This window comes from Saccharopolyspora sp. NPDC045839 (assembly GCF_056431645.1).
In genome coordinates this window covers 1-111,481 of sequence record NZ_JBWKKH010000034.1, presented here as the reverse complement: position 1 = coordinate 111,481, position 111,481 = coordinate 1, and the positions used below count along the sequence as shown (strand labels likewise).

Sequence of the window (111,481 nt, the reverse complement as noted above, 5' to 3'; positions counted from 1 at the left end):
AACCACCAACCACCGAAATGGTCGGGGGCATAAAAGAACACTAACCAAAACAGTCCGCTGTTGAGTTCTCAAAGAACACACCCACACCATCACCCAACCCCTAAACCAGGGATCGAAGCTCCGGGGAGCATTTTCTTTCGCTTTCTTGTGTCGGTAACTCTAGCAGGCCCTCATTTCGGCGTTTTCAGGGGGGTCAACCCCGCCCTGATCGCTCCGAAGATCGAGCTCGTTGCTTGAGTTGTCAACGCGCCTCGTAGACTCGAGGTCTACTTGGCGACCGCTTTACGTTACCCGGTGCGCTTCGCGGTGTCAAACCGCGCGCCCCGGCCGGTGTGCGCTCCGCGGAGTTCGTTCCCGATCTCCAGGGCGCTCCCGCTGCCGTCCTCGCCAGGCTCTTGCGTCCTGTTCCGTCCGGCCGTCCGTGCGGCGAACAGAAAGTTACGCACACCCTGCGTGAAAGTCAAATCGCCTGGTCAGACTCTTGACGTCGCTCCTTCGGGCGATCTCGGGTCATTTCTGCTTCGGGCGGAGCCAGAGCTTCACGGTGCTCGCCGAACCCGCCGAACTGATCGCTTCCAGCAGGTCAGGGGCGGATACCGGCCGATTGCGTCCCACCGGGACCAGGTCGTAGCCCCAGGTGCCGAACTCCCGCAGGGCCGCTCCGGGATCGTCACCCAGCTGGTGGATTGCGTCCGGTGTGAAGGAGCACACGATCGAAGGACGATCGCGGCGCAGCAGGCGGACCAGGCCGCCGAGCACTCGGTGCACCCGCCCGCCCACGTCGACGTGCACGACCGAGAGCTTCAGGTTCTGCAGCGCCTCGTGGTTCTCCAGCTCCCGGTCGAGCCGGACACCGCGCACGGACGGTGGCTTGTCGCCTTCCGCTGGGCCGACCGACAGACCGCCCGCGAGCGACGATTCCGCCGCCAGCTGGCACGAGCCGTCCCATGCCGCGCCTTCCACCAGCACCAGGCGATGTCCCCATGCCGCTGGCACGTTGACTTCGACGTTGTGCTTGAGCAGTGCGCCGCTTCGCGGGCACGGTTCGACCGCGACGACCGCACCGCTGTTGCCGAGCCTGCTCAGCACTCGCACGGTCTGGTAGCCCACGTACGCGCCGACGTCCATGAAGACGCCGTCGGGTTCGAGCAGGGAATCGATCAGCGCGGATACATCGCCGTCCCAGGTCGAATGCGATGACAGCCACGGAAGCATGAAACTGTCATCGGCCGGCAGCCTCAGCAGGCCAGCGTCGCAGAGGACGGGCGTCGTGGTGCCGTCGCCGCCTCCGATGTTGCGCTCGTGCTCCCTGAGCAGGATGCGTTGGAGGACGTCGGTGCGTTGCAAGGCGCTCGCCGCATCGTGCGAGGCGCTGCGGACGCTCGCCTCGACGTCTTGGTCGCCCGATTGGCTCTGTTCCAGCGAATCCATCCGATCGAGGATCCGCTCGACCGCTCCGGTCAGGCTGTCCAGGCGTTCCGCCAGGGCGTCCACGCGCTGATCACCGCCCTCGCCCGCTTCGAGCTTCCGCAGCCTGCGGTGCTGCTCGGCCAGGTCGGCCCGGGCCCGGACCATGCCGTCGTCGGTGCCGAGCAGCTGGGCGCCGTGCTGGTCCTGGCGCCGGATGAGCTGGGCCAGTTCCGCTCGCACCGCCTCCATGTCGCCTTCGCCGTCCGCCTCGTACTGGCGGCGGAGCAGCTCGGAGGCGGTCTGCTCGACTCCGTCGACGAGCGAGCGCATCACGTCGCGGATGTGCTCGTCGTAGTGGCTCAGCGCCTTGAGCACGGCCTTGCGCAGCGCCGGTGCCATCGAGTTCCGGCTGCTGGCGCCCACGTCCGGTGCCCGGTGCAGCGCATGCCGCGCCACCAGCAGCGGGCGCAGCGGGTCGTCGAACTGGCCGTGGCTGTCCCGCGACCACTTCGTGCGCCAGTTCCGGTACGCCTGCTCGACGCGCTCGCGCAGGCGTGCGCCGGCACGCGCGACGGTGTGGACCGCGAGCAGGTTTTCCTTTGCCGCCGCGCCGAATGCCGCAGTGGCGTCCGGGTCGTCGGCGGCAGCGCGCAGTAGCTCCGCGGCGGCTTCGATGTCCGGTTCTCCGGGCCCCGCGCAGGGCACGAGGCGCGCGGCTTCGGCGCCGAAGAGCTCGGCCACCGCGCCGTGCTCCCCCGCGATCACCGGTACTCCGTGCGCGGCGACCTCCAGCAGCCTCAGCACGTGGTCGTCGCCCGCCTCGCCGCGGTGCAACGACACGAAGCAGTCCGACGCGGACAGCAGCGGGTGGAGGTCGAGGTCCTCCTCCACCAGCAGGACCCGGGAATCCGTCGCGGTCGCCAGGCGCAGGCGCTCGGCCGCTTCCGGGTGGTCGACCGCGCCGACGACGCCGATGAGCAGGCGCACCTCGTCGCGCTCCGGGAACGCCGCCAGGAACGCGCTGACCACGCCGAGCGCGTTGTCCGCGCGCTCGGCCGCCTGGTCCACGAAGGCCCCGAACACGAACTCGTCGGACAGCCCGAACTTGGCGCGGGCGCCCTTCCTCGTCGGTAAATCGATCCGATCGCGTTCCGGTGCCGGTAGTGCGACGACCCTGGTCTTCGTGCCGTTGCGGCGGGCCGCGGCGCGGCCGCTCTCCGACAGCACCCAGGTTTCCGCCACATCCGCGGTGTCGACGGCTCCGTTGTAAACGTCGATCACGTACCTGCCCGCGGGCACCGGCAGGCCCGGTTCGCAACGCAGGACGACCGGGTAGTAGGCCGTGTCGGCCGACGGCAGCCCGGATGCGCGGACCGCGGTGCGCATCAGCTCCGCGAGTTGCCCGTCGCCGAGCACCGCGACGCCGAGCTGGTCGACCAGGGCCGCCCGGTTGTCGATCCTGCGGTGCACCGCCTCGGCCGGGACCCGGCCGCTGGCCACGCCGACGCCGACGCACCACTCGTGGAAGGCCTCGGCGTTGGTGCCGAACGGGTCCGGGTAGTCGCGCCGCAGGATCGGGTCGTCCGCCCACACCGCCGCGGTCCAGCGGGAGCCGCCGGCCGCGCGCTGCCGGTCGTCGGCCGGGGCGCACGACCACTCCCGGAACTCCGCCAGCGGGCCGTCCGGTTCGAAGGGGCTCGGCGGCGGTTCGCCGTCCGCGTGCCAGGCGTCGAGGTACTCGCGGCGCAGCGTCGCGGGCAGTACGACGCCGTCGGGGAGGGCGTCGAACGGGTGCGGCTGCTCGCGGGTGTACCCGGCCCCGACCAGCGCGTTCCGGTAGCCCGCGCAGAGCCCGGCGAGGACCGGGTTCTCGGAGAGCAGGATCCGCGGGCGGTCGGCGTAGGCCGTGGACAGCAGCCAGGGCCGCTGCGGTTGGAAGCCGTCGAAGTGGACGCTCCGCAGCGCGGTGCCGTCCACGGTGTGCCGGCCGTCGCCCGCCACCACCAGCTCGCGCTGGGCCGCGTTCCACACGGACAGGCCGACGCCGGGATCACGGATCACCTGGTGGTCGACCAGCGCGGGCGCGCCGTCCAGCACCGGCGCCGCCGCGCTGGGATCGGCCCGCAGCTGCTCCACCCACGTCGCGAGGAGCTGCTCCGCGCCCGGGCGGACGGCGAAGGCGCTGGGATCGAAGGTGCCCGATTCGGCGAGGTCGGCGGGGTTGGGGCGCAGGCCGTCCACCGCCAGCGGGCGCAGCACCCGCGGCACCAGGGCGACCGGCCGCTCGTGGGTCAGGCCCGCGACGAGATCGTCGAAGCGGCCGAAGAGCTGGACGGACGGTTCGAAGTACAGCACCGTCGCGCCGGACTTCAGCAGGTGCTGCAGGAACATCGGGCGCAGCACGTTGCGCAGCTGCTCCGCGGTGCAGCCCATCGCCAGCTGGGCGTACTCCGTCGCGTCGAGACCGATGTCGGCGAAGGTCAGGCCGTCCGGCTCCGGCCGGTCCGCGCCCGGCAGGTCGACCACCAGCAGCGCGAACTGCGCGTTCGGGTGGTGGCGGCGGAACGTCTCGCGGAGCACCCGCGCGGCCGGGAGCTGGTCGCGGCACGCGACGGTGCAGCCGAGCACGGTGCGGGCACCGCGGTCCTCCGGCGTTTCGGCGGGCCACTCCGGCTCGCCGAACAGCTCGGCCGGTTGCTCCAGCACACCGGATTGCAGGGTGGCTTCCACGGCGGATTTGCCGTCGGGGCTCCCCGCAGTCACTGGGTCGGGCTGCGCCTGCGAATCAGTCACGGGCGCAACCTATCGCTCCTCGCGCCACAGCGACACGGCCAACCCCATGAGTTCGCGGACCGGGACGCGCGGTCTTCGGCGGGCACGCCCACGCCTGCGGGCCGCCGACCGGCGCCGGGTGTCGCCCGGTGCCCAGCAGCGGAGAGTTTTCGCAGGTCAGTGGCCGTGAGCACGTTGAGTCGCCATAGCGATCCAAAGTACTCACGACCCATGAGCAGGCCGAACTCCGGCCCGGCTCAGAGCATCGGCATCAGGGTGCGGAGCTCGTACGGCGTGACGTGGCTGCGGTAGGCGTTCCACTCCTCGCGCTTGTTGCGCAGGAAGAAGTCGAACACGTGCTCGCCGAGGGTTTCCGCGACCAGCTCGGAGGACTCCATCTCGGCCAGCGCCTCGGTGAGGTTCTGCGGCAGGTTCGCGTAGCCGGCCGCCTTCCGCTCCCGTTCGGTCAGGCCCCACACGTCGTCCTCGGTGGCGGGCGGCAGCTCGTAGCCCTTCTGCACGCCGCGCAGCCCGGCCGCGAGGATCACCGCGTAGGCCAGGTACGGGTTGCAGGCCGAGTCCAGGTTGCGGACCTCGACGCGGCGCGAGGACGCCTTGCCCGGCGAGTACATCGGCACCCGGACCAGCGCGGACCGGTTCGCGTGGCCCCAGCAGACCGCGGTCGGCGCCTCGCCGCCGACGACCAGCCGCTTGTAGGAGTTCACCCACTGGTTGGTCACGGCGCTGATCTCGCGGGCGTGGTGCAGGATCCCGGCCACGAACGCCCGGCCGATGTCGGACAGCTCGTACGGGTTCTCCGGGTGGTAGAAGGCGTTCTGGTCGCCCTCGAACAGGCTGAAGTGGGTGTGCATGCCCGAGCCGGGCTGCCCGCTGAACGGCTTCGGCATGAACGAGGCGCGCACGCCCTGCGTGATCGCGACCTCCTTGACCACGTACCGGAACGTCATCACGTTGTCGGCCATGGTCAGCGCGTCGGCGTAGCGCAGGTCGATCTCCTGCTGGCCGGGCGCGCCCTCGTGGTGGCTGAACTCCACCGAGATCCCCATCGCCTCCAGGGTCTCGATGGCGTTGCGCCGGAAGTGCGGGGCGGCGTCGTGGCTGGACTGGTCGAAGTAGCCGCCGGAGTCGGCGGGCACCGGTTCGGTGCCGTCGTCCGGCAGGTTCTTCAGCAGGAAGAACTCGATCTCCGGGTGCACGTAGCAGGTGAAGCCGGACTCGGTGGCCTTGGCCAGGGTGCGGCGCAGCACGTGCCGCGGGTCGGCCCAGCAGGGCGAGCCGTCGGGCATGTGGATGTCGCAGAACATCCGCGCCGAGTAGTGCTCGCCGTCCGGGGTCTCCCACGGCAGCACCTGGAAGGTGGTGGGGTCCGGCTTGGCGACCATGTCCGATTCGTAGACCCGGGCGAAGCCCTCGATGGCCGAGCCGTCGAACCCGATGCCCTCGGCGAAGGCACCCTCTAGCTCGGCGGGCGAGATCGCCACCGATTTGAGCATGCCCAGGACGTCGGTGAACCACAGCCGCACGAAGCGGATGTCACGTTCCTCCAAGGTGCGGAGCACGAACTCCTGCTGGCGGTTCATGCACGCAGCCTAAGAGTTCCAACTGCGAATTGCGTAACTGGTCCATGAACGCGGCGCTACCCGCTTCCGGCCGGCCGCGGTCCGGTGTGGCGAAGGGCATCCCGGGGCCACTTCGCCGCCCGGAGATGCCCTTCGCCGCCGAGGTCATCCGTTCGAGGTGCAGCGGGTTCCTTCGGCCGGGAGGGTCAGGTCGACCAGGTACTTCGTGGTCGCGTCGTCGATGCAGGTGACGCCCTGCATGAAGACCGTGTGCTGGGTGCCCTCGAAGGTCAGCAGGCGGCCGTGCAGGGCTTCCGCGAGCTTCACGCCGGCCTGGTAGGGCGTGGCGGGGTCGCCGGTGGTGGAGATGACCAGCGTCGGCGGCAGCGCACCCACCTCCGGCTCGGTGGCCTCGCCGGTGACCTGGACGGGCCAGAACGCGCACTTGTCGCGCGCCGCGCTGGGCGGGTTCCCGTTGTCCAGGAACGGCGCCACCTCGCGGTAGCGGCGGTCCGCCTCGCGGAGGATCGCCGGGTCCTCGACGCGCTGGTCGTCGACGCAGTGCACGGCGTCGAACGCGTCGGTCGTGTTGGTGTACTGCCCGTTGCTCTCGCGGCTGAAGTAGTTGTCCGCGAGGGCCAGCAGCCGCCGGCCGCTGCCCTGCCGGAGCTCGTTGAGCCCGTTGTCCAGCTGGTCCCAGAGGCTCGGCGCGTACAGCGCCTGGATCGCCGCCATGGTGGCGTCCTTGTAGGACAGCTCGCGGCCGTCACCGGCCGGGGCCGGGTGGTCCACCAGCGGACGGGTGAGCTGCTGGAACACCGCGACGGCCTGCGCCGGGTCGGAGCCAAGGGAGCACCCCTGCCGCTTGGCGCACCAGGCGGCGAAGTCGTTGAAGGCGCGCTGGAAACCGGCGCCCTGGGCGACGAGTTGGTCGACCGTGGACTGCCCGGGGTCGATCGCGCCGTCGAGCACCATCGCCCGCACGTTGCCGGGGAAGGTCTCCGCGTACTCCGCGCCGATCCGGGTGCCGTAGGAGTAGCCGAGGTAGGTCAGCTTCTCGTCGCCGAGCACCGAACGCAGCACGTCCATGTCCTTGGCGACCTCGCGGCTGCCGACGTTGGCCAGCATCTCGGTGCCGGTGCGCTCCGCGCACTTGCCCGCGTAATCGCGCTCCTCCTGCTCGGTCGCGGCGATCCCGGCGGGCGAGGTGTCCGCGTCGGAGTCGAGCCGCTCGGCGTCGCGCTCCGGGCCGGTCAGGCAGCTCACCGCCGGCTCGGAGGCGCCGATGCCGCGCGGGTCGAACCCGATCAGGTCGAACCGCTCGCCCAGGTCGGTCTGCTCGACCGACGAGGCGACGCTCGCGGCCGCGCTCATCCCGGACGCACCCGGGCCGCCCGGGTTCAGCAGCAGCGAACCGACCCGGTGCTCCTGGTCGGTGCCCGGCTTGCGCAGGATGCCGAGCGTGATTGCCTGCCCCTGGGGTTCGGCGTAGTTCATCGGGACTTCCAGCCGCGCGCACTCCAGGCCGGTGTCGTCGAAGGCGGTCCGGTCGCTGTCGGAAGTCGCGTACGGGGCGCAGGGCCCCCATGACAATGTCTGCCCGTAGTACCGCTCCAGGCCCGCCGGCACCGGTCCGGCCGGGCCCTTGTGCTCGGTGTGCGGCTGCAGCGGTGCTGTATCTCGCGAGGGCGGGCTGCACGCGGCCGCGCCCAGCAGGGCCACCACGGACAGCACGGTCAGTAGGCGGTTCACTCACGAATCGTGACACGCATCGCGCGGCGCGGCTCACACCGGGCAGCACGACGCAGGCGTGCGGCGTGCGCGAAGATGGGTGCATGCCCCAGCTGCGCATCGCACTCGCACAGGTCAACGCATGCGTCGGCGACATCGCCGGCAACAGTTCGATGGTCTTGGACTGGACCCGCCGCGCCGTGCAGGACGGCGCCCACCTCGTGGCCTTCCCCGAGATGGTGCTCTCCGGCTATCCGGTCGAGGATCTCGCGCTGCGCAAGTCGTTCGCCGCCGCGAACCTCTCCGAGCTGGAGGTGCTGGCCCGGCGCTTGCAGGACGCCGGCTGCGGTGACGCGCTGGTCGTCGTCGGGCACCTCGGTCGCGACGACGAAGGGCCGCGCAATTCGGCGTCGCTGCTCTACGGCGGCGAGGTCGTCACGACCTACCACAAGCACCACCTGCCGAACTACGGCGTGTTCGACGAGGCCCGCTACTTCGCGCCCGGCTTCGACCTGCCGATCGTGCGGCTGCACGGCCTGGACGTCGGCGTGGTCATCTGCGAGGACATCTGGCAGAACGGCGGGCCGGTGGCCGCGCTGGGCAAGGTCGGCGTGGACCTCGTGGTGTGCATCAACGGTTCGCCGTACGAGCGCGCCAAGGACGACGTGCGCACCCCGCTGGTCATCCGGCGGGCCGCCGAGGCCGGCGCGCCGATGGCGTACGTGAACCTGGTCGGCGCGCAGGACGAGCTGGTGTTCGACGGCGATTCCATGGTCGCCACCCCGGACGGCGAGATCCTCGCGCGGGCGCCGCAGTTCGCCGAGCACCTCACGCTGCTGGACCTGGAGCTGACCGCGGGCGGGCACACCTCGACCACCGTGCCCGCCGAGCCGGGCCCGATGCGGATGCCCGCCTTCGACGTCCAGCGGATCGTGCTGCAGCCGGAGCCGCTGCCGCACTACGAGCCGGTGCCCGCGCTGCCGCCCGCCGAGCGGCTCGACGACGTGGCCGAGGTGTGGTCGGCGCTGGTCACCGGGCTGCGCGACTACGTGCACAAGAACGGGTTCCGGTCGGTGACCTTCGGCTTCTCCGGCGGGATCGACTCCGCGGTGGTCGCCGCGCTGGCCGCCGACGCGCTCGGCGCGGACGCCGTGCACGGGGTGTCGATGCCGTCGAACTACTCGTCGGAGCACTCGCGGTCCGACGCCGCCGAGCTGGCGAAGCGGATCGGCTGTCACTTCGAGGTGCACCCGATCGCCGACATGGTCGACGTGTACGTGCGGCAGCTGGAGCTGACCGGGCTCGCCGAGGAGAACGTGCAGGCTCGCGCCCGGGGCGTGCTGCTGATGGCGCTGTCGAACCAGCGCGGGCACCTGGTGCTGGCCACCGGGAACAAGACCGAGCTGGCGGTGGGTTACTCGACGATCTACGGCGACGCGGTGGGCGCGTTCGCGCCGATCAAGGACGTGCCGAAGACGCTGGTGTGGAAGCTGGCGAAGTGGCGCAACGCCGACGCGGAGAAGCGCGGCGAGGTGCCGCCGATCCCGGAGAACTCGATCACCAAGGCGCCGTCGGCGGAGCTGCGGCCGGACCAGGTGGACCAGGATTCGCTGCCGGAGTACGACGTGCTGGACGTGGTGCTGGACGGCTACGTGGAGGGCGACCGCGGTTACGCGGACCTGATCGCGGACGGGTTCGACGCCGAGCTGGTCGAGCGGGTGCTGCAGATGGTGGACCGGGCGGAGTACAAGCGCCGGCAGTACCCGCCGGGCACCAAGATCACGTTCAAGGCGTTCGGCCGGGACCGGCGGCTGCCGCTGACCAACCGCTGGCGCGAGATCGCGCCGTGAGGTGACGCCCGGGTAGGAGGCGAGTTGGCAACGGGGCCGTGAGTCTATTGGGCTGTTGTAGCCGCCCAAAAGACTCACGGCCCCGTGACCAGCCGGAAGGTGCTCGGCCGCGGGGCGACCGATCGGCGGGCTTCGGTCGTGATTGGTTTGGGTTGCCATAGCGGCCCAAAACGCTCACGAGCCCTCGGCGGCGGAAGGAGGTGCAACTGTGTGGGCCGTGCACGGATTGTGCACTGTGGACGGACGTCTGGTGCTGTGGGCGGAGGATTCCGGGCTTCCGGCGCGGGTGGCCGGGCGCGCGCCGCACGGCACCGTGGCACATCCCTTCGCCGTGCCCGGCGAGGCGCTGCGGGACGCGCTGCCCGGTGAGCAGCTCAAGGTCGACTCCGTCCGCCTCCAGCTGCCCTCCTACGCCTCCGCGCCGGTCGCATCTCCCGAGCTGGTGCGGGATCCGCTGACGGCCGGACCGACACCGCGCGGCAAGCTGCGGCTGCGGGAATGGCTGGTTCCTGCCGTGTCGTGCAGCCCCGCGGCCGTGCTCGCGCTGCTCGATGAAGGCGTGCCGGGCTCCCGGTTGGGCGCGTCCGCGCATTTCCTGCACGGCGTCGCCGGATTCGCCGAGCAGGTGGTGTCGCAGGGCCGGGTGCTGCCCGCGCTGGTCTTCGAGGCCGAGCGGCCCGCAGCGCGCTGGCGCGCGGCGTTGTCCGGCACGGATTCGGCGCGGTTCGTGGCGCTGCGGGATTCCATGCCGCAGGCCTTCCGCTGCGAGCGCGGCGATCCACCTGCGGACGTCCTGCGCACGGCTCTCGATTCGCTGGTCGACGGCATCGCGCGCGCCCGGGTCGCCGACGTCGGGATGCCGGGCGGCCGGACCGTCGCCGCGGCGTGGCTGAACGCGCTGGCCCACGAGCCGCGGTTCGACGGCGACCCCGCGCAGGTGCAGAAGCTCGCCCGCCGCCTGGAGACCTGGCGCGCCAGCGGTGCCCGGGAAAGCCCGGTGCGGACCTGCTTCCGGTTGCACGCCCCGGAGGACGACGACCAGTGGCGGCTGGAGTTCCTGCTCCAGGCCGTCGACGACCCGAGCGTCCTGGTGTCCGCGAGCGAGGTGTGGCGGGAGGAAAGCCGGGTCCTGCAGCGGTGGGTCGCGCAGCCGCAGGAGTTGCTGCTCGCCGACCTCGGCAAGGCGAGCCGGGTCTTCCCCGGGCTCGACGCGGCGCTGGTCGTCCCGCACCCCACCGAGTTGTTCCTGGACGCCGACGGGGCGTACGAGTTCCTCACCAGCGCTGCACTGCTGGACCAGGCCGGCTTCGGCGTGCTGCTGCCGTCCTGGTGGGGCCGCACGCAGCAGCTCGGGCTGAAGCTGACCGCGACCAGTTCCGGCACCGCCGGGACCGTGTCGAAGGAATCCGGGCTCGGCATGGACGCCGTCGTCGACTACCGCTGGGACCTCGCGCTGGGCAACGAGCGGCTGACCGAGTCCGAGCTGGCAGAACTGGCCGCCGCGAAGGTCCCGCTGGTGCGGGTGCGCGGCAGGTGGGTCCAGGTCGACCGCAAGCGGCTGGCCGCCGGGCTGGCGTTCCTGCAGCGCTCCGGTACCGGTCAGATGACCGCCGGCGAGGCGTTGCTGCAGGCCGGGATGCGTTCCGAGGACGGCGACCTGCCGATGCCGGTGGTCGAGGTGAGCGGGCACGGGTGGCTCGGGGACCTGCTGTCCGGGCAGGCCGAGCAGTACCTGGAACCCGTTGAGCCGCCGGCGGGTTTCACCGCGACGCTGCGCCCCTACCAGCGCCGCGGCCTGGCCTGGCTGGCGTTCCTGGACCGGCTGGGCCTGGGCGCCTGCCTCGCCGACGACATGGGCCTAGGCAAGACCGTGCAGTTGCTGGCGCTGGAAGCGCTGACGCGCTCGGAGGGCTCGCGCGGCCCGACGCTGCTGGTCTGCCCCATGTCGGTGGTCGGCAACTGGCAGCGGGAGGCGGCCAGGTTCGCGCCCGCGCTGAAGGTGCACGTCCACCACGGCGGCGGGCGGCTCGGCGGCGAGGACCTGATGGAAGAGGCCGGCGGGCAGGACCTCGTCATCACGACGTATCCGCTGGCCGTGCGGGATTCGGCCGTGCTGCGGGAGATCCGCTGGGAGCGGGTGGTGCTCGACGAGGCGCAGAACATCAAGAACAGCGCCTCCCGGCAGGCCAAGGCGGTGCGCGGCCTGTCGGCCCGGCAGCGGATCGCGCTGACCGGCACGCCGGTGGAGAACCGGCTCGCCGAGCTCTGGTCCATCATGGACTTCGCGAATCCCGGCGTGCTGGGCTCGCTGAGCACGTTCCGGGCCCGGTTCGCGGTGCCGGTGGAACGCGACGGCGACACCGACGCCGCGGCCCGGTTGCGCCGCATCACCGGGCCTTTCGTGCTGCGGCGGCTGAAGACCGACCCGGCGATCATCGACGACCTGCCGGACAAGATCGAGATGAAGCAGCTGTGCAACCTCACCGCCGAGCAGGCGTCGCTGTACCAGGCGGTGGTCGACGACATGCTGGCGCGCATCGACGACAGCGAAGGCATGGAACGCCGCGGGCTGGTGCTGGCGACGATGTCCAAGCTCAAGCAGGTGTGCAACCACCCGGCGCAGCTACTCGGCGACGGCTCGCCGCTGCCCGGCCGGTCGGGGAAGTTGTTGCGGCTGGAGGAAATCCTCGAATCCGTGCTGGCCGACGGCGACAAGGCGCTGTGCTTCACGCAGTTCGCCGGGCTCGGCGGGATGCTGGTGCCGCACCTGTCGGCGCGGTTCGACACCGAGGTGCTGTTCCTGCACGGCGGCACGCCGAAGAAGGCCCGCGACGAGATGGTCCGGCGGTTCCAGGAATCCGACGGGCCGTCGATCTTCCTGCTGTCGCTGAAGGCCGGCGGCACCGGGCTGACGCTCACCGCCGCCAACCACGTCATCCACCTGGACCGGTGGTGGAACCCGGCCGTCGAGGACCAGGCCACCGACCGGGCGTTCCGCATCGGCCAGCGCCGGGACGTGCAGGTCCGCAAGCTGACCTGCATCGGCACCCTGGAGGAGAAGATCGACCGGATGATCGAGGACAAGAAGGCGCTGGCGCAGCTGGTCGTCGGCTCCGGCGAGAACTGGCTGACCGAGCTGTCCACCCGCGAGCTGCGCGACCTGGTCGCGCTGGAGGCGGAGGCCGTCGGTGAATGAGTGGCGCCGGTTCCCGCCCGCCGCGAAGCCGATCCGCGTCGAGGGCGGCATCAAGGCGCGCAGCAAGCGCGGCGAGATCGCGCAGACCTGGTGGTCGCGGCGGTTCATCGAGGTGCTGGAGTCCTTCGGCATGGGCGGCCGGCTGCAGCGCGGCAAGCGGTACGCGCGCGCCGGGCAGGTGCTGAGCCTGACGCTGTCGACCAGCCTGGTGGTCGCGCTGGTGCAAGGTTCCCGCCCGGAGCCCTACCGGGCGCGGATCGCGATCAAGGCGTTCACCGCGGACGAGTGGGAGCGGATCGAGCGGGCGCTGGCCGGGCAGGCGCTGTACGCGGCGAAGCTGCTGGCCGGGGAGATGCCGACGGACGTCGAGCGGGTCTTCGACGAGCTCGGGCTGCAGCTGTTCCCGACGACGATGCGGGAACTGACGATGGATTGTTCCTGCCCGGACTGGGAAATCCCGTGCAAGCACCTGGCGGCGGCCTGCTACCTGGTGGCCGAGTCGTTCGACGAGGACCCGTTCCAGATCCTCGCCTGGCGCGGCCGGGGGCGCGAGGAGCTGCTGGACCGGCTGCGGGCGCTGCGCGGCAGCGTGTCGGGTCCGGCGGCGGAGGAGCCCGACGAGGCGGCGCCGCTGTCGGAGCGCCCGGAAACCTTCTGGAGCGCACCGGAATCGCCGGCGGCGCCCGCGACTCCCGGCACGGAGCCGACCGCGCCGGACGCGCTGCTCGACGAGCTCGACCCGCTGCCGGTGCAGATCCGGGGCGAATCCGCCGTCGAGCTCCTGCGCCCCGCCTACCGGGCGATGGCGCGAACGGACCGTTCACCTCGATAGGCGACGCGAACGGACCGTTCACCTCCACCCGAACACATCGGGGTTCGGAGCGAACGGACCGTTCGTCGCGGTTGGCGGCGTGAACGGTCCGTTCGCTCGGTCACCGTTCCAGATGGTCGGACCGGCAGGACCGGGGCGCGTTCACCGGGTTGCAGCGCGCCGGGGTGCCGAGTTCGGCGACGTAGTCGGAGCCGTAGCGGGCGGCCAGGCCCGGTGCCGGGAAGTCCGTGCTGACGATCTGCGCTCCGCTGGCCAGCGCCGCTTCCAGCCGGGCGGTGTCGCCGGTGGTGGCTTCGGCCAGCGGCACGTCCGAGCGGGTGCGCACCAGGTATCCGCGCTTCACCAGGTCCCGGATCTGCGCGCCGTTCGCGCCGGTCGTTCTGCGAGATGAACGCCGCATCCCGGCCGGCCGGGCGCGGAATTGGGATCAATGGTCGGCCTGGTCAGGACCCGTGAGCATTTTGTGTCGCCATGGCAGCACAAAGTACTCACGGGCATTGATCAGGCCGGACGTCCATCCGCATGGGACCGATCGGAGCCGAGTCGCTACGACGCGGCGCGTGCCAGGGAAGCCTCCGAGAGGCTCGCCTCCCGACGCGCGCTGGCTTGCAGGGCCCGGAATGCTTCGGCCTGGTTGGCGAGAACGCGCACGCCTGCGTAGTTCACCGGGCTGTCGTCGACCTGCACCGAGATGACGTCGTCGCCTCCCCAGACGATGTAGAGCATGCGCAGGTAGTAGGCGGATCGGCCGTCGGTCCAGGAGCCGAACTCCGCTGTGTAGAGGCCGAACTCGCACTTCAGGCGGGCGAGCTCGGCTTCAGCCCATGGTTGCAGCTCCTGCCGAAGTTCCTCGGGATCGCACTGCTCGGGATCGACGACCAACCTGGCGACCTCCATGTCGGCTTCAGCCTCCGGCCGCACGGCTTCAAGCACATATCCGAAACGCACTGCCACCACTCCCCTACCCGCTGGATAAACTTCCGCTGCTTCACTGCGGAACGTGTTGGATTACCAACTCTGCGTAAGTTGTCATAGGTGAAGCACCTAGGTGTCAACCGAGTGAAGCGTGTCGCCAATTCGGGGAAGGACTGCGCCAGTGCCCCAGTCTCGCGCCACCATCGAACGGCGTCAGCTCGGTGCCGAGCTACGCAGACTTCGAGAGGCCGCAAGCAAAAGCCAGAAGGAAGCCGCCCAGGTCATCGAGTGCGACACGAGCCTGATCAGCAGACTTGAGCGCGGCCAACGCTCGCTGAAAGTCATGGAGCTCAACGCGCTCCTCGACTTCTACGACGCATCGAAGAATTCCCGCGACCGGATAGCCGAGATCGCCCAACTCGCCCGCCAACGGCTGCCACGCCGCCCCTACATTGACAGTCTTCCCGGAGCCTTTCACCGACTGCTCGATCACGAACAGGACGCCAACGAGCTTTGCTTCACGGAAGGCGACCTCGTACCTGGCATGTTGCAGACCGAGGGCTACATACGCGCGCTCATGCACATCGGGCGATCCCAGATCTTCGACGCATCACCGGACGACATCGAAGCTCGCGTCCAATTCCGCTTGCAGAGGCAAGAACTCGTCACTCGGGCCGAGCCACCCGAGATGTGGTTCGTGATCGGCGAAGCCGCACTGCGCCGTCCTCTCGGCAGCACGGACGTGTTGCGTGAGCAGCTGGAGCACCTGCTCGACACGATAAAGCAGCACGCCCACGTCGTCATCCAGATCGCACCGCTGTCGATTGTGGACCATCCGCTGCTCGGCGGATCCATCGAAATCCTTCGTTTCGGCGGCCTTGCGCCGGACATCGTGTATCAGCCAACGTTCACTGGTGGAGGCATGTACATCTCCGAAGAACAGGACTTCTTGGCATGCACACGAGCCTTCGACCGGCTACGTGCGGTGGCGCTGGGGCCGGAAGAATCTCGGTCGTTCATCGCCCAGCGTTTGAAGGAGCTCAACGATGACAGTTAACGACCGCAAGTACAGCTGGTTCAAGAGCAGCTACAGCGGGGCCAACAATCCAAGTTGTGTCGAGGCTCGGTTATCCGGCGGAGGCATCGAGATCCGGGACTCGAAGGATCCCGGTGGGCCGATCCTCCGCTTCGGGAGCTCCGCTTGGGCGCGGTTCCTTCGCGGGCTCGACAGGTGAGCTGCGCCCGTTCAGGTGAGGAGTGAAGAGCACCTTTCGCCAGATTACTTGGCAAAAGGTGCCTTTCACCTCGTCAAGGACCCTCGTTGATGGCAGGCATGGGGGCTCCGCCTGGGTTCCAGGTTTCCAGGAACTGGGGTTGGCGGGATGCGTCGACCAGCTCGATCCTCGCTCCGATCGAGTCCATCCGGTGGTACGCGAAGGCCCTGCCGTACGGGCAACCGGAGAACTCCTCCGGCAGACCCTGGTCGGCGAGCCGGCGCGCGCCGGTCTCCAGCGAACTCGTCCAGTAGCCGAGGTGGTCGAACCTGGCGCCCGCGGAAGCGTCCCACGGGCTGCCGGGCGGGCCCTCGATCAGCTCGATGAACGGCGCCCCGCCCTGAGTGAAGACGATCCGGTAGTCCCAGTCCCCGAGCCGGGCGGCCTGCGGTTCGTTCCACTCGACGCCCGCGGACGACTCGAAGTCGCGCATCGCCTTCTCGACGTCGGGCACGACGAAACACACGTGGTAGAAGGCAGTCACCGGAGCAGTATCTCCTCGAGGAGCACTGCCGGCGGGAGGGAGGCACCCCCAGTTGCCTCCCTCCCGCGCTCCCACGCGCTCCCGGTCATTAGACGCCTGGAGGGTCGTTTGGTTGCATCGTTGTTTTTCCCGTTATTGCCGGAGGTCGGGCCGCCGACTTGATCACCACCGGTTCCCTCTGCTCCAGTGCGGTCACGTCCGTGGGACGCGCGAACCGGGGAGCGGTCGTGGCAGACCGGCCTCAGTCGGTGATCCGCTCCAGCAGGCGGACGGTCACCTCGGCGCCGGCCTCCTTGCCGATCGCCTTGCGGACGTCCGCTTTCACCGGAAGCTTGTGCGTGCCGTCGCCCAGCGCCATGAACGAGCTCCGGAACGGCCGGCCGTCGATCGTGCCCCGGACCTTCACGAGGCCGCGGGTGCCGAAATACTCCGCCGACCGCGGCCAGACCACGTAGGTCCAGCCGCCCCGGTTCGGGCTCTTCTGCAGCGTCGCGGTGAACTGCTCGTCCATCGTGTGCTCCTCTCGCGAACCGCTCCTGGAGGTGCAGACCTCGCGGTGCCGCGGAACTCATCGCTCTGGTCTTCCCGGGTCCGAGCGGCTATGCATGTTCCGCGAAGATCGAAAGGCGGGCGTCATGCAGTGGAAGAAGTTCGGTTCCGGGTTGGCCGCGGCGGCCGTCGTCGCCCTGAGCACGGCGTGCTCCGCCACGCCGGTCGAGCCGGCGAAGCCCGCGGCGAGCCGGCTGGACGACGTCGTCCAGCGCGGTGAGCTGCGGGTGTGCAGCACCGGGGACTACCGGCCGTTCACCTACCGGGACGCGGCGGGCGCCTGGAGCGGCATCGACATCGACATGGCGCATGACCTAGCGGGCAGGCTCGGCATCAAGGCGACGATCGTGCCCACGACCTGGAAGACGCTGGTCGCCGACTTCAACGCGCAGTGCGACATCGCCGTCGGCGGCGTGTCGATCACCCTGGACCGCGCGAAGCAGGCCTTCTTCAGCACCGCCTACGTGGTCGACGGCAAGACTCCGATCACCCGCTGCGAGAACGTCGCGCGGTTCCAGACGTTGCAGCAGATCGACCAGCCCGGCGTCCGCGCCGTCGTCAACCCCGGCGGCACCAACGAGCAGTTCGCGAAGCAGAACCTCAAACAGGCCACCATCGTCGAACACCCGGACAACAACACGATCTTCCAGCAGATCCTCGACGGCAAGGCCGACCTGATGATGACCGACGCCGCCGAGACCAAGTGGCAGGCCAGGCAGCACCCGGAGCTGTGCTCGGTGCACCCCGACCAGCCGTTCACCTTCAGCGAGAAGGCGTACCTGCTGCCGAAGGGCGACGTCGTGTTCCAGCAGTACGTGGACCAGTGGCTCAACCTCGCGTTGCGCGACGGCACCTACGCGCGCATCGCGGAGCCCTGGATCGGCTGAACTGTGATGTTGGCCCTCGGGATGTGTCGGCGGGGTTGAGCGCGTGCGACGCTTCCCCCGCAACCATCCGCAACTACCCGGGGACCCGCGATGCGGGCCTCGAGGAAAAGGACGGTCAACGATGACTGCTGCCCAGAACCAGGGTGAGACGGCGGCGCCGTACGGATCGACGCCGGCCAAGCGGCGCGTGCGCATCCACCACCTCCAGCAGCTGAAGGAGCGCGGCGAGCCCTGGCCGATGCTCACCTCCTACGACATGTACACCGCGCGGATCTTCGACCAGGCCGGCATCCCGGTGCTGCTGGTCGGCGACTCGGCCGCCAACAACGTCTACGGCTACGAGTCGTCGCTACCGGTGACCGTGGACGAGCTGCTGCCGCTGGTCCGCGCCGTGACCCGGTCGGCGGAGCGGGCCCTGGTGGTGGCGGACCTGCCGTTCGGCTCCTACCAGGCGTCGCCGGAGCAGGCGCTGGCCACCGCGACGCGGTTCATGAAGGAAGGCCGCGCGCACGCGGTCAAGCTCGAAGGCGGCCGCCGCTACGCCCCGCAGATCGAGGCGCTGGTATCGGCGGGCATCCCGGTGATGGCCCACATCGGCTTCACGCCGCAGAGCGAGCACGGCCTCGGCGGCTACCGGGTGCAGGGCCGCGGCGACAAGGCCGACGAGCTGCTCGCGGACGCGCTCGCGGTGCAGGAGGCCGGCGCGTTCTCCGTGGTGCTGGAGATGGTGTCGGCGGACGCGGCGAAGCGGGTGACCGGGGAGCTGCACATCCCGACGGTCGGCATCGGGGCCGGGCCCGACTGCGACGCCCAGGTGCTGGTCTGGACGGACATGTCGGGCATGAACACCGGCCGCACGGCGAAGTTCGTGAAGCGCTACGCCGACGTGGGCGGCATCCTGGCCGACGCCGCCAGCCGCTTCGCGGACGAAGTCCGCGGCCACGCCTTCCCCGCCGCGGAGCACTCCTTCCACTGAGGTGACGCCGGGGTGCGCGGCGCCGGTCGCGCACCCCGGATCAGCCGCCGGCGGCCCGGGCGATGCGATCGGCCAGCTCCCGCGAGTAGCCGATGAGCTCGGGCGGGGACTCGATGGTGTAGGGCACGCCGACCGTGGCGAGGGTGACCGACAACCACTCCCAGGACTCGACGCTGGTGACGTAGCGGCAGCTGGTGTCGTCGATGGCTTCGAGCGACCCGGCTTCGGCGATCAGCCGATCGGAGACCACCGAGACCGGCGCCGCGAAGCGCACCACGCCGCGCCGCCCGCAGGGGAACCGGGCGCTGTCCTGGACGAAGCTCACCGGATCGTCGGCGGGCAGCTCGCGGGGCGCGAAGGTGGTGCCCGGAACGCTGAGCTCGCCGATCCGGTCGATGCGGTAGGTGCGCCAGTCGGCGCGGTCGCGGTCCCAGCCCAGCAGATACCAGCGACGGTCGAACAGCACCTGGCGGTAGGGCTCGACGCGGCGTTCGGTGTGCTTCCCGCTGCGGCTGGTGTAGTCGAAGCGCACGTCCTGGTGCATGTGCGCTGCGGTCGCGAGCAGCTGCACGGTTCGCAGATCCAGTGCCTGGGTCGCGCGGGCGGTCGTCTCGGTCGCCGAGGTGAGCGCCTGTATCCGGGCGCGCAGCCGGGTCGGCACGACGCGTTCGAGCTTGCGCAGGGCACCTTCGGCAGCATCCCCGGCGCCGCCCATCTGGGTGAGCGCGGCGATCCGCAGGCCGACGACGGTGGCGACCGCCTCGTCGTCGGTGAGCAGCAGCGGCGGCATGGCCCGACCGGCGACGAGCTGGTAGTTGCCGCCCGGTCCGCGCGTCGAGGAGACCGGGTAACCGAGCTCGCGCAGGCGGTCGAGGTCGCGCCGCAGGGTGCGCGGTGATGCGCCCAGCCTCGCGGCCAGCTCAGAGCCGGGCCAGCTCCGGCCGCTTTGCAGCAGCGAGAGCAACTCCAACAACCGTGTGCTCGGATCCGTCATCGCACTCGAACCTAACCGGAATTGTGGCCAGGATTCGACCACAACCGACCGTAGCGTCCCGGGTATGGCACATGAACCCGAGAAGATCGTCGTCACCACACCGACCGGACACGTGGGATCCCGAGTCGTGCGACTGCTCCTGCAGACGGGCGTGCGCCCGACGTTGCTGATGCGCGAACCCGCCAAGCTCGACGCGGCGACGCGTGACCGGGTCGACGTCGTGCAGGGCGACCAGGGGGATGCCGATTTCGTCCTCCGCGCGACGGAGGGCGCTGACCGCCTCTTCTGGGTGGACCCGCCCACGCAGGACGACGACCCGGCCGCCGGCTACGCCCGCATGGGCGCCAACGCGGCGCGCGCGGTGCGGGAGAACGGCATCGCCCGCACCGTGTTCCTCAGCAGCGTCGGCGCGGAGAAGCGCCACGGAGCCGGCGAGATCGATGGCCTGGCCCGGACCGAGGAACAGCTGGATGCCACCGGCGCCGACGTGCTGCACCTGCGCTGCGGGTACTTCTTCACCAACCTGCTCATGGATCTCGATGGCCTGCGCGAGGGCGTGCTCCGCACCCCGTGGCCCCTGGACTTCTCGATGTCCTGGGTCGATCCCCGCGACATCGGCGAAGTCGTGGCCGGGCGACTCCTCTCGGCCGGTTGGTCGGGGCGCCACGTGCAGGCCGTGCACGGCCCCGAAGACCTGACGTTCCCGCAGGTGGCCGAAATCCTGAGCGGCGCGGTGGGGCGCGAGGTGCACGCCGAGCGGATCACCGATGACGAGTTCCGCGCTTCGCTGCGATCGGCCGGTTTGAGCAGCGGACAGGTCGAGGGCATCGTCGGCATGTCGACCGGGCTGCGCGAGAACTTCGTCCCCGAGGACAAGCGCAGCATCCTCACCACGACACCGACCGCTCTCGCCGCCTGGGCCCACGCGCACCTCCGGCCCTTGCTCTGATCCGCGCGTGCGGGGGCTGTGCGCACAGCCCCCGCACGCCTACGGCTCTAGGCGGGCGGAGTGCCTGTGCCGAAGGGCTTGCCGCCCAAGGCTTCCCGGCCGTGCGGCGTGTCCCAGCCGGACAGGTCCGGGCCCGCCGGGACGATGCCGGTCGGGTTGATCTGGTGGTGCGTCGCGTAGTAATGGCGCTTGATGTGGTCGAAATCGACCGTGTCGCCGAAGCCCGGCGTCTGGAACAGATCCCGGGCGTACGCCCACAGGACCGGCATCTCGGCGAGCTTCTGGCGGTTGCACTTGAAATGCCCGTGGTAGACGGCGTCGAAGCGCACCAGCGTGGTGAACAGCCGGACGTCGGCCTCGGTGATCGCGTCGCCGACCAGGTAGCGGCGATCCGCCAGGCGCTCGGAAAGCCGATCCAGGCGCGCGAAAAGCCGCTCGAAGGCCTGCTCGTAAGCCTGCTGCGAGGTGGCGAAGCCGCAGCGGTAGACGCCGTTGTTCACGTCGGCGTAGACCCCCGCGTTGACCTCGTCGATCTCCGCGCGCAGGTGCTCCGGGTACAGCTGCGGCGCGCCTTCTCGGTGGTGCGCGGCCCATTCCGTGGACAGGTCGAGCGTCAGCTGCGGGTAGTCGTTGGTGACGACCTCGCGCTCCGCGACGTCCAGGACCGCGGGAACCGTGTAGCGGCCGGCGAACTCGGGATCGGCGTTCAGGTACGCCTCGGAGAGGAAGGCGATCCCGGTCGCCGGGTCCTTCTTCCCCGGATCGAGGGTGAAGCGCCAGCCGCGCTCGTCGCGGATCGGGTCGACGATCCCCAGCGACAGCACGTCCTCCAGCCCGAGCAGGCGGCGCACGATCACCGACCGGTGCGCCCACGGGCACGCCAGGCTCACCACCAGCCGGTACCGGCCCGGCTCCACCGGCCACCGGGACGAGCCGTCCGCGGTGATCCGCTCGGTGAACCGGTTCGCCTGCCGCACCCACTCGCCCCGAGTCGAGGTTTCCGCCGCGAACTGCGCTTCGGCCATGCACCCACCCTAGGCCCGGCGGCAACCCCGCACGGGGAGTGCGGTGTTCCGATTTTGCCTAAAATTGGGCGCTTGCGAACCGCACGCCGGGCTCCACCAGGGCGTTCTGGGTTCCGGTTTTGCCTAAAATTGGAGCGCCTACGCCTCTGCTGGGCGGGCAAGCGAAACCGTTCCGCCGGCGCGGTCCCACCACGAGCGCCCGGTTCCGCGCGGCTTCCTCGGCGTGGTCAGACCGAATTAGGGTTCCGGGCATGGATCTCGATCTCTCCGGCCGCTGCTTCCTCGTCACCGGCGCCAGCAAGGGGCTCGGCTTCGCCACCGCCCGCGCGCTCGTCGCCGAGGGCGCCGACGTCGTCGTGTCGTCCTCGTCCGAGGACAACACCGCTGCCGCAGTCGACGCGCTCGGCGACCACGCTCGCGGGCTCGCCGCCGACCTCACCGACCCCGCCGCTCCGCGCCGCCTGATCGACTACGCCCGGGAGCAGTTCGGACGTCTGGACGGCCTGTTCGTCAGCCACGGCGGCCCGCCCGCCGGGCTGCCCAGCGGGCTCGACGACGACACGCTGCGCCGCGGCCTGGAGATCGCCACCATCGCCCCGATCCGGATGGCCCGCGAGGTCGCCGCCGAACTCGGCGACGGCGGTTCGGTCGTGGTCCTGACCTCGACCTCCGGCGCGGAGCCGCTGACCGGGCTGGCCAGCTCGAACGTCGCCCGGCCCGCGACGCAGGGCTTCGTGAAGGACCTCGCCAACGAGGTAGGGCCGCGCGGGGTCCGGGTCAACGCGCTGCTGCCCGGCCGCTTCGAGACCGAACGAGCCCGCGAGCTGGCCGCGCAGAACCCGAAGGCCCAGGAGCAGGCCGAGCAGGCGGCGGCGCTGCGCCGGTCCGGCGACCCTGCGGAACTGGCCGCGGTCGCCGCATTCCTGTTGTCCCCCAAGGCTTCCTACGTCACCGGCGCGGCCTGGACGGTGGACGGCGGGCGGCGCGCCGAGATGTGATCGGGCTCGTCGGCTCCTGCTGCGGGCGCGCTCCACGCGGGTCCGCAGCAGGAGCTTCACGCCAGCCGAAGCTAAGCCTTGACGCAAGCATCAAGGTCAAGCCCAGATCCGGCGGGGCCGTGCGCCTCGCGGCGATTTCGCGCGAAATCGCCGCCCAACCGAGGCGGCTATGCGCGGGACCGCGCGGTCAGCCCGCGCGCTTGGCGAGCACGTCGGCGTGGCACGGCTTGGGCGCGCACCAGCAGCCCAGCGCGCGGCCGTTCAGCACGTGCTCGCGGAGCTCCGCGAGCAGGTTGGGCTGCTCGTCCAGCCACTGCTCGTAGTGCCGGACCATCGCCTCGCGATCGATCTTCGCCTCCTTGAGGAACGGGCTGGCGAACTCCGACTCCGGCCAGTGGTGCCGCGGCCCGGCGTGCCCCACGTAGGTCAGCAGGCCCTGCTCCTCCAGCCACGGCACCAGATGCTTGTGCGGGCCGTCCTTGCGCACGTTGACCACGATGGTGTGCCCGTCGAGCAGGGCATCCGCCCGCTCCCGCTCGTCGTCGTTCCAACTGCTCGCCTCGTCCGGCAGCACCACGAACCACCTCCGCCGCTCAGGGTGCCGCGCCCGGCGGCGGGGGACAATTCCGCGCCGCACGACGCCGATCACCCGGAGCCCGCGCAACTCCCCGAGGAATCGCGCCGGCTCCGGGTGATCGAGGCCGATGGTGGTGACGCGCGGTGGGCGCGTCGCCCGATCAGACGTCGGTGATGCGGAGGCCCGCGTGCGCCTTGTAGCGGCGGTTGATCGCGATCAGGTTCGCCGTGAGCGCCTCCACCTGGTGGGCGTTGCGCAGGCGCCCGCCGTAGATGCCGCGCACGCCCGGGATCACGTCGGCCAGCTCGCGGACCACGTCGGTGGCCTCCCGGTCGTCGCCGAGCACCAGGACGTCCAGGTCCACGTGGGTGACCGCGAGATCGGCCAGGGTCACCGCGGAGACGTGGTGGAACGCCGCCGTCACCCGCGACTCCGGCAGCAGCTGCTCGGCCTGCTGCGCCGCGCTGCCCTCCGGCACCGGCAGCGCGTACGGCCCCTTCTTGTCAAAGCCGAGCGGGTTGACGCAGTCGATCACGATCTTGCCGGCGAGCTCCGCCTGCAACGACTTCAGGAGGTCCGCGTGGCCTTCCCAGGGCACCGCGGCCAGCACGATGTCCGATGCCGCCGCACAACCCGCGTTGTCCTGGCCGGAGACGTCACCGCCGGCGATCTCGACGATCTCGGCCGCCGCCTGCTGGGCGCGCTCGGCGTTGCGCGAGCCGATCACGACCTTCAGGCCCGCCTTCGCCCACCGGATCGCCAGCCCCCGGCCCTGCGCACCGGTGCCACCCAGCACTCCGACCGTCATCTCCCGCACCTCAGCCACCCTCGGCCCCTTTCGTCGCCATCGACCGTACGCAATCCACGATCGACCTGAGGAGAGCAGTTCGCCACGGGGGTGTGGGTCAGGCCACTTCGAACGCGACGTCGCGGCGCACGGGATCGGCCTCCACCAGCCGCACCTGGACCTGCTGGCCCTCGCCGAGGCCGGTGCCGCTGCACCGCGCGATGACCGGCGGATCGGCCACGAACACCTCGCCGGCCGTGCCGTTGGGCACCCGCAGCACCGTCGCGGCGAACTCCTCGCCGACCCGCGACGCCAGCGACCAGGCCTGCGCCTGCGCGATGCAGGCCCGCTCCACCTGCCCGGCCACCCGGTCGGAACTGCCCATCGCCGAAGGCAGCCCGGCCAATGCCTCGTGCACCCACTCAGGTACTTCCCGGTCCGATGCCACCGCCAGGCAGACCTCGGCGCTGTAGCGATCGACCAGTCGCCGCAGCGGGGCCGTGACGTGCGCGTACGAGGCTCCGATGCCCGCGTGGTTGGCCTTCGCCGGCGCCCCGTCGCCGAAGGCGGTGTAGCCGGCGCCGCGAAGCAGGCGGGTCGCCGCCACGTGCACGGCCAGCGCCTCCGGGCGGATCGGGTCGAGCCCGGCGAGCGCGGCCGCGGGCGGCGTGTCCACCGGCCAGTGCACGCCGAGCCGGGTCGCCGACCGGCGCAGCCCGGCCACCGTTTCCGGCTCCGGATCGGGCACCGTGCGCAGCACGCCGATCCCGGCCGACAGCATCATCTCCGCCGCGCACATGCCGGTGAGCAGCGAGATCTCGGCGTTCCAGGCCTCGACCACCAGCCGCGGCCGCAACACCAGCCGCCACCCACCGCCCCCGTCGGATTCCACCTGCTGCTCGGGCAGGCCGAGTTCGATCGCGCCGCGCAGCACCGCCTGCTCCCGGCGCAGCCGCCCGACCTCCGGCAGCAGCTCGATGGACGGATGCGGGACGCCGAGCCGCAGCGAGCGCTGCACCCCGTCGTAGTCCAGCTGCGCGACCGACCGCACCAGCGCCCGCCGGACGTCCACGCCCACCGGCAGACCGTCGGAATCCAGGTCGATCGTCCACAACACCGCCGCTCGCACCTGGTCCGGCAGCAGGCTCGCGGCGTCTTCGGACAGCCGCGTCGGGTGCAGCGGAATGTTGCCGTCCGGCAGGTAGAGCGTCTGCCCGCGCCGCCGGGCCTCCACGTCCAGCGCTCCGCCGGGCACCACGAACGCGGCCACGTCGGCGATCGCGTAGTGGATCCGGTAGCCGCCGTGCCGCCGCCGGACCAGCACCGCTTGGTCGAGGTCCTTCGCGCCAGGCGGATCGACCGTCACCAGCGGGAGGTCGGTGGCGTCCACCCGCGCGCCGGTCGGCACCTGCTGCGCGACGGTCTGCTCCACCTCGGCCAGCGCGGCGGTCGGGTAGTCGAGGGGCAACCCCAGTTCGGCGCGGATCGCCGAGAAGTCCAAGCCCAGCTCCGGCCTGCTTCGGCCGGTCGGTAAGGCGGCGGCAACTCCGGTGCCACCCGGTGAGGTCCCCGCCGCCGCCACGAGCTCAGTCCTCGCTGTTCCAGCGCTGGTCGGCCTCGTCGGCCGCCTTGGTCCGCTCTTCGGCTATCTCGAGCGCGCGAGCCGCGGTCTCCCGGTCCGGGTACGGCCCCAGGCGCTCCGCAGCCCGGCAACCCGCCTTCGGCTCGACCTGCCGATGCGTCAAACAGAAGTACCAACTTCCGCGCCCCATGCATCGAGCCTCGCACGACGGCGCGCACCTGTCACGCGCCAGGCGGCGACACGACCGGTATGTCCCAACCTCACCAGGCCGGCGGTGGCGGCGCCGCCGGGGTCGGCTGCGAGCCGCCGGGAGTCTGCCGCGGGATCGGGTCCAGGCAGGACACCAGCACCTGGTGCGTCTCCGGGTTGTCGATGCGGCGCCCGTCCCGCATCCGGTACTCCAGCTCGCCGTTGTCGTCGACCTCGACGGTGCACCCGACCTCGGCGAGCTGGTCGTCGTCGAGGTCCACCAGCCGCTCGTAGCGGGACGGGACCACCCGGTACACCGGCCACTGCAGGTGCCCGAACGCCTGGTGGAACTCCGCCAGCAGGTTGCTCATCTGGTGCTGCCACGGCAGCGGCATCGCCTCGGCGAGCGATCGCGGCAGCACCGCGTACCCGGCGTCCACGCCGGGCAGGGGCCGGGCCAGGTAGTCCCCGAGCGGAGTGCTCGACGCGGGCGGACCGGACGGCCGCGGAATCGGGTCTGGTGTGAACATGGTCAACCCTTTCCGAAGGTCAGCAGGCCGTCGCCATTCTTACCTACCGCGCACCCCCGGCGGCAGGAGCTTGCACGCCCGTCGACGGCGTGTCGGCAGGCGGTGCAGGCACGTCGGCAGGCGGAACCGGCGCGGTCGACGGCGCGGTCTCGGCCGCCGGTGGTGGATCGGTGGCCGGGCGCACCACCGTGGGCAGCAGCTGACCGCCGTCCCACAGCTTCGTCACCTCGACCGATTCGCCGGGCTGCGGCGCGTGCAGGACCTCGTTGTCGCCCAGGTACAGCGCCACGTGGTGGATGCCCTTCGGGTCCCGGCCGTAGCCCCAGAACACCAGGTCACCGGGCTGCGCCTGGGACAGCGGGACGTGCACGCCGCCCTGGAAGTACTGCGTCTGCGAGTACTTCGGGATCTCCACCCCGGCCGCCTTCCACGCCTGCTGCGTCAGGCCCGAGCAGTCGAAGGAGTTCGGCCCCGCCGCGCCCCACACGTACGGCTTGCCGAGCTGGGTCTGGGCGTACTTGATGGCCTGATCGGCGAGCACGCCCGCGCTGGGCAGGTTCTCGCAGGCGCTGATGCCCTCGACGTCGCCCTCCACGCTCACCAGGTGCGCCGCCATCGGCTCCCACTTGTGGTAGCGCAGCGGGAACGCCGAGCGCTCCACCCGCTGGGCGGCCTCGCCGGGCCGCATCTCCTCCCAGCCGGGCACCGCGAGCAGCACGTCGTAGAACTTGTTGATCTGGTAGTCCACGTCGGTGACCTGCTGCACCGTGCCCCAGCCCATGGACGGCCGCATCTGGAAGATGCCCAGCGAGTCCCGGTCGCCGTGGAACAGGTTCGCCAGGTTCGACTCGGTCTTGCCCGCCTGGATGGCGATCTGCCAGGCCCGCGGCGGCAGGCCGCGCTGCTTGCCGATCTCGATGATGCGCTGGGCGATGCCGACCGACTCGTCGGTGAGCGTCGAGGCGTCCCGCTCCCCGCGTCCCTCGCCGTCGCCCCACGGCCCCAGGTCGGCGCTGCAACTCGACCAGCCGGCGCCGCGACCGCCGCTGCCGACCAGCAGCGCGGTCACCGCGCCGATGCCGATCAGACCTGCGAAACCCGCGAGCACGACGACCGCAACCACGAGCTTCCGCATGTCAGCCTTCCTTGTCGTACTGGGCGACTCGCCAACCGGCCGGGGTCTTGTTCACGGTCACCGCCAGCGCACCGATGTCGGTCGGCAGCCGCACCACCATCGAGCCCGAAGTGGAGCTGACCGCGCTGGCCGCGCCGGTGATCACGTTGCCCGCGTTGCTCGGGTCCACCGACGACATCTCGGTGAGGAACTCGTCGGTGGTGTACGGGCGGAGCTTGGTCAACCACTGCTGGCGGTCGGCGCCGACGGGGTGGTCCACCCACGCCTTGCCCCACTGCTCGACGACGGCCAGCCCGGCCGGGTCCGGGGCGACGGGCGCCGGGGCGGCCTGCGGCACCGAGATCGTCGGCGGCGCCTTCGTCCGGGTCGGCGGCGGAACGACCGCCGAGTGCTCGACGGCCCTGGTGCGGGAGGCGGCCATGTTCGAGCTCGGCGCCGGCTCGGGCAACAGGTACCCGACGACCGTGGCCACCGCGGCGAGCGCGACCACCGCGCCCACCAGGTGCTTCGGGGAGCGCAGCGGCCAGCCCCACAACCTGCGGTACACCGCGGCCCGCCCGCGGTGCGTGCGGATCGGCATCAGCTCCCCCTCTTGCGCCAGGTGCCACCTTCGAAGCGGCGAAGCCGCTTGGCCCGCCTACGCAACTCGCACCGCCACGCACGATGAGCCCGTCGACAATTCCTCAGCCATCTGCGACCTCCAGGCCTCGGGACGGCCGGTAGACCACGTAGACCGGACGTCCGGCCACGACCTCCATCTCCGCTCGGCGCGGTCCCGGCGGCTCCGCCGCTGGGCCGGGCACCGGGGAGCCCGCCGTGCGCGACGGGATCAGCACCGGATCTTCGTCGATCCCATCCCATTTGGCATCCGCCACCGGGTTGGTATCGACGACTCGGCTCGTGCTCCGCGCCTCCGGCAGCGCCGCCGCACCACCCGGTCGGCGCACCGCGCCTCCGATGGGCAGAGCGGCGCTCGCGCCCGACGCGACCGCCGCCGGCGCGTCGCGGTCCAACCGCTGCGCGGTCGCGACCGACATGTGCTGCGCCTCCGGCCGGCTCCGCCAGCGGCCGCGCTGCGGTGTCCCGGACTCCTCGTCGGGATCCATGTCGCGGACCTGGTCCCAGAAGTTGCCGCCCTCTTCGTCCCGCTGGGGGCGCCCGCGGAATCGCGAGAAAAAGCCCTGCGGGGCGCGCGGCACGGCGCGGCTGACGGTGCCCACCGACAGCTGGACCATCTGGCCGATCCGCCGCACGGGCTTGGCGACCAGCAGGAACACGATCGTCACCAGCGCGGCCAGCAGGATCTGGGTGAGCGCGGAGAAACCGCGCAGCGGGTCGAAGATCCAGGTCAGGATGAGGGTGTGCAGGCCGGCCAGCGCCGAAATCATGACCACGTTGAGCACCGCCGCGCCGGCCACCCGGCCGATCGTGCGCAGCACTTGGTGGTAGATCAGCGCCACCAGGCCGATCAGCGGCCCCGCCAGGATCAGCACCCGCAGCAGCACTTGGGCGAGCAGGATCGTCGCCTTGGCCAGCAGCTGGAACGCCGCGTAGGAGAAGCCCTGCACCAGCGCCAGCACGCCGGCGCCGACGCGGCTGCCGTCGACGCCCTGGAAGTAGCCGTAGGAGCTGCCCATCTTCCCGGCGACGTCCTCGAACGCCTGCTTCTTCGGTTCCGGCGAACCGGCGTCGGCCCCGGCGTTGACCTCCTGCTTGGTCCACGACTGGGCGCGCAGCAGTTCCCGGCCGAGTTGCTGGGCCTGCGGCGAGTCGGGAGAGCCGAACTCCCCGCGCAACCAGTTGCGGTAGATGACCTGGTCGTGCAGCAGCGTGGGCAGGGCGTTGCTCTCGTCGACGCCGACCTCCCGCAGGAACCCGGCCTGCACCGCCGACGTCCCGGTGATCACCACGTCGTCCAGCGCGTGCGTGTAGACCAGCGGCGTCAGGTAGGTCGCGGAGGCGAACCACAGCCCGGCCAGTGCCCACATGCCGCGCTTGCCGATGGAGGCCAGGTCGCCCGACCAGATGTAGCGGAACAGCACTATCGCCAGCACCAGCGCGACCAGCCCGAACCAGGGGGTGAACACGCTGTCGTAGAGCGCGACGGTGCCGGTGGCGATGACGTCGTCCAGCGGGTCCAGCAGGTCGCCGTTGAGCAGCGCGTAGTGCAGGCCGTTGGTCGCGCCGACGAGGTTCTTGGCGATGTTGAACATCTCGTTGCCGAGCCACGTGTCGACCAGCGCGTTCGGGTTGGTCACGCCTTGCGGGCCGCAGCCGAGGTCGTAGGTGTGCCAGACCAGCCCCGCGTAGCCGACCTCGTCGTAGGCGCTGCCCGGGTTCCCGACGCCCATCGGCGCGGGGTCCAGCGCGCCGACCATGCCCGAGCCGGGGCGCTCCGGGTTCGGCGCTTCCTTGCAGTCCAGGCCTTGGCCCCAGGCCGGGGCCCCGATCAGCGCCTGGATGGCGATCAGCCCGGCGACGAGCGCGAACGCGCGGCGCTTCGGAGCTCCCGCGGCGAGCCGCTCACGCCGCTTCCGGTGGCGGCGGAACAGCACCGCGACCACCAGCGCGAACAGCGCGGTCGCGAGCGCAGCGCCGCTGATCTGGCCGTTCACCGCGCGTCTTCCCCACCCCGCTCGCCCGGCCGGCCGGTCGAGCGCTCGCTGCCGTCGTCGGCGTAGCCGATGCCGACCGTTTCGAGCTCGAACTCGTCGAACGATTCGTAGTCGTCCGGGTATTCGTCGCCCGACCCCAGCGCGGGGGCGCCGGAGTCGGAGTTCGCCCCGTCGGCGGCGGGCGCCAGGGACCGGTGCTCGGCGTAGTCCTCGGCGGCCGGCGTGGTGTCCAGCGCGTCGCGCAGGTGCTCCAGGTGGGGTCCGGAGAAGTCGATGCGGATCTTCTCCACGCCGCCGGCGCCGTCGCCGAAGATGAACTGGCGCGGTGAGCGGTCGCGCTCGGTGGCGTTGCGGGCCGGGCCCGGCCGGCGGCCGAGCGCCGCCACCACCTGCTCGTACCCGGCGCCGACCGGCACCTTGAGCAGCCGCAGTGCGTCGGCCTGCGCCTGCTCGTCGTCCAGCCGGCCGATGAAGACCGAGTCCAGCAGGGACACGAAGCCCTGGATGCGCAGGAAGTCGGCCGGGATCTGGCTCGACAGCAGGACCCGGACGTTCCACTTCCGGGAGTCGCGGGCGAACCGGTTCATCAGCACGCGGCCGGTCGGCACCTCGGAGAGGAAGAACGCCTCGTCGATCCACACGCCCTTGCGCTCGTTCTTGGGCCGCTCGTAGATCGACCGCTGCGTCAGCCAGGCGGCCAGGTTGAGCATCTCGACGCCGAGCGCCTCCGCGTCGGTCCAGTGCTCCCGGCCGACGCCGTCCTTCGGCAGCGTCAGGCCGGCCATGGTCAGCACCGTGAGCCGGTCCTCGCGCCGCTCCGAGTACGGGTCGGCGTTGACCTCGGGGATCAGCAGCGACATCCGTTCCCGGATCTCGTCGAGGAAGTCGGCCACCACCACCGCGTGCTCGTGGTGCTCGCTCGCGTCGCGGCGCAGCGCCTCGAAGACCATGCCCGGGTGGGCGTCCGGCCGCCCGCCGACGGCGCGGACCGCGCGCAGCAGCACGATCCGGGTCTGCGGCAGCCTCGCCACCTCGTACGGCAGCAGGCCGGTCAGCACGTCGAGCACCAGGCGGCGCCGGGTGGCCGCGGCCAGCGCGCGTTCGCGGCGCCAGCTGCGCTCCGGGTCCTCCTCGTCGACGAAGTGCTCCAGGTCCGGTTCGGCCACCACCCGGTACGGGTTGAGGATGCCGGGCTGGGCGTTGAGCAGGTTGATCGGCCGGGCGTAGGGCCGCAGCTCGGGCAGCGTGCACAGCTCGGCGAGCGGGCCGGACGGGTCCAGCAGCGTCCAGTGCGCACCGGAGCGCAGCGTCTTGTAGACGATTCCGCCGCCCAGGAAGGACTTCCCGCCACCGAGCCCGGCGACCATCGCGGTCAGGCCGGAGGCGTCGCGGATCTCCTGCGCCATCCACGGGTCCCAGGCCACCGGGCGCCGGGTCGCGGTGCAGGTCTCGCCGAGCAGCGCGCCGCGCCGGTCGCCGACCTCCGCCGTCGCCTGCGGCACCGCGGACGCCGCCCACACCACCGAGCCGCGGCGCAGGTAGGCGCTGTTGGCCAGCGGCTCGCCCGGGATGAACTCGCGGGCCATCGCGTACTGCGCTTCGGGGTGCTCTATGGCGATCTTGGGCTTGTAGAGGTCGAGGATCTGCTGCGCCAGCCGCAGCGCGTCCCGCTCGGTGGGGCCGGACACCCCCAGCCGCCACCAGGACTTGACGCGGGTGGCCAGCGCGGTGAAGCCGGAGGTCATCTCGTCGTCGACCTCGAGCACCCGGCCCGCCTGCCGGGCCAGCGAGGTCGGCGGCTCCAGGCCGTGCTCCTCGGTGTAGTGCCGGACCTGGGAGCGCACCTTGTTCATCTGCCGCTGCAGCTCGCCGCCGACGTCCTCGGGGCGGCGCACGTAGATCCGCGCGGACCACTCGACCGGCGCGGGCAGCCGGTCGGAGTGCTGCACCCACGGGTCGTCGATCTCCGGGATCTGCAGGCCGTGCGTCTGCCCGACGGTGAGCACCGCGAGGTGGCGGGTGACGCCCGCGTTCGAGCCGGTGCGGCCGCGCACGGTCACCGTCGGCGCGTACGGGTCCTGGTGCATGTCGGAGGCGTCGGTGAAGGACGCGAGGTCTTCGGGTTCCCACGGCGCGCCGGGCACCGCGGGCAGGTTGCGGGGCGCGGGCAGTCCCAGCGAGCACGAGCGGTGCATCAGCCAGGAGATCTCCTCGGCGGTCACCGGGCGCCCGTCCAGCCCGGCCGAGCCGATCACCTGGTCCAGGTGCTCGACCTCGCTGTCCAGCGCGACGAGTTCGGCGTCCACCGCCTCCGGGAACACCCGGCGCAGCAGCGGCGCGGCGCGCTCCACGGCGCGGTCCACCACGTTGCGGGTCTGCACCTGGACGCCCAGGTAGACCTCTTTCTCCGCCATCGAGCGGCCCATCAGCTGCTGCTGCTCGCCGACCATGTAGTCGTCGAAGGACAGCGCGCCGGGCGTGTCCGGCAGCGGGTAGCGCGAGTTGTGCACGTGCGCCTCGGCCCACATCCGGATCGGGTACGGCCGGTTGGTCACGCGCAGGTGCATCCAGCGGCCCTGCAGCTCGGCGTACTGGCCGGCGATCGCCGCGATCAGGTCCTGGCGCTGCGAGTCGGAGCGGAAGGACCAGCGCTGCGGGGAGAGCCGGTACCAGGCGAACACGTCCTGACCGGTGCGCAGCAGGTGGCCGTCGATGGACCGCGCGGCGATCGACGGCGTGTAGTTCGGGATCGACTGCTCGTCGCCGGGCCCGCGGCCGCGTTTACCCGGTTTGCCCTTCGCGCTGCGGACCTTGCCGTTCGAGCCGCGGGGACCCGGAACCTGGTGCGTGTTGCGCTCACGGCCTGGCCGGCGACCGAACACCGCGAACCTCCTTGCTACGCGTGCGCCTGCTGGGAACCGTGCTGCGGGCGGCCGGCTGCTGCCTGGGCCGGGCGGGCCGCTGCTGCGGCGGCACCGGGCGTCCCCGCTTGGACTTCTTGGGCCGAGGCCGCTGCCTCCGCACCTTGACCCGGGCGGCGCTGGCGGCTCCGCCCGTGCCGGACGTCTTCTCGCGGGGCGCGGTGAGTTCGCGCAGCCACATCACCAGCACCGCGCCCAGCGGTCGTTCGTGTCCGATCCGGGAGCAGATGATCCGGGTCATGACGATCGTGATGATCACGGCCCACGCGGTGGAGAAGAAGTCGAAGCCGATGTTCATCCGGCGTTCCACGGCGAGCACGAGCAGGAACACCACGAGGCCCACGCCCCAGGCGACGTAGCGGGCGCGCCACGGGAAGGTCGCCTTGGGCGGGCCGAGCCAGACCGCGTCGACCCGGTAGATCTCGTCGTCGGTCCGTATTCGCACGCCGGATCACCCGCCGGTGGTGCTGAACAGGCCCGCGATGAACGTGCCGATGTTCACGCCCGCCCCGTTCACCGCCAGGCCGATGATCGCGAGCGCGACGATCACCCCGCCGACGCGGCGCATGACGCCCGCGTTGTCGCCTCTGCCGCCGCCCAGCCAGAGCAGCAGGATCGCGACGGTGAGCAGCAGCAGCGGCAGCAGGTTTTCGAGGATCCAGCCCTGAATGCCTCCGGTGCCCAGCTGCGTCTGCTGCGCCAGTACGTCCAGTTGCGCCAGAGTTTCCAGCGACATGGCGGTCATCTCTTTACCCCTGATAGCGCGGAGTGTCGTCGGGTCGGTACCTCAGCCCGCCGGGCCCGGCCCGGCACGCAGGTACGAGTAGAACATGACATGGTCACCAGAAGTAGTGGTTGCGAGTTCCGGTGTGGCGGAAACGGTGTCGCGGAGCCCTCGTCGTCACGCCGCGAATAGGCCGTTCGGGCAGGCCGCTTTCGGCAGAACACCGGGAAAAAGACGCCCACCAGGCCGGTTCTGGTCTGGATTCGTGTGGCTGTTCACCCGCTTGCGAGCCCCTTCGTAACACACCGTGCATGACTTCGGTGAGCCAGTGGATTTCCGCACATCGCGTCATGATGCACCCGACCGGATCACGCGAATGTGAAGCCGCGGGGCCGGATCGAAACAAGGTGATCTTGACGCGCCAACTCAGGGTAGCGGTTCGGGTACAGCGCCCGGCGGGCAGGGGCGGCCGCCGCGACCGGCCGGATTGTGCACAGTGGACGCTCCACCGGCCGGAATGCCGCGAGTCCGCTACTGGCTCACCCAGTAGGCGTAGGACTGGTAATCCGGGTACGGGCCGAGGAAATCCTGCAACGGGCCCAGCTCGACGGTCAGCGTCGAGCCGGTGACCAGCGCGGCCGGGATCGCGAAGGTGCTCTCGACCCAGCCGCGCGGGTCGGCGTCGAAGTTCCAGACGCCCGCGACCTCCCCGTTCACCGAGACCTGGACGGCGCGGGAACCGGTCGGTTCGGCCCCGAGCGGCTCGGTCGCGTCGACGCGGCCGGTGATCGTCACCGCGCGGCCGGGGATCAGGTCGTGGAAGGTGACGGTCTCGCCGCCGACGACGTGCCGGCCGCTGTCGACGACGTCGCCGCCGTCGGGCCCGGTGACCGTCTTGACGTGGGTGCGCGGCTGGAAGCCCTGGTGCGCCGGGACGACCTGGTAGTCGTGCCGCTCCTCGTCGCGCAGGTCGGCGACGTTGAGCCGGTCGCGGATCTGCCCGTCGGCGGCCAGCAGCGGCTGGTCGCCGGAGCCCAGCGCGTTCCAGTCGGCCTGGTAGATGGTCACCTTGGTGCAGGTCCGCGCGGCCTGGCAGGCCGACATCCCGCCGAGCGTGGTGTGCGAGAACGTCGGCGACTTCAGCTCGAAGGTGATCAGCTCGCGGCCGAACAGGCCGGCCTCGCCGAGGCCGTGCACGCTCCACGAGTCGAAGATGGCGAAGTAGTCCGGCCGCCGGTCCTCCGGCAGGTACCGCAGTTCCTCGTAGAGGCTGCCTGCGCCGTGCAGGTTCGGGGTGGCGAACCCGGTGGTGGCCAGCCCGATCAGGTCGACCACGTAGCGGTCCGAGAGGTAGGTGATGGCGCCGACGTCGTTGACCGCGACGTTCGCCCCGCGCGGCAGGTGCCCCTTGATCCAGTGGGCGATGCTCACCTGCTGGTCCCGGATGCCGGCCGCCTGCTGGGCCTGCCGCAGGCTCCACGCGGGCAGCTGGGAGACCGTGAACAGCAGCGCCAGCACGACACCGCCGGCCAGCACGGAGCGCCGCGCGCCGCCGGTGAACAGCTGGGCCGCGGTGTGGATGCCGACGACGGCGAACAGCAGCAGGATCGGCATCAGCGGCTGCACGTAGCGCATGTGGTGGACGTCGGCGAATTCCAGCGTCGACACCGAGGCCAGCACCAGTACGACACCGATCCCGGCGGCCAGCGCCAGACCGCGCCACTGCGGGGACCGCCGGAACAGGCCGATCACGCCGATCACCGCGAGCAGCAGCGCGCCGGGGAAGACGTAGTCCTGAGTGGACAGTCCCGAGAAGGCGGTCAGGAAGGTGCGGAAGTTGCTGAGCACCTTGTCCGCGACTTCCAGCGGGTACACCGCGGGCATGTGCAGCAGCGACTTGGCGAGCACGCCGTTCTGCTCCGCCGAACCCGTCACCGCCCAGTAGAACGCGTAGAGCCCGGCGGCGGCGTAGACCGGCAGGCCGATCCAGGCGATCCGCCCGATCACGCGCGGCCAGGCGGCGCGGGTGCCGCGGGCGTGCGCGATCACGTGCCAGATCATCGCCAGGCCGAGCACGCCGGCGAACAGCAGCGCCTCGGTCCGGGTCAGGGCGGCCACCACCGCGACCAGCGGCGTCCACCGGAACCGGTTCGTCGCACGCTCGGCGGTGAACACCAGCAGCAGCGCGACGAGCAGGAGCGCGACGAACGCGATCTCCATGCCGCTGGTGGCGCCCCAGGCGAGCGGGCCGCTCAGCGCGACGAGCAGCCCGGCCCAGATCCCGACCTGGCGGTCGGCCAGCCGGGTGCCGAGCCGGTAGGTGAGCGCGGCGGTCAGCGCCATGCACAGCGCGCCGAACAGCATCGCGAACGGCAGGAAGGCTTCGCTCGGCAGGCCCAGCGCGTAGGCGCCGCCGAGGATCAGCACGTAGAGCAGGCTGCTCGCGCCGGTGCTGATCGGGTCTCCGGTGTTGTACTGCAGGAAGTGCCCGGTGCCGATCTGCCGCGCGTACTGCAGGTGGATGTACGCGTCGTCGACGGGCGGGATGAAGTGCCACTGGTTGTAGGCCAGGTTGACCACCAGGAACAGCACGGTGACGAGTAACGACAGCCCGCCGATGAGCCACGCGGCGGCGTCCCGCAAGGACCGGCGGGCCGGCCGGGCGGTCGTCCCGGCCGCGGCTTCGGCGGGTGACCCGGCCGGTATCTCGTCGTGTTCGTCGGCGCTGGGCGCCACGAATCTCGTCATGCTCGCTCCGAACGGTGGATCAGCGCGTTCCGATTTCGACGCGCGAGAAGAAAGGAGGGCGCCGGCCGACGGCGCGAAGCACGGCGCGGCGACTGCGGACTCCCGAGAAACCGATGCCGGACCGGCACCGATCGCCCCGACCTCAAGAACCCAACGCCGTTACCCTCCGCAACTGAACGCACACGCTGGGGAACTTCGCAAAACGCCCATCGCGCGCACGCCGAGATTAACCCTCCCGGGGGATCCGCCGGTTGCCGGGTCGATCTTGTTCGGCGGCGCCCGGCCCCGCGTCGACCACCTGCGCGGAAAGCCCTCCGGACCCTCTAGACTCGAACGCGCGGATGAGTCGGCCGGGTGACCGCGGCAGGAGCGATCTCGTCGAGGAAAGTCCGGACTCCACAGAGCAGGGTGGTTGCTAACGGCAACCCGGGGCGACCCGCGGGACAGTGCCACAGAGAACAGACCGCCCGGCGTTTTCGCCGGGTAAGGGTGAAACGGTGGTGTAAGAGACCACCAGCACCCCGGGTGACCGGGGTGGCTCGGTAAACCCCACCCGGAGCAAGGTCAAGAGGACGCCTTCACGGCGTCTGCGCGGACGTTCGAGGGCTGCTCGCCCGATGTTCGCGGGTAGGCCGCACCGAGCCTGCCGGCGACGGCAGGCCCAGATGGATGGTCACCGACCGGGCCGGCCGCAAGGCTCCCGAGAACAGAATCCGGCTTACAGGCCGGCTCATCCGCCACAGCCCGTCCATCCGAGGGCTCGTCTTCCACGGCATCCGATGGGTTCCCAGTTTCAATTGAAACTGCGGGCCCACCCGCGCTCAGGCGCCCTGGCCGACGGGCCGGGGCTCGGCCCGGGCCAGCCTGCGCAGAGCGGCCGGGCCGGCGCCGATCCGGTCGAGGCCGAGCAATCCCGCGCCGATCACCGGCGGCGCCTCGACAACGCGGACCTCCACCTCCGGCGAGACCTTCGCGCAGCGCCGCGCGATGTCCGGCAGCAGCCGCCGCCCGGCCCCGGCGAGCACCCCGCCGCCGAGGACCACCGCCGCGGGCCCGTCGAGCAACCCGAGGCGGCGCAGCGTCACGGTGGCGAGCAGCCCGACCTCCTCGGCGAGCCGGTCGACCAGCTCGCAGGCGATCGCGTCGCCGCCCTCGGCGACCTCGAAGAGCACCGGGCACAGCCCGTGCAGTGCGGTCGCGGGCAGTTCTTCGAAGTGCAGCGCCTCGACGACCTCCGCCGCGGTGCGCGCCCCGAAGTGGGCCAGCACCGCGGGCAGCAGTTCGGTCGGTGCGCCGCGACCGTCTTCGGCGCGCACCGCCCACCACAACGCCTCCTGCCCGAGGAACGCACCGCCGCCCCAGTCGCCGGAGATCCGGCCGATCGCCGGGAACCGGGAGGTCCGGCCGTCGGGCGCGACCCCGACGGCGTTGATCCCGGCACCGCAGACCACCGCGACGCCGACGCCGTCGTCGGTGCCGGCGCGCAGCAGCGCGAAGGTGTCGTTGTCCACCGTCGCCGAGTCGGACCAGTCGCGTTCTTCGATCGCCCGGCGGAGTTCGGCCTCTTCCCGGGGCAGATCGGCCCCGGCCAGGCACGCCGCGGTGTGCACCGCGAACGGCTCCGCGGTCGGCAACCCGGCCAGGGCGGCGGCCCGTCGCGCCAGGTCCGCGAGGCTGTCCAGGCACCGCCGCACGCCGACGTGCTGGGGCGATGCGCCGGGCCCGCGCACGGCGGCCAGCACCGAACCGTCGGCGGCGACGAGCAGCACGTCGGTCTTGCTGTTGCCGCCGTCGATGGCCAGCACCGCGGGCTTCATCGGGCCCACGGCAGGAACGGGGCGTTGCGCCGGACGAGTTCGTCCGCCAGCTCGTCGGCGACGGCGTGCTGGCCGATCAGCGGGTGTGCGAGCAGCGCGTCGGCGACCCGGTCGCGGCCGCCGCGCAGCGCGGCGTCCAGGGCCAGCTGCTCGTACCCGGCGACATGGCCGATCAGGCCGGCCAGCGCGGGCTCGACCGGTCGCACCGGCAGCGGCCCGGCCCCCGTGGAGTCCACAGCGGAGTTCGTTTCGACGACCATGTCGTCCGGCAGGAACGGAAGCGCGCCGTCGTTCCGCACGTTCACCACGTGTTCCGCCGGGCCGCCCGCGGTCAGGGCGTGCACCAGCTGCACCGCGGCCTCCGAGTAGTAGGCCCCGCCGCGCTTCGTAAGCTCCTCCGGTTTCCGCGTCACCGACGGGTCCGCGTACCGCTTGAGGAGGTCGCGTTCGACGTCGGCGACCACGGCCGCGCGGGGCGGGGATTTGCGTTGCTGCGCCAGCACTTCGTCGTGGGCGTAGAAGTACTTCAGGTAGTAGGACGGCACCATGCCGAGCCGCCGCATCAGGCCGGGCGGCAGGCCGATGTGCCCGGCCAGCGCGTCGGCGTGCTCGGCCAGCAGCTCCGGCAGGACGTCGCGGCCGTCGACGCGGACCCCGCGCACCCAGGTGAGGTGGTTCAGGCCGGTGTGCTCGAGCCGGACCGCATCGGGCGTGACGTCGAGCAGCTGCGCGATCCAGCGGCTGAAGGTGATCGCGACGTTGCACAGCCCGACCGCGCGATGCCCCTCCGCCAGCAGCGCGCGGGTGACGATGCCGACCGGGTTGGTGAAGTTGACGATCCAGGCGTCCGGCGCCACGGCCCGCACGTGCTCGGCGATGTCCAGCACCACCGGGACGGTCCGCAGCGCCTTCGCGAGGCCGCCGGCCCCGGTGGTCTCCTGCCCGATGCAGCCGCAGTCCAGCGGGAACGTCTCGTCCCCGAAGCGCGCTTCCTGACCGCCGACCCGCAGCTGCAACAGCACGGCCGACGCCCCGCCGGCGGCTTCCACGACGTCCGGCGTGGTGCGCAGCCGCGCCGGGTGACCCGCCTCCTGCAGCAGCCGGCGGCAGAACGCGGCGACGACCTCCAGCCGCTCCGCGTCCGGATCGACCAGCACGATCTCGTCGATGGCCGGCTCCCGCCGGACCGCGAGACCGTCGATGAGTTCGGGCGTGTAGGTGGAACCGCCGCCCACCACGGTCAGTTTCATCGCTGGCTACCCCTTGACTCCGGTGAAGGTGATACCGCGGACGAAGGCTCGTTGCGCGAACAGGAAGAGCACGATGACCGGCAGCATCACCAGCACGGTCGCGGCCATCGTCAGGTTCCACTCCACCCGGTGCATGCCGCGGAACGACGCCAGCCCGACCGACAGCGTCCAGGACTGCTGGCTCTCGCCCGCGTAGAGCAGCGGGCCGAAGAAGTCGTTCCAGGTGTAGAGGAAGCAGAACAGCGCCGCCGCGGCGATGCCGGGCCGCGCCATCGGCAGCACGACTCTCAGCATCGCGGCGAACTCGGAACAGCCGTCCACCTTCGCGGCGTCCACATAGGACTGCGGGATGGTCAGGAAGAACTGGCGCAGCAGGAAGATGCTGAACGCGTCGCCGAACAGGTACGGGATGATCAGCGGCCAGATCGTGCCGGTGAGCTCGAAACGGGTCCACACGATGTACAGCGGCACCGCGGTGACCTGCGGCGGCAGCATCATGGCCGCGATCACCAGCACGAACGCGGCGTTGCGGCCCCGCCAGCGCAGCTTCGCCAGCGCGTAGGCCACCGGGATGCTCGAGATCAGCATGAAAGCCGTGGCCAGCACCGAGTAGAGCAGGCTGTTGGCCAGGTACCGCAGCATCGGCGCCTTGGTGAAGACCTCGCCGAAGTTCTCCCAGTGCCACTCCCGCGGCCACAGGTCGGCGGTGAGCGCCTGCTGGTCGGACATCGCCGCGGTGAGGAACACGAAGACCAGCGGCAGCAAGAACATCAGCCCGAGCGCGATCCCGATGCTGTGCACCGCGACCCAGTACAACCGTCCGTGCGACATCAGCCCACCTCCTTCCTGGTGCTCGATTCGCGTGGCGGTGCGGGTGGCGGAACCTCAGACGCCCCCTCGGTCCGGGATCCCCGACTCATGTATGCCGATACACAGCGCTGGGGCTGTCCTCCCGAGGAGACACCTGAGAACCCGCGGCGGTGCAAGTTGGGAGGGTGGGCCAAGCGGCTTCGCCGCTTCAACGAAGCCATTCAGCCCACCTCCTCGGCGTTGGTGCCGCCGCGCATCCGGCGGATGAGCAACGCGGTGAAACCGAGGGAGAACACGAACAGCACGACCGCCATCGCCGCCGCGTAACCCATGTTGTAGTAGTGGAATCCCTGCTGGTAGAGCCAGGCCGGGAAGGTCAGCGTCGCGTTGTCCGGGTAGCCCAGGACCTTGCTGCTGCCCACCACCTCCGCCTGCCCGGAGGCCACCGAACCGGCGACCACGGCCTGGGTGAAGTACTGCAGCGCGAAGATGATCGAGTTGACCACGCCGAACAGCAGCACCGGCGCGATCGACGGCAGCGTGATGTGCCAGAACCGGCGGGCCGGGCCCGCGCCGTCCAGCGCCGCCGCCTCGTGCAGCTCCTGCGGCACGTCCAGCAGCGCGGCCAGCATGATGATCATCAGCTCGCCGCTGCCCCACAGCGTGAGCAGCGTCAGGGCGGGCTTGGCCCACGCCGGGTCGTTGAACCACAGCGGCCCGTCGATGCCCAGCAGCCCCAGCAACCCGTTCACCGGCCCGGTGCCGGGGTTGAACAGGAAGGTGAAGGCCAGCGTGGCCGCCACCGGCGGCGCGAGCGCGGGCAGGTAGCAGAGGGTGCGCAGCAGCCCGACGCCTTTGCGCACCCGGGCGAGCACGGCGGCGACGCCGAGCGCGAACACCACGCGCAGCACCGTGAGGACCACGACCAGCCAGATCGTGTTCACCGCGGCGATGCGCACCACCGGGTCGCCGAAGAGCAGGTACGCGTAGTTGCGCAGCCCGACCCATTCCGGCGGGGTCAGCAGGTCGTAGCCGGTGAACGAGAAGAACACCGTGGCCAGCAGCGGATACGCGAAGAAGCAGCCGAACCCGATGATCCACGGAGCCATGAAGCCCAGCACCCGCAGGCGGTTGCGCGCCGTGCGGGCGCGGGCCGGGGCGGCCCGCCCCGGCCGCGTCCGTTCCAACGTCGCCACCATGCCGTCAGCCGCCGCCCAGCGCCTTGGCCGCGTCGATCTGGGCGTCCAGCTCCCGCAACGCCCCGCCGAGATCGGTGACCTGGCCGCTCTGCCACTTCACCGAGAAGTCCTCGGCGGACTTCATGTAGGCGCCGCCGTTCGGGCTGGGCGGGCTGGCCACCAGCTGCGGGTTGTCGAACAGGTCCAGGAAGGTCTTGTACTGCTCGCTGCTCTCCAGCCGGGGATCGTGCAGCGCCGCGGTGGTGGTCGGCACGTTCTTCAGGCCGTTGGCCAGGTCCACCAGCGCCGTCGTGTCGGTCGTCAGGTAGCGGACGAGTTCCCAGGCCGCGCCGGCGTTCTCCGCGCCGCGCGGGATGCCGATGATCGTGCCGGTCACGAAGCCGGTGCCGTAGAGCTCGGGCTTGCTGTCCGAGACGGGGAACGGCGCGGTGCCGAAGCGCAGGTTCGGCGCGCCGTCCTCGATGAACCCGGTGCGGTACTCGCCGTCGATCATCATCGCGATCTTGCCCTGCTGGAAGGCGTTGTCCGCGGAGTACTGCTGGCCGAGACCGGCGGTGAACTGCACCAGCTTGTCCCAGCCGTAGAAGTCGACGAGTTCCTTCTGCCAGCGGTACATCTCCTGCCAGGCCGGGTCCTGGCCCAGCACCGACTTGCCCTGCGCGTCCATCCACGTCGCGCCGAAGTGCGGCGCCCAGTTCCACGGGTGGTTGGCCTGCGAGGTCAGCACCGGCAGGAAGCCGGCGACCTTGATCGAGCCGTCCGGGTTGAACTCGGTGAGCCGCTTGGCGAGATCGGTCAGCTCGGACGTGGTCTTCGGCGGCGCGGTGATGCCCGCCTTGGCGAACAGGTCGGCGTTGTAGTACATGCCGTAGACGTCGGCCAGCAGCGGCATCGCGCAGCGCTTGCCCTGGAACTGCGTGTACTCCTGGACGACCTTCGGGATCTGGTTCAGGTCGACCTGGTCGCGCTGCAGGTAGGGGCCGAGTTCCTGCCAGGCGCCGCTGGAGCAGAACTGGCCGAGGTTGATCGTCTCCGCCGAGATCGCCACGTCCGGCGGGTTGCCGCCGCGGATGGCCTGGGTGATCTTGTCGTCGTCCTGGTTGCCCTGGCTGTTGATGGTGATGTTCGGGTGCTTGGCGTGGAACCCGTCGAGCACCCGGTTGAGCACGTCGAGCTCGCGGTCGGTGAACTGACTGGACACCGTGATGGTGACCTGCTGGTCCGGTCCCGGCGCGGGCTGCGGACCGTCCGATGTGGAGCCCGCCGTGCAGGACGCGGCGACCAGCGCCGCCACCGCCGTGCCCGCTGCCGCTAATGCTCGTGAGCGATAATTCCGGTTCTTACCGGAACGGCCGCTCACGACCGTTGACCGTCTCATCGCGCCTCCTCCAACTGGACTTCCGGGTCGGATCGGATTCCCACCGCCGTGGCGGGCAGGCCGAAGACCTGCTCCCGGGCGAGGCCGAGGGCGACCTGCAGGGCGCCCGCACGCACCGCGCGCTCGGTGCACTCCGCCGGTTCCACGGGGGTGCGCGGCACGACGAGGCGGTGCAGCTCGGCGGCGACCAGGTCGGCGAACTGCCGGCCGCCGACCTGCGCGATCTCGGCGGTCAGCAGCACGAGTTCGGGGTCGAGGACGCTGACGACACCGGCGACGCCGGTGGCGACGCGGCGCGCCAGGTCGGCGAGGAACGCCTGCCCGGCGGCGCCCGCGTCGTGCGCCGCCTGCACGGCCGCCGCACCGTTGCGGGCCTTCAGGCCGTGCGCGCGGGCGAGCTTGTTGATCGACCGGTAGCTCAGCAAGCCGCCCAGCCGCGAGCCGGTGCGGTCCACGCCGGTGTCCAGCCGGGCCCGGTCGGGTGCGCGCATCCAGTCGATCTCGCCCGCGCCACCGGTGACCCCGCGGTGCAGCACGCGGTCGATCACCACGGCGGCGCCGAGCCCATCGCTGAGCCAGACCAGCACGAAGTCCCGGACCTGCTGGGCCCGCCCGGCGGTCATCTCCACGAGCGCGACCAGGTTGACGTCGTTGTCGACGATCACGTCGGTGCCCAGTTCGGCGCGCAGCCGGCCGGGCAGGTCGAAGCCTTCCCAGCCGGGCAGGTGCGGGGCGAAGCCGAGGTGCCCGGTGGCCGGGTCGACCGCGCCCGGCGAGCCGATCACGACCTTGGCGAGCTGGTCGGGGCGCAGCTCGGCGCGGGCCGCGGCCTCGGTCATCGCGGTGGCGAACGCCAGCGGCGCGTCGTTGCCGGACGGCAGCGCGCTGCGGTGCTCCACGCGGATCTCGCCGGTGATGTCGGCGATCACGATGTCGACCTCGTCGGGGGTCAGGCTCACGCCCGCGACGTGCGCGAGGGCGCCGTTCACCGACCACATCTGGGCGGCGGGCCCGCGATTCCCGCCGCGCAGCTTGCCGCGGCGCACCATGCCGGCCTTCTCCAGCCGGGCGAGCAGCGCGACGGTCGCGGGCTTGGACAAGCCGATGACGGCTTCGAGCTCGGCCCGGGTCAGCGCGCCCCGCCGCAGCATCGCCTCGATCGCGGCCCGATCGTTGATCGCCCGCAGCAGCCGCGGGCTCCCGTCCCGCGCCGCCCCTGCTTCCCGCGCCACCGAAACCCCTATCCGTTAACTTCCTATACGGTTTCAGGGCACGCTAGTAACCCACCTCACACATGTCAATGGTCTGAACCAGGGACGCCGCGGGGCGGCTCGAATGCGCCGGGTGATCACGCGGCGCGCACGCCCACCTCGCCGCCGCACACCACGGGGTGACACTGGATCCGGTCAAGTACCCGTGCGCACTTTTGGTTGCTATAGCAGTTGCTATAGCAACACAAAGTGCACACGGGAGCGCCGCCTTCCCCGCCGGTGCCGGTGCCGGAACGCCGCAATTTCAATGGAAATCGAACCTCTGATTTCCATTGAAATTGCGGGACGGACACCGGCGCACCGGCGGGGTGCGGCGGTGGGGATGTCGTTACGACCAGTGGGAGATGTCGTTGACCAGGCGGACCGATGCGTTGCCGTCCGGGTAGAACTCCACGATCGACAGCGACGCCAGGTCGAGGTGCAGCCGGTAGAACATCGACGGGCCGACGTCCAGGGCGAGGCGCAGCAGCGCCTTGATCGGCGTCACGTGGCTGACCACGATGATCGTCTGCCCCGCGTACCGGGTCAGGAGGTCGTCGCGGGCCGCCGTGACCCGCTCGAAGACCGCGTCGAGGCTTTCGCCGCCCGGCGGCACGATGCTCGGGTCGCCGAGCCACTTCCGGTGCAGCTGCGGGAACTGCTCGGAGGCCTCCGCGAAGGTGAGGCCCTCCCAGTCGCCGAAGTCGGTTTCCAGCAGGCCGTCGTGGAAGAGCAGTTCGCCGCCGGTCGCGTCGACCACGGCCTGCGCGGACTGCCGGGTCCTGGTCAGCGGCGAGGCGATCACCGGCGCGATGCCGTCCGGCGTGATCACGCCGTCCATCGCGGCCAGGCGCTTGCCCGCCGCGCGCACCTGCCGCTCCCCCAGCGGGGTCAGCGCGATGTCGCCCCGGCCGGAGTAGCGCCGGTCCACCGACATCGGCGTCTGCCCGTGGCGCAGCAGCAGCATCTTCGTCGGCGTGCCGTCGGCGCCGAGCCAGCCGGACGGCCGGATGCGCGCGGAGCTCGTGCTCGCCTCACCCGGCGTCGACGTGCCGCTCGACCGCTCGGCGCCGCCGGCCTGCCGGTCCATCGCCTCGTTGGCCAGCCGGTCGGCGTGCGCGTTCTGGGCGCGCGGCACCCACTGCAGGTCCACGCGGCCGAACCCCGCGATCAGCTGCCGCGCCTCGGCGGCCAGCGGCTGCAGGTTGGCGTGCTTGACCTTCCAGCGCCCCGCCAGCTGCTCGATGACCAGCTTGGAGTCCATCCGCACCTCGAGCTCGGCGGCACCGAGCTCGGCGGCGGCCCGCAGGCCCGCGATCACGCCCTGGTACTCGGCGACGTTGTTGGTCACCACGCCCAGCCCGATGGACCGCTCGGCGAGCACCTCGCCGGACTCGGCGTCGCGAACCACCGCGCCGCATCCGGCCGGGCCCGGGTTGCCGCGCGATCCGCCGTCGGCCTCGACGACGACCCGCGAGCTCACCGGCTCTCCCCGGTCCGCACCAGGATCGCGCCGCACTCCTCGCAGCGGACCACGTCGTCGGCCGCGGCCTCGCGCACCTCGGTCAGCGCGGAGCGGTCGAGCTCGATCCGGCACGCGCCGCACCGGGCGCCCTGCAGCAGCCCGGCCGCGACGCCGCGCTGCGCGCGGACGCGCTCGTAGAGCGCGAGGAGGTCCGCCGGCATCGCCTTGGTGATCAGGTCCCGCTCGCCCTTGCGACGCGTCTCCGCCACCTCCAGGTCGGCGAGCGCCTCGTCGCGGCGCGACTGGATGTCCGCGAGCCGCTCCTCGGCGGCGGCGGCCGCCTCGCGCGACTTCGTCACGTTCGTTTCGAGGGCCTCGCGCTGCTCCATGACCTCGAGCTGCTCGTCCTCGAGGATGCCCTGGCGGCGGGCGAGCGTCTGCAGCTCGTGCTCCAGGTCTTCGAGCTGCTTGGCGGACGCCCCGGCCGCCATCAGGTCGCGGTCCCGCCGCTCCCGGGCGCGCACCTGGTCGACCTCGTTCTCCAGCCGCTTGACCTCGCGGTCCAGGTCGCTGAACGCGGTCTGGGCGACCACCAGCTCATCGCGCTTGGCACGCACCTCGCCCTCGGCCTGGCCGATCTGCTCCAGCTCCGGCAGCGTGCGCCTGCGGTGCTCGACGCGGTTGAGTTCCGCGTCCGCCTCCGCAAGATCGAGCAGCCGTCGCTGAACGGCGGGGTCGGCTTTCACGCGAGCGCCCTCCCTGGGTCGGATGCCGCGCCGGCGTGGACGGTCCACGGGTCGGTGCGGCGGGTGGAAACGAGGACTTCGACTGTATCCGGCAGCGCTGCGGCGACGATGTCCGCGGCCTGTTGGCACCACGGCCACTCGCTCGCCCAGTGCGCCACGTCCACCAGGGCGGGCACCTCCGCACCGGGCACGTCGGCCCGGGCCAGGTGCTCGCCGGCCGGGTGGTGCCGCAGGTCGGCGGTCACGTAGGCGTCGACGCCCGCCGCGGCCGCGGTCGCCAGGTAGGAATCGCCCGCGCCGCCGCACACCGCGACGGTGCGGATCGGCCGCTCCGGGTCGCCCGCACCGCGCACGCCCCAGGCCGTGGTGGGCAGGTTCTGCGCGACGCGGTTCACGAAGTCGCGGAACGGCTCGGCCTCGGGCAGCTCGCCGATGCGCCCAAGCCCGGTCTCGGCACCCTCCGCGTGCGGCACCAGCGGCCGGCGCACGGACAGGCCGATCGCCGCGGCCAGCGCATCCGACACGCCCTGCACCGCGCTGTCGGCGTTGGTGTGCGCGCAGTACAGGCCGATGCCGGAGCGGATCAGCCGGTGCACGATCCGCCCCTTGGGGTCGTCCGCGGGCACCCCGTGCACACCGCGCAGCAGCAGCGGGTGGTGCGAAACCACCAGCTGCGCGCCGAAATCCACCGCCTCGTCCACAGTGGCCTCGACCGGGTCCACGCAGAACAGCACCCGCTGCACGACCGCGTCCGGGTCGCCGCACGCCAGGCCGACCGCGTCCCAGCTCTCCGCCAGCTCGGTCGGATACGCCTCCTCCAGCGCGCCGATCACCTCTCGAAGCCGCACCACCACCGGCTCACCCCCGTCCCAAGATGTCGCGTAATGCCTTCACCAGCAAAGCGTTCTGCGCCGGGTCGCGAACCGCGACCCGCAGGTGATCGGGTCCGAGACCGGGGAACGTGTCACCCCGGCGGACCGCGATTCCGTGCTGCCGCAACGCTTCCCGCACCTCCGCCCCGCCGGCCACCTGCAGCAGCAGGAACGGGGCGCGGGCGGGCAGCGCGATCCGCAGCCCCGGGATGCCGTCGAGCTCGGCGACCAGCCCGGCGCGGTGCTCCTCGAACTCGGCCGCCGCCTGCTCCGACTCGGCCAGCGCCGCCGGCTCGCAGCAGGCGATCATCGCCTCCAGCACCAGCGCGTTGACCGGCCAATGTGGACGATAGCGGGACAGCCGCCACAGCAGCTCCGGGTCGCCCAGCGCATACCCCGCGCGCAGCCCCGGCAACCCCCACATCTTCGTCAGGCTGCGGAACACCAGCAGCCCCGGCTCCCGGCAGCCCGCGAGCGACTCCGGCTCGCCCGGCACGGTGTCGGCGAACGCCTCGTCGACGAGCACCACCCGGCCCGGCCGCAGCAGCCGCCGGATCTCCGCCGCCGGATGCAGCACCGACGTCGGGTTGGTCGGGTTGCCCAGCACCACGAGATCCGCCTGCTCCGGCACTGCGGTCGCGTCCAGGCGGTAGCCGTCCGCCGGATCCAGCTGGACCCGCGCCACCTCGACACCGGCGGTGCGCAGCGCCAGCTCGGGTTCGGTGAACGAAGGGTGCACCAGCGCGGCGAGGCGGGGGCGCAGCGACGGCAGGAGCGCGAAGCCCTCCGCCGCCCCGGCCAGCGGCAGGACCTCGTCGGCGGTGCGGCCGTGGCGGGCGGCGGCAGCCGACCGAGCGGCCAGGTCGTCGGCGGCCGACGGGTAGCGGCCGAGGCGGTCCAGCGCCGCCGCGAGGCGGTGGCGGAGCCACGCCGGGGGGCGGTCGAGGCGGACGTTCACCGCGAAGTCGAGCAGGCCGTGCTCGGCGTCGACGTCGCCGTGGTGGCGCAACGAATCCCGGTCGTCCCCGCTGTTCATCCCGGGCAGTCTAACCAGGACCGAATCCGGCCCGTGCGCCGCGAAGGCAGTGGTGATCCCCTCGTGATCCGACCGTCCCACCGGAGGCGCGACCTGGCGGATCAGGCAACGCCGCGCGAGCCACGTCCGAGGTGAACGGCCCGCTCGTCCCAGCGGCCGAGGCCGTCCGCTCCCCACGACCGGAACCGGGCGGCCAACGATCCGTACCCTCGGGAAACGTGCACATCTCCTTCATCTGTACCGGCAACATCTGCCGTTCCCCGATGGCCGCCCTGGTGTTCCGCGAGCAGCTGCGGCGGGCCGGGCTGGACGGGCAGGTCGAGGTCACCAGTGCCGGGACCGGGCCGTGGCACGTCGGCGAGCCCGCCGATCCGCGCACCGCGAAGGTGCTCGCCGACCACGGCTACCCCACCGAGCACGTCGCGGCCCAGGTCGACGACCACCACCTGGACGCCGAACTGCTCGTCGCGATGGACGCCGGACACCTGCGCGCGGTGCGCCGCCTCGCCGACGGTTCGACCGAGGTACGGCTGCTGCGCTCCTTCGACCCGGACTCGTCCGACGCCGCCGAGGTCCCGGACCCGTACTACGGCGGGCCGGACGGGTTCGACGACGTGCTGGCGATGATCGAGGCCGCGACGCCGGGCCTGCTGGCCTGGGTCCGCGAACGGCTGTGACGGCGATGCGCGACCAAGCCCGGGCGACGGTAGCGAAGATCACCGGGCGGACACCGGCCGATGTGCGCCGGCTCAGCGGCGGCGACACAGCGGCCGCGTTCGCGATCCGCCTCGACGACGGCACGACGGTCTTCGCCAAGACCGCACCGATGCCCGGCGCCATCGCGGCCGAAGCGGCATCGCTGGCCTGGCTCGCCGAGCCCGGCGCCATCGCCGTCCCCGAGGTGCACGGCCACGACGAGAACTGGCTGGTCACCGAGCACATCCCGGCGGCGGCGCCGGACGCGCCCGCCGCCGAGCGCCTCGGCCGCGAACTCGCCGCGCTGCACGCGGCCGGTGCGCCCGCCTTCGGCGCGGCGCCGCCGGGTGGCCCGGCGGACGCGTGGATCGGTCTCGCCCGGATGCGCAACGAACCGGACGAGCAGTGGCCCGCGTTCTACGCCCGGCACCGGATCGAGCCGTACCTGCGCCGCGCCGTCGACGCGGGGACGCTCAGCGTCGAAGGCAGCGCGGTGATCTCGCTGGTGTGCGCTCAGGTCGACGAACTCGCCGGGCCCGCCGAACCGCCGGCGCGGCTGCACGGCGACCTGTGGAGCGGCAACGTGCACTGGGGTGCGCAGCGGGCGTGGCTGATCGATCCGGCCGCGCACGGCGGGCACCGCGAGACCGACCTCGCCATGCTGCGCCTGTTCGGCTGCCCCCACCTGGACCGCGTCGTGGCGGCGTACCAGGAGGTCAGCCCGCTGGCCGAGGGCTGGGAGCACCGGATCGGACTGCACCAGCTGTTCCCGCTGCTGGTGCACGCGGTGCTCTTCGGCGGCGGCTACGCGGGCCAGGCAGTCGCCGCCGCCCGCTCCGCCCTCCGCGCCAGGTAGGCGCCGCGTCACAATCCGGCCCCGGCCAGGGACCCCGCGGCCGTCCGATAGCCGCACGGTGTGCAGAGGCCGCACCCACCGAGCTCGCAGTTTCAATTGAAACCGCACAATCCGGTAGATCCCGCCACGGGGTGCACCGGTTTCAATTGAAACCGTTACCAGGATCACGGGGTGCGGTCTGCGGTTTCAATTGAAACTGCGTGCGGAGTCCGACGGCGGAGGCGACGCCACCCGCGAGCTCCGCGTGGCTTCCGGTGATTCCTCCGCGTGCCGCTCGCGCGACGACTGTGTCACACCGGCAGCACCTACCGTCCGGTACGCCGGGCACGACCGTTGCTCGCGCGCCCCGGGCGAAACGGGCGCTGACCTGCCACGATCCGGGCACCAAGCCCCATCAGCAGCCCAAAACCGCAGGTCAGGGTGCTTCGGTTACCGTGTAGGAGTGCGCCTGAAGTTCTTGCTACGACCCGGTTGGCTCGGCCTGATCGCACTGGTCGTGGTGTTCGCGTCGCTGTGCTTCACGCTCCTCGCCCCCTGGCAGTTCAGCCGCAGCGACGAAGCGCAGACGCGCAACAACGCCATCGCCGAGTCGTTCCACGCGCCGCCGAAGCCGCTCGCGGAGGTGCTGCCCGCCGGGCAGGCGCCGGACCAGCGGACCGAGTGGTCGCAGGTCGTGCTGCGCGGGCAGTACGTGCCGGAAGGCGAAACGCTGGCCTGGCAGCGCACGGTGCTCGGCGAGCCCGCGTTCGAGGTGCTGACCCCGTTCCGGCTCGACGACGGCACGACGGTGCTGGTCGATCGGGGCTTCATCCGCCCGGTCGACGGCACCCGGGCACCGGACTACGCGGCCGCGCCGACCGGCGACATCTCGGTCACCGCCCGCGTCCGGACCGACGAGCAGGACAGCAAGCAGCGCCCGCTGTTCGAGCACGACGGGCACCGCTGGGCCTACGCGGTGAACGCGGAGACCGTCTCGAACGGCACCGGCCTCGCCCTGCGGCCGGGCTACGTGGTGCTCAACGAGGGCCAGCCGGGCGTGCTGGAAGCCATGCCGCTGCCGCGCCTGGAATCGGGGCCGTACTTCTCCTACGCCCTGCAATGGATCGCCTTCGGCATCATGGCGATCATCGCCATCGGCTACCTGATGTACTCGGAGCTGCGCACCGACGCCCGCCCGCCCTGGCGGAACGCACCGGCCTCGGAGACGTCCGCCGGCGGGCCGGAGCCCAGCGCGAAGGGCGGCCGCCGCCGGAAGATGTCGGTGGCCGAGGCGATCGCCGAGGAAGAGCGCCGGGAACGCGAAGACGAGGCCCGCCGCAAGGCCGAATCCCAGGCCCAGGCCGACGACGCGGCCCACCAGACCCACCACGCCTGACGACGCCACGAGGCCCGCCCGATTTCGCCCGAAATCGGGCGGACCTCGACGTGCAAGGCCCGGTTCCAATTTCGCCTAAAACTGGAAAGCCCGGTGCGGTCCCGATTTCGCCTGAGGGGCGTTCCAGAACGGCTCCGCGCGAACTCCCCCGACGGCGCCCCACGCCTGACGCTCGTGGCGGTTTCGCGCGAAACCGCCACCCCGCCTCACGTGGAACGCCGGTTTCGCGCGAAACCGGCGCCCTGCGCCCCAGGCGTCCACGTCTCACGCGTGCCCGCTCCCGCAGTCCGGCACGGCTCCTGAATTCCCGGTGTGATCCCAACTTTGCCTAAAATCGGGAATCCGGCTCGCGCTCATCGGGGGCTTGCGCTGGGAATTACGCGTTTCCACAGGTCAGGGCCCGTGAGCACTTTGGGTCGCTATAGCAGCACAAAACGCTCACGGGCCCTGAGCAGGCGGAACGTCAGCGGTTGCGGCGGTCCCGGCGGATGCCCCGGGTCAGGGCGAACGTCGCCGTCAAGACTCCCGTGACCGTGCCGATCACCCGCGAGAGCTCGACGCTGCGCGTCACGTCGCCCGCGTCCGCCGTCCGGCCCTCCCCCAGCACCGGACGCTGCTCCACCACGTGGCCGTACACCGTCCGCCCGCCGAGCCGGATCTGGAGGGCACCGGCGAACGCCGCCTCCACCTGTCCCGCGTTCGGGCTCGGGTGCGCCGAGGCGTCCTGCCGCCAGGTCCGCCACGCGCCGCCCGCCGAGCCGCCGACCACCGGCGCGCACGCCGAGGTCAGCACGGCCGCGAGGCGCGACGGCACCAGGTTCAGCACGTCGTCCAGGCGAGCCGACGCCCAGCCGAAGTTGCGGTAGCGCGGCGAGCGGTGGCCGACCATGGCGTCGAGCGTGTTGGCCGCGCGGTAGCCGATCAGCCCCGGCACCCCGGCGATCGCTCCCCACACCAGCGGCGCCACCACCGCGTCGGAGGTGTTCTCGGCGACCGACTCGACCGTGGCCCTGGCCAGGCCCTGCCCGTCCAGCACCGCCGAGTCCCGCCCGCACAGGTTGCGCAGCCGCTCCCGTGCCGCGTCGATCTCGCCCGCGTCGAGCATCCGGGCCATCGCGGTGCCCTCGTCGGCCAGCGACGAGCCACCGAGCACCACCCAGGTGGCCAGCCCGGTGACGGCGGCCTCCAGCACGGGGCTGCGCCGGGCCAGCCGCTGCGCCAGGACCCCGACGCCGACCGTGCCACCGACCAGCAGGCCGGTGTAGGCGATGCCGACCAGGCGCTGGTCCCGGTGCAGCGCCCGCTCGGCGGCCTGGGCGGCCTTGCCGAAGAGCGCGACCGGATGCCCGCGCTTCGGGTCGCCGATCGCCGCGTCCGCGGCCACTCCGAGTAGCAGTCCGACCGCACGTCCCGCGCTCACCGGTGCCGTTCCTCCCAATCGATCCGATCCCACCAACAAGCCCGGAAACCCGCGCCCGAACCGGCGTTCGCGCTGGTGGCGGGTCGTGAGCGCGTTGGATCGCCAGAGCAGTCCAAACCGCTCACGAGCCCCCGCGCACCGCGGGTTCCCGGCATTGCGAGTGGCCCGGTCACGGGCACCCCCGACCTCGCAAAGCTCCCCGGAACGCTACCGCTGGGGCTGGTGGGGCCGGTCACCGCATGCCAGGTGACCAGCCGTGTCGGCCGGACGGGATATCGTGGCGGACCGTGACGGCCCCGGACCACGAAGCCGATGTGCTGCGCGCGGGCGTCGCGGGAACCACCGCGACGGACGCGCGGGCCACGCAGGCTCCCGAGCAGACCCGCGACGGCGGGCAGCGCCTGCAGCTCTTCGCCTACCTGCAGGCGCCCGAGCACCGCACCTACCTGGCGATCATGCGGCTGTTCACCTCGACGCTGCTGGCCGACCTGTCCGCCGGCGAGGTGGGCGCGGCGCTGGCCGCCGCCGAGCGGGAGGGCCGGGTGGCCGCCGGGGAGTCCGATGTGGACACCGTGATCGACCGGCTCAAGCAGCTGGTCAAGTGGGGCAACCTGGTGGTGGGCCGCCGAGAGACGATCGCGTCGAGCATCGCCGAGTTCCAGCACGGCAGCGTGCGCTACCAGGTCAGCAAGCTCGCGGTCCGGGTGCAGCGCGACGTCGACGCGCTGCTGCGGGTTCCCGAGGGCGCCCGCGAGGTCTCGCGCGAGCTGCTGCCCGCCATCGACCGCGGCCTGTCCGGGATCGGCGAGGCGCTTTCCGCGGCCTTGGCCGCCGAGAGCCGCGATCCGCGGGCGAAACCCGCGCGGCAGGCGCGGGAACGGCTCGCCGAGCAGGTCACCACGGTGTTCCTGCAGCACGCCGAGCTCGCCGCCACGGTGCGCGACTTCTACGCCTACCTCGGCCAGGTCGTCACCCGCCACCAGTTGGCGCCCGACGAGATCTCCGGGTTCCGGAACCTGCTGGTCGAGTACATCCAGATGGTCGTCGAGGACGTGCTGCGGCACACCGGGACGATCGCCGGCTCGCTGGACGGGCTGGCCGGCGTCCGCGGCGAGCTGCTCCGGCTGCTGGGTCCGGCCGACCAGCTGGGCATCGACGTGGAGCGGGCGCGGGGCCGCACCGCAGCGGACTGGCAGGAGCTGACCGACTGGTTCGTCGACTCGCCGGGCCGGCCGAGCCAGGTCGCGGCACTGCGCGAGGCCACCGCCCGCGCCATCGGCTCGCTGCTGGCCAGCGTCAAGCGCGCCACCTCCGGCGGCGGGCTGGTGCCGGGGCGGCGCGGCGAGCTGCTGAAGCTGGCGAAGTGGTTCGACGGCGCCGACGAAACCACCGCCCACCAGGTGTATTCGGCCACGTTCGGCCTGCACTCGGCGCGGCACCTGCTGCCCGCGCCGGACTACGACAGCGACAACGACAAGGTGTCGTGGCGCGACGGCCCGGTGCTCGACGTGACGGTGAGCGTGCGCAGCCGCGGAGACCGAGGGGCGCGCGGCCGGACCTCCCGGGTGCTCGACGACCCGATGACCGAGGAAACTCTGCTGGCGCAGGCCCGGCAGGCCGACGAGCGGCGCTCCGCCGCGGTCGCCGAGCTCGCCGCGGCGAGCTCCCGGCTGGACGAACAGCGGCTGTCGGCCGATGCTCTCGGCGTGCTGTGCGAACTGCTGACGCTGGCGATGGCGCAGCGCGATGGCTCCGACGACGCGGGCACGGCGCTCGACCCGGTGCACCGGCTGCGCGTCACGGTCCGCCCCGAAGCGGGCCAGGAGACTCGGATCTCCAGCGCCGCAGGCACTTTGACGCTCCGGGACACGGTGCTCGAAGTCTCCGGCGACGGCGCCATCCCGGACACCTCGGAGCCACTGCCCGGAGCCGCCCGATGATCAAGACCTTCGACGAACTCCCGGACATCGACGCGGCGAACGCGGTCCGCTGCGCGCGCGTGCTGCTGCGCCGACCGCTGCTGCGCTCCGGTGGCCCGGACGGCGACCTGCTGCCGATGATCTACCGGCAGCGCGTGGTGCTCCAAGAGATCTTCTCGTCGCTGCTGGGCTACCGCCTGGTGGTGGAGCGCCGCTTCGCGCGGCTGTACAAGTCCGGGCCGGGCGTGGACGCCACCCGCGGCGAGGCGTCGCTGTCGCCGCGCGGCTACGCGTACGTGGCGCTGACGCTGGCGGCGCTGACCGGCATCGGCCGCCAGGTGCTGCTGTCGCGCCTGGTCAGCGATGTCCGCGCGGCCGCGGCCGAGGCCGAGATCCAGGTGGTCGACGACCCGGCGGACCGGCGCGCCCTCACCGCGGCGCTGCGGCACCTGGTGGCGCTAGGCGTGATCACCGAAACCGAGGGCTCGGTGGCCGCGGAGGCCACCGCCGAGGCGCTGATCACCATCGACACCGACCTGCTCGGCCAGCTCGTCTCCGGGCCGCTCGCCGAGGCGGAAAGTCCCGGGCAACTGGTCGAGCTGGCCTCCGCCGCCGGGCCACGGAACCTGGAGCACGCGGTGCGGCGCCGGATGGTCGAGGACCCGGTCGTGCTCTACTCCGACCTGCCGGCCGAGCACTCCGCCTGGCTGCGCGAGCACGCGACCGGCGAATCCCGCCTGCTGGAGCGGTTCTTCGGCCTGGTCAGCGAGTGCCGCGCGGAGGGCGTGGTGGTCTGCGACCCGGAGGACTACCTCACCGACCTGGTCTTCCCCGGCCCCGGCACGGTCGCGCGCATCGCGCTGCTGGCGCTGCCGGACCTGCTGGGCCGCGCGGAGCCGGACGCGGCGGGCAAGCATCCGGTGACCTGGCAGGACTTCGTCGACGTCTGCCAGGAACTGGTCGACTCCTACCCGGCCGCCTGGTCCCGGCAGGCCACCGAGGACCACCAGGCGCTGGTGCACTCGGTGGTCGCGCTGCTGCGCCGGCTCGGCCTGCTGCAGGAGCTCTACGGCCGATGGCTGCTCAGCCCGGCGGCGCACCGCTGGCTGCCGCAGCCGGACGCCACCCCGGCCCCGGGCCGGGAGCCGGAACCGGCGGCCCCGGAGCCACCGGGCTGGTCGCTGTTCGACGAGATGACGGTGTTCGACGAGATGCAAGGGGACGGTCAACGGTGAGCGCGGACAGCACGGAATCGGTGCCCACTGCCAACCGCTGGCGGCTGCACCGCGGCGGGATCGTCAACATCTGGCAGTACGCCGAGACGACCTTCGACCTGGGCGGCGGCCGGGCGATCTTCCAGGGCACCAACGGCTCCGGCAAGTCCCGCACCCTGGAGCTGCTGCTGCCGCTGTGCCTGGACGGCGACCTCCGCCAGCTGGGTTCGAAGGGCTTCGACACGGTCAGCATCCGGCGCCTGATGCTCGACGAGTACCCGGGCGGTCCGAACCGGATCGGCTACGCCTGGATCGAGCTGCACCGCGAAACCCCGGGCGGCGGCGAGGAATTTCTCACCTGCGGCATCGGCGTGAAGGCGTCGAAGACCTCGCAGTCGATCAGCGACTCGTGGCGGTTCATCACCAGCCGCCGGGTCGGCATCAACCTCTACCTGGTCGGCGCGGACCGGGTGCCGCTGGGTTCGGCACAGCTGCGCGAGCTGCTCGGCGCCGACTGCGTCCTCGACGACCAGGCGTTCCGCGCGAAGGTCGCCGCCTCGGTCTACGGCGTGCCCGCCGCGCGCTACGGCGACCTGCTGCACCTGCAGCGCACGCTGCGCAACCCCGACGTCGGCCTGAAGGTCCTGGAGGGGCAGCTGGAGCAGATCCTGTCGGACGCGCTGCCGCCGCTGGACCCGGGCCTGATCGAGCGGCTGGCGACGTCGTTCGACGACCTGGAGTCGATCCGGGAGAACATCGTCCGGCTGACCGGCGCGGACAAGGCGCTGACCGCGTTCTTGTCCACCTATTCCGGCTACGCCTTCGGCGCCCTGCGCGACCGTGCCGATGCGATGCGCACCGCGCAGGACAGGCTGCGTGCGCTGCGCAAGGAGCTGACCGGCCTGGAGAAGCAGGTGTCGGGCAAGCAGCAGGACAGGGAGAGCGCGCAGGAGACGATCGCCGAACTCGAACGGCGCGAGGCAGAGCTGGAATCCAGCATCGACGCGTTGCGCTCCCACCCGGCGTATTCCGAGCTGCAGAACCTGCGCGACCGCGAGCGGCTGGTGGAAAGCGCCCGCACCGCAGCGGTTTCCGCGCTCGACACGGCGAGCAAGCACCGCGCGCAGGAGCACCGCTCGGCGGAGTCGGTGGTCGGCATGCTGCGCCGGTTGACCGGCGATTCGGAGGCGGCCGGGCAGGCCGCGGACCGCGCCGCGCAGCAGCTTTCGACGGCGGGGCTGGACGGGGCGCTGGTGCCGCGGCCACCGGCCATTCCGGCCGCCGAGGTGCGGTCCGAGCAGGCGCGGGTGCGCACCTCGCCGGAGCCGGACGCCGAGCCGCTGCCCGTCGACCGCTATGCCGCGCCGCAGCTGGACACCGATGCACTGGCTGCGGAATTCCGCGCCGCCATGGGAACTTCCGAGGAAGTCTCGGCGGTCGCCCGGCAGCGTTCGGCGCTGACGCTCGCGCTGCACCAGCAGGCCCAGGAGCTGGACGGGGAGCAGGACAAGGTCGTCGAGCTCCAGCGGCAGGCGAGGCAGGCGCAGCTGACCTCGACGGAGGCGGCCGGCCGGCGCAACCAGGCGCAGCAGGAACTCACCGACGCCGCGGCGGTGTGGGTGGAGCGCGCGCAGAAGTGGGCCGTCGCCTGGCCGTCCACTGTGGACGACCAGCTGCCGGAGCCGCCGTCGGCGGAGGACCTCGTCGCGGACCGGTCGGCGACGCGGCAAGCCCGCGAGCAGGCGCGCCGCTGGGCCAAGCCGCAGCTGCACGAGGCCCGCCGCCGGGTTGCCGAGGTGGAGCAGGAGATCACCGAGCTCCACGCGGAATCCCGGTCCCGCGAACAGGAACTCGCCGAGCTCCGCGCCGGGCACGAGCAGACGCCGAACCGCCCCGCCTGGGCCGACGCCGAACGCGACACCGCCCGGGGCCGGGCCTTCTACGAACTCGTGGACTTCCAGCCGTCGCTGGACGAATCCGACCGGGCCGGGCTGGAGGCGGCGCTGCAGTCCAGCGGGCTGCTCAACGCCTGGGTCACCGCCGAAGGCGAGGTCCCCGGCCTCGCCGACCTGCTCGCCGCCCCGGCCGAGCCCGGCTCCGGCGGCACGCTGGCCGAGCTGCTGTCGCCCGCCGCCGAGGCCGACTGCCCGGTGCTTCCGGAACGGGTCGCGGCCCTGCTGGCCTCGGTGTCGATCGACGGCGGCACCGGGCTTTCGGTGTCGGTCACCGGCGCCTGGCGCGCGGGGGTGCTGTCCGGCTCCTGGCGCAAGGAAGCCGCGGAGTACGTCGGCGCGGGCGCCCGCGAAGCAGCCCGGGCCCGGCGCATCGCGGAGCTGGAGGAAGATCTCGCGCGGCTGCGCGCGGAGACCGGCGAAGCCGAGCGGCGGCACCGCGAGGCGAGCGAGGACACCGCGGAGCTGGAGCAGCACCTCGAGTCCTACCCGGACGACAGCGACCTGCTGACCGCGCACGCCAAGCTGACCACTGCGATCGAGTCCGCGGAGGACGCCGACCAGAAGGTCGTGCAGCTGCGGGAGCAGCACGAGAGCGCCGATCAGCGCTGGCAGGCGGCGCAAGCCGAGCTGGTGCGGTCGGCAGGCGAAGCCGACCTGCCCGCCGACACGCAGGCGCTCGACGCCGCCCACCGCGCCGCCCTCGACGCCCGCGCGGGCATCGACGCGCTCCGCGAGGCGATCGAGTCGCGCTGCCTGCCGACGCTCACCGACCTGCGGGACCTCTCGCTGCACCACGACGCGGCGGTGGCCGACCGGATGGAGGCCGAATCGCAGGCCGAGCAGCGCTGCGCCGAGTACGCGGAGCAGGCCACCGGCCTCGCGGAACTCACCTCCGCCGTCGGCGGCGAGGCGCAGCAGATCGCCGACAAGGTCGGCGCGTTCGAGCGGGAGCGGGCCGAGCTGCGCACGCAGCTGCCGCAGGCGCGGGAGAAGATCAGCTCGCTGCGGGAATCCTCGGCGCGGTTGGAAACCCAGCTGGAGCACAAGCAGTCCCAGCTCGCGGGCCGCGAGCAGGATGCGTCGGCGTCGACCGAAGCCTTCCAGCAGGCGCTGCGGATCCCGGGCCTGTGGTCGGCCGCGGACGTCGGCGAGACCGCGCCGGACGACCCGGCCGATGCGGCGCGGGTGCTCGCCGAGGCGGACCGCCGGGGCTCGTCGGAGGCCACGGTGCTCAACCGGCTGCAAACCCTGCAGCACTCGCTGAGCGGCAACTACGACATCACGGCCGCCGACCAGCACGGCCTGCTCACCGTGACCGTCACCGGCGAGGAGGGCCCGCAACCGGTGGCCGACGCCGCGCGGCGGGTCGGCGAACGGCTCGCCGAACAGCGCGGCTACCTCAACGAGCGCTACCAGTCGATCTTCGCCGACTACCTGATCCGCGACCTCGCGGAGCGGCTGCGCGGCCAGGTCGGCATCGCCGAAGACCTGTGCAAGCGGATGAACGAGGTGCTCGACGGCGCCCGCTCCAGCCAGGGCGTGCACGTCCAGCTGGATTGGCAGCCGTCGGCGGCGCTCGGCGACGACATCAAGCAGGCCATCGACCTGGTCCGCACCCCGTTCGCCAGCCGCAGCGACGACCAGGACGCGCTGCTGCGCCGGGTGTTCACCGACCTCATCGAGTCCGAGCGGGACAGCACTTCGGGCGGCTACGCGGAAATCCTGGCGCGGGCGCTGGACTACCGGTCGTGGTTCGCGTTCACGGTGCGGGTCCGCGACATCGGCCCGGACGGCAAGCCGCGCGTCCGGCGGCTGCGGCAGCTGTCCTCCGGCGAGACGCGGCTGATCTCCTACGTGACGCTGTTCGCCGCGGCGGCGGCGTTCTACGACGCGGTCAGCGTGTCCTCGGACGGGCGCGGGCCGCTGCGGCTGGTGCTGCTGGACGAGGCGTTCGAGCGGCTGGACGACCCGACGATCGCGCGGATGCTCGGCCTGCTGGTGGACCTGGACATGGACTGGCTGATCACCTGGCCGAGCGGCTGGGGCGTGTCCCCGAAGATCCCGAAGATGCACATCTACGACGTGCTGCGCCCGCGCAGCGGCCACGGCATCGCCTGCACCCACACCACCTGGGACGGCGCCGCCCTCGACCGCACCGACGGATGATCTTCGCGCGGCGGATGCGGCTCCGGGCCGTTGATGCGGCGGCACCTTCCGGAGGGTTCCGGCAAACCGGCACCACCTGCGCGAACGGAGCGGCTGATCGTGGACGTCGACACCCGGCATGGGCGCATGTTCTCGCGAAATTGCGCCCATCCCGGGTGACGGTGGGCCTCGTCGGAGCCCTGCCTCGGGGTCCGGCGGCGGTGGGGTTGTCAGCGGGTGTCCTTGACGCCGCATACTTCCGAACGAATGGGGGCGAATTGACGTGAGTGTCGAGGACGACGTCCGCGCGGCGTGGGGCGTCGAGCCGCTGCGAGGCCTGTGGGAGAAGGCCCGGGAAGCGCTGGAGGCGGCGAGCCCGCCGGCGACGTTCCGGCTGGAGCTGCCCGACGCCGAAGCCCAGCGAGCCGTCGGCGAGCTGTACGGCCGCCCGATGTGGGGCCAGGGCACCCGGATCAGCCTGTCCAAATTGGACGAAGCGACCCGGCGGAGCCGGTTCGCGTTGGGACTGGCGGAAGTCCTGGAGATCCTGCACGAGCGGCCGCTGGGACGACGTGAGGCCGCGGAGCGGGACGAACGGCGCGAGCGGACCGCGGAGACCGTGCGAGCGGCACTCGCGGAGCGAGGGCTCGCGACGGCCGCATGGGCGGAGCCGTGGACGCAGTGGCTCCAGCAGTACGGGCGAGTCGGCGACGACGAGCTTCCCGCCGTCGCGCGGAGCGCGGCCGAGGCGTTGGGCGCGTTAGCGCTGGCGGAGCCGCCGGAGGCGTGGACGTCGCGCAGCGAGCTCGCGGCGAGCGTTGGCGGAGCGCATGCGCTCGACAACGGCACGGCGTTGAGCCGGGTCGTGCTCAAGGCGGCTGCGCTGGCGCACGGCGTGGAGACGCCGGGCAACGAGCGCGAGCGCCGGGCTTTGTGGGAGCGCTGCGGGGTCACTCTCGATGCCGTGTCCGCGACCGTGCTGTGCTGGGCCTTGCCGCTGGTCGGCTCCGACGACTGGTCGCAGGGCGTCCGGCAGCGGACCGCGCTGGGCCTGCCGACCCATCTGACCCACCTCGACCTGCGCGCCGCCCCGGCCCGCCTCGTCGAACCCGGCACTGCGATCGCGGTGTGCGAGAACCCGCGAGTCCTCGAATCGGCCGTGGAAGAGGGCATCGCGCATCCCGTGGTCTGCGTGTCGGGCCGCCCCTCGACCGTCACCCGGGCGCTGTTGCAGCGCCTCGCGGACTGCGGTGCCGTTCTGCACTACCACGGCGATTTCGACTGGCCGGGTATCAGCATCACCGGTTCACTCCTGGCGCACCACGGCGCCCGCCCCTGGCGGATGTCCGCGGCCGACTACCGCGAAGCCCTCGACCAGGCCGCCGCGACCCGCACCGACCTGCCCAACCTCGTCGGCGCCCCGCTCGAAACCCCCTGGGATCCGCAGCTGTCCGAGCTGATGAGCACGGCGGCCCGGGCGATCGAGGAGGAAGCGGTGCTGCCCACCCTCCTCGCCGACCTCCGGCGCGGGCTGAGCACGTCGCGCACCTGACCCGCCCACCGGCCAGGATCGACGGTTTCCTCTGGTCAGGGACCCGTGAGTGGTTGGGGTGCGATGGCGCCCAGAACCACTCACGGGCACTTACCGCGCCTCAGAACAGCTGGTACATGACGTGCAGGCCGACGTAGCCGTGGGCCGGGTGGTGGAACGCCTCCGGCAGGGTCGCCACGATCCGCATGCCGAGCGACCGCCAGAGGGCGACGGCCCGGTCGTTGGTCTCGACGACCGCGTTGAACTGCATCGCGCGGAAGCCGTCCGCTCGCGCCCGGTCCAGGACGTGGCGGCCCAGCGCCCGGCCCGCGCCGCGCCCGGCGTGTTCGGGGTCGACCATGAAGCTGGCCGTCGCAACGTGCGCGGCCGGCCCCTCGTGGTTCGGGCCGGACACCGCGGTGCCGACCACTCGGCCGTCGTCGACGGCGACGACCGTCCGGCCCGGCGGCTGCGGGAACCAGCGCTGCCTGGCGTGCTGCTCGTCGATGTCCCGGTCCCAGGAGAACGTCTCCCCCGCCGCCGCGATCTCCCGCATGAACGGCCAGATCGCCGACCAGTCGTCGGGGTGCGCTTCGCGAATCCGCATGGCCCGCAAGCTAGGGCCCCGAACGGGCCGGTCGCCACCCGTTTTCGGTCCCGGATGAAGTTGTGCGAAGCCCGGGAGTGCCCTTACTTTCGCCGCATGGCGTCGGTCGTCGTGGAGTTCTCGGCGCGGGAGCCGGAGCGGCTCGCGCGGTGGTGGGCCGACGTGCTCGGCTGGCGGCTCGACATGGCGTGCGGGATCGTCGTCCAGCCGACCGGCCCCGGGGTGCCGCTGCGGTTCGTCGCCAGCGACCGCGCCAAGAGCCGCAAGAACGGCGTGCACCTGGACCTGCGCAGCGAGACGCACGACGACCAGAACCGGATCGTGGAGCGGTTGTTCAACGCCGGTGCCCGGTTCGCCGACATCGACCAGAGCAGCGAGGTGCCGTGGGTGGTGATGGCCGACCTCGAAGGCAACGAGCTGTGCGTGCTCGAACCGCGCAAGGTCTACGCCAACACCGGCCCGGTCGCCGCGGTCGTGGTCGACACCCAGGACCCGCGCTCGGACGCCCGGACCATGGCGGCGGCGACCGGCATGGAGCTGGCGGGCGAGCGCTCCGAGTTCGCGTCCCTGCACCCGGTCTCGGGCGAAGGGCCGTTCCTGGAGTTCCTGGAGAACGACGACGGCCCGGAGGGCATGCTCCGCGTTCTCGTCGAGTGACCCGCGCACCGCTCGGGTGCGGGCGGTTCAGCGGTGGGCAGGTTCGATGATCTTGACGCCGTGCAGGCGCCGGACGAAGTCCGCGCCGAACGCCGTGGCCGGGGTGTGGGCGCCGGGGGCCGGCGGTTCGGAGCGCAGGGCGCCGACCGCCCGGAGCACCGCGTCCGCCGTGAGGTCGTAGGTGTCCGGGCCGATCAGGGCCGCCGACACGCTCGTGCCGTCCGGCGCCGTCGCCTCCGCGTACACCTCGACCCAGCTGCGCGAGCGGGTCGCCCGCCCCGGGCCGCGCACGGCCGCGCCGATCGCCGCCCTGCCCAGCCGCTGCACGATGTGCGACCCCATCACGACCTGCGACAGCCTGGCCGAGCGCGGGCCGGTCCGGGTGAGCCCGGGCAGGTGCGCGAAGGTGGTGATGTTGCCGATCCCGGTGCTGCGGTAGGCCGTGCTGACGTCGCCCCAGGGCAGCGAGGCGACCCGGCGCGGCCCGGACGGGAAGGGGATCTCGCGGCGTCGCCACGCCATCGGCACGGCGCGCACCTCGCCGTCGATGCGGGCCCGACCGCCCAGCGCGGCTCCCTCCAGCGCGCTCTTCAGCGTTCCGCCGCTGATCCCGCCGCTGGAGTGGAAGGCGAGATCGAGGTGCGTCGCCGTCGGCAGCTCGGCGGCGACCATCGCGGCCAGGCAGTCGGTGGGCACCACGTCGAAGCCCGCTCCCGGCAGCAGCACCACACCGGCGCGCCGGGCGTCCTCGTGGCGCTCGAAAACCGCCTCGAACACGTCGATCTCGCCGGTGATGTCGAGGTAGTGCGCGCCGGCGCGCAGACAACCCCCGACCATCGGCGCCGACGTCGCGGAGAACGGTCCGGCGCAGTGCGCCACGACGTCGACATCGCGCAGCGCCTCGGCGACCGCGTTCGGGTCCGCGAGGTCGAAGACCCGGTAGGGCAGGCCGCGAGGCGTGGCGAAGGCCGCGACCTTGCCCGGATCGCGTCCGGCCAGCACCGGCCGCTCGCCGCGGTCGAGCGCCAGGTCAGCGACCAGCTGACCGGTGTAGCCGCTCGCTCCGTAGATCATCCAGGTCATCGCAATCCTCCCGGTCACGCCGAACACCCTGGTAACGAACACCCCTGGGAACGGTCACGGGTTGCCCCGAGTTGTTCCGATCACCCGAGATCGCCACGTGCCCGCGCGCGATCAGCGCGCCGAGCGGCCGAGGGCGGCGGCGATCGCGCTCGCCGTGTCCCGGACCTGACCGAGGAGTCGTTCCAGCTCGGGCAGGTCGGCGTCCGCTCGCACCGTCGTCAGCGAGACGGCCGCCGCGAGCTGGCCGGTGGCGTCCGGGATCCCCACGCCGATGCAGTGCACCAGCGGCTCGAACTCCGCCTGGTCGGTGGCGTAGCCGAGCCGCTCGACCTCGGCGAGGTGATCGCGGAACTCGGTCTCGTCGGTGATGGTGCGCTCGGTGTAGCGGGTGAAGGCGTGCGCGGACAGCAGGCGGTCCCGGCGTTCGGCGGGCAGCGCCGCCAGGATCACCTTGCTGGCGGCGGCGGTGTGCAGCGGCACCGCCCGGCCGATCCGCGACCAGGTGCGGATCGACGCCGCTCCGTCGATCTTGTCGACGTAGACGATCTGACCGTCCACCAGCTGCGCCAGGTGCACCGTCGAGCGCGTGGCGTCCGCGAGCGCGATCAGGTGCGGCCGGGCGACGGCGCGCAGGTCCATCTCCTCCAGCACCTGCTGGCCGAGCTCGACCAGCCGGAACCCGAGGCGGTACCGGCCGTCCGGGCCGCGGGCGATCAGGCCGCCGTCGGCCAGCGGCTGCAGCATGCGCAGCGCGGTCGAGCTGTGCACGCCGAGCTCGCGCGCCAGCTCCGCGATGGTCTTGGGCGCCGCGGCGAGGGTTTCAAGCACGTGGACCGCCTTGGCGACCGTCTTCGACATCGACACCCCCTCGAACGCGCTGCAACATTAACAGAGGAATTGCAAATATTGCAGCGCCAGCCCGGGGTGACGCTCGCCGGCGCCCGGCCGAAACCCACTCCGGTAGCCACGAACCGACAAGGATTCACTTCTCATAGCACCATCCAATCCGATCCATCCCTTCCACCCGGACGCGCGGGCACGACAAGAGCACGCCACCACAACTAATTGCGAAAATCGCTCGGGTGAAAGATTGAGCCCGGACCAGCTCCAAATTGACAGCAAACCTGGTGGGTGATCGACTTCTCGTTGCCCTGTCAGCAATTCGGTACATGAAAGAAGGCCCCGAATGCGACACTCGCCCGTCCTGCTCAGCGCCGTGTTGACCGCCGCCGCGTTCACGATCGTGCCGACCGCCCCGGCGCTCGCGGCAGTCCAGCAAGCCCCGGCTTGCGCGCTGTTCGCCTACCAGCCGACGCGTGACGGCAATACTCTGACCGCCATCGGCGGGCGAACCGGGTGCCTGAACAGCGCGACGGTCACCGTGCGGATCGTCGTCGAGCAGAAGGACGCGAAGCCGAAGGTGATCGGCGAGTTGGCACAGAGCGGCACCGAGATCAACCTGACCACGAAGGCACCGTGCAACTCCGGCGCCACCGTCAAGGTGCACACCGAGACGATCAGCTCGACGGGATCCATCGCGCACTCCCCGACGAGCACCTTCGAGAAGTGCTGATCCGGCTCTGAGCGGGTCGCCGGGGTGCGGGCACCCCGGCAACCGGGCCGGCGGCGTCAGCCGCGGCCTCCCAAGGCACCGCCTCGCGTGGGCATCCCGACAGCGTGCATCGGGCCCCACCGAGGCGGTGTCTTCATCATGTCGTCCGGAAATCTTCCTCCCGGGACACGGCGAATCGGCCGAACCGTCAACGCGTCACCCTCGGAATTGCGGATCACCTCCGCCGCACTCCTCGAATCCCACCTCCTTTCTCGCCTAAATCGCGATTCCCGGTCATACCTTTCCGAATAGTCCTCCGATGCACCGGAGGAATTCCCACCACTCGGCAAACCCGCATTCCGCACCGGATTCCGCCGCGGCGAACTCAAGCCGCGGCGAGCACCCGGCCCGGCACGTCCGGGTCGCAGCCCAGCCGGGGCAGCTGCGCGCGAACAGCGCCGCGGGTCCGGCCGAACTCCTCGCCGAGCTCCCCGATCAACCGGCTCGCGGTTTCGCCGACCGAGCTCAGCCACCGCTCCCGGAGCCGCTCGCCGTCGGCTTCGGTCCATGGTCGGCCGGCGTTGGGCGGCCGTGGTCGGCTCCGCCCGCGCCCCGCGGCCCACGGCGAGTGCAGCGCGGCCAGGCCGTCCAAGGTCTGGGCCAGGAACGCGTTCGCGTCGCCGAGGCCGCCGACGGCGATCAGCAGGTTGCCCTCGGCCACGACGCGGCCGTCGGCGTCCGCCCCGGTGAACTCCACCGCGACGGTGGCCGGCTGGTCTTCGCCGGCGGGCTCGCTCTTGGCGGTGACTCCGTAGATGTGCTGTCCGACTCGTACTTCGTTGCGGAAATCCATGCCTCGAAACTAAGGGCCCCGGCGGGCGGAATCCGGGAGTCAAGCATCGAACCGGCGCGTGTCGGGACGAGATCTCGATCGAGTGAGGGGTGACTCACACCCCGGACCGGAACACCGCCGCGGGTCCGGCCGTTGAACAGTTCGGTCGGTGCGCCCGTGTCCCCCGGGCCTCAATGACCGCCTTCGCGGAATACCGTTCGGCTGGAGCCGCGTCGCGCCAATCGCCGCAGAGGCGACCGGCGCATCGGCCACCAAACGAAGAAGACCCCCGCCCTTCTCTCCTTGAGGACGGGGGTCTTTTCGCGTGTTCCCGGCTCGCGCCGTGAGGACACGAACCGCATCAGGCGAACGGTGGCTTGTCCGGTTGGCAGACCTGGCCCGGCTCCGGGACCTTCAGGTCCGTCAGGAAGTCCGCCGCGATCCGGTCGGTGCACGAGCTGTTCCCCAGGATGCAGTGACCGAACGAGTCGACGCTCACCAGGCGCGCGTTGCCCAGTTCCTGCTCCATGCGGCGGGAGAACTCGTACTGGGTGGCCGGATCGTAGAAGTTCCCGAACAGCAGCACCGGGTTCGCCGCCTGGTGCTGCCACGGCCCGCGGTGCACGTCCGGGTCGCTCTCCGGCCAGTTCGAGCACGCGGCCAGGTCGCTGAACGCCTGCGACCGGCCGAAGGCCGGCGATTCCGCCTCCCACTGCGCGGCGATGCCCGGAACCTGCTCGGGCTTCTTGGGAATCGGCTTGTCCGCGCAGTTCACCCCGTAGTAGGTGTCGTCCACGTAGCTGCTCTCCGCGGCGTCGGCGGGAGCGTCCAGGCGACCGATCGAGGTCGGCTTGCTCAGCAGGCCGAGCAGCTCCGGGACCAGCCCCGGCTTCGGGTGCAGCTGCCGGTGCAGCGACTGGAGGTCGGTGGCGAGCTGCCGGAACTGGTCCGGGACGTACAGCGCGCTGCTGACGCCGTCGGTGAACTGGTCGAGCGTGATCTCCGAGCCGTCCGGCATGGTGATCGGCTCCTGCCGCAGGTGATCGCGGATCTCGTCGAACTTCGCCCGCGGATCGCCCTCGCCGAACGCGCACCGCTGCGCCTTTTCGCCGCAGAGCTTCAGGAACGAGTCCAGCGCCAGCTCGAAGCCCTGCGCCCGCTCCCGGTCGTACTGGACGCCGTCGGCGGTCCGCAGCTGCGGATCCACGTTGCCGTCCAGGATGATCGCGCGGCTGCGCTCCGGGAACATGTTCACGTAGGTCGCGCCCAGCAGCGTGCCGTAGGAGAAGCCGACGTAGTTGAGCTGCTCGTCGCCCACGCCCTGGCGCATCAGGTCGAGGTCCCGCGCCACGTCCTTGGTGGACATGTGGTGCAGCAGCTCACCCGCGTTGTCGTCGCAGGCCTCGCCGTAGTCCCGGAACGCGGCCATCGTGGTGCGGATCTGCTTGTCCGTGACCGGCACCGACGAGAGCCGGCCCAGCACCTTCTCGGCCTGCTCGCCGGACTTGAAGCAGCGCAGCCGGGTGCTGCGATCCACCCCGCGCGGGTCGAAACCGATGATGTCGAAGCGGTTCAGCACCTGCGGCTCGAACTTCTTCACCGCGGTCACCGGCCGGTTGAACCCGGCGCCGCCGGGCCCGCCCGGGTTCAGGAACAGCGAGCCGATCTTCGCGTCCGGGTCGGCAGCCGCGCGGCGCATCATCGCCAGTTCGACGGTGCCCTTGCGCGGGTCGTCGTGGTCGACCGGCACCGGGTAGCTCGCGCAGCGGTAGAGGTACCGCTCGGTGACCGGCACCCCGTCCAGCGCGTCGCTTTCGCACTCGCGCCAGGCAACCGGTGCGGCACCAGGAGGTTGTGCCATCGCCGGTGATCCCGCCATCACCACTGTGCCCGTGACCAGCGCACTCGTCGCGATGACCAACGCTCGGCCTAATCGGCCGGAAAGCGCCCCCACCCGAACCTCCTTGTGTCGTCTGAGAACTCCGGCTTGGAGTCAACAGTCCGAAAAGGAGGGCGGACACCGCAGAATGCACGAACCTCCAGCGCAGGAGGCGTGCTCTTCGGACTAAGGGTCCGCACGTACGGGTCGTCCCGGATGATGGCGTTTTCGCGCGAAACCGGCGCCCGCCACGCGTACGGAACGCCGGTTTCGCGCGAAAACGGCGGCTTCACCCGATCCGGGAGGCCGCGGTCACGGGACGAGGAAGCGGCTGTCCCGGGCGTCGGTGATCGCCATGTAGCCGGGCGCGTGGCCGATGGCGAACGGCGGCCTGGACCGCATCACGGCCGCCTGCGGCGTCACCCCGCAGGCCCAGAACACCGGGATCTCGCCGGGCCGGATCTCCACCGCGTCGCCGAAGTCGGGCCGGTCGATGTCCTTGATTCCCAACGCTTCCGGCGCGCCGATGTGCACCGGGGCGCCGTGCACCGCCGGGTAGCGGGAGGTCACGCGGACCGCGGTGGACACCAGTTCCGCGGGCACCGGCCGCATCGACACCACCAGCGGCCCGGCCAACCGGCCCGCCGGGCGGCATTCCCGGTTCGTCCGGTACATCGGGACGTTGCTGCCCGCCTCGATGTGGCGCACCGGGACCTCGGCCTCCAGCAGCGCCGCCTCGAAGGTGAAGCTGCAGCCGATCAGGAACGACACCAGGTCGTCCCGCCACAGGTCGGTGACCTCGGCGCGCTCCTCCGCCCGCTCGCCGTCCCGGTAGACGGTGTACGCGGGCAGGTCGGTGCGCAGGTCGCCGGCGAAGATCGACATGCTGGTCTCGCCCGGCTCGGTCACGTCGAGGACCGGGCACGAGCGCGGATTCCGCTGCGCGAACAGCAGGAAGTCGTAGGCGTACTCGCGGGGCAGCGAGATGAGGTTCGCTTGCGTCCAGCCCGCGCTGTAACCCGAGGTGGGCACGCGCAGGCCGGCTCGGAACTCCGCGCGGGCCTGGTCCGGCGACATCGCCTGCGGCTGCGTCATCGAATTCTCCCTACTCGAGCAGTGAAACTCCGCCCGTTCGTCATTCGTGAAGCGCCGAAGGCGCTTTGCAATCCTGGCGGGCAGCCCCGATGCCACGTTCCCGCAGGCCAATCCGGGGTTGCGTCCCGCTACGAAAGACCGGTCCGGAAACCCTTTTTCAACCGGAAGCGGATCCGCTGCCCGGGACGCGCCTGGGCGGCTGCGTCGAGATCTGAGGCGGCGACCACGGCGATCACCGGGTAGCCGCCGGTCACCGGGTGGTCGGCGAGGAACAGCGTGGGCCGCGCCGACGGCGGCACCTGCAGCGCGCCGGCGACCATGCCCTCGCTGGGCAGCTCCTCGGTGCGGCTCCGGTCCAGCGCCGGACCGTCCAGCCGCATGCCGATCCGGTTGCTGTCGGCGGTGACCTCGTACGGCTTGCTGACCAGGGTGGCCAGGGCGTCGTCGACGAACCAGTCGTGGCGCGGTCCCGGCGCCACGCTCAGCACGATCTCGTCGGCCGCGCACACCGCCACCGGCGCGACGTCCACCTGCGGGAACCGGTCGGGCGGCGGGCCGACCGGCAGCACCGCGCCGCCGGTCAGCGGCTGCGGCCCGAGCCCGGCGAGGACGTCGGTGGCGCGCGAGCCGAGCACCGGCGGGACGGCGACGCCGCCGCGCACCGCGAGGTAGCTGCGGAGCCCGCAACCGGGCACGCCCATCCGCAGCTCGGCACCGGCCGGGATACGCAGCACCGAGTTCGCCGCGGCGACGCGACCGTCCACAGTGATCGGACAGGGCGCACCGGTCACCGCGGCCGTGAGGTCGCGGGTCGCACGGACCGCGAGCCCGCCGAACGTGACCTCGATGGCCGCGGCGCCCTCGTCGTTGCCGACCAGCCTGTTGGCCAGCCGGAAGGAGCCGGCGTCGGCCGCGCCCGAGCGGCCCACGCCGATGCCGGCCAGGCCCGGTCGCCCGAGGTCCTGGATCGTCGCGAGCGGGCCCGTGGCCAGGATTTCCAGGCAGCTCATGCGACCTCCAGGAAGCGCACCCGCACGCCGGGCCGCAGCAGTGCGGGCGGATTCCGGTCGACCCGCCAGATCTCCAGGCCGGTGCGCCCGATCAGCTGCCAGCCACCGGGCGATTCGCGCGGGTAGATGCCGCTGAACGCGCCCGCGAGGCCGACCGAGCCCGGCGGCACCTTGGTCCGCGACTCGGTTCGGCGCGGCACCACCAGCTCCGCCGGACCACCGGAGAGGTAGCCGAAACCGGGCGCGAACCCGCCGAAGGCGACCGTCCACTCCGCGCTCGTGTGCCGGCGCACCACCTCTCGCTCGGTCAGGCCCGTCAGCGACGCGACTTCCGCGAGGTCGGCGCCGTCGTAGACCACCGGCACCTCCACCAGCTCACCGCTGGCGCGCGAGCCGTTGCGGGGCTCGGCCGCACGCACCGCCGCCTCGACCGCGCCGATGTCGGCGCGCTGCGGGTCCAGGTGCAGCAGCAGCGTCCGGGCCGCCGGGACCAGGTCCGTGACGCCCTCCGGCGGGTTCTCGGCGAGGACGGCGAACAGCGCCTGCACGGCTTCGAGATCGGCCAGCTCGATGAGCAGTCCCGAATCGGCGCACCGCAGGAACCGCATCACAGACCTCGCACAACGAACGGCGCCAACGCCACTCCCCCGGCCACCAGCCGGTCCCGCACCGCCTCGGCGATGGCCACCGCGCCCGGGCTGTCGCCGTGCACGCAGATCGAATCGGCATCGATCTTGATGTCGGAGCCGTCGATGGCCTTGACCGGCTCGCCGGCGGCCAGCCGCACGCAGCGGTCCGCGATGACGTCCGGATCGTGCAGCACGGCGCCGGGTTCGCGGCGCGACACCAGGGTGCCCTCGGGCGTGTAGGCGCGGTCGGCGAAGGCCTCGCGGAACACCTGCAGCCCGGCCCGCTCGGCCCGGGCCAGCCACTCGGAGCCGGGCAGCCCGAGCACCGCCAGCGACGGGTCGTAGGCGCGCACCGCGTCGACCACGGCGGCCGCCTGGTCGGCGTGGTGCACGATCGCGTTGTAGAGCGCGCCGTGCGGCTTGACGTAGCCGACCTCGGTGCCCGCGACGCGGGCGAACCCGGCCAGCGCGCCGATCTGGTAGATCACGTCGTTGGCCAGCTCCACCGGCGGCACGTCGATGAACCGGCGGCCGAACCCAGCCAGGTCCCGGTAGCTGACCTGGGCGCCGACCACGACGCCCAGCTTCGCGGCCTGCTCGACGGCCTGGCGGATCACCGTGGCGTCCCCGGCGTGGTAGCCGCAGGCGACGTTCGCGCTGGTGACGATCCGCAGCAGCGCCCCGTCGTCGCTGAGCTCCCAGCGGCCGAAGCCCTCCGCGAGGTCCGAGTTGAGGTCCATGCCCACCTCACTTCCACAGCGCGGCGATGCCGCCGAGCGAGTTGAATCCCAGGTACAAGGTCAGCAACCAGGCGAGCACACCCACGACCAGCAGCCAACGCGGGTACCGGTATCCGCCGAGCAGATCCCGCCGCTTGGCCGCCACGAACATCAGCACGCCGAAACCGACCGGCAGGATCAGGCCGTTGAGCGCGCCTGCCAGCACCAGCAGCGTCGTCGGCGCCTGGTCCAGCAGCAGGAACGCCACCGCCGACACCGCCACGAACGCGACGACCATCCAGTTGCGGGCGCGGGCCAGCTTCGGCGAGAAGGTCACCAGGAACGACACCGAGGTGTAGGCGGCGCCGACGACCGAGGTGATGCTGGCGGCCCAGAGGATCATCCCGAACAGCCGCAGGCCGACCTCGCCGGCCGCGTGCTGGAAGGCTTCCGCGGTCGGGTTCGACGAGGCCAGCGTGACGCCGCCGGCCACGACACCGAGCACCGCCAGGAACAACACCAGCCGCATCACGCCGGTCACCAGCAGCGAGACGACGGAGCTGCGGCTGACGTCGACGATCCGCTCCGGACCGGTCACCCCGGCGTCGACCAGGCGGTGCGCGCCCGCGTAGGTGATGTAGCCGCCGACGGTGCCGCCGATCAGGGTGGTGATGGACAGGAAGTCGACCTCCGACGGCCACACCGCCTGGACCAGGGCCTGGCCGACGGGCGGGTGGGAGGAGAAGGCGACGAACGCGGTCATCAGGATCATGACCACGCCGAGGACCACGACGATGCGGTCCATCGCCACCCCGGCCTTCTTGCTCAGGAAGATCCCGATGGCGATGACGGCCGAGACGGTGCCGCCGATCTTCGCGTCCAGCCCGAACAGCGCGTCGAGGCCGAGCGAGGTGCCGGCGATGTTGCCGACGTTGAACACCAGCCCGCCGAAGACCACCAGCGCGGCCATCACGTAGCCGAGGCCGGGCACCACGCGGTTGCCCAGGTCCTGCGCCCGCATGCCGGACACGCCGATGACCCGCCACACGTTCAGCTGCACCGCGATGTCGACCAGGATCGACAACAGGATGGCGAAGGCGAAGGCCGCACCGAGCTGGATGGTGAACTGCGTCGTCTGGGTGATGAAGCCGGGGCCGATGGCGCTGGTGGCCATCAGGAAGACCGCACCCAGCAGGGTGCTGCGCTTCGCCGCCGACGACTTGCCGTCGGCCGTGGTCGTCTGAGCCATGGCACCTCCGATCAACTCAGAACACCGGCCGTTCGCCGGTGGCAGGGGTCTCGCGTTCGGGCCGCTGAGCGGCAGTTCCGGTCAAGATAGTGAATTGTTGAACAATTCTGCAATACCTCATTTGAAGCTTTCTCGTTACACTCAGATCAACTGCCGGGCACGTCGTTGGGAGCTCGATTGACCACCGCGGACCCGTGGGCGGAACTGCTCACGGCCGACCGATCGCTGCTGGACCGCACCAGCACGGCCGAACGGGTCGCCGACGTGCTGCGGCAGCGCATCATCGACGGCGCGCTCGCCCCGGGCACCCGGCTTTCCGAGGAAACCGCAGGCAAGGCGCTGGCGGTCTCCCGCAACACGCTGCGCGAGGCGTTCCGGCTGCTGGTGCACGAGCGACTGCTGGTGCACGAGTTCCACCGCGGCGTGTTCGTCCGGGTGCTCAGCGCCGACGACGTGATCGACCTGTACCGGATCCGCAGGCTGCTGGAGACCAGCGCAGTGCGCCGGGCCGGCACCGCGGCGGCCGAGCTGGTGGCGGCCGTGGACCGGGCGGTGACCGATGGCGAGCGGGCGGCCGAGGACGAGCGGTGGAGCGACGTCGGCACCGCGAACATGCGCTTCCACGAAGCGCTAGCGGCGATGGCCGCCAGCCCGCGCGTGAACGAGACGATGCGGCAGTTGCTGGCCGAGCTGCGCCTGGCGTTCCACGTGATGTCGCGCCCGCAGGAGTTCCACCAGCCCTACCTCGCGCTCAACCGGGCGATCGCGGACCTGATCACCGGCGGCTCGATGGAAGCGGCGGCCGACCGGCTCGACGAATACTTCGACGAGGCCGAGACGCAGCTCGTCGAGGCGTACAAGACCTACAACTCGCACTGACGACGTCCAGTGGCGGGACGGGTCTAGGATCCTGGCGCGTGATGCCTCCGTTGCACGCTGTCGCGCAGGGCCATCGTCGACTCCGCGAAGCGCTCGCCGCACTGACCGATGATCAAGTCGCCGCGCCGTCGCTGCTCCCCGGGTGGAGCCGGGGCCACGTGCTGGCCCACCTGACCGACAACGCCCGAGCGTTCGCGCGGGTCTCCGAGCTCGCGTTGCGCGGCGAGCTGGTCGACGCCTACGAAGGCGGGCAGGCCGAACGCGACGCGATCATCGAGGGGCTCGCCGCGAGCAGCGCCGACGAACACCGGTCCGCCATCGCCCGGCACTCCGCCGCGCTGGAAGCGGTGTGGTCGCAGGCCAGCACCGACGACTGGGCGCGCCCGGTGCGGTTCCGCAACGGCGACCTGGGCGGGCTCGTGCACATGCGCTGGCGGGAGGTGTGGATCCACCTGGTGGATCTCGACCTGGGCATCGGCCCGCAGGAGTGGAGCGACGAATTCTCCTGCCACGCGGTCGACTTCCTGATTCCGAGGTTGCCGGAAGGCGTCGTCCTGCGGCAGACCGACGGTCCGCGCCGGTGGACGACCGGCGACGCCGACGGCCGTCCCGAGATCAGCGGCCGGGCCCGCGACCTCGCGGCCTGGCTCGCGGGCCGGAGGCCGGAGCGCTCGCCGCTCGGCCCGCTGCCGGACCTCGGCCCCTGGCCCGCGCACCCGGCCCCGATCCCGGACCAGCAGCGCCGCACGCCCCGGTGACGCCCGATTTTGCCTAAAATTGGGAACTTCCAAGCACCTCGTCGAACCTCGCCAGGTCGGGAACGCCCGATTTTGCCTAAAATTGGAAGACCCAGCCGTAACCGCACCGGATCGGGAACCTTCCGATTTTGCCTGAAATTGGGGAGTTCGCGGCACAGCGGGACCGGACTTCCCGAAGGGCGCCTGGTTCCGCCTGGAATCGGGCGCCTTCGGGATTGCCGGTGCTGAGGTTCCTCGTCAGGCGAGGCCCGCGAAGAGGTCGGATTCCCAGTCGTAGGTGCCGGATCCGGGGCCTCGCTCGCCGCGGACCAGCAGGTAGTGCTCCATCGCGAACTCCGGGCGCGACACCAGCTGGGCGAAGAACCCGCCGTCGTCCAGGTTGACCTGGCTGCGGTAGTGCCGCAGGGCAGCGGTCTTGATCGCGTGGAAGTCCCGGCCGTCGACCATCGCCGTGAGCTCCTCGTCGGGCACCGTGTACGGCTCGAAGCCCTCGACACCGGCCTCCTCGACCTGCTTGAGGATCGAACGCGGCAGCGTCGTCCAGTACACCTTCGACACCTGCCACGGCTCGCCGAGCTCCGGCGCGTGGTCCGGGTCGGCCGCCGGGTCGATGGAGGTCATCACCGCGCGGTGCGCGCCGATGTGGTCGGGGTGGCCGTAGCCGCCGAACTCGTCGTAGGTGATCACCACGTGGGGCCGCTCCGCGCGCAGGATCTCGACCATCGCGCGGGTGACGTCCGCGGGATCGGCCTTGGCGAAGGAGCCGTCCGCGTCGTTGCCCGCCTCGCCCGCCATGCCGCTGTCCCGCCAGCGGCCCGGGCCGCCGAGCCAGTGGTGCCGGACGTCGCCGTACTCCGCCAGCGCCGCGCGGATCTCCCCGCGCCGGTGCTCGCCCAGCGCATCGGGTTCTCCGCGCAGGTGCGCGAGATCGTCGGCGATCACCTCGCCGAGCTCCCCGCTGGTGCAGGTCACCAGCGAAACCGATGCGCCCTCCGCGAGGTACCGGGCCATCGTGGCGCCGGTGGCGGTGGATTCGTCATCGGGGTGCGCGTGAACCAGCAGCAGGCGGCGATCGCTCATGGGCACGAGCCTAGCCATGGTCACCGACAGCGGGCGGCGATCGCCGACCTGGTCACATCCGCAACCTGCCGCGGAATTCCGGCAATGTTCGCCTTCCGGTCAACCATTCCCGGCCCGCCGGCGGCGAGGATCTCCGTCAGACGATCAAGGAGGCAGCAGTGTCTGGTGTTACCCGACGGGGAGTTCTCGGCATGGCCGGGGTCGCGGCGGTCGCCGGTGCGCTCGGCACCGGCGGTCAGGCGGTCGCGCGGCCGGGCGACAAGGCGCTGATCGGGCCCGCGCGCGGCGATCGGCTGCACGTGATGACCTTCAACATCCGCCTCGACACCAAGGCCGCGCCGCCGAACCCCGACGCCTGGACCACCCGCCGCCCGATCCTCGCCCGGCTGCTCAACACCGAGCAGCCCACCCTGCTCGGCGTGCAGGAAGCCTTGTACAGCCAGGTGAAGGAGGTCCGGGCGGACCTCCCGCGGCACTACGACTGGATCGGGCTGGGCCGCGAAGGCGGCGGCCGCGGCGAGTACATGTCGATCTACTTCGACACCCGCCGGGTCGAGCCGCTGGACTACGACCACTTCTGGCTCTCCGGCACGCCGAACGTGATCGGCTCGAAGAGCTGGGGCAACAACGTGGTCCGGATGGTCACCTGGGTGCGCTTCCTGGACCGCCGGACCGGCCGCGAGTTCGTCCACGTCAACACGCACTTCGACCACCAGTCGGAGGAATCGCGCCGCCGCAGCGCGCAGCTGGTGCGCGACCGGATCGCCGGTTTCGACGCCGCGCTGCCGGTCGTGCTCACCGGCGACTTCAACACGCCCGCCGAGACGTCGGAGTCCTTCAAGGTCCTGGCCGGCGGCGGTCTGGCCGACAGCTGGGCGACGGCCGCCGAGCGGCTCACCCCGGCGTGGGGCACCTTCGGCGCCTACGAGGAACCGGTCGAGGGCAAGGAGCGGATCGACTGGCTGCTGCACAACGGGCATTTCCGGGTGCTGCAGGCCGCGATCAACACCTACCGCCGCGACGGCTACTTCCCGTCCGACCACCTGCCGGTCCACGCGCTGCTCGAATTCGCCTGATCCGTTCCGCGCGCGAAGGGCTCGTGAGTGGTTTGGAGCGTCATAGCACCCCAAACCACTCACGACGGCCCGGAAGGCCCAGGGCCCGGGCGAGAACTTCCCGACCGGTCAGCCGAAGGAAACCGTCATGAACCGGTGATGCGGTCGAGCCAGGACTGCCAGGCGGCGCTGCGGGACTCGCGGTCCACCGCGACGCCGTAGAAGTACTGGGTCGTGCTCACCATGTGGTGCAGATCGTCGGCCATGAAGCGGTAGAGGCCGTGCTCGGTGCGGATGCCGAGCAGCGACTCGTCGCGCAGGTCCACCACGCCCTCGATGGGTTCGAGCCCTTCCGGGGTGAGGCGCACCCGTTCGCCGAGCGCCGGATCCGCGCCGAGCCGTGCGATCAGATCGGCCCACACCGCTTTTCCGGGCCGGTCGGTGAACCCGGTGGCGACCACGTTGGCCACCGGCAGCCCGGGGAAGTGCCGGAAGTACTCGGCGAGGTTGTGCAGGAACAAGTCCCAGCCCTTGCCGAAGCCGTCGTACTCGGCCTCCCAGTCGTCGCCGCCGAAGAATCCACTTTGGACGACCCGGAGCACGGTGGTGCCGCCCGCCCTGCCCTCGACCAGGAACTCGAGCGTCATCGGCGGTTCACCGTCCGCGCTGGGCGCCCCGTAGACGACCCGCCTGCCCGGCTCCCGCTCCAGCACCTGGCCGGCCTGGGTGTTGCCGCCGCCGAAGTCCGCCTCGATCTCCTCGCCCGCGTGCTCGTGCGGCACGAACCAGACCGACATGCCCTCCGGGGTGGAGATCGCCTGCCAGACCTGTTCCGGGGTGGCGGCGAGTTCGATCTCCTTCGCCAGCCGCCGGTGCTCGTCCACCACGATCAGTCCTGCTGGACGAGGATGATGAGGTTGCCGCAGGTGTCGTCGAACACCGCCTGCGCGCCGAAATCGGTCTTCGTCAGTTCCTGGGTGAACTCGACCCCGCGTTCCTTCATCCGCGCGCAGTCCTCCTCCAGATCCGTGCTGCCGAGCATGGTGAACGGGATGCCCGCGTCGTAGAGCGTCTTCTTGTACACCTGCCCGGCCGGCTTGCCGTCGATCTGGATCCCGGGGTTGCCGTCCGGCTCGAGCAGCAGCTCGACGCCGTCCGGCGCGTCGGGCGAGACGACGGTCAGCCACTTGGCGTCGCCGGCCGGGATGTCGGTCTTCTTCACGAAGCCCAGCACGTCGGTGTAGAACGCCAAGGCCTTGTCCTGGTCGTCGACCAGGATGCTGGTGACCGGAACGAACATGATCAACTCTCCCCTTCTCGTCGAACCGCCGGATGCACAGCGACCACGATCCGGTGCGCCCGCCCATCGGCCGCGGACTCGTCGTGGTACTTCGAGATCAGCGATGTCACCACCCCGGACAGCTCCTCGGCGAACGCGGCGCGGTCGGCCGCGGAGGCGAACCGGACCCCGCCGTCGATGGCGAACGTCGCGAGCCGCTTGCGGGCCTTGGCCGCGCCTGCGATCAGCTCGCCCACGTCGCGCACCAGCCGCGCGGCGACCGCGAGCAGCCAGTGCGCGGACAGCCGGTCGCGGGACCGCGCGGGATCGGGCTCGACCGCCGCCAGGACGCTCGGCGAGATCACGTACGAGACCGCGGTCGCCCGCAGCACGCGCTCGGTGAAGTTGCCCTTGCGCCGCTCCTCGACCAGCTCGACCAACCCATGCCGCTCCAGCTCGCGCAGGTGGTAGTTGACCTTCTGCCGGGTCAGCCCGACCTTCTGCGCGAGCGTAGTCGCCGAGCCGGGTTCGGCCAGTTCGGCGAGCAGCCGGGCGCGCACCGGGTCCAGCGAGACCTCGGCCGCCCCCGGATCGTCGATCACCGCCACATCGTGCATGGCAACACCGTCTCATTGACAAATTTTTTTGTCAAAGCCGTCCGCTCTCACCAACGCCTGCTGATCAGTCAGGAATCGCTCGCCTGGACGGGGACCAGGACGATCCAGACCTGGCCGGGTGCGAACGGGATCGGCTCGCCCGCCGGTGTGGTGTAGGCGGTGCCCGCCTCGGGGATCGGCCGGGACCAGCGGGCCTCGAACGACAGGCCGTCGCGGAGCACCAGCGCGCGCCCCTCCCCGACGGTTTCCGCGAACGGCGACACGTTCCCCACCACGTCGCGGAACGGCGAGGCGGACACGGGGACTTCCTGGAGCACCACCGTGCTCGCGCCGAGCCGGCCGCTGTCGGCGGCCGAGTACGGGCGGCCGTCCATCGACACCAGCCATCGCCGATCACCCGGCGCCCAGGTGAAACTCACGCGCGCGGCCCGGTAGGCGACCTCCTCCCGGTCGGCGGGCACGCCGCCGGGAGGGGCCGCGCCGAACAGCAGCCGGGCGTTCGGCGACCAACCCGCGCCCGCCGGAAGCCGGGCCGGGCGCACGAAGAGGTTGTGCGGCGCCTGGCCCGGTCCCCGGAAGAACGCACCGGGAACGCTCGCCTGCGAGGCGTCGTTCACCGGTGCCCGCCCGATCTCCGGCAGGAGTTCCGGTGCCGCACCGGAGAACGCCAGCGTCGGATGCCCGAACTGGGGCAGCAGGCGCAGGTCGGTCTGCCGGGCGCTGCGCACCGGGCCCACCACCGGCGGCAGGCTGGACGCGAAAACCGCTATCAGCCTGCTGATTCCCGCCTCGACCGGTTCGACGAAGATCACGTCGGCCCCGCCGATCCCGGTCGGCGGGCGGGCCGGCGGCGAGTTGTCCACCTTGACCGCGAGCACCGGTGGCCCGGCAGGCGGAGGCGGCGGTGGGGGCTCGGGCGGTGGCGGCGGGGCCGGCTCGGCGATCGGCACCGTCAGCGTTCCGGCGGGTTGCAGTGCCAACCCGCCGAGCACGACGGCCAGGACGGTGAACAGGGTTCCGAAGACGCGCAACCACCACATCGCCCCTCCACGACGGCAGTCGTCCGCTGCCGGGTAGCTTCGCGCGCCCCGGCAGCCACGACAAGGGGCCGATCAGCGGTACGGACGCCGATCCCGGGCTTCCTTCGCCGCGCGCGCCCACCAGACGACCTGGTCCAGCATCAGCTTCGCCGCGCCGGCCGGACCCATCTCGTCCTTGGGGTTGCCGGAATCGTCGAAGCGGTCGTAGACGCCGTGGAAGCTCACGGTTTCGCGGACGGTCACCGCGTGCAGCTCGGCGAAGACCTGGCGGAGCTGCTCGACCGCCCGCAGGCCACCGGAAATCCCGCCGTAGGAGACGAATCCGACCGGCTTGGTCTGCCACTCGGCGTTGGCGGTGTCGATGGCGTACTTCAGCGATGCCGGGTAGCCGTGGTTGTACTCGGGGGTGATCACGACGAACGCGTCCGCGGCGGCCAGCCGGCCGGTGTACGCCGTCAGCTGCGGGGTGAGGCCGGCCGGGTGCACCGCGGGGAGTTCGAGCTCGGCCAGGTCGATGACGTCGACGTCCAGTTCCGGGCGCTGCTTCGCCAGGCCGGCGAACCAACCGGCCACCGTCCCGGCGAAGCGCCCCTCCCTGGTGCTGCCGACGATGATGCCCAGTCGCAACAGGTCTTCGGACATTTTCGCTTTCCCTTCAGGATGACTGCCTTGCGGGACCATCCTGAAACTTCGACATTACTCGAAGTCAAATCTCGTTGTCCGCAGTGGATCCGTGCCGCGCCCGGAGCGCGTCGAACTCGGCGTCGCTCAGCCGCACGTCGAGGTCGCGCAGGACGGGTTCCAGCTGGTCGACGGAGATCTTGGTGACCTCCGCGTCGCCGCCGGGGCGCTCCACCGTGAGCTCGTCTCCGACCAGGCGGCGGCTGATCCCCTGATCCAGCCGCATGACGACCAGCTTGCGGCCGAACGGCGACCGGGGATGCGTCGAGATGAAGTGGTGCGCCACCTCGTAGTCGCTGAAGTGCTGCGGCATCTCGTCGGAGGAGTGCAGCGCTTCCCAGCCTTCCGCGGTCTCGGCCTCCAGCGTCCACAGTGCACCCTCGCGGACCAGGCGGTGCTTCCAGCCGGCCTGGTCGACCAACGCCCCGTCCTCGAACGGCATCGGCGTGAACAGGTTCGCGCCGAAGCCCACGTCGGCCAGGTGGTCGGCGCCGTCGACGCGAACCCGGAGCATCGCGTGGGTCCGGAAGCCGAACTGCCGCGGCCGGGTCCGCGCCATCCGGCGCTCCACGTCGAACCCCAGGTTCCCCAGCACCGCCGCGAACAGCAGCGCGTGCTCGTAGCAGTAGCCGCCGCGGCCGCGCCGGACGAGCTTGTCGTTGATGGCGGGCAACGCGACCCCGGGATGCTGCCCGAGGATCACGTCGATGTTCTCGAACGGGATGGCGCGCACGTGCGCCGCGTGCAGCGACCACAGCGCCGCCGCCGACGGCTCCACCCGCGGGTGCCCGAGCCGGTCCAGGTAGGCGTCGACGTCGACGGTCCCGATCTGCCATTCGTCGTGCTCGTTCTCGCTCATGCCCACAGCCTGGCAAGTCGACCGCAATGGAGGTCAAGGCGCAGATCCGGGATTTCCGATGGTACGGGCGCGGATCCCGTGCCGTTGACACCGAACGTGAGCCGCAAATACGGTATATCAACCGGTGTTCGAAATACCAGACATGGAGCGGGCATGCCGAACATTCCGACCCTCATCCACCTGCGCGACGAGGACGACGTCGCCATCGCCGGCGCCGACCTGGGCGCGGGCGCCGAAACCAGGGTCGGCGGCGGCGCGGTCGTGCTGCGCGCGGACGTGCCGCGCGGGCACAAGGTGGCGGTGCACGACATCGCGGCGGGCAGCGCGGTGCGCCGGTACGGCCAGGTGATCGGCTTCGCAGGCCGGGACATCGCCGCCGGGGAGCACATCCACCTGCACAACCTCGAATACCGCGAGTTCGAGCGGGCCTACGAGTTCGCCGTCGACGCCCAGCCCGAACAGCTCCTGCCCGCGGACCAGCGCGCCACGTTCCAGGGCTACGTCCGCTCCGACGGCAAGGTCGGCACCCGCAACTACCTCGGCGTGCTCACCAGCGTCAACTGCTCGGCGACCGCGGCGAAGCTCATCGCCCAGCAGATGCGGTTCTCCGGCGTGCTGGACGACTTCCCGAACGTCGACGGCGTCGTCGCGCTCACCCACGGCACCGGCTGCGGCATGGCCCCCGACGGCGAGGGCATCGACGTGCTGCGCCGCGTCATGCGCGGCTACCTCACGCACCCGAACTTCGCCGGCTTCCTCGTCCTCGGCCTCGGCTGCGAGGACAACCAGATCGTCAAGCTCACCGAGGACGTCGAGCTGCGCAGCGGCCTGCCGGTCGTCACCGCCACCATCCAGGAGCTCGGCGGCACCACCAAGACCGTCCGAGCGGGCGTCGGCCGGCTCACCGAGCTGCTGCCCGAGGTCGACAAGGTCGAGCGCACCGCGGTCCCGGCCAGCGAGCTCGTCCTCGGCACCAACTGCGGCGGCTCGGACTCCTACTCCGGCATCACGGCCAATCCCGCGCTCGGCGCGGCGGTCGACCGGCTCGTGGCGCACGGCGGCACCGGCATCGTCGGTGAAACACCCGAGATCTACGGCACCGAGCACATGCTCGCCCGCCGCGCCGCCAGCCGCGAGGTCGGCGAGAAGCTCCTGGACAAGATCGCCTGGTGGCAGGACTACACCGCCAAGAACGGCGGTTCGATGGACAACAACCCCTCCCCCGGCAACAAGGCGGGCGGCCTGACGACGATCCTGGAGAAGTCGCTGGGCGCCGTCGCGAAGGGCGGCACCACGACGCTGCGCGACGTCGTCGACTACGCCGCCCCGGTCACCAGCAAGGGCTTCGTGTTCATGGACACGCCCGGCTACGACCCGGTGTCGGTGACCGGGATCGTGGCGGGCGGCGCCAACGTCGTCTGCTTCACCACCGGTCGCGGATCGGCGTTCGGCTGCTCCCCCGTCCCGAGCCTCAAGCTCGCCACCAACACCCCGCTCTACGAGCACATGAGCGAGGACATGGACATCAACGCGGGCAGCATCATCGACGGCGAGACCACCGTCGAGGAGCTCGGCGAGCAGATCTTCGACCACGTGCTGCGCGTCGCCTCCGGCGAGCACACCAAGAGCGAAGACCTCGGCTACGGCGAGGAGGAGTTCGTCCCCTGGCACATCGGCACCGTCATGTGACGGTCCCGGGTCCCGCCGGGAGGCTGGGCCTGGGTGCCGACCGGCTTCCTGGTCCGCTTCCGCTCCCCGCGGGCGCAGCGCAGAACCGCCTGATCAGCGGCATCGCATCGCACGGTTGGGCCTTACTCGACGCGGCCCGCGCTGGCTAGATTCGAAAACATGAGCGAATTACCGCAGGCGGGTGGTCGCGAGCACGAGTACTGGTTCGACAGCGACTACGCCCAGTTGATCGAAGCGTTGCGGCAGGGCGACGACCTGGCCGACATCGCCGCGGAGTTGCAGCGCAGCGTGCGCGCCGTCGAAGGCCGGCTCAGGTACCTGATCCCCGGCGATGCCGTGCGGGGCGCGCGGGCCAGGGAGGACTGGCTGCGCGCGAGGCTCGCCGAAGAGCCCGGCTACGACTGGCGCGCCGTCGCGCTGCGGAACTACGCCGCCGAGGAACGGCGGTACTGGGCCGCCACCGACGAGCGCGAGCTCATCGCGGGCTGGCGGCGGCGAACGTTCCTGCCGGCGCTCGCGGAAGGGCTGCGCGCCTCGGACTTCCAGGTGGCGCGGCACCTCTGCCGCCTCGGCCTGGCGGCCTCGGTGACGGACGTCGTCGAGCACCTCGGCGCCGCGCCCGGCAGCACCACCGAGATCCGCGCCCGGATGCACGCCGACCGGGCCGCGGCAGCGGTGTGGGTGCTCGTGGTGGACGGCGAGGGAACGCGGATTCCGCTGTTCGACGGGCAACGGCGGCACATCTCGCTGCACACCGGTTTCGACGACGCGCAGCGGCGCCTGGACCAGCTGCTCCGCCAGGCCGGACGCCGCCACCGCGACGAACTCCGCTGGAGCCTCGCCGAGCGCACCATCGGCGAGGACGCGCACGGGGCCACCCACCACGACCTGACCCGGCCGCCGGCGGTGGCCGGCTGACGGCTCAGGCGAGCAGGTGGGGGCACTCGTCGGGTTCGCCGAGCGGGCCGGGCCAGTCGAGGGAGTGCCAGAAGCCCAGCGCCTCGGTGCTGCGTTCGATCGGCGCCGTGCTCCACCGGTAGTCCGGCCAGGTGCGCCGCAGGAGGTCGATCGCGAGCGTCGCCAGGCCCCGCCGCCGGCAGCGCCGGTCGATGCGGATGTACTCCACGACCGCGACCCGGCAGCCGTGGCAGACCCGCAGCTCCAGGTCGCCGACGACGAGCCCGTCCAGCCGGATCTCGACGCCCGGCGGACCGGTGGGCAGCAACGCCGGCACGGCGGCCAGCTCAAGATCCCCGACCATGTGATCAGGATGTGCGGTCCGCGCCCGTTTGTCTCGCCGAACCCGGATTCCGGCAGAAATCGGCGAGCCAGGCGCAACGTTCCACCTGGTCACCCGGGCCGTGAGTACTTTGTGTCGCTATGGCGACCAAAAGTAGGCACGGGCACTGACCTGCAAAAACAGGTGCCCTCAGCGACGGCCGCGTTGCCAGGAGTCCAGCGCGATCAGGGTCTTGGTGCTGGTGACCCGGTGGCTCCGGCGGATCTCGTCGATGGTGCGCTGCAGGTGCGCCATGTCCCGGACCCGCAGCCACACCAGCGCATCCGGGTCGCCCGCGATCGTGAACACCGCCTGCGCCTCGGGCATCCGGGTCGTCGTCTGGATGATCTCGTCCACGCCGCTGGTGCCCAGGAACCGCAGCTCGATGAACGCCTCGACGGCCCAGCCGAGCTTCGCGTGATCCACCTGCACGGTGTACCCGCGGATCACGCCGGCCTCCTCCAACCGGTCGATCCGCCGCTTCACGGCGGCCGTCGACAGCGTCACCCGGCCGGCGATGTCCGACAGCGTCCGCCGCGCGTCCTCGCGCAGCAGAGCCAGGATTTCGTGATCTGTCGCATCGAGCGTCGGGTCGGCCACGGATCGCGATGTTACGCAAAATTCGGGCGTCCGACGGCGTCTGCACCACTGAAGTTTGCGTGCTTCCCGCAGTTTCGGGTCTCGGTGTTGTGCGCCACACCGCGCATCCGCTGAAGTGTCGACGATCACGATCCGCGTGCCCGACCGAGGGAGTTCGACATGGCCGCCTTCACCCTGGACGACCGCTACCTCCAGGAGTCGGGGACCGTTTACGTGACCGGGGTGCAGGCCCTGGTGCGGTTGTTGTTCGACCGGATCCGGCACGACCGCCGCCATGACCTGCGCACCGCGGCGTTCGTCTCCGGCTACGAGGGTTCACCCCTGGCCGGGTTCGACCTGGAGCTGGCCCGCCGCGCGAAGCTGCTGGCCGACCACGACGTGGTCCACCAGCCGGGCCTGAACGAGGAGCTCGCCGCGACGTCGGTGATGGGCAGCCAGCTCACCGAGGGGCTCGGCACGCAGCGCCCGGACGGCGTCGTCGGCGTCTGGTACGGCAAGGCGCCGGGCCTGGACCGGGCCAGCGACGCGCTGCGCCACGCCAACCTCGCGGGCACGAATCCGCGCGGCGGCGCGGTCGCGCTGATCGGCGACGACCCGAACGCGAAGTCCTCGACGGTTCCGGCGGCCTCGGAGGCGGCGCTCGCGGACCTGGCGATGCCGGTGTTCTTCCCGGCGGACTCGCAGGACCTGCTCGACTTCGGGCTGCACGCGGTGGAGCTGTCGCGGGCCAGCGGGTTGTGGACGTCGATCAAGGTGGTCGCCAACGTCGCGGACGCGGCCGGCACGGCGGTCGTGACGCCGGACTGGGCCGCGCCCGAGATCCCGGCAGAGCTCAAGCCGTACTCGCACCGCCCCAGCGCGCGCCTGCTCGGCGCCGAGCTCGCCGGGCTGGAGCACAGCCTGCACAACCGGCGCCTGCCGCTGGCGGTGGAATACCTCCGGCGCAGCGGCGTCAACCGGGTGGTGCGCTCGGGCCCGGCGGACCGGATCGGCATCGTGGCGGCCGGCAAGTCCTATTTGGACATCCGGCAGGCGCTGCGGGCGCTCGGCCTCGGCGAATCGGAGCTGGCCGCCTACGGGATCCGGCTGCTCAAACTCGGCGCGATCTACCCGCTCGACCCGCAGCTCATCCGGGACTTCGCGACCGGCCTGACCGAGATCGTCGTGGTCGAGGAGAAGCGCTCGTTCCTCGAAACGGCCATCAAGGAGGTCCTCTACGGCCGGCCCGACGCCCCGGCCGTCCACGGCAAGAAGGGGCCGGACGGCGGCACGCTGTTCACCGAGCTCGGCGAGCTCGACCCGGACCGCATCGCCAAGGGCCTGGCCGGCCGGCTGACCGCGCACGGCGAGATCGAGCCGGTCAACGCCTGGCGGCAGCGACGCCGCCGCGAGCGCATCTCCGTCCCGCTGCTGGCGCGCACGCCGTACTTCTGCTCGGGCTGCCCGCACAACTCGTCGACGAAGGTGCCGGACGGGACGGTGGTGGGCGCTGGTATCGGCTGCCACACGATGGCGCTGTTCATGGACGCCGACCAGGTCGGCGACGTCGTCGGCATCACGCAGATGGGCGGCGAGGGCGCCCAGTGGATCGGCATGGCCCCGTTCGTCGGCACCGAGCACTTCGTGCAGAACATCGGCGACGGCACCTTCACGCACTCCGGCAGCCTCGCCGTGCGCGCGGCGGTCGCCGCCGGGGTCAACATCACCTACAAGCTGCTGCACAACTCGGCCGTGGCGATGACCGGCGGTCAGGACGCCGTCGGCGCTCTGCCGCTGGCGCGGCTGACCGAGGTCCTGCTGCTGGAGGGCGTCGCCAAGGTGATCGTCACCAGCGACGCGCCGAAGCGGCTGACCGGCAAGCTGCCCCGCGGCGTCGAGGTCCGGCACCGCGACGATCTGCTGCGGGCGCAAGAAGAACTGGCCGCCGTCCCCGGCGTGACGGTGCTGGTCCACGACCAGGAGTGCGCGGCCGAGAAGCGCCGCAAGCGCCGCCGCGGCAAGCAGCCGACGCCGCCGGAGAAGGTGCTGATCAACGAGCGGGTGTGCGAGGGCTGCGGGGATTGCGGCGCCAAGTCCAACTGCCTCTCGGTGCAGCCGGTGTCGACCGAGTTCGGCCGCAAGACGCAGATCCACCAGTCCTCGTGCAACGTCGACTACTCCTGCCTGGCCGGCGACTGCCCGTCGTTCCTGACCGTGGTGCCCAGCGGCCGCACGGTGCGCCGCGAGATCAGCGAGGTCAGCGCCGGCGAGCTGCCCGAGCCCGAGCGCGGGACCGGCGACTTCACCGTGCGCGTCACCGGCATCGGCGGCACCGGCGTCGTCACGGTCACGCAGATCCTCGCGACGGCGGCGGTGATCGACGGCCGGCAGGTCCGCACGCTCGACCAGATCGGCCTCGCGCAGAAGGGCGGCGCGGTGGTCTCCGACCTCAAGATCACCGCGGAACCCGTTGCGCAGGCGCCGAAGCTGGCCGCCGGCGAATGCGACCTGTACCTGGGCTGCGACCTGCTGGTGGCGGCCGACCCGGTGCACCTCGCGGCGGCCGACGCCGAGCGGACGACGGCGGTGGTGTCCACCACCGAGGTCCCGACCGGCCGGATGGTCGTGGACACCGCCGTCTCGTTCCCGGTGCAGTCCGGCATCCGCGCCACCCTCGACGACGCCACCGCGCGGGCGTTCTACCTGGACGCGCGCGGCCTCGCCGAGCAGCTGTTCGACGACGACCAGTTCGCCAACATCCTGCAGCTCGGCGCGGCTTACCAGGCGGGTTCGCTGCAGCTGTCGGCCGAGAGCATCGAGCGCGCGATCGAGCTCAACGGGACGGCGGTGGCGGCCAACATCCAGGCGTTCCGCCGCGGCCGCCAGGCGATCGCGGACCCGGACGCGCTGCAGGCCGAGATCACCCCGCCGCCGGCGGCGCCCCGCGAGCCCGGCGCGGCGGCGCGGCGGGTGCGGGCGCTGGTCAAGGCCGCGGCGGGCTCGGAACTGGCGCGGCTGCTGGACATCCGGATTCCCGACCTCGTCGACTACCACGACGAGAACTACGCGCGCGCCTACGCGGAATTCGTCGAGGAGGTGCGCGGCCGCGGGGAGGACGCGGTGACCGAGGCGGTGGCCCGCAACCTCTACAAGCTGATGGCCTACAAGGACGAGTACGAGGTCGCCCGCCTCTCGCTCGACGAGCGGCTGCGGGCCGACATCGAAGCCCAGTTCGGCGCGGGCTCCCGGTTCGCGTTCCGCCTGCACCCGCCGGTGCTCCGCGCGCTCGGCATGAAGCGGAAGATCAGCCTCGGCCCCTGGTTCGGCAACGTGCTGCGGGTGCTGCGCGCGGCACGGAAGGTCCGCGGCACCCGCCTGGACCCGTTCGGCTACGCCGAGGTCCGCCGCGTCGAACGGGAACTGGTCGGCGAGTACCGGACGGCGATCACCAAGGCCCTGGCGACGCCGGACCACCCGGCGGTCCTGGAGCTGGCCGAGCTGCCGGACGCCGTCCGCGGCTACGAGGAGATCAAGCTGGCGAACGTCGAGACCTACCGCCGGCGCCAGGCCGAACTGCTCAGGTCGCTGGAAACCGCCGAGGTCGTCGCCGCGTCGTGAGCGGCGGAAGGGTGCCTCCCGCCCGGCGGGAGGCACCCTTCCATCCACTGTGGATTCCCTCAGCCCGGCGGCCGGATGCTGACGACCTCGACGCTCGTCTTGCCTTCCGGCGTCGGGAAGCTGACCTTCTCCCCCGGGCGACTCCCGGCCACCGCCAGGCCCAGCGGGCTGTCGGAGGTGAACGTGGTGTCCTCCTCGCCGTCGGGGATCTCCTCCGGGATCGCCACGACGCGGTAGGCCTGCGTCGCGCCGTCGGGCAACCGCAAGGTCACCTCGCTACCGGCCGCCAAGCCCTGGACGTCGGATGGCCCGCCGGCGAGTATTCCTTCCAGTTCGGCGATGCGGTCGTCGATCCCGACGAGCTCGTCACCGCCCTGCAACTCCTGCGCGGCGTCGCCCCGGTCCCCGGATTCGTCGCCCTGCCTCAGCTCGTCGACCAACTGCTGCCGCCGCGCGCGCAACGTGCGGATCTCCTCGGTCAACCGAGCCCGACCCACCGCGGATTCCTCGCCACCCATGATCGATCCCTTCACCGGCACCCGACTGCCATCATCAGCGGTTTGCCCGGCCGCGGGCGAGGCGAAACCGGCGGGCGCGCGGGCACGGAGCCCGTTGGCATCCCCGCAGGCCAACGGGCTCCGCCGCCAGGTGGCTCACTCCTCCCGGGCGGCCACGATCGCGTCGAGAGCAGCGGTGATGTTGGCTTCGGCGGCGGCTTTCTCGACGCCCAGCCCGGAAAGCACACCGGTGCCGTCCTCGTTCTCCAGCAGCGCCAGCAGGATGTGCTCGGTGCCGACGTAGTTGTGCCCCAGCCGCAGCGCCTCCCGGAAGGTCAGCTCCAGCGTCTTCTTCGCCGCGGCGTCGAACGGGATGAGCGCCGGCAATTCGTCGGCGGCAGGCGGCAGCGCCTCGGCCGCGGACTCCCGGACGGCGTCCAGCGGCACGCCTTGGGCGACGATCGCCTTCGCCCCGAGCCCGTTCGGCTCGCCCAGCAGCCCCAGCACCAGGTGTTCGGGCCGGATCTCGACGCTGCCCGAGGTGCGGGCCTCGGTCTGCGAGAGCACCACGACGTTCCGCGCCCGGTCGGTGTACCGGGCGAATCCCTGGCTCGGGTCGAGGTCGGCGTCGGCCTTCGGCACGAATCGCTTCTGGGCGGCCTGCTTCGAGACGCCCATGCTCTTGCCGATCTCGGTCCAGGAAGCGCCGGACCGCCGGGCCTGGTCGACGAAGTGCCCGATCAGGTGATCGGCGACCTCCCCGAGGTGATCGGCGGCTATGACGGCATCGGAGAGCTGGTCGAGGGCGTCGGTGTGCACCTTCTTGATGCCCTGGATCAACGCGTCCAGGGAAACGTGGTGGGAAACCTGTACCTTGTCCATGCGTCAACCATAGGTTGACGTTCAGTTGTCGTCAACCACAAGTTGACGATGATTCGGGGAGTCGCCGCCACAGGGCGCGGGCGAACGCCAGGGCCTCGGCGTCGACGGGTTCCGCCCGGGCGGCCGACCGGAGCCAAGCGGCAAGGGGCCCGGCCAGGGCAGGCGAAAGAGCGGCGATCCACCGAGCGCTCCCGGCCCGGGCCTCCGCGACGTGCTCGGTCGAGCCGCCACCGAGATCCGCAACGACATCCGGCCTGGTCGCGAGCAAACCCCCGACCCGCCAATCGCCACCGGTCGAAACGGCGGCAAGCCGCTCAAGCGCCTCGGCCACCCCCAGCAGCTCGTCCCGCCCACTCGCATTCACACCCACATCATCCAGCCATCCGCCGAACCTGTCGGTCACCGGGCACACAGCGAGCCCCGGAGGTGCTAATCTGACCTCGGTCGTATTGAATTCTGAGTTCGTGTTCTCGGCACGCTCGCAGGACGAGTTGCGGGCGAGCTTCTCCCTTTGGTTCAGCTGAAGTGGTAGCCGTCTGAAACTACGGCCCGGGTTGCCGCACCGGCGGCGATCCGTCTTCAGTTCCACAGAGGAGACAGTAAATGGCACAGGGAACCGTCAAGTGGTTCAACGCCGAAAAGGGCTTCGGCTTCATCGCCCCCGACGACGGCGGCGCTGACGTGTTCGTCCACTACTCGGCGATCGACTCCAGCGGCTTCCGCACGCTGGAGGAGAACCAGCAGGTCAACTTCGAGGTCACGCAGGGCCCGAAGGGCCCGCAGGCCAGCAGCGTCCGCCCGCTCTGAGCATCCTCAGACGCTAGCGGTTATTAACATCGACGCGGCTCCTCCCGACGGGAGGAGCCGCGTCGCGTTTCAGCACCCGTGAATCCCCTCACGGAACCAAGGGAAACCGCAGGCGCTGGCGGAGTCAGCCGAGCCGCACCGGCAGTTCTCCGAGGCCGCGCAACGCCATCAGCCGCCGGTGCGGCGCCGCACCGTCCCTGACCAGCCCGGGCAGGCGCCGAGCGACCGCCGCGAAGAACACCTCACCCTCCAGCCTGGCGAGCGGCGCGCCGAGGCAGTAGTGCGCCCCTGAACCGAACGCGAGGTGCCCGGTGCCCGGCGTTCTGGTGATGTCGAACCGGTCCGGCTCCGGGAACACCGCGGGATCCCTGCCGGTCGCGCCGGTCAGCACGTAAACCGGTTCGGCCTCGGCGATCCGGCGCCCCGCGAGGTGGACGTCCTCGCTCGGGTAGCGGAGCGTGGCCTGCACCGGCGGGTCGTAGCGGAGTGTCTCCTCCACCACACCGCGCGCGAGCTCCGGCTCCTTCCCCAGCAACGCCCACTGGCCGGGATGGTCGAGCAGCGCCAGCATCCCGTTCCCGATCAGGTTGACCGTGGTCTCGAAACCGGCGATGAGCAGGAGGCGGCTCAGGGCCAGCGCCTCGCGCGGGGAGATCCGGTCGGCGCCGAGGTCGGCGGCCAGCGTGCTCAGCACGTCCGCCCCGGGATCGACGGCGCGGCGCTTGATCAGCTCCGCGAACAGCTCCTCGAGCGCCCGGGTCGCCGGGCCGAGCCTGCGGGCGGTGTCCCAGCTCTCGACACCGTCCAGCGACGCGGCCACGATCGTGCCGAACTCCCGGAACGGTTTCGAGTCCTGCTCGGGAATCCCGAGCAGCTTCGAGATCACCTCGATCGGCAGCGGCGCGGCGACCTCGGACATCAGGTCGAACCGGCCCAGACCCGCCGCCCCGTCCAGCAGCCGATGCGTGATCCGCTCGATCTCGGCCCGGTAGACCGCCATCATCTTCGGGCTGAACGCGGGCGCGGCGAGCCTGCGGATCCGCCCGTGGTCGGGTGGATCCAGCCCGAGGATGGAGAAGTCGTGTTCGGCGCCCGGCTGGTACGCCAGCGGCGCGGAGTCGTCACGCCGGTACGGGACGGTCCGCACGCCGAATCGCCGATCCCGCAGAATCCGGTCGCACAGGCGGTGATCGGTCACCGCCCACACGCCCGACGTGCTGCGGACCAGCGGGCCCTGCGCGCGCAGCCTTCGGTAGTACGGGTACGGATCGCGCATGCCCTCCGGTAACAGGAGGCGGCTGAAGTCGTCGCGCAGCACGCGCCCGTGCATCCAGATCCGCCCGGTGTGTCCCACGGCCCGCGCGGCTTTCCGCATCGTCTCGGTCATGCTCATGGTGACTCGCCACTCCTCACTCTCGACAACAGATCAGGTGTTGCGGTCGCATTCCGGCGCGCTCGGGCAGGCTTGGTGAGCCGCCCGAGCAGGAACCGGTGCGGAGAAGGTTCGGTGAACTCGGTCTCGAGGAACCCGGCCGATGGGAGATCAGTGCGCCGCCTGGGCACCGAGTTCGACCACCAGCACGCCACCGATGATGAGCGCAACACCGGCAGCCATGACCCATGTCAGCGGGTCGCGGAAGATGACGCGGCCGAGGATCGCGGTGAGCGCGACACCGCTCGCGGCCCAGATGCCGTAGGCGACCCCGACCGGCATGCCTTGCCCCAGCACGACGCCGAGCAACGCGAACGCGCAGACGTACCCCAGGACGACCGGCGCGATCCAGGCCTTCCTGGTGAAGCCTTCCGACGCCTTCATCGACAGGGTCGCGACGGTCTCGAGCCCGATGGCGCCGACGAGCAGCAACCACACGATCACTCACCTCCCGAAGCGCTCAGCACGCCTTGCGGCTCGCCGGCCTGGTGCCGCGCGCGCTCGGCCCGCTGCGAACCCAGTTCGACCAGCAGGACCCCGCCGATGATCAGCACGATGCCCAGTCCGATCACCCAGGTCAACGGGTCGCCGAAGATGATGGCCCCGAAGATCGCGGTCAGCGCGACACCGGAAGCGGCCCAGATCCCGTACACGGCCCCCACCGGCAGGCCGGTGGCCAACACCTTCGCCACGAGGTAGAAGGCGCCGACGTATCCGATCACCACGGGCACCAGCCACCACGGTTGCGCGAACCCGCCCATCGCCCGAAGCGACAAGGTGCCGACGACTTCCAGCGCGATCGCCGCACCCAGCATCAACAACCTGTTCATTCCTCCTGCTCCGTCCCGGTCGCCAGCCGTTCGATCCGGTCGATGACCGCGGCCCGCATGGCCTGGTCGTAGCCGGAGGTCCCGCTCGCATCGGCCATCCACAACCCGTCCGCGGCCAGCCGGGCGACGGCCATGTCGACGGACCGGGAGTCCGGAGCGAGCGCGGGCTCTTCCAGCCACCGGTGCAGCATCGCGCGCCACGGCGCGAGCCAGGCCTCCTCGTGCGCGGAGTCGACGAAGATCGCCAGATCCGCCTTGCCGCCGGCCTGTTCCACGGCGACGCGGCAGTAGGCGCGCACCCGCTCGGCGGCGGTGGCCTCGTCGAGGGGTTTGCCCAGCTCGGCCAGCATCGCCTCCTCCCAGGCCGCGGTGATGTGCTCGGCCACGGCCACCCGCATCTGCTCCTTGGTGGCGAAGTGGTACATCAGCCCGGGCTTGCTCAGCCCGGCCTCCTGGGCGGCGGCATCCAAGGTCAACCCGCCGATCCCACTGCGCTCGGCAACCCGCAGGGCGGCCTCGAGGATCGCTGTCCTAGAACTCGGCCTCATGCGAGTAACTTTACCATCCAGTTGGTAAAGTTACGATCCCGAGCTTCAGCGCCCCGCCAGAACCACGGCGATCACGACACGACGAATGCCGCGGGTAACTCGTGGGGCCAGGGGTCCACCTGGCCCACGAGCTACCGACGGACCGCTGCCTCAAGCGGTCATCGCGACCTACTTGTCGAGCCCGGCCGGCTCGCCCGACACGTCGTCGACCGGCACCGCCGACTCGTCAGGCGTGCCGGGCGGCAGCACCTCCGCCGGCTCGCCCGGCACGTCGTCGACCGGCACCGCCGGCACGGTGGGCGTGCCGGGCGGCAACACCTCCGCCGGCTGGCATTCGATCGGCTCCCCCGGCAGCGACGGGGCCGACACGTCGTCGATCGGCACCGCCGGCACGGCGGGCGTGCCGGGCGGCAACACCTCGGCCGGCTGGCATTCGATCGCCGTGGTCGGCTTGCTGTCGTTGGCCGGCGAGTTCGTGGTGCTGGCCAACGCGACTCCACCGGCACCGAGCATGATGGCCACGCCGGCGACGACCGTCGCCACCTTCCGCGAGGACGATGACATGTGAGATTCCCTTCTGCATGCGGACATCGCTCCGGCGGTCGTACCGCCGGAGCAACCGCGGCAGCGGGCCGCGGTCTGGTCCCATCCAGCCGGACCGCGGTTATCGTCAGCGTCTGATGATCTCCATATGCCGGCCATATGTCCCGACGAGGATCATGTGGTCGCCGTGCCAGCCGGTGTCCGGCCGACGTAGGCGGGTGTACCGGGGTGGCGCACCTGAGGGCAGGAGGATGAACGCGTGCGGGTGCTGGTCGTGGAGGACGAAGCCTTCCTCGCCGAAGCGTTGCAGGCCGGTCTTCGCCGCGAAGGCATGGCGGTCGACATCGCCGGCGACGGGGCGACAGCCCTGGAGAGCGTGGCGGTCAACGAATACGACGTGGTCGTGCTCGACCGCGACCTCCCCGGTGTGCACGGCGACGATGTATGCCGCCACGTGGTGGCCAGCCGACCCGGCTGCCGGATCCTCATGCTGACCGCGGCCGGCGGTCTGGCCGACAAGGTCGACGGGCTGCGTCTCGGCTCGGACGACTACCTGGTCAAACCGTTCGACTTCCCCGAACTCGTCGCCCGGCTGCACGCGCTGCGACGACGCGCCGCCGCAGCGCACCCCCCCGTGCTGACCTACGCCGACCTCCGGTTGGACGCCGCGCGCCGCGACGCCCGCCGCGGCGACCACTCCTTGCGGCTGACCCGGAAGGAGTTCGCCGTCCTGGAACTTCTCCTGCGAGCGGACGGGGCGGTGCTCAGCGCGGAACACCTGCTGGAGAAGGCCTGGGACGCCCACGCCGACCCGTTCACCAACGCCGTCCGCATCACCATCTCCACACTGCGACGCAAACTCGGCGACCCACCCATCCTGCACACCGCTACCGGTGTCGGCTACTACCTCGCCGCCACCACGTGAGCATCCACGCCACGCTGCGGCGGAATCGGCTATCCATCCGGCTGCGGCTCACCTTGCTCTACGGGGGCACGGTGCTGGCCTGCGGCATCGCGTTGCTGCTCACCGTGTACGCGCTGATGCGGTACATCCCGAGCTACGACCTGCAGCCCGCCGCCCCCATGCCGGGAACCGTGGTTCCGGCCATCCCCGCCGACGACATCGGACCGGCGATCGTCACGATCACCAGCAAAGACGACATCTTGATGACGCTGCTGCAACTGTCCGGCGTGGCGCTGATCGGGTTGGCCCTGATCTCGTTCCTGCTCGGCTGGATCATCGCTGGGCGCATGCTCGCCCCCATCCACCGCATCACCCGGACGACACGCACCGTCGCAGGCCACTCCCTGCACGAACGCATCCACCTCGATGGCCCCCAGGACGAGTTCACCGAACTCGCCGACACCATCGACACGATGCTCGACCGGCTGCACGCCAGCTTCCAAGCCCAGCAACGCTTCACCGCCAATGCGTCACACGAACTGCGCACCCCGCTGGCGACCACGCGCACCATGCTGCAGGTCGCCATCGCACACCCCCGCGACCACGATCTCGCCACCCTGGCACCCAAACTGCTGGCCACCAACGAACGCAGCATCGCAACCGTGGAAGCGCTGCTCGCCCTGTCCCGAGCCGACCACGGCATCCACGACGCAAAGCACGTCGACCTCACCTCGGTCGCGGCGCACGCGCTGGAACAGGTGCGAGCCGAAGCAGCCGCCAGCCGGATCGCCATGCACAACGAGCTGCACCCGGCCACCGCGCACGGCGACGAGGACCTGCTCCACCACTTGCTGACCAACCTGCTGCACAACGCCATCCGGCACAACCACACCGGTGGCACGGCACGACTGACCACCACCGCCCGGGACGGCACCGCCATCATCACCGTCACCAACACCGGCGAGCCCATCACATCCGAAGAAGCCGGCCGACTGTTCGAGCCGTTCTACCGAATCCGCGCCCGCACTCACGCCAACGGACACGGCCTCGGCCTAGCCCTCGTACGCGCCATCGCGCACAGCCACCACGGTGCCGCCACCGCCACCCCCAACACCGGCGGCGGACTGACCATCACCATCGCCCTGCCTACCGCCGGATGATCCACCCGGCCGGTACTACCGACCGCGCAGGTGACCTGCCCGGCACCTGCGTCGGCGCGGCGATCGATGGCACACAAAAGCCCGTTGACCTGGTATTTCACCCCGGATCAACGGGCTGCGATGATGGTGGGCGCAGTAGGGTTCGAACCTACGACCCCTTGCTTGTAAGGCAAGTGCTCTTCCGCTGAGCTATGCGCCCCGTTGGTGGCCGTCCGGGTTCATCCAATCGGATCACTTCGGACACCCTACCGGTGTTTCGAGCCACGTTCGGCACCCGGTCGGCCACCGCTTCGCTCAGGCCTTGAGCTCGGCGAGCGCCTTCTTCCAGACATCCTGGTCGCGGGCCTCACCCGGCTGGTTCACCTCGGCGAAGCGGACCTTGCCCTCGGTGTCGATCAGGAACGTGCCGCGGTTGGCCATGCCGGCCGCCTCGTTGAACACGCCGTAGGCCTTGGCGATCTCGCCGTGCGGCCAGAAGTCCGACAGCAGCGGGAAGGTGTAGCCCTCCTTCTCCGCCCAAGCCTTGAGCGCGAACGGCGAGTCGACGGACACGCCGAGGACCTGGACGTCGTCGTTCTGGAATTCGCCGAGGTCGTCCCGGACCTGGCACAGCTCGCCCTGGCAGATGCCGCTGAACGCGAACGGGTAGAAGACCAGCAGCACGTTCTTCTTGCCGCGGAAGTCGGCCAGCGAGACCTTCTCCTTGTTGAAGTCCGGCAGCGTGAAGTCCGGCGCCTGCGCGCCGACCTCGACCGTCATGAGGAATCCTCCTGATCGACGTGACCTTGTCATCGCCGAACCTACACCGAGCCGACCGCCGTGGGCACCGATGGCGAACACCGGTGCCCACGGGGTGGACATGCGCACAGCGACCAGCGACGGCCGATCAGCGCCGGGCCTTCGCCTTGCGGTAGGCCAGCCTGGTACCCATCCAGCCCTCGCCGAGGCTGACCTTCCCCGTTTGGGCGAGGTTCGCCGTCGATGCCGCCTCTGAGATGTCGGCCGGCTCGACGTAGCCCTCCCGGCCGGTCTTCGGGGTCAGCACCCAGATGACCCCTTCATCTGACAGTGGCGTCATGGCATCGAGAAGCGTGTCCGTCAGGTCGCCATCCTCTTCGCGCCACCACAGCAGCACGACATCGACCACTTCGTCGGCATCTTCATCGAGGATTTCGCTCCCGCAGCGCTCCTCGATCGCGGCTCGGACATCGTCATCGACGTCTTCGTCCCAGCCGAGTTCCTGGACAACCATCTCCGGCTCGATGTCGAGCCTCTCGGCGACGTCGGCTTCGCCTTTACCGGCGTCTCCCGCGGCGACCACGGTTTGCTCACTCCTCCAATGCACCGGTGCGACGACCCTTGGACGCCGCACACCTTCCAGATCTGGCGGATAGCGAACACTGCCGACCGCCATCCGCGCAACTGCTGACGGCACGACACGCCGTAGCAACGCGTTGGGATTCGACTCTAGACCGACCGGCACGACATCAACAGCCTGGTTCGCCTCCGGTGTGCGCATCGGTAGCCGAGATGGTGGACCATGAGGGTGTCGGACATCACTGTCCGGCGCCCTGCCACGTCCACGACGTAGTCGAGGAGTTCCCTTGTCCCCGCTCAACAACGACGTCCCCATGCCCGCGCAGCGGGTGCGGGTCATCCGGGACGGTCTCGCCTCCCACCTGCCGGACATCGATCCGCAGGAGACCGAGGAGTGGTTGCAGTCCTTCGACTCGGTGCTGTCGGCCAACGGGCAGCAGCGCGCCCGCTACCTCATGCTGCGGCTGCTCCAGCGCGCCCGCGAATCCGGCGTCGGCGTCCCCTCGCTGACCAGCACGGACTACGTCAACACCATCCCCACCGAGCAGGAGCCGTGGTTCCCCGGCGACGAGGAGACCGAACGCCGCTACCGGGCCTGGATGCGGTGGAACGCCGCGATGATGGTGCACCGAGCGCAGCGGCCGGGCGTCGGCGTCGGCGGCCACATCTCGTCCTTCGCGTCCTCCGCCAGCCTCTACGAGGTCGGCTTCAACTGGTTCTTCCGCGGCAAGGACCACCCGGGTGGTGGTGATCACCTCTACATCCAGGGCCACGCCTCCCCCGGCATCTACGCCCGCGCCTTCCTGGAGGGCCGGCTGTCCGCCGGCCGGCTCGACGGGTTCCGCCAGGAGTACTCGCACGCCGGGCCGGGCGGCGGCCTGCCGTCCTACCCGCACCCGCGGCTGATGCCGGACTTCTGGGAGTTCCCCACCGTCTCCATGGGCCTGGGGCCGATGAACGCGATCTACCAGGCGCGCTTCGACCGCTACCTGCACGACCGCGGCATCAAGGACACCAGCCGGCAGCGCGTGTGGGCGTTCCTCGGCGACGGCGAGATGAACGAACCCGAGTCGCGCGGGTTGCTGCAGGTCGCGGCCAACGACGGGCTGGACAACCTCACCTTCGTGATCAACTGCAACCTGCAGCAGCTCGACGGGCCGGTGCGCGGCAACGGCAAGATCATCCAGGAGCTGGAGGCGTTCTTCCGCGGCGCTGGCTGGAACGTGATCAAGGTGGTCTGGGGCCGCGAGTGGGACGCGCTGCTGCACTCCGACCGCGACGGCGCCCTGGTGAACCTGATGAACACCACCCCGGACGGCGACTACCAGACCTACAAGGCCAACGACGGGGCGTTCGTCCGGGAGCACTTCTTCGGCCGCGACCCGCGCACCAAGGAGATGGTCAAGCACCTCACCGACGACGAGATCTGGGGCCTGCGCCGCGGCGGCCACGACTACCGCAAGGTCTACGCGGCCTACAAGGCGGCCACCGAGCACCACGGCCAGCCGACCGTGATCCTCGCGAAGACGATCAAGGGCTACGGCCTCGGCCCGCACTTCGAGGGCCGCAACGCCACCCACCAGATGAAGAAGCTGACGCTGGAGGACCTGAAGCTGTTCCGGGACAGCCTGCGGATCCCGATCAGCGACGAGGACCTCGACCCGTACCTGCCGCCGTACTACCACCCCGGGCAGGACGCGCCGGAGATCCAGTACCTGCAGGACCGGCGCCGGCAGCTGGGCGGCTACCTGCCGGAGCGGCGGGCGAAGGCCAAGCCGCTGGTGCTGCCCGGCGACAAGGTCTACGAGGTGGTCCGGCGCGGCTCCGGCAAGCAGGAGGTCGCCACCACGATGGCGTTCGTCCGGCTGCTCAAGGACCTCGCCAAGGACCGCGAGATCGGGCCGCGGATCGTGCCGATCATCCCGGACGAGGCCCGCACGTTCGGCATGGACTCGATGTTCCCGTCGCAGAAGATCTACAACCCGCTGGGCCAGCTCTACACGCCGGTGGACTACCAGCTGATGCTCGCCTACCGGGAGAGCGAGCAGGGCCAGATCCTGCACGAGGGCATCAACGAGGCCGGTTCGACCTCGTCGTTCACCGCCGCGGGCACCAGCTACGCCACGCACGGCGAGCCGATGATCCCGGTCTACATCTTCTACTCGATGTTCGGCTTCCAGCGCACCGGCGACAGCTTCTGGGCGGCGGCCGACCAGATGGCGCGCGGGTTCGTGCTCGGCGCGACCGCCGGGCGGACCACGCTGACCGGTGAGGGCCTGCAGCACGCCGACGGGCACTCGCAGCTGATCGCCGCGACGAACCCCGCGGTGGTCGCCTACGACCCGGCATGGTCGTTCGAGGTGGCGCACATCGTCAAGGACGGCCTGCGGCGGATGTTCGGCGAGAACGCCGAGGACGTCTTCTACTACCTGACCATCTACAACGAGCCGTACCAGCAGCCGGCCGAGCCGGCGGACCTGGACGTCGACGGGCTGCTGCGCGGCCTGTACCGGTACCAGGCCGCGCCGGGCGGTTCGGGGCCGCGGGCGCAGATCCTCTCGTCGGGCGTGATCATGCCGCTGGCGCTGAAGGCCCAGCAGATCCTGGCCGAGGAGTGGGGCGTGCAAGCCGACGTCTGGTCGGCGACGTCCTGGTCGCAGCTGCGGCGCGAGGCCGAGGCCGCCGACCGGCACAACCTGCTGCACCCGGAGGCGGAGCCGCAGGTGCCGCACATCACCCGGGCGCTGGCGGACGCCGCCGGCCCGGTGGTCGCGGTCAGCGACTGGATGCGCGCGGTGCCGGACCTGATCCGGCCGTGGGTGCCCGGCGACATGGTCAGCCTCGGCGCCGACGGGTTCGGGTTCTCCGACACCAGGCCGGCCGCGCGGCGGGTGTTCCTGGTGGACGCGGAGTCCACAGTGGTCACGACGCTGGCCGCGCTGGCCCGCACCGGCCAGGTGGACAAGTCCAAGGTGGTCGAGGCGACCCGGCGCTACCGGCTGGACGACGTCCAGGCCGCGGGGCCGCAGACGTCGGATCCCGGCGTCGCCTGATCGGGGACACACCGCGGGGCGCTCGCCGGGTGGCGGGCGCCCCGCGGTGTGCCGGGCGCGGGATCAGACCGCGTGCGTCGCAGTTTCAATGGAAACTGCGGTCAACCTCCGACTGCGGCGCTCTCGCGGGTGCGCTGGACGCGTGCCGTGCGGTTCCAGCTCCACCAGCCGTGGATCACCAGCGCCGCGAAGACGACGTAGATCGCCGCGCTGAAGTACAGGCCGGAGGCGATCTGCAAGGGCACGCCGACCGCGTCGACGGCCAGCCAGACCAGCCAGAACTCGACGAGGCCGCGGCCCTGCGCCCAGAACGCGACCAGGGTGCCGATGAAGATCCAGGCGTCCGGCCACGGGGCCCACGAGGCGTCCAGCGCGGACAGCAGCAGCGCGAACGCGGCGGTGCCCAGCGCCAGCGCGGAGATCAGCACGAGCCGCTCGACGACGCTGGCCTTGCGCACCACGACGCCGTAAACCGGGTCGCTGCGACGGTTCCAGGCCCACCAGCCGTAGACCGAGATCAGCAGGATCATCACCTGCCGGACGGCCAGCCCGCCCAGGTGGGCGGAGGCGTAGACGGCGAACAGCAGCACCGTCGCGGACACCTGCACCGGCCAGGTCGCGAGGGTTCTGCGTTGCGCGAGGAAGACGACGGCGAGCGCGCACAGCTGCCCGACCAGTTCCGCCCAGGAGATCTTCTGGCCCAGCACGGTGAACCCGTTTTCGAGCACCCATTCCGCGATTGCCTGCACGCCCGCTCCTCCCGCCGGATGCGAACGCACCGGGGTACACGCGGGAAGCCGACGTCGACGACCGCCGGCCCGACACGCCGACGGCCGATCGCGGCCGCCCGTGCGCTGCCTCTCATCCGGACTTTCACCGTCGGTACCGGAATTCCACCGGATCGGCCGACACCTCCGCGTGGAGGCGCCGGTTCGCGGACTTTCACCGCCGGTTCGGATTTTCACCGACCCCGGAGCGCACGACTTCGTTCGATCTGCTCAACATCGTGCGCCCGGAGATCTGTTCCGCACCCGATACGTGGGCTGGATCACACGATCGGCCTGTCCGGAAAACCGGTTGCGCCCGGTCGGCGCACCGATGATCGTTGCCTCGTGACAGCACTTCCCGGACATCTGGAAGCAGCCCCGCCGGCATGAGTCGGCCGCTCGTCCTGCTGTTGGCGCTGACCTGCGGCGTGGCCGTGGGCAACATCTACTTCCCGCAGGCGATCAGCCCGCTGATCGCCGCCGGCCTGCAGGTGCCGCCGGAATCGGCCGCGCTGGCGGTGACGGCGGCGCAGTTGGGCTACGCGGCCGGGATCTTCCTGCTGGTGCCGCTCGGCGACCGGATCCCGCACCGCCCGTTGATCGTCGCCCTGCTCGGGCTCACCGGGATCAGCCTGCTCGCCGCAAGCACCGCGACCGCGCTGCCGGCCCTGGTCGGCACGAGCGTCCTGGTGGGTGTGACGACCGTGATCGCGCCCATCATCGCTCCCATGGCGGCCGGGCTGGTGGCCGACGACCGGCGCGGATCGGTCACCGGCGTGCTGCTGAGCGGCTCGATCGGCGGGATGCTGCTGGCGCGCGCGTTCGGCGGAACCATCGGGGAATGGCTGGGCTGGCGGGCGCCCTACGCGGTGGCCGGAGCGCTCGCGCTGCTCGCCGCGACCGCGTTGGCCTTCTCGCTGCCGGCGACGGTCCCGGCATCCCGGCAGCGGTATCCGGCGCTGCTGGCGGAGTCGCTGCGGCTGCTGTGCGCCGAGCCCGAGCTGCGCCGCTCCTGCTGCTACCAGGCGACGATCTTCGCCGGTTTCACCGCCGCCTGGACCGGCGTCGCGCTGCTGCTGACGGGCCCGGTGTACGGCCTGGGCACGTCGGCGGTCGGGGCGCTCGCCCTGGTCGGCGCGGCGACCATGATCTGCACGCCGCTCGCCGGGCGGCAGGCGGACCGCCGGGGCCCCGATCCGGTCAACCTCGTCTGCATCCTCGGCGTGATCGCGGCCGCCGCCGTCCTCGCGGTCGGCAGCCTCGGCGGGGCGCTCGGCCTGGCGGCACTGGTGGTCGGCACGCTGCTCCTCGACGTCGCGATGCAGTCCGGCATGGTCGCCAACCAGGTGCGGATCTTCGCGCTGCGCCCCGAGGTGCGCGGCAGGCTCAACGCGGCCTACATGACGTGCGCGTTCCTCGGCGGCAGCTTCGGTTCCTGGCTCGGGGTGCGCACCTACTCCCGGTTCGGGTGGCCGGGCGTCTCGGTGCTCTTGGCACTGCTGGCGGGGCTTGCGCTGACCCGCCACCTGTCCCACCGGCGACGCGCCGTCGCCGCTCGTTTGCCCTGAGTGACAAGGAAATTCCCGCACGACGAACCGGGATGGCCGATCGAACACGCGTGCCCCGGCCGGTAGACTCGATCGGCAGCAACTCGAAGGGGGCACGCCGGGATGAACGACACCGATCGCGCCATCCTCGACTTCGAGCTGGAGCACTGGCACTACCAGGGCAACAAGGAACGGGTCATCCAGGAGCGCTTCGGCTTCTCCCCGAACCGCTACTACCAGCGGCTGAACCGCCTGCTGGACGAGCCCGAGGCGCTCCAGCAGCAGCCGGCCCTCGTCAAGCGCCTCCAGAGCCGCCGCGACCAGCGGGCCCACAGCCGCGCCGTCCGCGACGCCTGACCGATCACCGCCGGACGATCTCCCGGCTCCCCGCGAACCCGGACCACCACCTTGACCTGCTCAGGTCGGGTGGATTCGCAATTTTCCCCGAACTTGGGGACTTCTCGCGCGCACCCGATCGACCTCTCGTGATCACGCCCACATCCAGTTAAGTACAACGACTGTTGCACTTATTGCCATGAACGTTGTACTTTTCCTTCGTGTCCAATGAGAAGACCCTGGTGATCGGCGCTTCCGGCAAGGTCGGGCAGCAAGCCGTCAGCCTCCTGCAGAACGCCGGCGCCGAAGTCCGCGCGATGGTGCGGAACCCCGCGTCCGCGAAGCTCCCCGATACGACGGAGGTGGTGCGCGGCGACCTGACCGACCCGACCTCGCTGCACTCCGCGCTGGACGGAATCGACTCCGCGCTCCTGATCTGGCCGATGGCCTCCGTCCCGGCAGACCCGGCAGTCGTCGAAGCGATCGACGAGCACGCCCGCCGGGTCGTCTTCCTGTCCTCGGCGGCGGTGCGCGATGACGTGGCGGAGCAGGTCGGCCCCATCGCCGGTTTCCACCACGCCACCGAGCGCCAGATCGAGCGCTCCGGTCTGGAATGGACGTTTCTCCGCCCGTACGCGTTCGCGTCGAACACGCTGGCCTGGGCCCCGGAGATCCGCGGCGGCGACGTCGTGCGCGGAGCCTTCGGTGCGGCGGCCATGACGCTGATCCACGAGCGCGACATCGCCGCCGTCGCGGCGCACGTGCTCACCAGCAGCGGCTTCGCCCGGACCAAGCACACCCTCACCGGGCCCGAGCTGATCACGCAGGCGGAACAGGTGCGCACCATCGGCGCAGCGCTCGGCCGACCGCTGCGCTGGGAAGAGCTCACCCCGGAGGAAGCGCTGCCCGAGATGTTCCCCGGCATGCCCGCCTCGATCGCGAAGTCCGCCCTCGACGGCTACGCCGAGATGGTTCGGCGGCCGGGGCCGATCACCTCCGCGGTGTCCGACATCACCGGCGTCCCGGCACGAACCTTCCGGCAGTGGGTCACCGACCACGCCGAGGACTTCCGCTGAACCCCGACGACCTCCAGGAGGACCCGATGATCAGCACCGCTGCCCTGCCCGACGTCGTCCGCGCGGATGCGGGCCTGGTGCTCATGAGCGAGTGGACGGTGGGAACACCGGAGCGCCAGCAGGCCGCCACGACGGCCGCCATGTCCGTGTGGGACCACCTGCCGTGGCCGGCTGGACTGCTCTCCTACAGCTGCCTGACGAGCACCGACGGCAGCACGCTGCTCCACTATTCACAGTGGACGGACGCTGCGGTGCACGCCGGGTTCAAGCGGAGCGACCCACCGGAGCGCGTCCAGCGGATCTTCGCGGAAGTCCCCGGGATCGAGCGCCACGGCGTGGTCGAGTACCAGCGCTACCGCAGCCTCGTGCTGGGCGACGGGCAGCCCGGCTGCATCGTCGCCGTCTCCTTCGAGACCGACGGCCACGAAACCGCACGCAGCTTCGTCGACACCCTGCTGGACGAACGGCCGGGCTTCGCGCGGCGCACCGACATCGAGCCGCCGGCCGGGATGCTCGCCAACCACTTCCACATCAGCACCGACGGCACGCGGGTGGTCAACTACGCCGAGTTCGCCGACGAGGACGCGCATCGCCGGATCGTTGCGAGCGACCTGCGCGACGGCGACGACGTTCCGCGTCTCGTCGCCGCGACGCCCGGGTTGCGCCTGCTCGGGTTCAAGCGGTTCGACCGGTGGCAGACCCGCTGATCGCTACGCCTGCGGGCGCTGGGCGTACTGCTCCGGGGTGAGCTGGCGGTCCTGCTGGATCCGCACCAGTTCCGCCAGCAGCGGCGCGGCCTGATCCGGCGGGAGCGCCTGGAACGCCGTTTTGATCGCTTCCGCGTCGGCCCCCTGCCCCTGCGCCGGAGCCGCCGGGGCCTGCTGCTTCGCCACCACCTCGTTGACGAGGTCGACGAGCATCGCGACGATCGTGCGCGGGCCGATCTCGGTCTGCCAGCCCTGGATCTCGCCCTTCGGCCCGCGGGGGCCGAGCAGCTCGTGTTCCAGGCGGCGCAGAATCGCGTCCTGCTCCGGGTTCATCACGTCCTCCTGATCCCTCTTGCCGAGTTCGGCGCGGAACTGGTCCATGTCGACGTGACCTGGGTCGATCTTGCCGGTGACGCTGGTCTCCTTGTGGCCGCGCGCGGCGTCCATCGGGCGCCCGAGGTGGTTGAGCACCGCGGTGGTCGCCTTGAGCGCCGCCCGGTACTGCTCCGGGCTGGGCCCTTGGTCCACGCCCTGGTAGTCCCATTCGAACCCGACGTAGAGGGTGTTGCCGTCGCCCTCGGGGTTCGGCCCGGAGGCCTTCGCCTTGCCGGCGTGGTTGGCCCGACCTGCGGCGATCATGTGCACGACCCCGTCGAAGCCGATCACCGCGTGGCACAGCGGCCCCGCCAGGTCGGGGCGTCCGTCGATGCACAGCTGCACGCTCGGCGCGGGGTTCTCGTAGGACGCGGGCGTCGCGGTGTGGTGTTCCAGCACGCCGACCGGTGCTGGCTGCGATCCCGAGGTGGCGGTCCGGTCCCGCCAGCCGTCGGTCTCGACCACCGTCAGCCCGGCCGCGCGCAACACGTCCGCGAGCCAGACGAGAGGCAGAGCCACTACTGATCACCTCCCGGCTTGATCCGTTCTCCCATGGTGTCGCGACCGCGCGCGGGCGACCACGGCCAAGTGCGTGAAAAAGGCCGGGACCCACCCACCGGGTGAGTCCCGCCCTTCGGCCAGGCGCGGCGCGCGGTCACGCGTGGCCGCTCACGCCCGCGTCGCCGGTCTCCGGCTTCGCGCCGTTCTTGCCGTTCTCCGCCGGGCCGCCGGAGGAGCCAGTGGAGCCGGAAGAGCCGGCGAACTGGGCCTCGGCGCTGTCCAGCCACCGGCCCCAGCGCTGCTGCATCGGCTTGATCAGGCCGCCGCCGACGCCGACGATGATCACGCCGGCCAGCGCGGCCAGCGCCGCGATCAGCACCGGGGTGGTCACGGTGAGGGCGATGCCGAGCTGGTTGAGCGCGGCGATCACGCCGAGGGCGACGATGAACCCGAAGGTGATCTTGGCCAGCACCGGCCCGATCGGGTGGCTGCCCAGCGCGCCGCGGATCAGGTCGCCGACGGCGCGGCCGATCGCCGCGGCCACCAGCACCAGCACGATCGCCACCACGATCCGCGGCAGGAACAGCACCACCGTGTCGATCAGGTCCTTGATCGCGTTGGGCCCGAAAACGCCCAGCGCCAGCTGCACGAAAATGAGCAGGATGAAATAGTAGACCAGTTTCACCAGCAGGCCGGAGATGTCGATGTTCGATTTCGACGTCATTTCACCGAGCCCGGACTTCGCCAGCAGCCGGGTGAAACCGAGCCGGGCGAACACGATCTGGATCGCCTTGCCGATCGCCTTCGCGATCAGCCAGCCGACCAGCACGATGATGAGGAATACGACCAGCTTCGGGACGAAGGTCGCAATTGCGACCCACGCCTCTGCGAGTCCCTGCTGGAGAGCTCCCACTTGAATTCACCTCGATAGAACAAAACCCGATTCGCGTGTGCCGGAGATCGTTTCCCGCGACGGCTTTACCGGCAACCGCGACAGGCCCCTCGAAAGGTCGATTCATTTCCCTCGATCGGGTCGATGCCGACGAAGGCGGCCGCCCCGACAGTGGGATCAGCCGTCCGCGGCGGCCCGAGCCCCGGCGGTACCGCAACGCCGTTCCCGGGCCCGGGCCCCGGCGCGTTGTGAGCCGGCCCGCACCGCCGGCCGCTGGTCGCAGGAGCTGATCGGCGACGTGCGATTCTGGAGGCATGAGTGCCGAACGCGCAGGTGAGCGGGATACCGGTACGCAGCGCCAGCTCTCCGCCGCCACGCTCCGCCGCCTCGAACGGGGCACCGGCGGGCTGGCCAGCGCCAGCGTCAGCGCGATGGAACAGCGCCTGCCGTGGTTCCGGCGGTTGCCCGCCGACCAGCGGGCGAGCGTGCTCCTGGTGACCCAGACCGGCGCCACCAACTTCGTGGCGTGGCTGCAGGACCCGACCGAGGCGATCCGGCTGACCGCCGAGGCCTTCCGCGCCGCGCCCCGGGACCTGTCCCGGTGGGTCAGCCTGCGGCAGACCCTGGAGCTGGTCCGGGTCGCGATCGACGTGCTCGAACAGCAGCTGCCGGAGCTGGCCTCCGAGGAACACGAGCGCATCCTGCTGACCGAGGCGATCCTGCGCTACACCCGCGAGATCTCCTTCGCCGCCGCCACCTCGTACGCCGCGGCGGCGGAAGCCCGCGGCGCGTGGGACGCGCGGCTGGAAGCCCTGGTGGTCGACGGCATCGTGCGTGGCGACGCCGAGGAGTCGCTGCTCTCCCGTGCCGCCGCACTCGGCTGGGAGCCCTCATCCGAGGCGACCGTGCTGGTCGGCAACGCCCCGTCCGACGACCCGCCGACCATCGTCTACCAGGTGCGCAGCCGCGCGGCGCGGGTCGGCTGCCCGGTGCTGCTCGGGGTGCAGGGCACCCGGCTGGTGGTGGTCTTCGGCGGCCCTGACGACGCGCGCACCAACGAGGAGGCGGCCAAGCGGCTGTCCGAGGCGTTCGACGACGGGCCGGTCGTGGTCGGGCCGACCATGCCGAGCCTGGCCGAGGCGCACCGGTCGGCCGGTGATGCGATGTCCGCGCTGCGGGCCGTGGTGGCGTGGCCGACCGCGCCGCGCCCCGTGCCCTCCGGCGACCTGCTGCCGGAGCGGGCGCTGGCCGGTGATCCGGAGGCCGAGCGGCAGCTGGTCGAGCGGATCGTGCTGCCACTGGTGGACGCCGGCGGCGCGCTGATGGAGACCGTCGACACCTACCTGGAGGTCGGCGGCGTGCTGGAGAACTGCGCTCGGCAGCTGTACGTGCACCCGAACACGGTCCGGTACCGGCTGCGTCGAGTGGCGGAACTCACCGGCCACACGCCGTCCAACGCCCGCGACGCCCACGTCCTGCGGGTCGGCCTCGCCGTGGGCAGACTGGCCAAGTCCCGCGGCCTCTGGTGACGCGGTGATCACGCGCCGCAACAGGGCTTTACCGGTTTTCACCGGTCGGTCACCAACCGGACACAGCCGACAACGATTCGCCCCCTGGCCGGGTTCCCCCACCCCCGCGCTTGTAGACACTCCACAACTTTGCGGTCCGGACTTCGTCTCTGTCGACATCACGTCGATCGCACCCGGACGTGTTCAGTAACAAGGGTGATCGCGCTTCTAGCCCCCGGACAGGGGTCGCAGACCCCAGGGATGTTGAACCCGTGGCTCGAACTGGACGGCGTCGCCGAACGCATCGCCGCCTGGTCCGAGTCGACCGGCCTCGACCTGCTCCGCCTCGGCACCACCGCCGAAGCGGACGAGATCAAGGACACCGCGGTCACCCAGCCGCTGGTGGTGGCGCTGTCGCTGATCGCAGCCGACGAGCTGCGCCGCCGGGTGACGGTCCCGGCGGGCACGCCGGTCGCCGGGCACTCCGTCGGTGAGCTGGCCGCCGCCGCCATCGCCGGCGCCCTGACCTTCGACGACGCGGTCGCGCTCGCCGCCGTGCGCGGCCGGGAGATGGCCGCCGCGTGCGCGCTGGAGCCGACCAGCATGTCCGCCGTGCTCGGCGGGGATGCGGACGACGTGGTCGCCCACCTCGAGCGGCTCGGCCTGGACCCGGCCAACCGCAACGGCGCGGGCCAGATCGTCGCCGCCGGGCGGGTGCCCGCCCTCGAGGAGCTCGCGGCCCAACCGCCGGCCGGCGCCCGGGTGCGGCCGCTGCCGGTGGCCGGCGCCTTCCACACCCGCTTCATGGCACCGGCGCGGGAAAGCCTGGCCCAGCACGCGGAGAAGGTGACCGCCACGGACGCCGCGCTGCCGCTGCTGTCCAACGCCGACGGCGAGGTCGTCACCGATGCCGCCGAGATCGTGAGCCGCCTCGTCTCGCAGGTGACCAGCCCGGTGCGCTGGGACAGCTGCATGGCGGCGCTGGCCGACCGCGGTGTCGAGGCCGTGGTGGAGTTCCCGCCCGCCGGAACCCTCAGCGGCCTGGTGCGCCGCGAACTCAAGGGCGTCAAGGCCGTCGCTCTGAAGACCCCTGCCGACCTGGACAAGGTCGCCGATCTGCTCGGGAGCGACGCGTGACGCGACCCCGCCTCACCCAGAACCCCATTCCGGCCGCCACCCGGCTGCTCGGCTTCGGGAGCACGCAGGGCAACCGGATCGTCACCAACGACGACCTGGCCAAGATCGTCGACACCAACGACGAGTGGATCCGGCAGCGCGTCGGCATCATCCACCGCCGCCTCGGTGACGACGACCAGACCGTGGTCAGCATGGCCGTCGAGGCCGGCGCCAAGGCGATCGCGAACGCGGGCCTGGCACCGTCCGATGTGGACCAGGTGATCGTCGCCACGTGCACCATGCAGGGCGGCATCCCCAACGCCGCGGCCCAGGTCGCCGACCAGATCGGCATCAAGGCCAAGAGCGCCTACGACCTCAACGCCGCCTGCGCCGGGTTCGTCTACGCGCTGTCCACCGCCTCGGACGCGGTGCGCTCCGGATCGGCCCGCAACGTGCTGGTGATCGGCTCGGAGCGGTTCCAGGAATGGCTGGACTGGGAAGACCGCGCGAACTGCATCATCTTCGCCGACGGTGCCGGTGCCGCGGTGGTCGGACCGGCCGAGGAGCCGGAGCTCGGCCCGGGCGTGCTGGGCAGCGCCGGCGACCTGGTCGACACCATATACCTGCGCGATGCCAAGTACATCTACCAGGAAGGCCAGTCGGTCTTCCGGTGGGCGACCACGCAGATCGCGCCGGTGGCGGCCCAGGCCGTCGAGGCGGCCGGGCTCCAGCTGTCCGATGTGGACGTCTTCGTGCCGCACCAGGCGAACCTGCGGATCGTCGAGGCGATCGCGAAGAAGCTGAAGTCGCAGGGTGCCCGTGACGACCTCGTGGTCGCGCGTGACATCGTCTACTCCGGCAACACGTCGTCGGCATCCATCCCGCTGGCCATCGACCACATGCGGGCGGCTGGGGAGATCCCCAGCGGTGCCGTGATGCTGCTCGTGGGCTTCGGAGCCGGGCTGTCGTACGCGGCCCAGGTCGCCATCTGCCCCTGAGCTCACCCCAAAGCTGCCGCAGGCCACCGGCTCGCGGTGCGGAACGCAAGAACCAGGAAGGAACTACCCGTGTCGAACGAGGAAATCACCACCGGTCTCGCCGCCATCGTCGAGGAGGTCGCCGGTGTCGACGCCGCCGACGTGACCGTCAACAAGTCCTTCGTCGACGACCTGGACATCGACTCGCTGTCCATGGTGGAGATCGCCGTGCAGGCGGAGGACAAGTTCGGGGTCAAGATCCCGGACGACGAGCTGGCCAACCTCAAGACCGTCGGTGATGCGGTGGACTACATCACGAAGAACGCATGACCACGGATGTCGTGATCACCGGGCTGGGCGCGACGACACCGCTTGGCGGTGACGTCGCGTCCACCTGGGACGGATTCGTCAACGGCGCCAGCGGCGTCCGCCGGCTGGAAGCCGAGTGGGTGGACCGGCTCGGACTCCCGGCCAAGATCGGCGCCCCGCTGCTGGTCGACCCGAGCGAGGTGCTGCCCCGCGTCCAGCTGCGGCGCATGGACCGCTGCGAGGCGATCGCCGTGATCGCCGCCCGCGAGGCCTGGGCCGACGCCGGGTTCGAGCTGCCCACCGACGACAACGAGCCGGTCGACCCGGACCGGCTGGGCGTGTCGCTGGGCACCGGCATCGGCGGACCGGTCACGCTGCTCCAGCAGAACGAACTGCTGCAGGAGCAGGGGCTGCGCAAGGTTTCGCCGCTGACCGTGCCGATGCTGATGCCCAACGGGCCGGCCGCGATGGTCAGCCTGGACGTGCGGGCCCGCGCCGGGGTGCACTCCCCCGCATCGGCCTGCGCCTCGGGCGCCGAGGGCCTGGCCAAGGGCTTCGAGATGATCCAGCAGGGGCATGCCGACGTGGTGGTGGCCGGTGGTGCGGAGGCCTGCATCCACCCCATCACCATCGCCGGTTTCGCCCAGGCCCGGACCCTGAGCACCCGCAACGACGACCCGGAGCGGGCCTCCCGCCCGTTCGACGTCGACCGCGACGGGTTCGTGATGGGCGAGGGCGCCGGCGTGGTCGTCCTGGAGAGCGCGGAGCACGCCAAGGCGCGCGGCGCGCGGATCTACGGCCGGCTGGCGGGCGTGGGCATCACGTCCGACGCCTACCACATCACCGGCAGCCCGCCGGACGGCCGCGGCCAGGTCGCCGCGATGCGCAAGGCCCTGCAGACCGCGGGCCTGCAGCCGTCGGACATCGGGCACGTCAACGCGCACGCGACGTCCACCGTGGTCGGTGACATCGGCGAGGCGAACTCGGTGCGCAAGGCGATCGGCGACGGTGCGGTGGTCACCGCGCCGAAGGGCTCGCTGGGTCACCTGGTCGGCGGGGCCGGCGCGGTCGAGAGCATCCTGACGATCCTCTCGCTGCAGCGCGGCATCATCCCGGCGACCCGGAACCTGGAAACGATCGACCCGAAGATCGAGGTCGACGTGGTCGCCGACAAGCCGCGGCACGTCGAGCAGACGGCAGCGATCAACAACGCCTTCGGCTTCGGTGGGCACAACGTCGCGCTCGCCTTCGCTAGGGCATGACCGTTCGCGCACGGGACGGGCTGGGCGTCCGCTCAGCCCGTCCTTTAGCGCTCTGCGGTACGACAGCCGCACACGGTCGGCCGCCCTCAGCAGCGCCAAACACGCCCACGGCGGCCTTCCCCACACCGAACTTCCGGAGGAATCGATGACCGCAGTGGCCACCCGACCGGAAACCGAGCAGGCGCAACGGGATCCGCGCGACCCCGACGTGCGGCTGGAGCGGCTGCTCGATCCGGAGTCGATCGA

101 protein-coding genes, 1 tRNA gene, 1 other RNA gene and 1 riboswitch are annotated in these 111,481 nt (G+C 71.3%); of the genes, 38 read left to right on the top strand and 65 right to left on the bottom strand.

Annotation, left to right across the window (positions count from 1 at the left end):
* Window positions 1-510 precede the first annotated feature (510 nt).
* The 3 genes from AC07EQ_RS34655 to AC07EQ_RS34645 form a co-directional block, all read right to left on the bottom strand.
* Window positions 511-4,203 (bottom strand): FkbM family methyltransferase, encoded by a 3,693-nt coding sequence (locus AC07EQ_RS34655; protein WP_478392041.1) that lies wholly within the window; start codon window positions 4,201-4,203, stop codon window positions 511-513.
* Window positions 4,204-4,439: 236 nt separating this feature from the next.
* Window positions 4,440-5,783: a type I glutamate--ammonia ligase gene (gene glnA / locus AC07EQ_RS34650; RefSeq protein WP_478392040.1), complete on the bottom strand. Its 1,344-nt coding sequence runs from the start codon at window positions 5,781-5,783 to the stop codon at window positions 4,440-4,442.
* 144 nt (window positions 5,784-5,927) lie between these two features.
* A complete protein-coding gene (locus tag AC07EQ_RS34645; protein WP_478392039.1) occupies window positions 5,928-7,514 on the bottom strand; it encodes an alpha/beta hydrolase in 1,587 nt (528 codons plus the stop codon).
* An 83-nt stretch (window positions 7,515-7,597) separates the two neighbouring features.
* Between AC07EQ_RS34645 and AC07EQ_RS34640 the strand changes: the two genes are divergently transcribed.
* The 3 genes from AC07EQ_RS34640 to AC07EQ_RS34630 all read left to right on the top strand — a co-directional run bounded on the left by AC07EQ_RS34640 (window position 7,598) and on the right by AC07EQ_RS34630 (window position 13,371).
* Window positions 7,598-9,343, top strand: a complete 1,746-nt coding sequence (locus AC07EQ_RS34640; protein WP_358579239.1) for an NAD+ synthase — start codon at window positions 7,598-7,600, stop codon at window positions 9,341-9,343.
* Between the two features lie 208 nt (window positions 9,344-9,551).
* A complete protein-coding gene (locus tag AC07EQ_RS34635) occupies window positions 9,552-12,539 on the top strand; it encodes a DEAD/DEAH box helicase (RefSeq protein WP_478392038.1) in 2,988 nt (995 codons plus the stop codon).
* On the top strand, window positions 12,532-13,371 hold the full coding sequence (locus tag AC07EQ_RS34630; protein ID WP_478392037.1) for an SWIM zinc finger family protein: 840 nt from the start codon (window positions 12,532-12,534) through the stop codon (window positions 13,369-13,371). Before AC07EQ_RS34635 ends, AC07EQ_RS34630 begins: the two co-directional genes overlap by 8 nt.
* Before the next feature lie 100 nt (window positions 13,372-13,471).
* Here AC07EQ_RS34630 and AC07EQ_RS34625 read toward each other — a convergent pair whose 3' ends face one another.
* Together AC07EQ_RS34625 and AC07EQ_RS34620 are read right to left on the bottom strand one after the other, a co-directional pair.
* Entirely contained in the window at window positions 13,472-13,771 is a 300-nt protein-coding gene (locus AC07EQ_RS34625) for a Ca2+-dependent phosphoinositide-specific phospholipase C (protein WP_478392036.1), read from the bottom strand.
* Between the two features lie 146 nt (window positions 13,772-13,917).
* The gene (locus AC07EQ_RS34620) at window positions 13,918-14,325 is read right to left on the bottom strand and encodes a hypothetical protein (RefSeq protein ID WP_478392035.1); all 408 of its coding nucleotides are present in this window, start codon (window positions 14,323-14,325) and stop codon (window positions 13,918-13,920) included.
* A gap of 142 nt (window positions 14,326-14,467) precedes the next feature.
* Here AC07EQ_RS34620 and AC07EQ_RS34615 point away from each other — a divergent pair, with 142 nt between their 5' ends.
* Together AC07EQ_RS34615 and AC07EQ_RS34610 are read left to right on the top strand one after the other, a co-directional pair.
* On the top strand, window positions 14,468-15,343 hold the full coding sequence (locus AC07EQ_RS34615) for a helix-turn-helix domain-containing protein (protein ID WP_478392034.1): 876 nt from the start codon (window positions 14,468-14,470) through the stop codon (window positions 15,341-15,343).
* Window positions 15,333-15,521 carry a DUF397 domain-containing protein gene (locus tag AC07EQ_RS34610; RefSeq protein ID WP_478392033.1) on the top strand — a complete coding sequence of 63 codons (189 nt, stop codon included), beginning with the start codon at window positions 15,333-15,335 and terminating at the stop codon, window positions 15,519-15,521. The genes AC07EQ_RS34615 and AC07EQ_RS34610 overlap by 11 nt, the downstream gene beginning before the upstream one ends.
* 73 nt (window positions 15,522-15,594) lie before the next feature.
* Here the strand turns inward: AC07EQ_RS34610 and AC07EQ_RS34605 are convergent, their stop codons facing one another.
* Window positions 15,595-16,044 (bottom strand): VOC family protein, encoded by a 450-nt coding sequence (locus AC07EQ_RS34605; RefSeq protein ID WP_478392032.1) that lies wholly within the window; start codon window positions 16,042-16,044, stop codon window positions 15,595-15,597.
* A 241-nt stretch (window positions 16,045-16,285) separates the two neighbouring features.
* On the bottom strand, window positions 16,286-16,555 hold the full coding sequence (locus tag AC07EQ_RS34600) for a DUF1905 domain-containing protein (protein WP_478392031.1): 270 nt from the start codon (window positions 16,553-16,555) through the stop codon (window positions 16,286-16,288).
* Between the two features lie 124 nt (window positions 16,556-16,679).
* On the opposite strand from AC07EQ_RS34600, the gene AC07EQ_RS34595 reads away from it, so the two are divergent.
* Together AC07EQ_RS34595 and panB are read left to right on the top strand one after the other, a co-directional pair.
* Window positions 16,680-17,480: a transporter substrate-binding domain-containing protein gene (locus tag AC07EQ_RS34595; protein ID WP_132488151.1), complete on the top strand. Its 801-nt coding sequence runs from the start codon at window positions 16,680-16,682 to the stop codon at window positions 17,478-17,480.
* Between the two features lie 121 nt (window positions 17,481-17,601).
* On the top strand, window positions 17,602-18,456 hold the full coding sequence (gene panB / locus AC07EQ_RS34590) for a 3-methyl-2-oxobutanoate hydroxymethyltransferase (RefSeq protein ID WP_478392030.1): 855 nt from the start codon (window positions 17,602-17,604) through the stop codon (window positions 18,454-18,456).
* A gap of 40 nt (window positions 18,457-18,496) precedes the next feature.
* On the opposite strand, the gene AC07EQ_RS34585 is transcribed toward panB, so the two are convergent.
* On the bottom strand, window positions 18,497-19,450 hold the full coding sequence (locus AC07EQ_RS34585) for a helix-turn-helix transcriptional regulator (protein ID WP_478392029.1): 954 nt from the start codon (window positions 19,448-19,450) through the stop codon (window positions 18,497-18,499).
* 64 nt (window positions 19,451-19,514) lie between these two features.
* Between AC07EQ_RS34585 and AC07EQ_RS34580 the strand changes: the two genes are divergently transcribed.
* Window positions 19,515-20,399 (top strand): NmrA family NAD(P)-binding protein, encoded by an 885-nt coding sequence (locus tag AC07EQ_RS34580; RefSeq protein WP_478392028.1) that lies wholly within the window; start codon window positions 19,515-19,517, stop codon window positions 20,397-20,399.
* A gap of 47 nt (window positions 20,400-20,446) precedes the next feature.
* On the opposite strand, the gene AC07EQ_RS34575 is transcribed toward AC07EQ_RS34580, so the two are convergent.
* Window positions 20,447-21,424: a glutathione S-transferase family protein gene (locus AC07EQ_RS34575; RefSeq protein ID WP_478392027.1), complete on the bottom strand. Its 978-nt coding sequence runs from the start codon at window positions 21,422-21,424 to the stop codon at window positions 20,447-20,449.
* Window positions 21,425-21,675: 251 nt separating this feature from the next.
* Here AC07EQ_RS34575 and AC07EQ_RS34570 point away from each other — a divergent pair, with 251 nt between their 5' ends.
* Window positions 21,676-22,422 carry an SDR family NAD(P)-dependent oxidoreductase gene (locus tag AC07EQ_RS34570; RefSeq protein ID WP_478392026.1) on the top strand — a complete coding sequence of 249 codons (747 nt, stop codon included), beginning with the start codon at window positions 21,676-21,678 and terminating at the stop codon, window positions 22,420-22,422.
* 187 nt (window positions 22,423-22,609) lie between these two features.
* On the opposite strand, the gene AC07EQ_RS34565 is transcribed toward AC07EQ_RS34570, so the two are convergent.
* The 12 genes from AC07EQ_RS34565 to AC07EQ_RS34510 all read right to left on the bottom strand — a co-directional run bounded on the left by AC07EQ_RS34565 (window position 22,610) and on the right by AC07EQ_RS34510 (window position 36,230).
* The gene (locus AC07EQ_RS34565; RefSeq protein WP_478392046.1) at window positions 22,610-22,996 is read right to left on the bottom strand and encodes a DUF4326 domain-containing protein; all 387 of its coding nucleotides are present in this window, start codon (window positions 22,994-22,996) and stop codon (window positions 22,610-22,612) included.
* Between the two features lie 163 nt (window positions 22,997-23,159).
* The gene (gene npdG / locus AC07EQ_RS34560; RefSeq protein WP_478392025.1) at window positions 23,160-23,825 is read right to left on the bottom strand and encodes an NADPH-dependent F420 reductase; all 666 of its coding nucleotides are present in this window, start codon (window positions 23,823-23,825) and stop codon (window positions 23,160-23,162) included.
* Between the two features lie 79 nt (window positions 23,826-23,904).
* On the bottom strand, window positions 23,905-25,368 hold the full coding sequence (locus AC07EQ_RS34555) for an RNB domain-containing ribonuclease (protein ID WP_478392024.1): 1,464 nt from the start codon (window positions 25,366-25,368) through the stop codon (window positions 23,905-23,907).
* Window positions 25,369-25,372: 4 nt separating this feature from the next.
* Window positions 25,373-25,531: a hypothetical protein gene (locus AC07EQ_RS34550; RefSeq protein WP_478392023.1), complete on the bottom strand. Its 159-nt coding sequence runs from the start codon at window positions 25,529-25,531 to the stop codon at window positions 25,373-25,375.
* Window positions 25,532-25,628: 97 nt separating this feature from the next.
* On the bottom strand, window positions 25,629-26,087 hold the full coding sequence (locus AC07EQ_RS34545; RefSeq protein WP_397526294.1) for a hypothetical protein: 459 nt from the start codon (window positions 26,085-26,087) through the stop codon (window positions 25,629-25,631).
* 43 nt (window positions 26,088-26,130) lie between these two features.
* Window positions 26,131-27,222, bottom strand: a complete 1,092-nt coding sequence (locus AC07EQ_RS34540; RefSeq protein ID WP_478392022.1) for a C40 family peptidase — start codon at window positions 27,220-27,222, stop codon at window positions 26,131-26,133.
* Window position 27,223: 1 nt separating this feature from the next.
* A complete protein-coding gene (locus tag AC07EQ_RS34535; RefSeq protein WP_478392021.1) occupies window positions 27,224-27,802 on the bottom strand; it encodes a hypothetical protein in 579 nt (192 codons plus the stop codon).
* A 103-nt stretch (window positions 27,803-27,905) separates the two neighbouring features.
* Window positions 27,906-29,837, bottom strand: coding sequence for a hypothetical protein (locus tag AC07EQ_RS34530; RefSeq protein ID WP_478392020.1), 1,932 nt, complete (start codon window positions 29,835-29,837; stop codon window positions 27,906-27,908).
* Window positions 29,834-32,719 carry an ATP-binding protein gene (locus AC07EQ_RS34525; RefSeq protein ID WP_478392019.1) on the bottom strand — a complete coding sequence of 962 codons (2,886 nt, stop codon included), beginning with the start codon at window positions 32,717-32,719 and terminating at the stop codon, window positions 29,834-29,836. Before AC07EQ_RS34525 ends, AC07EQ_RS34530 begins: the two co-directional genes overlap by 4 nt.
* Window positions 32,694-33,203, bottom strand: a complete 510-nt coding sequence (locus AC07EQ_RS34520; protein WP_478392018.1) for a hypothetical protein — start codon at window positions 33,201-33,203, stop codon at window positions 32,694-32,696. Before AC07EQ_RS34520 ends, AC07EQ_RS34525 begins: the two co-directional genes overlap by 26 nt.
* A 6-nt stretch (window positions 33,204-33,209) precedes the next feature.
* The gene (locus AC07EQ_RS34515; RefSeq protein WP_478392017.1) at window positions 33,210-33,503 is read right to left on the bottom strand and encodes a hypothetical protein; all 294 of its coding nucleotides are present in this window, start codon (window positions 33,501-33,503) and stop codon (window positions 33,210-33,212) included.
* A gap of 510 nt (window positions 33,504-34,013) precedes the next feature.
* Complete coding sequence (locus AC07EQ_RS34510) at window positions 34,014-36,230, bottom strand: hypothetical protein (protein WP_478392016.1); 2,217 nt, start codon at window positions 36,228-36,230, stop codon at window positions 34,014-34,016.
* 342 nt (window positions 36,231-36,572) lie between these two features.
* On the opposite strand from AC07EQ_RS34510, the gene rnpB reads away from it, so the two are divergent.
* An RNA gene (gene rnpB, locus AC07EQ_RS34505) (RNase P RNA component class A) lies at window positions 36,573-36,967 on the top strand.
* A gap of 84 nt (window positions 36,968-37,051) precedes the next feature.
* Here rnpB and AC07EQ_RS34500 read toward each other — a convergent pair.
* From AC07EQ_RS34500 to cobC, 10 genes are all read right to left on the bottom strand, one after another.
* The gene (locus AC07EQ_RS34500) at window positions 37,052-38,047 is read right to left on the bottom strand and encodes an N-acetylglucosamine kinase (protein WP_478392015.1); all 996 of its coding nucleotides are present in this window, start codon (window positions 38,045-38,047) and stop codon (window positions 37,052-37,054) included.
* Window positions 38,044-39,297, bottom strand: coding sequence for a 6-phospho-beta-glucosidase (locus tag AC07EQ_RS34495; protein WP_478392014.1), 1,254 nt, complete (start codon window positions 39,295-39,297; stop codon window positions 38,044-38,046). Before AC07EQ_RS34495 ends, AC07EQ_RS34500 begins: the two co-directional genes overlap by 4 nt.
* Window positions 39,298-39,303: 6 nt before the next feature.
* Window positions 39,304-40,128: a carbohydrate ABC transporter permease gene (locus tag AC07EQ_RS34490; RefSeq protein WP_478392013.1), complete on the bottom strand. Its 825-nt coding sequence runs from the start codon at window positions 40,126-40,128 to the stop codon at window positions 39,304-39,306.
* A 200-nt stretch (window positions 40,129-40,328) separates the two neighbouring features.
* On the bottom strand, window positions 40,329-41,306 hold the full coding sequence (locus tag AC07EQ_RS34485) for a carbohydrate ABC transporter permease (RefSeq protein ID WP_478392012.1): 978 nt from the start codon (window positions 41,304-41,306) through the stop codon (window positions 40,329-40,331).
* 4 nt (window positions 41,307-41,310) lie between these two features.
* Window positions 41,311-42,684, bottom strand: a complete 1,374-nt coding sequence (locus AC07EQ_RS34480) for an extracellular solute-binding protein (protein ID WP_478392011.1) — start codon at window positions 42,682-42,684, stop codon at window positions 41,311-41,313.
* The gene (locus tag AC07EQ_RS34475) at window positions 42,681-43,916 is read right to left on the bottom strand and encodes an ROK family transcriptional regulator (RefSeq protein WP_478392010.1); all 1,236 of its coding nucleotides are present in this window, start codon (window positions 43,914-43,916) and stop codon (window positions 42,681-42,683) included. Before AC07EQ_RS34475 ends, AC07EQ_RS34480 begins: the two co-directional genes overlap by 4 nt.
* Before the next feature lie 367 nt (window positions 43,917-44,283).
* Window positions 44,284-45,417 carry a bifunctional RNase H/acid phosphatase gene (locus AC07EQ_RS34470; RefSeq protein ID WP_478392009.1) on the bottom strand — a complete coding sequence of 378 codons (1,134 nt, stop codon included), beginning with the start codon at window positions 45,415-45,417 and terminating at the stop codon, window positions 44,284-44,286.
* Window positions 45,414-46,145: a zinc ribbon domain-containing protein gene (locus AC07EQ_RS34465; protein ID WP_478392008.1), complete on the bottom strand. Its 732-nt coding sequence runs from the start codon at window positions 46,143-46,145 to the stop codon at window positions 45,414-45,416. The genes AC07EQ_RS34470 and AC07EQ_RS34465 overlap by 4 nt, the downstream gene beginning before the upstream one ends.
* On the bottom strand, window positions 46,142-46,996 hold the full coding sequence (locus AC07EQ_RS34460; RefSeq protein WP_478392007.1) for a Nif3-like dinuclear metal center hexameric protein: 855 nt from the start codon (window positions 46,994-46,996) through the stop codon (window positions 46,142-46,144). The genes AC07EQ_RS34465 and AC07EQ_RS34460 overlap by 4 nt, the downstream gene beginning before the upstream one ends.
* Before the next feature lie 7 nt (window positions 46,997-47,003).
* Window positions 47,004-48,053, bottom strand: a complete 1,050-nt coding sequence (gene cobC, locus AC07EQ_RS34455; protein WP_478392006.1) for an Rv2231c family pyridoxal phosphate-dependent protein CobC — start codon at window positions 48,051-48,053, stop codon at window positions 47,004-47,006.
* Between the two features lie 218 nt (window positions 48,054-48,271).
* Here cobC and AC07EQ_RS34450 point away from each other — a divergent pair, with 218 nt between their 5' ends.
* From AC07EQ_RS34450 to AC07EQ_RS34440, 3 genes are all read left to right on the top strand, one after another.
* Window positions 48,272-48,730 (top strand): low molecular weight protein-tyrosine-phosphatase, encoded by a 459-nt coding sequence (locus tag AC07EQ_RS34450; protein WP_478392005.1) that lies wholly within the window; start codon window positions 48,272-48,274, stop codon window positions 48,728-48,730.
* Between the two features lie 5 nt (window positions 48,731-48,735).
* Complete coding sequence (locus AC07EQ_RS34445; RefSeq protein WP_478392004.1) at window positions 48,736-49,605, top strand: fructosamine kinase family protein; 870 nt, start codon at window positions 48,736-48,738, stop codon at window positions 49,603-49,605.
* 442 nt (window positions 49,606-50,047) lie between these two features.
* A complete protein-coding gene (locus AC07EQ_RS34440; RefSeq protein WP_478392003.1) occupies window positions 50,048-50,980 on the top strand; it encodes an SURF1 family cytochrome oxidase biogenesis protein in 933 nt (310 codons plus the stop codon).
* Between the two features lie 463 nt (window positions 50,981-51,443).
* Here AC07EQ_RS34440 and AC07EQ_RS34435 read toward each other — a convergent pair whose 3' ends face one another.
* Window positions 51,444-52,400: a cobalamin biosynthesis protein gene (locus tag AC07EQ_RS34435; RefSeq protein WP_478392002.1), complete on the bottom strand. Its 957-nt coding sequence runs from the start codon at window positions 52,398-52,400 to the stop codon at window positions 51,444-51,446.
* Window positions 52,401-52,687: 287 nt separating this feature from the next.
* On the opposite strand from AC07EQ_RS34435, the gene AC07EQ_RS34430 reads away from it, so the two are divergent.
* The 4 genes from AC07EQ_RS34430 (at window position 52,688) to AC07EQ_RS34415 (ending at window position 61,185) form a co-directional block, all read left to right on the top strand.
* Window positions 52,688-54,340 carry a DUF2397 domain-containing protein gene (locus tag AC07EQ_RS34430; RefSeq protein ID WP_478392001.1) on the top strand — a complete coding sequence of 551 codons (1,653 nt, stop codon included), beginning with the start codon at window positions 52,688-52,690 and terminating at the stop codon, window positions 54,338-54,340.
* Window positions 54,337-55,554, top strand: coding sequence for a TIGR02678 family protein (locus AC07EQ_RS34425; RefSeq protein WP_478392000.1), 1,218 nt, complete (start codon window positions 54,337-54,339; stop codon window positions 55,552-55,554). Before AC07EQ_RS34430 ends, AC07EQ_RS34425 begins: the two co-directional genes overlap by 4 nt.
* Window positions 55,555-55,574: 20 nt before the next feature.
* A complete protein-coding gene (locus tag AC07EQ_RS34420) occupies window positions 55,575-59,654 on the top strand; it encodes a TIGR02680 family protein (protein WP_478391999.1) in 4,080 nt (1,359 codons plus the stop codon).
* A gap of 262 nt (window positions 59,655-59,916) precedes the next feature.
* Window positions 59,917-61,185 (top strand): TIGR02679 family protein, encoded by a 1,269-nt coding sequence (locus AC07EQ_RS34415; RefSeq protein WP_478391998.1) that lies wholly within the window; start codon window positions 59,917-59,919, stop codon window positions 61,183-61,185.
* A 100-nt stretch (window positions 61,186-61,285) separates the two neighbouring features.
* Here the strand turns inward: AC07EQ_RS34415 and AC07EQ_RS34410 are convergent, their stop codons facing one another.
* Entirely contained in the window at window positions 61,286-61,771 is a 486-nt protein-coding gene (locus AC07EQ_RS34410) for an N-acetyltransferase family protein (RefSeq protein WP_478391997.1), read from the bottom strand.
* Between the two features lie 96 nt (window positions 61,772-61,867).
* Between AC07EQ_RS34410 and AC07EQ_RS34405 the strand changes: the two genes are divergently transcribed.
* The gene (locus tag AC07EQ_RS34405; protein WP_478391996.1) at window positions 61,868-62,428 is read left to right on the top strand and encodes a VOC family protein; all 561 of its coding nucleotides are present in this window, start codon (window positions 61,868-61,870) and stop codon (window positions 62,426-62,428) included.
* 27 nt (window positions 62,429-62,455) lie between these two features.
* Here the strand turns inward: AC07EQ_RS34405 and AC07EQ_RS34400 are convergent, their stop codons facing one another.
* Both AC07EQ_RS34400 and AC07EQ_RS34395 read right to left on the bottom strand, forming a co-directional pair.
* Window positions 62,456-63,511: a saccharopine dehydrogenase family protein gene (locus AC07EQ_RS34400; RefSeq protein WP_478391995.1), complete on the bottom strand. Its 1,056-nt coding sequence runs from the start codon at window positions 63,509-63,511 to the stop codon at window positions 62,456-62,458.
* Window positions 63,512-63,622: 111 nt separating this feature from the next.
* Window positions 63,623-64,369: an IclR family transcriptional regulator gene (locus tag AC07EQ_RS34395; RefSeq protein WP_478391994.1), complete on the bottom strand. Its 747-nt coding sequence runs from the start codon at window positions 64,367-64,369 to the stop codon at window positions 63,623-63,625.
* Window positions 64,370-64,697: 328 nt separating this feature from the next.
* Between AC07EQ_RS34395 and AC07EQ_RS34390 the strand changes: the two genes are divergently transcribed.
* Window positions 64,698-65,084 (top strand): hypothetical protein, encoded by a 387-nt coding sequence (locus AC07EQ_RS34390; RefSeq protein ID WP_478391993.1) that lies wholly within the window; start codon window positions 64,698-64,700, stop codon window positions 65,082-65,084.
* Window positions 65,085-65,448: 364 nt separating this feature from the next.
* Here the strand turns inward: AC07EQ_RS34390 and AC07EQ_RS34385 are convergent, their stop codons facing one another.
* The 7 genes from AC07EQ_RS34385 to AC07EQ_RS34355 all read right to left on the bottom strand — a co-directional run bounded on the left by AC07EQ_RS34385 (window position 65,449) and on the right by AC07EQ_RS34355 (window position 72,476).
* Window positions 65,449-65,916 carry a hypothetical protein gene (locus AC07EQ_RS34385; protein ID WP_478391992.1) on the bottom strand — a complete coding sequence of 156 codons (468 nt, stop codon included), beginning with the start codon at window positions 65,914-65,916 and terminating at the stop codon, window positions 65,449-65,451.
* A gap of 340 nt (window positions 65,917-66,256) precedes the next feature.
* Window positions 66,257-67,756, bottom strand: coding sequence for an alpha/beta hydrolase (locus AC07EQ_RS34380; RefSeq protein ID WP_478391991.1), 1,500 nt, complete (start codon window positions 67,754-67,756; stop codon window positions 66,257-66,259).
* A gap of 330 nt (window positions 67,757-68,086) precedes the next feature.
* Window positions 68,087-68,869: a putative hydro-lyase gene (locus AC07EQ_RS34375; protein ID WP_478391990.1), complete on the bottom strand. Its 783-nt coding sequence runs from the start codon at window positions 68,867-68,869 to the stop codon at window positions 68,087-68,089.
* Between the two features lie 128 nt (window positions 68,870-68,997).
* The gene (locus tag AC07EQ_RS34370) at window positions 68,998-69,879 is read right to left on the bottom strand and encodes a 5-oxoprolinase subunit C family protein (RefSeq protein ID WP_478391989.1); all 882 of its coding nucleotides are present in this window, start codon (window positions 69,877-69,879) and stop codon (window positions 68,998-69,000) included.
* Window positions 69,876-70,487 (bottom strand): 5-oxoprolinase subunit PxpB, encoded by a 612-nt coding sequence (gene pxpB, locus AC07EQ_RS34365; RefSeq protein WP_478391988.1) that lies wholly within the window; start codon window positions 70,485-70,487, stop codon window positions 69,876-69,878. Before pxpB ends, AC07EQ_RS34370 begins: the two co-directional genes overlap by 4 nt.
* The gene (locus tag AC07EQ_RS34360) at window positions 70,487-71,248 is read right to left on the bottom strand and encodes a LamB/YcsF family protein (protein ID WP_478391987.1); all 762 of its coding nucleotides are present in this window, start codon (window positions 71,246-71,248) and stop codon (window positions 70,487-70,489) included. Before AC07EQ_RS34360 ends, pxpB begins: the two co-directional genes overlap by 1 nt.
* Before the next feature lie 7 nt (window positions 71,249-71,255).
* A complete protein-coding gene (locus AC07EQ_RS34355) occupies window positions 71,256-72,476 on the bottom strand; it encodes an NRAMP family divalent metal transporter (protein ID WP_478391986.1) in 1,221 nt (406 codons plus the stop codon).
* 177 nt (window positions 72,477-72,653) lie between these two features.
* Here AC07EQ_RS34355 and AC07EQ_RS34350 point away from each other — a divergent pair, with 177 nt between their 5' ends.
* Window positions 72,654-73,355, top strand: coding sequence for a GntR family transcriptional regulator (locus tag AC07EQ_RS34350; protein ID WP_478391985.1), 702 nt, complete (start codon window positions 72,654-72,656; stop codon window positions 73,353-73,355).
* A gap of 41 nt (window positions 73,356-73,396) precedes the next feature.
* Entirely contained in the window at window positions 73,397-74,113 is a 717-nt protein-coding gene (locus AC07EQ_RS34345) for a maleylpyruvate isomerase family mycothiol-dependent enzyme (RefSeq protein ID WP_478392045.1), read from the top strand.
* 237 nt (window positions 74,114-74,350) lie between these two features.
* On the opposite strand, the gene mshB is transcribed toward AC07EQ_RS34345, so the two are convergent.
* A complete protein-coding gene (gene mshB / locus AC07EQ_RS34340) occupies window positions 74,351-75,175 on the bottom strand; it encodes an N-acetyl-1-D-myo-inositol-2-amino-2-deoxy-alpha-D-glucopyranoside deacetylase (protein WP_478392044.1) in 825 nt (274 codons plus the stop codon).
* Window positions 75,176-75,351: 176 nt separating this feature from the next.
* On the opposite strand from mshB, the gene AC07EQ_RS34335 reads away from it, so the two are divergent.
* Window positions 75,352-76,269: an endonuclease/exonuclease/phosphatase family protein gene (locus AC07EQ_RS34335; protein WP_478391984.1), complete on the top strand. Its 918-nt coding sequence runs from the start codon at window positions 75,352-75,354 to the stop codon at window positions 76,267-76,269.
* 125 nt (window positions 76,270-76,394) lie between these two features.
* On the opposite strand, the gene AC07EQ_RS34330 is transcribed toward AC07EQ_RS34335, so the two are convergent.
* The 6 genes from AC07EQ_RS34330 to AC07EQ_RS34305 form a co-directional block, all read right to left on the bottom strand.
* Window positions 76,395-77,135, bottom strand: coding sequence for an SRPBCC family protein (locus AC07EQ_RS34330; RefSeq protein ID WP_478391983.1), 741 nt, complete (start codon window positions 77,133-77,135; stop codon window positions 76,395-76,397).
* Between the two features lie 2 nt (window positions 77,136-77,137).
* A complete protein-coding gene (locus AC07EQ_RS34325) occupies window positions 77,138-77,548 on the bottom strand; it encodes a VOC family protein (RefSeq protein WP_478391982.1) in 411 nt (136 codons plus the stop codon).
* Between the two features lie 2 nt (window positions 77,549-77,550).
* Window positions 77,551-78,144, bottom strand: coding sequence for an ArsR/SmtB family transcription factor (locus AC07EQ_RS34320; RefSeq protein ID WP_478391981.1), 594 nt, complete (start codon window positions 78,142-78,144; stop codon window positions 77,551-77,553).
* Window positions 78,145-78,212: 68 nt separating this feature from the next.
* Window positions 78,213-79,184, bottom strand: a complete 972-nt coding sequence (locus tag AC07EQ_RS34315; RefSeq protein ID WP_478391980.1) for a DUF3048 domain-containing protein — start codon at window positions 79,182-79,184, stop codon at window positions 78,213-78,215.
* Window positions 79,185-79,256: 72 nt separating this feature from the next.
* Window positions 79,257-79,826 (bottom strand): NADPH-dependent FMN reductase, encoded by a 570-nt coding sequence (locus tag AC07EQ_RS34310; RefSeq protein ID WP_478391979.1) that lies wholly within the window; start codon window positions 79,824-79,826, stop codon window positions 79,257-79,259.
* A 64-nt stretch (window positions 79,827-79,890) separates the two neighbouring features.
* Window positions 79,891-80,724, bottom strand: a complete 834-nt coding sequence (locus AC07EQ_RS34305; protein ID WP_478391978.1) for an arylamine N-acetyltransferase family protein — start codon at window positions 80,722-80,724, stop codon at window positions 79,891-79,893.
* A 153-nt stretch (window positions 80,725-80,877) separates the two neighbouring features.
* On the opposite strand from AC07EQ_RS34305, the gene AC07EQ_RS34300 reads away from it, so the two are divergent.
* Together AC07EQ_RS34300 and AC07EQ_RS34295 are read left to right on the top strand one after the other, a co-directional pair.
* Window positions 80,878-82,413 (top strand): UxaA family hydrolase, encoded by a 1,536-nt coding sequence (locus tag AC07EQ_RS34300; RefSeq protein WP_397526331.1) that lies wholly within the window; start codon window positions 80,878-80,880, stop codon window positions 82,411-82,413.
* A 159-nt stretch (window positions 82,414-82,572) separates the two neighbouring features.
* Entirely contained in the window at window positions 82,573-83,331 is a 759-nt protein-coding gene (locus AC07EQ_RS34295) for a hypothetical protein (protein WP_478391977.1), read from the top strand.
* 4 nt (window positions 83,332-83,335) lie between these two features.
* On the opposite strand, the gene AC07EQ_RS34290 is transcribed toward AC07EQ_RS34295, so the two are convergent.
* The gene (locus AC07EQ_RS34290; RefSeq protein WP_478391976.1) at window positions 83,336-83,674 is read right to left on the bottom strand and encodes a hypothetical protein; all 339 of its coding nucleotides are present in this window, start codon (window positions 83,672-83,674) and stop codon (window positions 83,336-83,338) included.
* 168 nt (window positions 83,675-83,842) lie between these two features.
* Window positions 83,843-84,292 (bottom strand): Lrp/AsnC family transcriptional regulator, encoded by a 450-nt coding sequence (locus AC07EQ_RS34285; RefSeq protein ID WP_358581579.1) that lies wholly within the window; start codon window positions 84,290-84,292, stop codon window positions 83,843-83,845.
* Window positions 84,293-84,451: 159 nt separating this feature from the next.
* Here AC07EQ_RS34285 and AC07EQ_RS34280 point away from each other — a divergent pair, with 159 nt between their 5' ends.
* The gene (locus AC07EQ_RS34280) at window positions 84,452-87,889 is read left to right on the top strand and encodes an indolepyruvate ferredoxin oxidoreductase family protein (protein ID WP_478391975.1); all 3,438 of its coding nucleotides are present in this window, start codon (window positions 84,452-84,454) and stop codon (window positions 87,887-87,889) included.
* Window positions 87,890-87,948: 59 nt separating this feature from the next.
* Here the strand turns inward: AC07EQ_RS34280 and AC07EQ_RS34275 are convergent, their stop codons facing one another.
* From AC07EQ_RS34275 to AC07EQ_RS34265, 3 genes are all read right to left on the bottom strand, one after another.
* Entirely contained in the window at window positions 87,949-88,407 is a 459-nt protein-coding gene (locus tag AC07EQ_RS34275; protein ID WP_478391974.1) for a GreA/GreB family elongation factor, read from the bottom strand.
* Between the two features lie 135 nt (window positions 88,408-88,542).
* Window positions 88,543-89,268 carry a Clp protease N-terminal domain-containing protein gene (locus AC07EQ_RS34270; RefSeq protein ID WP_478391973.1) on the bottom strand — a complete coding sequence of 242 codons (726 nt, stop codon included), beginning with the start codon at window positions 89,266-89,268 and terminating at the stop codon, window positions 88,543-88,545.
* Window positions 89,269-89,299: 31 nt separating this feature from the next.
* On the bottom strand, window positions 89,300-89,857 hold the full coding sequence (locus AC07EQ_RS34265; RefSeq protein ID WP_478391972.1) for a hypothetical protein: 558 nt from the start codon (window positions 89,855-89,857) through the stop codon (window positions 89,300-89,302).
* Between the two features lie 14 nt (window positions 89,858-89,871).
* Here AC07EQ_RS34265 and AC07EQ_RS34260 point away from each other — a divergent pair, with 14 nt between their 5' ends.
* Window positions 89,872-90,075: a cold-shock protein gene (locus AC07EQ_RS34260; protein ID WP_093273004.1), complete on the top strand. Its 204-nt coding sequence runs from the start codon at window positions 89,872-89,874 to the stop codon at window positions 90,073-90,075.
* 124 nt (window positions 90,076-90,199) lie between these two features.
* Here the strand turns inward: AC07EQ_RS34260 and AC07EQ_RS34255 are convergent, their stop codons facing one another.
* From AC07EQ_RS34255 to AC07EQ_RS34235, 5 genes are all read right to left on the bottom strand, one after another.
* Entirely contained in the window at window positions 90,200-91,468 is a 1,269-nt protein-coding gene (locus tag AC07EQ_RS34255; RefSeq protein ID WP_478391971.1) for a cytochrome P450, read from the bottom strand.
* A gap of 150 nt (window positions 91,469-91,618) precedes the next feature.
* Window positions 91,619-91,951 (bottom strand): DMT family transporter, encoded by a 333-nt coding sequence (locus tag AC07EQ_RS34250; protein WP_478391970.1) that lies wholly within the window; start codon window positions 91,949-91,951, stop codon window positions 91,619-91,621.
* On the bottom strand, window positions 91,948-92,337 hold the full coding sequence (locus AC07EQ_RS34245; protein ID WP_478391969.1) for a DMT family transporter: 390 nt from the start codon (window positions 92,335-92,337) through the stop codon (window positions 91,948-91,950). The genes AC07EQ_RS34250 and AC07EQ_RS34245 overlap by 4 nt, the downstream gene beginning before the upstream one ends.
* Window positions 92,334-92,885, bottom strand: a complete 552-nt coding sequence (locus AC07EQ_RS34240) for a TetR/AcrR family transcriptional regulator (protein WP_478391968.1) — start codon at window positions 92,883-92,885, stop codon at window positions 92,334-92,336. The genes AC07EQ_RS34245 and AC07EQ_RS34240 overlap by 4 nt, the downstream gene beginning before the upstream one ends.
* Window positions 92,886-93,053: 168 nt before the next feature.
* Window positions 93,054-93,449, bottom strand: a complete 396-nt coding sequence (locus tag AC07EQ_RS34235; protein WP_478391967.1) for a hypothetical protein — start codon at window positions 93,447-93,449, stop codon at window positions 93,054-93,056.
* 238 nt (window positions 93,450-93,687) lie between these two features.
* Between AC07EQ_RS34235 and AC07EQ_RS34230 the strand changes: the two genes are divergently transcribed.
* Both AC07EQ_RS34230 and AC07EQ_RS34225 read left to right on the top strand, forming a co-directional pair.
* Window positions 93,688-94,353 (top strand): response regulator transcription factor, encoded by a 666-nt coding sequence (locus AC07EQ_RS34230; RefSeq protein ID WP_478391966.1) that lies wholly within the window; start codon window positions 93,688-93,690, stop codon window positions 94,351-94,353.
* Complete coding sequence (locus tag AC07EQ_RS34225; protein WP_478391965.1) at window positions 94,350-95,492, top strand: sensor histidine kinase; 1,143 nt, start codon at window positions 94,350-94,352, stop codon at window positions 95,490-95,492. The genes AC07EQ_RS34230 and AC07EQ_RS34225 overlap by 4 nt, the downstream gene beginning before the upstream one ends.
* A gap of 124 nt (window positions 95,493-95,616) precedes the next feature.
* Here the strand turns inward: AC07EQ_RS34225 and AC07EQ_RS34220 are convergent.
* The 3 genes from AC07EQ_RS34220 to AC07EQ_RS34210 all read right to left on the bottom strand — a co-directional run bounded on the left by AC07EQ_RS34220 (window position 95,617) and on the right by AC07EQ_RS34210 (window position 96,813).
* A tRNA-Val gene (locus tag AC07EQ_RS34220) sits at window positions 95,617-95,691 on the bottom strand.
* Window positions 95,692-95,786: 95 nt separating this feature from the next.
* Window positions 95,787-96,251, bottom strand: a complete 465-nt coding sequence (locus AC07EQ_RS34215; RefSeq protein ID WP_093273006.1) for a peroxiredoxin — start codon at window positions 96,249-96,251, stop codon at window positions 95,787-95,789.
* A gap of 127 nt (window positions 96,252-96,378) precedes the next feature.
* On the bottom strand, window positions 96,379-96,813 hold the full coding sequence (locus AC07EQ_RS34210; protein WP_478392043.1) for a DUF3052 domain-containing protein: 435 nt from the start codon (window positions 96,811-96,813) through the stop codon (window positions 96,379-96,381).
* 310 nt (window positions 96,814-97,123) lie between these two features.
* On the opposite strand from AC07EQ_RS34210, the gene aceE reads away from it, so the two are divergent.
* Window positions 97,124-99,862: a pyruvate dehydrogenase (acetyl-transferring), homodimeric type gene (gene aceE, locus AC07EQ_RS34205; protein WP_478392042.1), complete on the top strand. Its 2,739-nt coding sequence runs from the start codon at window positions 97,124-97,126 to the stop codon at window positions 99,860-99,862.
* Between the two features lie 101 nt (window positions 99,863-99,963).
* Here aceE and AC07EQ_RS34200 read toward each other — a convergent pair whose 3' ends face one another.
* Complete coding sequence (locus tag AC07EQ_RS34200) at window positions 99,964-100,611, bottom strand: nicotinamide mononucleotide transporter family protein (RefSeq protein WP_478391964.1); 648 nt, start codon at window positions 100,609-100,611, stop codon at window positions 99,964-99,966.
* 98 nt (window positions 100,612-100,709) lie between these two features.
* Window positions 100,710-100,845: riboswitch (FMN riboswitch) on the bottom strand.
* 170 nt (window positions 100,846-101,015) lie between these two features.
* Here AC07EQ_RS34200 and AC07EQ_RS34195 point away from each other — a divergent pair.
* From AC07EQ_RS34195 to AC07EQ_RS34180, 4 genes are all read left to right on the top strand, one after another.
* On the top strand, window positions 101,016-102,197 hold the full coding sequence (locus AC07EQ_RS34195; protein WP_478391963.1) for an MFS transporter: 1,182 nt from the start codon (window positions 101,016-101,018) through the stop codon (window positions 102,195-102,197).
* A gap of 102 nt (window positions 102,198-102,299) precedes the next feature.
* A complete protein-coding gene (locus AC07EQ_RS34190) occupies window positions 102,300-102,533 on the top strand; it encodes a DUF3263 domain-containing protein (protein WP_478391962.1) in 234 nt (77 codons plus the stop codon).
* Between the two features lie 200 nt (window positions 102,534-102,733).
* Window positions 102,734-103,588 (top strand): NAD(P)H-binding protein, encoded by an 855-nt coding sequence (locus AC07EQ_RS34185; protein WP_478391961.1) that lies wholly within the window; start codon window positions 102,734-102,736, stop codon window positions 103,586-103,588.
* Window positions 103,589-103,614: 26 nt separating this feature from the next.
* A complete protein-coding gene (locus AC07EQ_RS34180; RefSeq protein WP_478391960.1) occupies window positions 103,615-104,295 on the top strand; it encodes an antibiotic biosynthesis monooxygenase in 681 nt (226 codons plus the stop codon).
* Window positions 104,296-104,298: 3 nt separating this feature from the next.
* Here the strand turns inward: AC07EQ_RS34180 and AC07EQ_RS34175 are convergent, their stop codons facing one another.
* Together AC07EQ_RS34175 and AC07EQ_RS34170 are read right to left on the bottom strand one after the other, a co-directional pair.
* On the bottom strand, window positions 104,299-105,189 hold the full coding sequence (locus AC07EQ_RS34175; protein ID WP_478391959.1) for a peptidoglycan recognition protein family protein: 891 nt from the start codon (window positions 105,187-105,189) through the stop codon (window positions 104,299-104,301).
* A gap of 136 nt (window positions 105,190-105,325) precedes the next feature.
* A complete protein-coding gene (locus AC07EQ_RS34170; protein ID WP_478391958.1) occupies window positions 105,326-106,084 on the bottom strand; it encodes a membrane protein in 759 nt (252 codons plus the stop codon).
* A gap of 293 nt (window positions 106,085-106,377) precedes the next feature.
* On the opposite strand from AC07EQ_RS34170, the gene AC07EQ_RS34165 reads away from it, so the two are divergent.
* From AC07EQ_RS34165 to AC07EQ_RS34145, 5 genes are all read left to right on the top strand, one after another.
* Window positions 106,378-107,592 (top strand): PucR family transcriptional regulator, encoded by a 1,215-nt coding sequence (locus tag AC07EQ_RS34165; protein WP_478391957.1) that lies wholly within the window; start codon window positions 106,378-106,380, stop codon window positions 107,590-107,592.
* Between the two features lie 195 nt (window positions 107,593-107,787).
* Window positions 107,788-108,708, top strand: a complete 921-nt coding sequence (locus AC07EQ_RS34160) for an ACP S-malonyltransferase (RefSeq protein WP_478391956.1) — start codon at window positions 107,788-107,790, stop codon at window positions 108,706-108,708.
* Window positions 108,705-109,685 carry a beta-ketoacyl-ACP synthase III gene (locus AC07EQ_RS34155; protein ID WP_478391955.1) on the top strand — a complete coding sequence of 327 codons (981 nt, stop codon included), beginning with the start codon at window positions 108,705-108,707 and terminating at the stop codon, window positions 109,683-109,685. Before AC07EQ_RS34160 ends, AC07EQ_RS34155 begins: the two co-directional genes overlap by 4 nt.
* A gap of 69 nt (window positions 109,686-109,754) precedes the next feature.
* The gene (locus tag AC07EQ_RS34150) at window positions 109,755-109,994 is read left to right on the top strand and encodes an acyl carrier protein (RefSeq protein ID WP_478391954.1); all 240 of its coding nucleotides are present in this window, start codon (window positions 109,755-109,757) and stop codon (window positions 109,992-109,994) included.
* Window positions 109,991-111,235 carry a beta-ketoacyl-[acyl-carrier-protein] synthase family protein gene (locus AC07EQ_RS34145; protein WP_478391953.1) on the top strand — a complete coding sequence of 415 codons (1,245 nt, stop codon included), beginning with the start codon at window positions 109,991-109,993 and terminating at the stop codon, window positions 111,233-111,235. The genes AC07EQ_RS34150 and AC07EQ_RS34145 overlap by 4 nt, the downstream gene beginning before the upstream one ends.
* Window positions 111,236-111,481 lie beyond the last annotated feature (246 nt).

Coding starts and splice junctions, on each gene's coding strand:
- glnA (WP_478392040.1), bottom strand. CDS start 5,783: ATGAACCGCCAGCAGGAGTTCGTGCTCCGCACCTTGGAGGAACGTGAC.
- AC07EQ_RS34640 (WP_358579239.1), top strand. CDS start 7,598: ATGCCCCAGCTGCGCATCGCACTCGCACAGGTCAACGCATGCGTCGGC.
- AC07EQ_RS34625 (WP_478392036.1), bottom strand. CDS start 13,771: ATGCGGCGTTCATCTCGCAGAACGACCGGCGCGAACGGCGCGCAGATC.
- AC07EQ_RS34610 (WP_478392033.1), top strand. CDS start 15,333: ATGACAGTTAACGACCGCAAGTACAGCTGGTTCAAGAGCAGCTACAGC.
- AC07EQ_RS34600 (WP_478392031.1), bottom strand. CDS start 16,555: ATGGACGAGCAGTTCACCGCGACGCTGCAGAAGAGCCCGAACCGGGGC.
- AC07EQ_RS34595 (WP_132488151.1), top strand. CDS start 16,680: ATGCAGTGGAAGAAGTTCGGTTCCGGGTTGGCCGCGGCGGCCGTCGTC.
- panB (WP_478392030.1), top strand. CDS start 17,602: ATGACTGCTGCCCAGAACCAGGGTGAGACGGCGGCGCCGTACGGATCG.
- AC07EQ_RS34585 (WP_478392029.1), bottom strand. CDS start 19,450: ATGACGGATCCGAGCACACGGTTGTTGGAGTTGCTCTCGCTGCTGCAA.
- AC07EQ_RS34580 (WP_478392028.1), top strand. CDS start 19,515: ATGGCACATGAACCCGAGAAGATCGTCGTCACCACACCGACCGGACAC.
- AC07EQ_RS34575 (WP_478392027.1), bottom strand. CDS start 21,424: ATGGCCGAAGCGCAGTTCGCGGCGGAAACCTCGACTCGGGGCGAGTGG.
- AC07EQ_RS34570 (WP_478392026.1), top strand. CDS start 21,676: ATGGATCTCGATCTCTCCGGCCGCTGCTTCCTCGTCACCGGCGCCAGC.
- AC07EQ_RS34545 (WP_397526294.1), bottom strand. CDS start 26,087: ATGTTCACACCAGACCCGATTCCGCGGCCGTCCGGTCCGCCCGCGTCG.
- AC07EQ_RS34540 (WP_478392022.1), bottom strand. CDS start 27,222: ATGCGGAAGCTCGTGGTTGCGGTCGTCGTGCTCGCGGGTTTCGCAGGT.
- AC07EQ_RS34535 (WP_478392021.1), bottom strand. CDS start 27,802: ATGCCGATCCGCACGCACCGCGGGCGGGCCGCGGTGTACCGCAGGTTG.
- AC07EQ_RS34515 (WP_478392017.1), bottom strand. CDS start 33,503: ATGACCGCCATGTCGCTGGAAACTCTGGCGCAACTGGACGTACTGGCG.
- AC07EQ_RS34510 (WP_478392016.1), bottom strand. CDS start 36,230: ATGACGAGATTCGTGGCGCCCAGCGCCGACGAACACGACGAGATACCG.
- AC07EQ_RS34500 (WP_478392015.1), bottom strand. CDS start 38,047: ATGAAGCCCGCGGTGCTGGCCATCGACGGCGGCAACAGCAAGACCGAC.
- AC07EQ_RS34495 (WP_478392014.1), bottom strand. CDS start 39,297: ATGAAACTGACCGTGGTGGGCGGCGGTTCCACCTACACGCCCGAACTC.
- AC07EQ_RS34490 (WP_478392013.1), bottom strand. CDS start 40,128: ATGTCGCACGGACGGTTGTACTGGGTCGCGGTGCACAGCATCGGGATC.
- AC07EQ_RS34485 (WP_478392012.1), bottom strand. CDS start 41,306: ATGGTGGCGACGTTGGAACGGACGCGGCCGGGGCGGGCCGCCCCGGCC.
- AC07EQ_RS34480 (WP_478392011.1), bottom strand. CDS start 42,684: ATGAGACGGTCAACGGTCGTGAGCGGCCGTTCCGGTAAGAACCGGAAT.
- cobC (WP_478392006.1), bottom strand. CDS start 48,053: ATGAACAGCGGGGACGACCGGGATTCGTTGCGCCACCACGGCGACGTC.
- AC07EQ_RS34445 (WP_478392004.1), top strand. CDS start 48,736: ATGCGCGACCAAGCCCGGGCGACGGTAGCGAAGATCACCGGGCGGACA.
- AC07EQ_RS34425 (WP_478392000.1), top strand. CDS start 54,337: ATGATCAAGACCTTCGACGAACTCCCGGACATCGACGCGGCGAACGCG.
- AC07EQ_RS34410 (WP_478391997.1), bottom strand. CDS start 61,771: ATGCGGATTCGCGAAGCGCACCCCGACGACTGGTCGGCGATCTGGCCG.
- AC07EQ_RS34405 (WP_478391996.1), top strand. CDS start 61,868: ATGGCGTCGGTCGTCGTGGAGTTCTCGGCGCGGGAGCCGGAGCGGCTC.
- AC07EQ_RS34400 (WP_478391995.1), bottom strand. CDS start 63,511: ATGACCTGGATGATCTACGGAGCGAGCGGCTACACCGGTCAGCTGGTC.
- AC07EQ_RS34395 (WP_478391994.1), bottom strand. CDS start 64,369: ATGTCGAAGACGGTCGCCAAGGCGGTCCACGTGCTTGAAACCCTCGCC.
- AC07EQ_RS34390 (WP_478391993.1), top strand. CDS start 64,698: ATGCGACACTCGCCCGTCCTGCTCAGCGCCGTGTTGACCGCCGCCGCG.
- AC07EQ_RS34385 (WP_478391992.1), bottom strand. CDS start 65,916: ATGGATTTCCGCAACGAAGTACGAGTCGGACAGCACATCTACGGAGTC.
- AC07EQ_RS34380 (WP_478391991.1), bottom strand. CDS start 67,756: ATGGCACAACCTCCTGGTGCCGCACCGGTTGCCTGGCGCGAGTGCGAA.
- AC07EQ_RS34375 (WP_478391990.1), bottom strand. CDS start 68,869: ATGACGCAGCCGCAGGCGATGTCGCCGGACCAGGCCCGCGCGGAGTTC.
- AC07EQ_RS34370 (WP_478391989.1), bottom strand. CDS start 69,879: ATGAGCTGCCTGGAAATCCTGGCCACGGGCCCGCTCGCGACGATCCAG.
- pxpB (WP_478391988.1), bottom strand. CDS start 70,487: ATGCGGTTCCTGCGGTGCGCCGATTCGGGACTGCTCATCGAGCTGGCC.
- AC07EQ_RS34360 (WP_478391987.1), bottom strand. CDS start 71,248: ATGGACCTCAACTCGGACCTCGCGGAGGGCTTCGGCCGCTGGGAGCTC.
- AC07EQ_RS34355 (WP_478391986.1), bottom strand. CDS start 72,476: ATGGCTCAGACGACCACGGCCGACGGCAAGTCGTCGGCGGCGAAGCGC.
- AC07EQ_RS34345 (WP_478392045.1), top strand. CDS start 73,397: ATGCCTCCGTTGCACGCTGTCGCGCAGGGCCATCGTCGACTCCGCGAA.
- AC07EQ_RS34325 (WP_478391982.1), bottom strand. CDS start 77,548: ATGTTCGTTCCGGTCACCAGCATCCTGGTCGACGACCAGGACAAGGCC.
- AC07EQ_RS34320 (WP_478391981.1), bottom strand. CDS start 78,144: ATGCACGATGTGGCGGTGATCGACGATCCGGGGGCGGCCGAGGTCTCG.
- AC07EQ_RS34315 (WP_478391980.1), bottom strand. CDS start 79,184: ATGTGGTGGTTGCGCGTCTTCGGAACCCTGTTCACCGTCCTGGCCGTC.
- AC07EQ_RS34310 (WP_478391979.1), bottom strand. CDS start 79,826: ATGTCCGAAGACCTGTTGCGACTGGGCATCATCGTCGGCAGCACCAGG.
- AC07EQ_RS34305 (WP_478391978.1), bottom strand. CDS start 80,724: ATGAGCGAGAACGAGCACGACGAATGGCAGATCGGGACCGTCGACGTC.
- AC07EQ_RS34300 (WP_397526331.1), top strand. CDS start 80,878: ATGCCGAACATTCCGACCCTCATCCACCTGCGCGACGAGGACGACGTC.
- AC07EQ_RS34295 (WP_478391977.1), top strand. CDS start 82,573: ATGAGCGAATTACCGCAGGCGGGTGGTCGCGAGCACGAGTACTGGTTC.
- AC07EQ_RS34290 (WP_478391976.1), bottom strand. CDS start 83,674: ATGGTCGGGGATCTTGAGCTGGCCGCCGTGCCGGCGTTGCTGCCCACC.
- AC07EQ_RS34280 (WP_478391975.1), top strand. CDS start 84,452: ATGGCCGCCTTCACCCTGGACGACCGCTACCTCCAGGAGTCGGGGACC.
- AC07EQ_RS34275 (WP_478391974.1), bottom strand. CDS start 88,407: ATGGGTGGCGAGGAATCCGCGGTGGGTCGGGCTCGGTTGACCGAGGAG.
- AC07EQ_RS34270 (WP_478391973.1), bottom strand. CDS start 89,268: ATGGACAAGGTACAGGTTTCCCACCACGTTTCCCTGGACGCGTTGATC.
- AC07EQ_RS34260 (WP_093273004.1), top strand. CDS start 89,872: ATGGCACAGGGAACCGTCAAGTGGTTCAACGCCGAAAAGGGCTTCGGC.
- AC07EQ_RS34255 (WP_478391971.1), bottom strand. CDS start 91,468: ATGAGCATGACCGAGACGATGCGGAAAGCCGCGCGGGCCGTGGGACAC.
- AC07EQ_RS34245 (WP_478391969.1), bottom strand. CDS start 92,337: ATGAACAGGTTGTTGATGCTGGGTGCGGCGATCGCGCTGGAAGTCGTC.
- AC07EQ_RS34240 (WP_478391968.1), bottom strand. CDS start 92,885: ATGAGGCCGAGTTCTAGGACAGCGATCCTCGAGGCCGCCCTGCGGGTT.
- AC07EQ_RS34235 (WP_478391967.1), bottom strand. CDS start 93,449: ATGTCATCGTCCTCGCGGAAGGTGGCGACGGTCGTCGCCGGCGTGGCC.
- AC07EQ_RS34215 (WP_093273006.1), bottom strand. CDS start 96,251: ATGACGGTCGAGGTCGGCGCGCAGGCGCCGGACTTCACGCTGCCGGAC.
- aceE (WP_478392042.1), top strand. CDS start 97,124: ATGCCCGCGCAGCGGGTGCGGGTCATCCGGGACGGTCTCGCCTCCCAC.
- AC07EQ_RS34195 (WP_478391963.1), top strand. CDS start 101,016: ATGAGTCGGCCGCTCGTCCTGCTGTTGGCGCTGACCTGCGGCGTGGCC.
- AC07EQ_RS34190 (WP_478391962.1), top strand. CDS start 102,300: ATGAACGACACCGATCGCGCCATCCTCGACTTCGAGCTGGAGCACTGG.
- AC07EQ_RS34180 (WP_478391960.1), top strand. CDS start 103,615: ATGATCAGCACCGCTGCCCTGCCCGACGTCGTCCGCGCGGATGCGGGC.
- AC07EQ_RS34165 (WP_478391957.1), top strand. CDS start 106,378: ATGAGTGCCGAACGCGCAGGTGAGCGGGATACCGGTACGCAGCGCCAG.
- AC07EQ_RS34145 (WP_478391953.1), top strand. CDS start 109,991: ATGACCACGGATGTCGTGATCACCGGGCTGGGCGCGACGACACCGCTT.